The 115343-nt window shown below is 45.3% G+C and carries 92 protein-coding genes, 1 tRNA gene and 1 pseudogene (1 of these 94 running past the window's edge); 37 read left to right on the forward strand and 57 right to left on the reverse strand.

Translation table 11 applies throughout. The features are described from left to right. The 5 genes from ACFGVR_RS08525 to ACFGVR_RS08545 all read right to left on the reverse strand — a co-directional run. Positions 1-1837 carry the 5' portion of a SusC/RagA family TonB-linked outer membrane protein gene (locus ACFGVR_RS08525; RefSeq protein WP_448702384.1) on the reverse strand. It extends 1343 nt beyond the left edge of the window, so the window shows 1837 of its 3180 coding nt (coding positions 1-1837); it begins with the start codon at positions 1835-1837; its stop codon lies off the left edge, out of view. A gap of 557 nt (positions 1838-2394) precedes the next feature. Further along, positions 2395-4902 (reverse strand): glycoside hydrolase family 31 protein, encoded by a 2508-nt coding sequence (locus ACFGVR_RS08530; RefSeq protein WP_448702385.1) that lies wholly within the window; start codon positions 4900-4902, stop codon positions 2395-2397. A gap of 4 nt (positions 4903-4906) precedes the next feature. Next, on the reverse strand, positions 4907-5203 hold the full coding sequence (locus tag ACFGVR_RS08535) for a hypothetical protein (RefSeq protein WP_448702386.1): 297 nt from the start codon (positions 5201-5203) through the stop codon (positions 4907-4909). Between the two features lie 70 nt (positions 5204-5273). Further along, positions 5274-6173, reverse strand: coding sequence for an alpha/beta hydrolase (locus tag ACFGVR_RS08540; protein WP_448702387.1), 900 nt, complete (start codon positions 6171-6173; stop codon positions 5274-5276). Between the two features lie 387 nt (positions 6174-6560). Further along, on the reverse strand, positions 6561-10745 hold the full coding sequence (locus tag ACFGVR_RS08545; RefSeq protein WP_448702388.1) for a hybrid sensor histidine kinase/response regulator transcription factor: 4185 nt from the start codon (positions 10743-10745) through the stop codon (positions 6561-6563). A gap of 652 nt (positions 10746-11397) precedes the next feature. Between ACFGVR_RS08545 and ACFGVR_RS08550 the strand changes: the two genes are divergently transcribed. The 4 genes from ACFGVR_RS08550 (at position 11398) to ACFGVR_RS08565 (ending at position 15783) form a co-directional block, all read left to right on the forward strand. Beyond that, complete coding sequence (locus tag ACFGVR_RS08550) at positions 11398-12981, forward strand: LacI family DNA-binding transcriptional regulator (protein WP_448702389.1); 1584 nt, start codon at positions 11398-11400, stop codon at positions 12979-12981. 555 nt (positions 12982-13536) lie between these two features. Further along, positions 13537-14373, forward strand: a complete 837-nt coding sequence (locus tag ACFGVR_RS08555) for a phytoene/squalene synthase family protein (RefSeq protein WP_448702390.1) — start codon at positions 13537-13539, stop codon at positions 14371-14373. A 9-nt stretch (positions 14374-14382) separates the two neighbouring features. Beyond that, entirely contained in the window at positions 14383-14934 is a 552-nt protein-coding gene (gene idi / locus ACFGVR_RS08560; protein ID WP_448702391.1) for an isopentenyl-diphosphate Delta-isomerase, read from the forward strand. 171 nt (positions 14935-15105) lie between these two features. Beyond that, a complete protein-coding gene (locus ACFGVR_RS08565; protein ID WP_448702392.1) occupies positions 15106-15783 on the forward strand; it encodes a MarR family winged helix-turn-helix transcriptional regulator in 678 nt (225 codons plus the stop codon). Positions 15784-15992: 209 nt separating this feature from the next. Here ACFGVR_RS08565 and ACFGVR_RS08570 read toward each other — a convergent pair. Further along, positions 15993-16066, reverse strand: a tRNA-Asn gene (locus ACFGVR_RS08570). Between the two features lie 87 nt (positions 16067-16153). Here ACFGVR_RS08570 and ACFGVR_RS08575 point away from each other — a divergent pair. From ACFGVR_RS08575 to ACFGVR_RS08600, 6 genes are all read left to right on the forward strand, one after another. Continuing rightward, positions 16154-17074 (forward strand): PfkB family carbohydrate kinase, encoded by a 921-nt coding sequence (locus ACFGVR_RS08575; RefSeq protein WP_448702393.1) that lies wholly within the window; start codon positions 16154-16156, stop codon positions 17072-17074. 112 nt (positions 17075-17186) lie between these two features. Then, on the forward strand, positions 17187-18173 hold the full coding sequence (locus ACFGVR_RS08580) for an aldo/keto reductase (protein ID WP_448702394.1): 987 nt from the start codon (positions 17187-17189) through the stop codon (positions 18171-18173). A gap of 226 nt (positions 18174-18399) precedes the next feature. Beyond that, positions 18400-21168: a TonB-dependent receptor domain-containing protein gene (locus tag ACFGVR_RS08585; protein ID WP_448702395.1), complete on the forward strand. Its 2769-nt coding sequence runs from the start codon at positions 18400-18402 to the stop codon at positions 21166-21168. A 19-nt stretch (positions 21169-21187) separates the two neighbouring features. Continuing rightward, positions 21188-22618 carry a hypothetical protein gene (locus ACFGVR_RS08590; RefSeq protein ID WP_448702396.1) on the forward strand — a complete coding sequence of 477 codons (1431 nt, stop codon included), beginning with the start codon at positions 21188-21190 and terminating at the stop codon, positions 22616-22618. A 137-nt stretch (positions 22619-22755) separates the two neighbouring features. Further along, positions 22756-23310 (forward strand): histidine phosphatase family protein, encoded by a 555-nt coding sequence (locus tag ACFGVR_RS08595; RefSeq protein WP_448702397.1) that lies wholly within the window; start codon positions 22756-22758, stop codon positions 23308-23310. Between the two features lie 547 nt (positions 23311-23857). Further along, entirely contained in the window at positions 23858-27142 is a 3285-nt protein-coding gene (locus ACFGVR_RS08600; protein WP_448702398.1) for a VIT domain-containing protein, read from the forward strand. A gap of 27 nt (positions 27143-27169) precedes the next feature. Here the strand turns inward: ACFGVR_RS08600 and ACFGVR_RS08605 are convergent, their stop codons facing one another. Then, a complete protein-coding gene (locus ACFGVR_RS08605; protein WP_448702399.1) occupies positions 27170-28435 on the reverse strand; it encodes a sulfatase-like hydrolase/transferase in 1266 nt (421 codons plus the stop codon). 172 nt (positions 28436-28607) lie between these two features. On the opposite strand from ACFGVR_RS08605, the gene ACFGVR_RS08610 reads away from it, so the two are divergent. The 4 genes from ACFGVR_RS08610 to ACFGVR_RS08625 all read left to right on the forward strand — a co-directional run bounded on the left by ACFGVR_RS08610 (position 28608) and on the right by ACFGVR_RS08625 (position 33595). Next, positions 28608-29930 (forward strand): DUF885 domain-containing protein, encoded by a 1323-nt coding sequence (locus ACFGVR_RS08610; RefSeq protein WP_448702400.1) that lies wholly within the window; start codon positions 28608-28610, stop codon positions 29928-29930. A 175-nt stretch (positions 29931-30105) separates the two neighbouring features. Next, positions 30106-30510 (forward strand): BlaI/MecI/CopY family transcriptional regulator, encoded by a 405-nt coding sequence (locus ACFGVR_RS08615; protein WP_448702401.1) that lies wholly within the window; start codon positions 30106-30108, stop codon positions 30508-30510. A 4-nt stretch (positions 30511-30514) separates the two neighbouring features. Next, complete coding sequence (locus tag ACFGVR_RS08620; RefSeq protein ID WP_448702402.1) at positions 30515-32806, forward strand: M56 family metallopeptidase; 2292 nt, start codon at positions 30515-30517, stop codon at positions 32804-32806. 30 nt (positions 32807-32836) lie between these two features. Next, positions 32837-33595 carry a DUF72 domain-containing protein gene (locus ACFGVR_RS08625; RefSeq protein WP_448702403.1) on the forward strand — a complete coding sequence of 253 codons (759 nt, stop codon included), beginning with the start codon at positions 32837-32839 and terminating at the stop codon, positions 33593-33595. Here the strand turns inward: ACFGVR_RS08625 and ACFGVR_RS08630 are convergent. Next, a complete protein-coding gene (locus ACFGVR_RS08630; protein WP_448702404.1) occupies positions 33592-33816 on the reverse strand; it encodes a hypothetical protein in 225 nt (74 codons plus the stop codon). The genes ACFGVR_RS08625 and ACFGVR_RS08630 overlap by 4 nt on opposite strands. A gap of 297 nt (positions 33817-34113) precedes the next feature. Here ACFGVR_RS08630 and ACFGVR_RS08635 point away from each other — a divergent pair, with 297 nt between their 5' ends. Continuing rightward, complete coding sequence (locus ACFGVR_RS08635) at positions 34114-36942, forward strand: PAS domain S-box protein (protein ID WP_448702405.1); 2829 nt, start codon at positions 34114-34116, stop codon at positions 36940-36942. A gap of 79 nt (positions 36943-37021) precedes the next feature. Here the strand turns inward: ACFGVR_RS08635 and ACFGVR_RS08640 are convergent, their stop codons facing one another. The 11 genes from ACFGVR_RS08640 to ACFGVR_RS08690 form a co-directional block, all read right to left on the reverse strand. Further along, positions 37022-37198, reverse strand: a complete 177-nt coding sequence (locus ACFGVR_RS08640) for a hypothetical protein (protein WP_448702406.1) — start codon at positions 37196-37198, stop codon at positions 37022-37024. A 354-nt stretch (positions 37199-37552) separates the two neighbouring features. Next, complete coding sequence (locus tag ACFGVR_RS08645; RefSeq protein WP_448702407.1) at positions 37553-37987, reverse strand: phosphatidylglycerophosphatase A family protein; 435 nt, start codon at positions 37985-37987, stop codon at positions 37553-37555. Positions 37988-38147: 160 nt separating this feature from the next. Beyond that, complete coding sequence (locus ACFGVR_RS08650) at positions 38148-38966, reverse strand: DUF475 domain-containing protein (protein ID WP_448702408.1); 819 nt, start codon at positions 38964-38966, stop codon at positions 38148-38150. Positions 38967-38971: 5 nt separating this feature from the next. Next, positions 38972-39934, reverse strand: coding sequence for a hypothetical protein (locus ACFGVR_RS08655; RefSeq protein ID WP_448702409.1), 963 nt, complete (start codon positions 39932-39934; stop codon positions 38972-38974). Between the two features lie 9 nt (positions 39935-39943). Next, positions 39944-41161, reverse strand: a complete 1218-nt coding sequence (locus ACFGVR_RS08660; RefSeq protein WP_448702410.1) for a toxic anion resistance protein — start codon at positions 41159-41161, stop codon at positions 39944-39946. A gap of 82 nt (positions 41162-41243) precedes the next feature. After that, entirely contained in the window at positions 41244-41858 is a 615-nt protein-coding gene (locus ACFGVR_RS08665; protein WP_448702411.1) for a TerD family protein, read from the reverse strand. A gap of 3 nt (positions 41859-41861) precedes the next feature. Next, a complete protein-coding gene (locus ACFGVR_RS08670) occupies positions 41862-42416 on the reverse strand; it encodes a TerD family protein (protein ID WP_448702412.1) in 555 nt (184 codons plus the stop codon). Then, on the reverse strand, positions 42416-43252 hold the full coding sequence (locus ACFGVR_RS08675) for a phosphoribosyltransferase family protein (RefSeq protein ID WP_448702413.1): 837 nt from the start codon (positions 43250-43252) through the stop codon (positions 42416-42418). Before ACFGVR_RS08675 ends, ACFGVR_RS08670 begins: the two co-directional genes overlap by 1 nt. Further along, complete coding sequence (locus ACFGVR_RS08680) at positions 43224-43937, reverse strand: HAD family hydrolase (protein ID WP_448702414.1); 714 nt, start codon at positions 43935-43937, stop codon at positions 43224-43226. Before ACFGVR_RS08680 ends, ACFGVR_RS08675 begins: the two co-directional genes overlap by 29 nt. An 81-nt stretch (positions 43938-44018) precedes the next feature. After that, entirely contained in the window at positions 44019-44687 is a 669-nt protein-coding gene (locus ACFGVR_RS08685) for a TerD family protein (protein WP_448702415.1), read from the reverse strand. Between the two features lie 12 nt (positions 44688-44699). Further along, positions 44700-45275, reverse strand: coding sequence for a TerD family protein (locus ACFGVR_RS08690; RefSeq protein WP_448702416.1), 576 nt, complete (start codon positions 45273-45275; stop codon positions 44700-44702). Positions 45276-45674: 399 nt separating this feature from the next. Here ACFGVR_RS08690 and ACFGVR_RS08695 point away from each other — a divergent pair, with 399 nt between their 5' ends. Beyond that, on the forward strand, positions 45675-45902 hold the full coding sequence (locus tag ACFGVR_RS08695; RefSeq protein WP_448702417.1) for a hypothetical protein: 228 nt from the start codon (positions 45675-45677) through the stop codon (positions 45900-45902). Positions 45903-47194: 1292 nt separating this feature from the next. Further along, positions 47195-48169, forward strand: coding sequence for a terminase small subunit (locus ACFGVR_RS08700; protein WP_448702418.1), 975 nt, complete (start codon positions 47195-47197; stop codon positions 48167-48169). 173 nt (positions 48170-48342) lie between these two features. Here ACFGVR_RS08700 and porV read toward each other — a convergent pair whose 3' ends face one another. Beyond that, a complete protein-coding gene (gene porV / locus ACFGVR_RS08705; RefSeq protein ID WP_448702419.1) occupies positions 48343-49476 on the reverse strand; it encodes a type IX secretion system outer membrane channel protein PorV in 1134 nt (377 codons plus the stop codon). Positions 49477-49601: 125 nt separating this feature from the next. Beyond that, a complete protein-coding gene (locus ACFGVR_RS08710) occupies positions 49602-50363 on the reverse strand; it encodes a hypothetical protein (protein WP_448702420.1) in 762 nt (253 codons plus the stop codon). A 127-nt stretch (positions 50364-50490) separates the two neighbouring features. Between ACFGVR_RS08710 and ACFGVR_RS08715 the strand changes: the two genes are divergently transcribed. Then, a complete protein-coding gene (locus ACFGVR_RS08715; RefSeq protein ID WP_448702421.1) occupies positions 50491-51519 on the forward strand; it encodes a class I fructose-bisphosphate aldolase in 1029 nt (342 codons plus the stop codon). A gap of 6 nt (positions 51520-51525) precedes the next feature. On the opposite strand, the gene ACFGVR_RS08720 is transcribed toward ACFGVR_RS08715, so the two are convergent. Further along, complete coding sequence (locus ACFGVR_RS08720) at positions 51526-52656, reverse strand: hypothetical protein (RefSeq protein ID WP_448702422.1); 1131 nt, start codon at positions 52654-52656, stop codon at positions 51526-51528. Next, positions 52640-53749, reverse strand: coding sequence for a hypothetical protein (locus ACFGVR_RS08725; protein ID WP_448702423.1), 1110 nt, complete (start codon positions 53747-53749; stop codon positions 52640-52642). Before ACFGVR_RS08725 ends, ACFGVR_RS08720 begins: the two co-directional genes overlap by 17 nt. A 311-nt stretch (positions 53750-54060) precedes the next feature. Here ACFGVR_RS08725 and ACFGVR_RS08730 point away from each other — a divergent pair, with 311 nt between their 5' ends. The 5 genes from ACFGVR_RS08730 (at position 54061) to ACFGVR_RS08750 (ending at position 60098) form a co-directional block, all read left to right on the forward strand. Beyond that, positions 54061-54531: an RNA polymerase sigma factor gene (locus ACFGVR_RS08730; RefSeq protein ID WP_448702424.1), complete on the forward strand. Its 471-nt coding sequence runs from the start codon at positions 54061-54063 to the stop codon at positions 54529-54531. Continuing rightward, positions 54521-55018: a hypothetical protein gene (locus ACFGVR_RS08735; RefSeq protein ID WP_448702425.1), complete on the forward strand. Its 498-nt coding sequence runs from the start codon at positions 54521-54523 to the stop codon at positions 55016-55018. Before ACFGVR_RS08730 ends, ACFGVR_RS08735 begins: the two co-directional genes overlap by 11 nt. A gap of 161 nt (positions 55019-55179) precedes the next feature. Further along, positions 55180-56715 carry a sensor histidine kinase gene (locus tag ACFGVR_RS08740; protein WP_448702426.1) on the forward strand — a complete coding sequence of 512 codons (1536 nt, stop codon included), beginning with the start codon at positions 55180-55182 and terminating at the stop codon, positions 56713-56715. Between the two features lie 5 nt (positions 56716-56720). After that, positions 56721-57401 carry a LytR/AlgR family response regulator transcription factor gene (locus ACFGVR_RS08745; RefSeq protein ID WP_448702427.1) on the forward strand — a complete coding sequence of 227 codons (681 nt, stop codon included), beginning with the start codon at positions 56721-56723 and terminating at the stop codon, positions 57399-57401. A gap of 294 nt (positions 57402-57695) precedes the next feature. Beyond that, positions 57696-60098, forward strand: coding sequence for a TonB-dependent receptor domain-containing protein (locus tag ACFGVR_RS08750; protein ID WP_448702428.1), 2403 nt, complete (start codon positions 57696-57698; stop codon positions 60096-60098). A 375-nt stretch (positions 60099-60473) separates the two neighbouring features. Here the strand turns inward: ACFGVR_RS08750 and ACFGVR_RS08755 are convergent, their stop codons facing one another. From ACFGVR_RS08755 to ACFGVR_RS08805, 11 genes are all read right to left on the reverse strand, one after another. Continuing rightward, positions 60474-62015 carry an MFS transporter gene (locus tag ACFGVR_RS08755; protein WP_448702429.1) on the reverse strand — a complete coding sequence of 514 codons (1542 nt, stop codon included), beginning with the start codon at positions 62013-62015 and terminating at the stop codon, positions 60474-60476. A 131-nt stretch (positions 62016-62146) separates the two neighbouring features. Further along, positions 62147-64381: a beta-glucosidase BglX gene (gene bglX / locus ACFGVR_RS08760; RefSeq protein ID WP_448702430.1), complete on the reverse strand. Its 2235-nt coding sequence runs from the start codon at positions 64379-64381 to the stop codon at positions 62147-62149. A gap of 24 nt (positions 64382-64405) precedes the next feature. Continuing rightward, positions 64406-65839 carry a glycoside hydrolase family 30 protein gene (locus ACFGVR_RS08765; protein ID WP_448702431.1) on the reverse strand — a complete coding sequence of 478 codons (1434 nt, stop codon included), beginning with the start codon at positions 65837-65839 and terminating at the stop codon, positions 64406-64408. Then, the gene (locus ACFGVR_RS08770; RefSeq protein ID WP_448702432.1) at positions 65836-67062 is read right to left on the reverse strand and encodes a cytochrome c3 family protein; all 1227 of its coding nucleotides are present in this window, start codon (positions 67060-67062) and stop codon (positions 65836-65838) included. Before ACFGVR_RS08770 ends, ACFGVR_RS08765 begins: the two co-directional genes overlap by 4 nt. Positions 67063-67072: 10 nt before the next feature. Further along, positions 67073-68533, reverse strand: a complete 1461-nt coding sequence (locus ACFGVR_RS08775; RefSeq protein ID WP_448702433.1) for a glycoside hydrolase family 30 protein — start codon at positions 68531-68533, stop codon at positions 67073-67075. Between the two features lie 98 nt (positions 68534-68631). Continuing rightward, complete coding sequence (locus ACFGVR_RS08780; protein ID WP_448702434.1) at positions 68632-69483, reverse strand: glycoside hydrolase family 16 protein; 852 nt, start codon at positions 69481-69483, stop codon at positions 68632-68634. Positions 69484-69548: 65 nt separating this feature from the next. Beyond that, on the reverse strand, positions 69549-70412 hold the full coding sequence (locus tag ACFGVR_RS08785) for a PKD domain-containing protein (protein WP_448702435.1): 864 nt from the start codon (positions 70410-70412) through the stop codon (positions 69549-69551). 27 nt (positions 70413-70439) lie between these two features. Next, entirely contained in the window at positions 70440-71984 is a 1545-nt protein-coding gene (locus tag ACFGVR_RS08790) for a RagB/SusD family nutrient uptake outer membrane protein (RefSeq protein WP_448702436.1), read from the reverse strand. 10 nt (positions 71985-71994) lie between these two features. Then, on the reverse strand, positions 71995-75426 hold the full coding sequence (locus ACFGVR_RS08795; RefSeq protein WP_448702437.1) for a TonB-dependent receptor: 3432 nt from the start codon (positions 75424-75426) through the stop codon (positions 71995-71997). 253 nt (positions 75427-75679) lie between these two features. Continuing rightward, the gene (locus ACFGVR_RS08800) at positions 75680-76714 is read right to left on the reverse strand and encodes a FecR family protein (RefSeq protein ID WP_448702438.1); all 1035 of its coding nucleotides are present in this window, start codon (positions 76712-76714) and stop codon (positions 75680-75682) included. Between the two features lie 175 nt (positions 76715-76889). Further along, positions 76890-77786, reverse strand: coding sequence for a helix-turn-helix domain-containing protein (locus ACFGVR_RS08805; RefSeq protein WP_448702439.1), 897 nt, complete (start codon positions 77784-77786; stop codon positions 76890-76892). Between the two features lie 156 nt (positions 77787-77942). On the opposite strand from ACFGVR_RS08805, the gene ACFGVR_RS08810 reads away from it, so the two are divergent. From ACFGVR_RS08810 to ACFGVR_RS08820, 3 genes are read left to right on the forward strand one after another with little or no spacing between them, the layout of a single operon-like run. Further along, positions 77943-78794: an aldo/keto reductase gene (locus ACFGVR_RS08810; protein ID WP_448702440.1), complete on the forward strand. Its 852-nt coding sequence runs from the start codon at positions 77943-77945 to the stop codon at positions 78792-78794. Positions 78795-78819: 25 nt separating this feature from the next. After that, entirely contained in the window at positions 78820-79302 is a 483-nt protein-coding gene (locus ACFGVR_RS08815) for a nuclear transport factor 2 family protein (RefSeq protein ID WP_448702441.1), read from the forward strand. Between the two features lies 1 nt (position 79303). After that, on the forward strand, positions 79304-80431 hold the full coding sequence (locus ACFGVR_RS08820) for an aldo/keto reductase (protein WP_448702442.1): 1128 nt from the start codon (positions 79304-79306) through the stop codon (positions 80429-80431). Between the two features lie 164 nt (positions 80432-80595). On the opposite strand, the gene ACFGVR_RS08825 is transcribed toward ACFGVR_RS08820, so the two are convergent. The 11 genes from ACFGVR_RS08825 to ACFGVR_RS08875 all read right to left on the reverse strand — a co-directional run bounded on the left by ACFGVR_RS08825 (position 80596) and on the right by ACFGVR_RS08875 (position 91918). Next, a complete protein-coding gene (locus ACFGVR_RS08825) occupies positions 80596-81063 on the reverse strand; it encodes a hypothetical protein (protein ID WP_448702443.1) in 468 nt (155 codons plus the stop codon). A gap of 100 nt (positions 81064-81163) precedes the next feature. Next, positions 81164-81748 carry an RNA polymerase sigma-70 factor gene (locus ACFGVR_RS08830; protein WP_448702444.1) on the reverse strand — a complete coding sequence of 195 codons (585 nt, stop codon included), beginning with the start codon at positions 81746-81748 and terminating at the stop codon, positions 81164-81166. A gap of 221 nt (positions 81749-81969) precedes the next feature. Beyond that, complete coding sequence (locus tag ACFGVR_RS08835) at positions 81970-83418, reverse strand: phytoene desaturase family protein (RefSeq protein WP_448702445.1); 1449 nt, start codon at positions 83416-83418, stop codon at positions 81970-81972. A 72-nt stretch (positions 83419-83490) separates the two neighbouring features. After that, complete coding sequence (locus ACFGVR_RS08840) at positions 83491-84324, reverse strand: hypothetical protein (protein ID WP_448702446.1); 834 nt, start codon at positions 84322-84324, stop codon at positions 83491-83493. A gap of 346 nt (positions 84325-84670) precedes the next feature. Beyond that, the gene (dnaN, locus tag ACFGVR_RS08845) at positions 84671-85795 is read right to left on the reverse strand and encodes a DNA polymerase III subunit beta (protein WP_448702447.1); all 1125 of its coding nucleotides are present in this window, start codon (positions 85793-85795) and stop codon (positions 84671-84673) included. A 37-nt stretch (positions 85796-85832) separates the two neighbouring features. Beyond that, complete coding sequence (gene gldG, locus ACFGVR_RS08850; RefSeq protein WP_448702448.1) at positions 85833-87530, reverse strand: gliding motility-associated ABC transporter substrate-binding protein GldG; 1698 nt, start codon at positions 87528-87530, stop codon at positions 85833-85835. Beyond that, positions 87524-88246, reverse strand: coding sequence for a gliding motility-associated ABC transporter permease subunit GldF (gene gldF / locus ACFGVR_RS08855; RefSeq protein WP_448702449.1), 723 nt, complete (start codon positions 88244-88246; stop codon positions 87524-87526). The genes gldG and gldF overlap by 7 nt, the downstream gene beginning before the upstream one ends. Before the next feature lie 443 nt (positions 88247-88689). After that, positions 88690-89208 carry a hypothetical protein gene (locus ACFGVR_RS08860; protein ID WP_448702450.1) on the reverse strand — a complete coding sequence of 173 codons (519 nt, stop codon included), beginning with the start codon at positions 89206-89208 and terminating at the stop codon, positions 88690-88692. A gap of 191 nt (positions 89209-89399) precedes the next feature. After that, positions 89400-90110 (reverse strand): ATP-binding cassette domain-containing protein, encoded by a 711-nt coding sequence (locus ACFGVR_RS08865; protein WP_448702451.1) that lies wholly within the window; start codon positions 90108-90110, stop codon positions 89400-89402. 503 nt (positions 90111-90613) lie between these two features. Beyond that, entirely contained in the window at positions 90614-91189 is a 576-nt protein-coding gene (locus ACFGVR_RS08870; protein WP_448702452.1) for a hypothetical protein, read from the reverse strand. A 183-nt stretch (positions 91190-91372) separates the two neighbouring features. After that, positions 91373-91918 (reverse strand): hypothetical protein, encoded by a 546-nt coding sequence (locus tag ACFGVR_RS08875; RefSeq protein WP_448702453.1) that lies wholly within the window; start codon positions 91916-91918, stop codon positions 91373-91375. Between the two features lie 296 nt (positions 91919-92214). Here ACFGVR_RS08875 and ACFGVR_RS08880 point away from each other — a divergent pair, with 296 nt between their 5' ends. Then, on the forward strand, positions 92215-93693 hold the full coding sequence (locus ACFGVR_RS08880) for a glycine--tRNA ligase (protein ID WP_448702454.1): 1479 nt from the start codon (positions 92215-92217) through the stop codon (positions 93691-93693). A gap of 114 nt (positions 93694-93807) precedes the next feature. Further along, complete coding sequence (locus ACFGVR_RS08885) at positions 93808-94482, forward strand: YiiX family permuted papain-like enzyme (protein WP_448702455.1); 675 nt, start codon at positions 93808-93810, stop codon at positions 94480-94482. A gap of 47 nt (positions 94483-94529) precedes the next feature. Here ACFGVR_RS08885 and ACFGVR_RS08890 read toward each other — a convergent pair whose 3' ends face one another. Continuing rightward, positions 94530-96335 (reverse strand): patatin-like phospholipase family protein, encoded by a 1806-nt coding sequence (locus tag ACFGVR_RS08890; RefSeq protein ID WP_448702456.1) that lies wholly within the window; start codon positions 96333-96335, stop codon positions 94530-94532. A gap of 224 nt (positions 96336-96559) precedes the next feature. On the opposite strand from ACFGVR_RS08890, the gene ACFGVR_RS08895 reads away from it, so the two are divergent. Beyond that, positions 96560-97555, forward strand: coding sequence for a mevalonate kinase family protein (locus tag ACFGVR_RS08895; protein ID WP_448702457.1), 996 nt, complete (start codon positions 96560-96562; stop codon positions 97553-97555). Between the two features lies 1 nt (position 97556). Further along, positions 97557-98432 (forward strand): UTP--glucose-1-phosphate uridylyltransferase GalU, encoded by an 876-nt coding sequence (gene galU, locus ACFGVR_RS08900; RefSeq protein ID WP_448702458.1) that lies wholly within the window; start codon positions 97557-97559, stop codon positions 98430-98432. Positions 98433-98481: 49 nt separating this feature from the next. Here the strand turns inward: galU and ACFGVR_RS08905 are convergent. From ACFGVR_RS08905 to namA, 4 genes and pseudogenes are all read right to left on the reverse strand, one after another. Continuing rightward, a pseudogene (locus ACFGVR_RS08905) lies at positions 98482-99141 on the reverse strand (transmembrane-type terpene cyclase); the annotation flags it as partial. 35 nt (positions 99142-99176) lie between these two features. Then, positions 99177-100037, reverse strand: coding sequence for a hypothetical protein (locus ACFGVR_RS08910; protein ID WP_448702459.1), 861 nt, complete (start codon positions 100035-100037; stop codon positions 99177-99179). 202 nt (positions 100038-100239) lie between these two features. Further along, entirely contained in the window at positions 100240-100662 is a 423-nt protein-coding gene (locus ACFGVR_RS08915) for an OsmC family protein (RefSeq protein ID WP_448702460.1), read from the reverse strand. A gap of 62 nt (positions 100663-100724) precedes the next feature. Then, a complete protein-coding gene (gene namA, locus ACFGVR_RS08920; RefSeq protein WP_448702461.1) occupies positions 100725-101789 on the reverse strand; it encodes an NADPH dehydrogenase NamA in 1065 nt (354 codons plus the stop codon). Positions 101790-101937: 148 nt separating this feature from the next. Here namA and ACFGVR_RS08925 point away from each other — a divergent pair, with 148 nt between their 5' ends. After that, positions 101938-102933 carry an MBL fold metallo-hydrolase gene (locus ACFGVR_RS08925; RefSeq protein ID WP_448702462.1) on the forward strand — a complete coding sequence of 332 codons (996 nt, stop codon included), beginning with the start codon at positions 101938-101940 and terminating at the stop codon, positions 102931-102933. A gap of 99 nt (positions 102934-103032) precedes the next feature. Here ACFGVR_RS08925 and ACFGVR_RS08930 read toward each other — a convergent pair whose 3' ends face one another. From ACFGVR_RS08930 to ACFGVR_RS08945, 4 genes are all read right to left on the reverse strand, one after another. Next, on the reverse strand, positions 103033-103470 hold the full coding sequence (locus tag ACFGVR_RS08930) for a c-type cytochrome (RefSeq protein ID WP_448702463.1): 438 nt from the start codon (positions 103468-103470) through the stop codon (positions 103033-103035). Between the two features lie 15 nt (positions 103471-103485). Further along, complete coding sequence (locus ACFGVR_RS08935; protein ID WP_448702464.1) at positions 103486-104757, reverse strand: PQQ-dependent sugar dehydrogenase; 1272 nt, start codon at positions 104755-104757, stop codon at positions 103486-103488. A 137-nt stretch (positions 104758-104894) separates the two neighbouring features. After that, positions 104895-108209 carry a DUF5107 domain-containing protein gene (locus ACFGVR_RS08940; protein ID WP_448702465.1) on the reverse strand — a complete coding sequence of 1105 codons (3315 nt, stop codon included), beginning with the start codon at positions 108207-108209 and terminating at the stop codon, positions 104895-104897. A 15-nt stretch (positions 108210-108224) separates the two neighbouring features. Further along, on the reverse strand, positions 108225-109568 hold the full coding sequence (locus ACFGVR_RS08945) for a sugar porter family MFS transporter (RefSeq protein ID WP_448702466.1): 1344 nt from the start codon (positions 109566-109568) through the stop codon (positions 108225-108227). A gap of 158 nt (positions 109569-109726) precedes the next feature. Between ACFGVR_RS08945 and ACFGVR_RS08950 the strand changes: the two genes are divergently transcribed. Continuing rightward, entirely contained in the window at positions 109727-110623 is an 897-nt protein-coding gene (locus ACFGVR_RS08950) for a helix-turn-helix domain-containing protein (RefSeq protein ID WP_448702467.1), read from the forward strand. Here ACFGVR_RS08950 and ACFGVR_RS08955 read toward each other — a convergent pair. Beyond that, positions 110616-111596, reverse strand: a complete 981-nt coding sequence (locus ACFGVR_RS08955; RefSeq protein WP_448702468.1) for a GlxA family transcriptional regulator — start codon at positions 111594-111596, stop codon at positions 110616-110618. The two genes, ACFGVR_RS08950 and ACFGVR_RS08955, sit on opposite strands and share 8 nt — an antisense overlap. Before the next feature lie 113 nt (positions 111597-111709). Between ACFGVR_RS08955 and ACFGVR_RS08960 the strand changes: the two genes are divergently transcribed. The 5 genes from ACFGVR_RS08960 (at position 111710) to ACFGVR_RS08980 (ending at position 113827) form a co-directional block, all read left to right on the forward strand. Then, positions 111710-112111: a transcriptional regulator gene (locus ACFGVR_RS08960; RefSeq protein ID WP_448702469.1), complete on the forward strand. Its 402-nt coding sequence runs from the start codon at positions 111710-111712 to the stop codon at positions 112109-112111. 66 nt (positions 112112-112177) lie between these two features. Next, on the forward strand, positions 112178-112555 hold the full coding sequence (locus ACFGVR_RS08965) for a DoxX family protein (RefSeq protein ID WP_448702470.1): 378 nt from the start codon (positions 112178-112180) through the stop codon (positions 112553-112555). A gap of 53 nt (positions 112556-112608) precedes the next feature. After that, complete coding sequence (locus ACFGVR_RS08970; RefSeq protein ID WP_448702471.1) at positions 112609-113136, forward strand: SRPBCC family protein; 528 nt, start codon at positions 112609-112611, stop codon at positions 113134-113136. A gap of 31 nt (positions 113137-113167) precedes the next feature. Next, positions 113168-113599, forward strand: a complete 432-nt coding sequence (locus ACFGVR_RS08975; protein ID WP_448702472.1) for a VOC family protein — start codon at positions 113168-113170, stop codon at positions 113597-113599. Positions 113600-113617: 18 nt separating this feature from the next. Then, the gene (locus tag ACFGVR_RS08980; protein WP_448702473.1) at positions 113618-113827 is read left to right on the forward strand and encodes a hypothetical protein; all 210 of its coding nucleotides are present in this window, start codon (positions 113618-113620) and stop codon (positions 113825-113827) included. A gap of 3 nt (positions 113828-113830) precedes the next feature. Here ACFGVR_RS08980 and ACFGVR_RS08985 read toward each other — a convergent pair whose 3' ends face one another. Both ACFGVR_RS08985 and ACFGVR_RS08990 read right to left on the reverse strand, forming a co-directional pair. Beyond that, a complete protein-coding gene (locus ACFGVR_RS08985) occupies positions 113831-114622 on the reverse strand; it encodes a bestrophin-like domain (protein ID WP_448702474.1) in 792 nt (263 codons plus the stop codon). A 174-nt stretch (positions 114623-114796) separates the two neighbouring features. Next, positions 114797-115255, reverse strand: a complete 459-nt coding sequence (locus ACFGVR_RS08990) for a thioredoxin family protein (RefSeq protein WP_448702475.1) — start codon at positions 115253-115255, stop codon at positions 114797-114799. Positions 115256-115343: the final 88 nt, after the last annotated feature.

Raw genomic sequence — 115343 nt, forward strand, 5'->3', positions numbered from 1 at the left:
AGCCCAAGCCCAGTGAAGGATAGGTCGTCCATTGATGGCCCTGTGCTAAGGGTGAATTACCATCTTTACGAATGGTGCCTGTTAGATCATATTTATTATTGAACGCGTAATTAACACGGGCGAAATAAGACAGTAGACCGGTCTCACTATAAGATCCCCCATCTGTTTGAAATGTTCCAAGGCTTAAATTGGTATTCAAATTCGCATCAGACGGAATGTTGGTAGCGGTGACATTTGAGTTTTCACTATGTGACTTTTCAGCATTGAAACCAGCTATTAAATTGATGTGATGTTTACCAAATGTGTTATCATAGGTAAGGAGATGTTCTTGGTTTAACCTGTAAGAATAGTTGTTGTCGGTCCTGGCATTTGTGTTGAGTGTGGTAAGGATGCCACCGCCGTTAATGCCGTTGTACTGACCTTGCAAAGATTGTGAGAAATTGTAGTTAAAAGTGTAACGATACTTTAAATGCTCAATTGGAGATAATTCGGCATAAAGGATGCTGTTGCTTACGTATCCTCTGGTATGATTGTAATAGGAGGTGGGGATAAAGCCTGGCGCTAATGGGCTCAAAGTTGTAGCATCATTTGATCCGGCGTAAGGCAGGTAATTAAAAGACCCGTCAGCATTATAGGGCGTAGCTAAGGGTGTCATAAATTGAGCGGTGCCAATTTGATTTGCTCCGCCATTGTCAGATGTCCTCAGCGTTAAACTCTGACTCACCCCAAATTTGATAACCTTGCTCATCCTATGATCAACATTTATATCCAGGGAAAATCTGTCATTTTTAATATTCGGCTCAAGACCAGTTTGTTTTCGGTAACCAGCGCCAACAAGGATCTGGGTATTTTCTGTTCCGCTTGAAACCCTTAAACTTTGGTCCCAGATCATGGCAGGTTTTATCAACAAGTCAACCCAGTCGGTATTTACACCCGCAGCCAAACCCGCCTGTTCTGCTGTAGTCAATGCGTATAAAGGTGCGGCGCCATTATTTTGTAAAATTGATCCTGCAATTGCATCTTGTTTAAGCTGTGCATATTGCACGCCATTCAACACTTTAAGCTTTCCCTCAAGTTTGCTTATACCATAGTAGGAATCATAAGAGGTGATCGTTTGGCCTATCCGTCCCCTAAAGGTAGTGATCAAAATAACACCGCCCGAGCCTCGGGAACCGTATATAGCAGTTGCAGATGCTCCTTTTAATACGTCGATACTTCTGATGTTGTTAGGATCGATATTCTCGATAAAGTTGTAAAAAGGTTCACCATCCAGAACAATAAGCGGTCCGTCGGCAGCCGGGTTGCCAATCGTCCGGTTACCGCGAATGGTTATTGCAGGGCCATTAGTGCCTGATACCACATCTAAACCCGCAACTTTACCTTTCAATTGTTCAAATACGTTTGCAGATGGAACTTCTTTTAATGATTTATTATCTACCGTAGCAACAGTACCGGTTACATCCTGCCTTCTCAGACTACCATACCCTACAACTACCACCTCGTTGAGATTCTTGGAGTTTTTGGTTAAGGCGATACTGCCCAAATTGGTTGATCCTTTGGTCAGCTCTTTCTCATAATTCTGGTATCCGATAAAAGAGATGCTCAACTTGCTCGTTCCGGCGGGAACGTTCAAAGTAAAATTGCCGCTGATATTTGTGGTAGTTGCAGTAGTGGTCCCAGGTATCTTTACAGTAGCACCGATCAGCGCTTCTCCGGTTTCATCGACCACTCTACCGTGCAGGGCAATGGTTTGCGCCAAAAGCGCCAGGGAAAATAAGTTGACCGATACGGTGATCAGCATAATTTTCCAAATTTTAAAAAGTTGAAGTTTTTTCATAAAATAAGTTAAATTAATTGGTTAATAATCATTGGTTTCCCGGAGCAGGTCTAACCCGTCAGGGTACATCGTCTCATCAGATAGTTCAGGTGATCATTTTTTCATATGTCGGGGTTTTATTTAATACAATCGGTTTTCTTACGCTTTTAATAAAAGAAAGCATTTTTATCGCAGCTTTTTTAATCAAATAATTCAATCGGTTGCATAATCGGTTTGCACGAATGCTATGCAGCATTCAGGCGGCACTTTATTTGATCACGGGTTTAGTTTGTTTATTGGCTTATCTCAAGTTAGAATGTGAGATATGTAAATTTCTGTTCCCAAACTTCTGCAATTGGGGTGTCGAGGGCTATTACAATTGTCTAAATTACTCTTGCAAATGTTCAAATTGCATTATTATTTGAGTTATAATAGGTTAAAAAGAGTTTTTCCATTCGTTCCACCTTTTCACGAAGCCGACCGTTCAACCGGTGTCTCATCAGCTAACGGCGTATCGAATTCTCGGATCCATCGGCAATTTGACAGTCCTGATTTTTATGAGGATATTATTTAGTTGGTTAGCTGCATTTTACGACCATTTGCCGGCCGGTATATTCGATTATTTTCCCCGTTGTTTCCTGTAAGCCCGTGCCACGTCCCCCTGTAACCAAAACGATGTTTAACTTTCTTTTTTTAGTTATACCTGTAAAAGTACCGGTCCGCCCGCTGATAAGCAGGTCCTTTTTTTTGTCGTTCCATGAAAAGGTATAGGTAGCTGATGCCCCTTTCTGGTAGTCGTAATTGTTTCCTCCATCTTCGTACACGGTAAACATTCCGTTGCTACCCGGATATATACGTATCTCCCATGGTGCCCCGGGCTTTTCGCCGGCATATTCCATAATGGGCCCCATCGGGACGATAGCACCTGCCCGGACAAAAACAGGAATATGATCGATCGGCGCGTCAGCCATGATGGTCTGACCACCCGCAGCGGGTTTGCCGGTCCAAAAGTCGATCCAGGCCGTACCAGCCGGCAAGTATACGCGCCTGTTTTTTTCAACATGTAACGGCTTGTTGCCCGGCGCAAAATATAAAGGATCAGTAATGGGGCAAACCAGAAAAGCATGTCCGAACATAAATTCATCCCTGAGATCATAAACATGCATATCCTTGCTGAAATCAAAAAGGAGTGAGCGGGTCATGGTATAATCATCGTAGGTAACCCTTGCGGCAACTGAATAAATATAAGGCAACAGGCGGTAACGAAGTTCGATCTGTTTGATAATGGCATCGTAGAAAGGTTCTCCGGGATGGCCGAACTGCCAGGGTTCACGTGCAAAGTCGGTACCGTGGCTTCTTAAAACGGGTAGCCACCCGGCGTATTGCAGGTTGCGGACGTAAAATTCGCGGTAGCCGGTATCAGCAGGTCCTTTGGCAAAATCACCTTTGGAGAACCATTCGGCTTTGCTCCGGACAAAAAAGGCGCCGGCATCGATTGTCCAGTAGGGGGAACCGGTAACCATATAGTTCAACCCTCCGGGGATCCAGCTTTTGAAATCATTCCAGGTTGCTTTGGTATCGCCGTTCCAGACCATGGTGCCGTAACGCTGTTGTCCCGGGTAGGAAGCACGCGTCAAAATAACTACACGTTTTTGCGGGTTGGCTTTACGCTGGTTTTCATAGATGCCCATCGTATGGTGCAGGGAATAAGTATTGACACGCTCTTCTCCCAGCAGATCAGCCATTGTTTTTACATTTTTCTCAAAACGTGCTGCCGGATCGGCGGCGATACTATTCGCTCCCCTGTTCCAATCAGCTTCAACCGGCTCTGATGAATCCGGCCACCAGGCGTCGACGCCATTAACGAATAGATTCTTATCGACATATTCATCCCAATACATTTTACGCGCCGCAGGATTGTACGCATCATATATTTTGCGTCCCAGAATAAATCCCTTGCTGCCCATTTCAGTTTCCTCGTTCGAAGCCATTTGCGGCCAGATAGACAGCATAAAATGGCCGTTCCGCTGATGTATCTGCGATATCATTTTGGCGGGGTCGGGATATTTTTTATCATCGAATTTTTTGTAACCCCATAAACCATCTCTCCAATAGAGCCAGTCCTGAACGATCACATCCAAAGGAATACGGTTTGAGCGAAACCGGTAAAAAACGCTGTCCACCTCATGCTGGTTGGCATATCTTTCTTTGGATTGTATATAACCGAACATATATTTGGGAGGGAGCTCGACCTTGCCTGTCAGGCTGCGGAAATGATGGATGACCTGATCAAAGCCAGGGCCATACATAAAATAATAGTCCAGTTGGTTTACAGCCAGCATGTCGACAAAGCTTCCGACTGTATCATCGTGGAAAACCATCGCCGATCCGGCATCAAACAGCATCCCGTAGCCTTTGGTCGATAACAATACCGGCATACTTTTTTTTAAATTATACTCGTATAAGTATTGCATCGTTCCGCGAAGGTTCATATGATCTTCCTGATGAGATCCAAGGCCGTATAAAGCCTCCCCGTTTTGCCAGCTAAATTGCTGCCGTACTTTCAACGCCGTGCCAGCAGTTTCTTTAGCGGTGATATTTGCGGATACCTGGTCGCCGTTTGCGGTTTTTTCAACCTTACTGCCCGCATCGTTAAAGACACTCTTTCTTAATTCAACTTTTTCAGTTATCCTTGGCAGCGCCGAGTCCTCTGCCAGCAGTAATTTCCCAGAACGGTCAAAATATTGCAGGCTGCCCGTTCTTTTCGATATCGTCAATTTGATAAGCGTGGATCTCAGTATAACAGAATTTTCATTTTCCTGAACCGTATAAGCCACTTTTTCAGATCTTCGGGGGATACAGACATCCGTGCCATTATCTTTGAAGGTTCCTTCCGGAACGAATTGCACACGGACGATCGCAGGATCAATGAATTGCACGCTTAATTTCCGGTTCCCCTGGCGTAACACCACCCTGTTTTTCTGCTTTTTACAGGAATAGGTATCTGTGTTCTGTGCGTAGCAAAAAACTGGCACTATCAGTACCATAAGTATCATATAACCCAGAATATGCCCGATCTTCTTCATAGGCTTATTTAAAGCTTAGCCGGTCAACATCCACGATGCCGTGACCTTTAAGCTCAACGATCAGATCTTTCTTAACCATAGGTACCGGTAAAAGAATTTTTTTGGTCAAGGCCCGATCAGATCCCCTGGTTATGGGCAACTCCGCGATAACTTTAGCCGGCATATCGCTTTTTTTAATGACTAATATTGCCCCGCTCTCAGATGTAAATTGCGTTATGATGAATGGGTTTTGCGCGGTGGCGGCATTAGTCAATAAGAGCGATCCTGCGAACTGCAGGCAAAACTTAAAATACTTTATCATTTCATTTAATTCATACCAATGTTACAATTCCTGTTTTATGATCCCTACTTCCTTTATTTAGCCAGGGTGATCACCGCTTGCTTTTTATCCATTGATAAATAGGATCCAACCATACTTCGGCAGGCAAACCCAACACAAAGCCATGCCCACCTTTGGGATAGAGCATTAATTGAGCGCTCACGTTGTTATGCCTTAACCTTTCATAAAACACGATACTGTTGTCCACGTCCACCAGTTTATCGTCCCCTGCATGGGTAATATAAGTCGGAGGTGTGTTGTGATCAACTTGCAGTTCATTTGAAAACAGGTCGATGACGGACTTGGAAGGGTGCTTTCCTAACAAATTGATCCTTGAATCAATGTGGGTTAGGCTATCCTGCATGCTGATCACCGGATAAACGAGTATCAAAAAATCAGGCCTTAGGTTGGTTTTGTTTTTATTTTCAATAAGCGCATGCTGAAAATGCGTGGCTGCAGAAGCGGCGAGGTGCCCTCCGGCAGAAAAGCCCATCATGCCAACGCGGCAAGTATCAACTCCCCATAACCGGGCATTTTCCCGCACGAGTTTAATCGCCTGCTGGGCATCCTGGAGCGGGCCGATCTTCTTATCTACCATGGTCGAGTCATCGGGCAGCCGGTATTTGAGCACAAATGCCGCAATGCCGTGTTTGCTCAATTCTTTTGCTGTCCGCACACCTTCAGCCTCATAGGTCAGTACTTTATAACTTCCGCCGGGGCAAATAATTACGGCGATCCCGGTTGCCTGATCCTTTGGCGGCAAATATATTTCCAGTTGAGGCGTGATTACCCGGTATACCAGACCAGGATTCAGGTGCACCGGTAATTCGGGTAAACTACCCTGCCTTGAATTGGGAATGGCACCCGAATACAAAGAAGCGGTTTGCTGGGCTTTGATACTAACCGGGTACAAAATCGACAATAATAGTAAACTCGCAATAATAACTCGCATTCGGTCCTCTAATAAAAAATGAAAACAGTATTTTCAACACGGGCATTGTCCCACATTCGGGTAGCAATTTTAGTAAAGGAGGTTAAAGCCTTTGCCAGATCTTTACCGAGTAATTAAGGAGTCAATTGGTTGCCGGATCCCTATCTTAAAGATAGCGATCCATGGGCTAAGTTCTGTAAATGCATTAGGAATGCATGCTACTTTCAATCAAAAAGCTATAACAAATGTTTAAAAATTTGAAACAGCTTGCTACAATTTTGAACATCCGTGCTATTTAAACCAAAGGCAGGCGCTTACTTTCGTATCAAATGAAAAAAATACGTGCCTTAGGAATCGCACATAGCGCTGTTCTTAATAAAATCAGTGCCGTAAAATAATTAACCCTGCCTAGTTTAGGACGGGTGGGTAAAGTGTTTGTTTCGCAGGGCTTCTTTTGGTGTTCAAATATTCGGAAGGAACAACACCATATTTGTTTTTAAACATCCGGGTGAAATAACTTGGGGTGCCGAACCCGGTGATATAGGCGATCTGTGTGACGTTCAACTCACTTGTTTCCAGCAATGTGGCTGCTTTCTCTAATTTAACGGTACGGATATACTCGATCGGCGACAAACCCGTGAGCTCGATCAGCTTATAATAAAGCGAGCCTCTGCTCATCCCTACGTGTTTACTGAGTTCTTCTACTGACAAGTCCGGATCACTGAGTTTGTCCTCGATATACTTCAGGATCGAATTCAGCAACTTCAGGTTTCCGGACTCCGTGACGATCTCGTTCCCATCCAACTGGATCTGTTTAGAGTAAGTATCCTTTACACTTTTATTCAGATCGAGGAGATTAGCGATCCTGGTATTCAATATCTGGAAGTTAAACGGCTTGGAAAGATAGTCGTTCGCGCCGGATCTTAAGCCCTTAAGCTGGTCATCCTCTCCGGCCATGGCGGTTAGCAGGATAATGGGAATGTGGCAGGTCCGTCTATCTTCTTTGATCTTTTTACTTAATTCGATACCGGTCATCACTGGCATGTTGATGTCGCTTACCACCAGGTGAGGGTGGGAACTGAGCGTTTTTTGCCAGCCCTGCTTTCCGTCCGCAGCTTCAACGATCTGGTAATATTTACATAGGTGCCTGGCAAGATAGGTTCTGAATTCATCATTGTCCTCAACCAGCAGAATTGTCGTGTTTCGGTCGGGAACCTGCGTGCCGGCAAAGCGCTCTTCGTGCAAAGGGACAGCCACTTCGCCTGCAGGCTGGCCGTCGGAAGCATGATCGTTATCTTCCGGCATGTGATCGGGCGAATACGCAGCGCCAGTATCTTCCGAAAAAGCCGGCAATGGAAGATCAACGATAAAGGATGTCCCATTCACAGGCTCACTTTCGGCATGGATGCTACCGCCATGCATTTCCACAAACTCTTTAGTGATCGACAACCCTATACCTGTTCCCTGGTTGAGTATCGTATTGGTTTGATGCTGGTAAAAGCGGTCAAATATTTTATTGATCTCCTCTTTCGGAATACCAACACCATCATCGGCTATGGTAATGATCAAGTGCGGCCTGGCATCCGGGATCTCTATCATTTCCACATCAAGCGATACTTTGCCACCTGATTGCGTGAATTTGAATGCATTTGATAACAAATTGAAAATAATACGCTCCAGCTTATTATGGTCGAATGTGGTCTTCCAGGTGGCACACTTGCTATTTAAAGTGAAAACAATTTGCTTTTTAGCGGCAATATCTCTGAATGAATCACCTGTTTCCCTGATAAATGCAATGACATCACCGGGTTCCAGTTTCAGACTGAGCTCCTGCTCTTCCATTTTCCGGAAATCCAGTAATTGGTTGACCATATTCAGTAATCGTCTCGCGTTCCTGTTGATCATCCGTACATCTTCCAGTTCTTCACCACTCGTCCTTCGCTGCAGCAGCTTTTCAACCGGCGCTAGTATGAGTGATATAGGCGTGCGGAACTCATGGCTGAGATCCGTTAAAAATTTGATCTTCAGCAGGTCCAATTCATGCAATTGCTCGGCGTCACGGCGTTCCCTATCCATCAATTGCCGGAATTCCATCTTCTCACGCTGGATCTCGAATTCATTGCGGAGCTTTTGAATACCCCTGCGCCTTAGCAGGAACAGGAATAGGCCTACCAGGAAAATATAACCTATATAAGCATAAGTTGTTCTCCAAAATGGCGGCAATACCGTGATCCTGATCGTTGCCGGTGATGTGCTCCAGTGCTCTCCGTCGTTTGTGGCCTTAACCTGGAACGTGTAGGTTCCGGGGTCAATATTGGTATAATTGGCTACCCTGCTTTGATGAACAAAGTTCCACTCTTTATCAAATCCAACCAGTTTATAGGCGAATTGGTTTTGCAGAGGAGTTGTATAATTTAGCGCCGCATAACCGATGGAAAAGTTAAGACCATATTTTAAACTGATCTGTCTGGCAACTCCAATTTGTTCTTTGATGGGTGCATCCTCACCTGGTATCACCGATTCGTTACTTACTTTCAGGTCCGTCAGCAATACCGTCCCAGAGCCTGGCTTAGCCCGCATGTTTTTCGGGTTAAAAAAATTAAATCCATCCCATCCCCCGAAATAAATATCGCCGTTAGAAAGTTTTAGCCCGGCGCCCGTCGAAAAAGACCCTTGCTGAACACCGTTACTCGCATCAAAATTTTGGAATTTACCAGTTTCCTTATTGAAAGAACTGATACCACGATCAGTGGTGATCCAAATGAGTCCCGTATCATCTTGCAGTATATTTTTAACCATATTACTTGACAGGCCGTCTTTTTCGGTATATGTCCTCACTGTTCCCGTCTTTGTGTTCAAGCTGCCCATTCCGCTTCCGGTAGATAGCCAAAGAATACCATCGTGATCTAAAAACAGATGGTCAACAATGTCATCCGGAAGCAGGTTCCCGGTCTTGGTGTAGTGTCGGATCACATGCTTCACCGGATCAAATGCGGCTATACCCGTGCCTAAAGATGCCATCCACATTTCTCCTCCGGGAGACTTAATAATGCAGCTAATAAAAGCGTTTAATGGAAGCTTCTGATGAAATATCTGTGAGAACGGCTCGAACTTCCTGGTGGCAGGATCATAAATATCAACACCTCCACTCAACATACCTATCCATATCACACCTCGCTTATCTTCAACGACCGAGGTAACATCGTTGCTGGTCAGACCACCCGGAGTACCATCGGTAACAAATTGCTCATAGCGTCCGGTTTTGATATCGATACGAAAAAGTCCGTCATGATACGTACCGGCCCACAATGTCCCGGTATGATCGATACATAAAGGCCAAACCGTTAATCCACCCGCTCCGTTCACCCTTAGTTTGCTTTTGATCTGCAAGTGAGAAAAGAGTCCGGTTTTGGTATGAAAAAGTTGTATGCCGGACCCATCCGTAGCCACAATAACCGTATTTTGATCATATTCAGCGAAGGAGTTGACGAGCGAAGAGCTTAAACCAGAAGGATCGAACGGATCGCTTTGTTTCAAATTGAATAATGGTAGGTTTTTATCGTACTTAGCCAATCCGCCGCCGTAAGTGCCGATCCAGTAAATACCATTGGGGTCGATAAATATACTTCGTACCGATCGACTTTTAAGGCTGAACGTGTTCCGGGGATCAGGGAGCATATCGTGAAATGTGCCGGAACGTGGATCAAAAATATCAACTCCGCCTTCTGTCCCGAGCCATAATTTATCGTCATTATCCATTCGAATTGCAAATAGGGCATCGCGGCTTAATGAATTAGATACTCCGCTTTGATGCCGGAAAATGTTGAAATGCCCATCTGCCAGCAAACGGTTCAGTCCACCCAGGGTTGCCACCCAGATCGATCCATCTTTATCTTCAAGTAAAGATTTCACGATATTGTTAGATAAACTCGTTGGATCTTTCGGGTTATTCACAAACCTGGCTGAAATTTGACCATGAAGATATTCGAACAACCCATTATTGGTACCGATCCACATACGCCCTTTGCTGTCTTCCAAAAATGAAAGGGAAACAAACGATGTTGTGTGGAGTTCCGGAACGTTGGGAAAGGAAATACTGGTTATTTTCCCGGTTCTGGGGTCAATCGTGCGTAGGTCTCCGTATGTACCTATCCACAATCTACCCTCATGATCCTGCGTGATCGCACGGGGATAAATATGCGCTAATTCAGGCCATGAGCCGTCACCAAAATACGGAACGATACGGTCCTTGATCCTATCGTAATAACTCAGCCCTCCTGCCCCTGTTCCTATCCAAATTTTTCCCGTTCTATCTTCAAGGAGACACAATACTTCGTTCGTCGGAAGCGAATTGGGATTCCCTGGTTCATGCCTGTATAAGGAGAAATTAGTACCATCAAATCTGCAAAGTCCGTTATTTGTACCGAACCACATTATGCCGTATTTGTCTTTAATAATTGCGTAGATCGTGTTGGAAGGAAGACCATCCTTCACCGTCAGGGTTGTAAAATTAATGCTTTCATTAGCCACGCTTGTAAACGACCGGCCAAGCAAAAGGATGGTTAGAACGCATGCTACCCAAAAATTCTTCATCAATATCTTTTATTAGGACGTTAGATTGCTAAAAACACGGTGACCTTTGGTCCAATTGGTTATTAATACAAATATAAAAAAGCAAACGGTTACAAGTGTAATTTAGACACTATTTTACAACGGTACTCCAAATATGAGATCTCGGCCTAAATAGTACCTTATTTTCTTGAATTGGACAATTCAACTGGCCGTAACAAATAGCCAAATTGCTAATACAAATGTTCAGTTAAGATTTTTACAGCTAACAGGAAGTTATCCATAGAAAATTCAACAGGTATCGCGGTTAAAAATAAGCGGTCAGATATCCACCAGTTACGATGATCGAACTTAGTAGCCCGTAACCTATTTCAAAAACTTTATCACTGCACAACGTTTCCCTTTCTTTAGCATCTCACACTTGTTCTCTCATGATCTGGCTGTAAAGATCGATCCCATTGTATGTGCGGACGACAACAATTTAACCTTCATCACATCATGAGTGCCAGCGGTCACTGATGGATAAACCGAGGGGGGCAACCGGATCTGCAAAGCCGTTTTGCCGGTGTATCCATTGATGACCGATCACCTAAACATTAATGGCATAAGTTTAGACAAATGAGCGAAGCAACCAGGGATGGCCATCATACTTTTACCAATACTATTGGTAGAACTTATGATGAAAAAGACGGGCAGGCCACGGAAAAAGATCACACTTACACAACTGGCTGCCTACTTAAGGATTTCACCTGCAACGGTGAGCCGTGCGCTGAATGGTGACACTGCTATTAAAGCCGAAACACGGGCTCATGTTAACGCGGCTGCGGCTTACAAAGGCTACGTCAAGAAGAAGTCCTTTCCGCAGAATGAACAGCAAACGCATGTGAACGGACAGGTAACGATGCGGGACATAGCCAGCAAATTGGGAATGTCTCCAGCTACGGTATGCAGAGCGTTTAAACGCGCACCGACCGTTTCCGAAAAAACGATCGACCGGGTACTTGCAGCCGCCGAAGAATTGGGCTACGCTCGAAATTATAATGCGAGCAACCTGGTTGCCAAGAAGAATGCTAAAGAAGGAAGTTTTAAGCCGACCATTTATACCATCGCCAAAACGCTAAAGGTGTCACCGGCAACGGTGAGCCGGGCTTTTTCAGCAACTACCTCGATCGCCCCTGCAACCAAGAAACGAGTTTTAAGGGAAGCAGCGAGGGTTAACTTTACACCCAACCATGACGCCACTGCGTTAAAAACGGAGCACGGAGCAGAGCCGCCCGCCGCAATGATACCAACTGAAATGGCTCAAATATCAGAAGATCAGGTAACAGACCATAAAACCTTTGGAAAGGTTATCGGTTTTCTGGTTCCGCAGATGGCCCATTCCCTGCTCATCGATCTAATGGCTGGCTTAGAGGAGTCCGCAGCTCAATCCGGCTCGCAGTTGGTAATGATCACTCTAACTACCGACAGCCTGACCAGTAAGACCCGAAAGTTAAAGGCTCTGGTAGCCATTACTGACGGGCTGATCTATTTACCATTTTCAATGACTAACATCTTACCTGCTAACTTGCTCGTCCGAAGGCCGTACGCTTTACTTGGCACCTTTCAAACCGATGACAACCATTTATATGCCCGGATAGATCAGTTTGATGCTATCTGCAGGGCAGCTTCGTTATTGCTCCAAGCCGGTTGCAAACAGATTGTACTGTTTGATGCGATTTTAAACGAAGCAGCCCATACCCGGAGAAGAGCCGGCTTTCTAAAAGCCCATTTAGAACATAACATGTTGCCATTCAATGAACAGATCATTCGTTTCCCGGGACGTGCGGATATGCCGCAGAATATAGCGAACCATCTGCACAGCATCAATCCAACAGCCGACGGATTGATCCTGGTCGATCGCCTGCCGGATCATTCGGAGCTGCAGCTATTGAACCATATAGGGATACGTGCTGAAAATATTGTTGCCATAGAAATGGAATCCGGCCCACGCGATTTCCGTTCCCCTGCAGTGTTTAACCGCCTTTGCTATTCGTATTACGAGCTCGGCAGGCAGGCATTCCAATTGGTAATGGAAACTATGCGTGGCAGCAGCAGCATTGTTTCGTCATCTGTAGAGTTGCCGGGCCAACTGCTTTCCGCTGCCAAGCCATTCGACCGGGTAAATAACCGGATCTTAACAAAAGATGACCATTATGGCTTTAGCGATCTTAGATCCGCAAAACCAGACGTGGGCTTTCGCAATATATCTGATGTTTAGTACTGGAAATAGCTACTGAACATCTGATTTCAAGGACCATTTTGTGATCCCGGAGATCACAGGCTCCTGATCTTTTCCGCATAGAGTAGAACAGTATTAACTATGTGGCTGCACAAAAAGCAGTGCTTTCTTCACGATGATACCGTCAGTTTACAGCTCTTTCAGGGTTCGGATAAGCATTTTTCTGCTAACGCCGAGACAGATCTTACGGCATGGATCGGTTGGTTTAGTTGACGGAGCCTCCTGGGCAAACGAGCTGATGATCGCTTATGCCTGTAACCTACCGAACAACCTGCCCGCCTGATAGATCACGAGCAATGCTATTCAGGCCGCGTATGCGCCGGAAGTGAGCAGGAGCGCCGCCCTGATCGCGATCTTATGTTGCACCTAATTAAACAACAATTTATAAACTCTCTAATTTTATACAAAATTACACTAATATTAAATTTATAATACAATATAGTACTATATTTGATAACTGAATTAATAACTCAGATTTCAGATCATCTCAGGTGAAATTTCCGCCCAATTGCTCATTCAATACCTCAAACAACAATGAAAGAACGATTTGATACCTTATCTGCAACTTGCAGCAGGGAAACGACACGGCTTTACAGTACTAGTTTTTCGCTTGGGATATTATTCTTCGAAAAAGAGGTCAGGCAGCCTATTTATGCCATATACGGCTTTGTGAGACTGGCTGATGAGATCGTAGACAGCTTTCATGATTATCCCAGATCTAAACTACTGGCCGAATTAAAAGAGGAAACCTTTATGGCCATCGAGCGCGGGATCAGCATCAACCCGGTGATCAATTCTTTTCAACAGGTGGTTAACCGGTTCGGTATTCAACACCACCTGATAACGCTGTTTTTAAAGAGCATGGAAATGGATCTCGCCGAGCAGGTTTACACCCCCGAAAAATATGAAGAATACGTGATGGGTTCCGCGCAGGTCGTCGGGCTGATGTGCCTGCATGTATTCACCAAAGGCAACGAGGAAGAATTTGAACGGTTAAGGATACCGGCGATGAAATTAGGCTCGGCGTTTCAAAAGGTGAATTTCCTGCGGGATGTTAACGCGGATTACCGGGAGCTGAACCGCACCTATTTCCCCGATGTCAACCTGTCGGCTTTTTCTGATGAAAACAAGCGGGCTATCGAGAACGACATTTTAAAAGAATTGAACGAAGCTTTAAACGGGATCAGACTGTTGCCACGGTCCTGCCGCAAAGGGGTTTACCTGGCCTACGTTTATTATAAACAGCTGTTCCGGAAGATCGCCAAAGTTCCGGCGGAAAAGGTGATGACGGAAAGGATAAGGGTATCGAACGGGCACAAATTCTATTTAATGTTTGACTCCTTAATAAGATACAAACTGAATGTTTTGTAAAAATGAGTATTGATCATAACCGATCATAAAACGAAAAAATTAAAAGAAATGGTAATGATCGTTGATGGCGGTGGTGAAACCACCGGAACCATGGATAAAATGGCCGCGCACCGTACAGGCACGCTGCACCGTGCATTCTCTGTTTTTGTCTTCAACAGTAAAGATCAATTGCTGCTGCAGCAACGCGCGTTGGATAAATATCATTCCGGCGGGCTTTGGACCAATACCTGTTGCAGCCATCCCAAACCGGGAGAGTTCACCCTTGATGCCGCGAATCGCCGTTTGCAGGAAGAAATGGGAATGGGTTGTGAATTGACCGAACTGTTTCAATTCAGTTACCGTCATGAATTTGAGAACGGCCTGATCGAGAATGAATATGACCATGTGTTGTTGGGTACCAGTGATGAACTTCCCATACCCGATCCAGCAGAAGTGGCTGGTTTCAGGTACGTGCATACTGACCAGTTGCTGTTTGAGCTATCAGCACAGCCCGACCGGTTTACACCCTGGTTTAAGATATGTTTGGAAAAGGTATTAAAGATGTATTATCAATCTGTTTGAAATGGCTTTGCTCATCGTAGTTGCCGCCTTTCCGGGAATAGAGGATGTGGCCTGGCTAACACATAAAAATATTGTGCATGGTGTGTTTTGGCCGCTGCACAAAAAACCCGGAACTCAGTAAAAGAAAGTAAATTTGAAAAATTCGGCCGATGTAACTAACCTTGAGCAAATATGAAATCATATCAGCTAATTCATCAATTGATCGATCTTGTAGAAGAACTGGAAAAAGAAAACCAGGGACAGGAAGTATCTATCGGAGATCTTACAGGTTTCTTATTGAATAAGTTTGGCGATCCCGCCCGCAACGAACAACATAATGAAGTAAGGTTCGGCGACAGCGATAGTGCGGCATTGGATATCGCCTATCAACTGGACAATAACATCAGCCGACTGTTCGTCTTCATGAGCCGTTACGCTAAATCGTACATCAAAAAAGCTTTGGAAGGTACACCATTGCAGACAGCGGAGGATTTCACCGCACTGGCGATCTTGTTAACGCATCCTCAATTATCAAAAAGCGAATTGATCAGCCATAATTTACAGGAAAAAACATCCGGAACAGAAGTCATCAGACGCTTAATTGCCTCCGGGCTGGTGAGGCAATGGGACGACGAAAAGGATAAAAGAAGTAAACATATCGCCATAACCGATGAAGGCAAGCAGCTCCTGTTCCAGATATTTGAACATACTAACTATGTCGGTAAGATCATTACCGGCAGGTTGACCATCGCAGAGAAATTCACCCTTCAATACCTTTTACAGAAATTGGAAAACTTCCACCTCGAACATTACTTGAAGAAAACCTTTCAGACCAAGACCGACCTTAAAAATTTCGCCGAAGGGAATTAATTCGGAAAGTGAAGAACTTCAATGTTTTGGATCTTTATATAAGACCTCGGGCTGCCTCTTTCGGGGAGACCGTGGTCGGCGGAATGCCGCGTGAGGACTTGACGGATCAATTACTGGATACAAAAAGGTTTTTAAAAAAACTATGCAAATTTTCTGCAAATAAAAAAGCCCCGCTTGTTTAAGCGGGGCTAAATCATTGATTTTCAGTGCTCCTGAGGCTGGGCTCGAACCAGCGACCCTCTGATTAACAGTCAGATGCTCTAACCGGCTGAGCTACTCAGGAGTGTTTTCCGGTTTGGAGTGTGCAAAAGTATGATTTCCCATCTAAATTCACAATCTTTGTCAAAAAAAAATTAAAAAAATATAATTCATGAGTTTAGTTGTTATTGGTACCGTTGCTTTTGACGCCATTGAGACCCCTTTTGGCAAAACAGATAAAATTGTTGGCGGCGCTGCCACATACGCAGGTTTGGCTGCTTCTTACTTTTACGATAAAGTAAAAATTGTAGCTGTTGTAGGCGATGATTTTCCTGAGGCCGAGATCAAAGATTTTAATACGCACCATATCGATACCGAAGGTTTGCAGATCAAAAAAGGCGAAAAATCGTTTTTTTGGAGCGGCAAGTACCATAACGACATGAACAGCCGTGATACGCTGGTAACAGAACTCAATGTGCTGGCTGATTTCGACCCGATCATCCCGGAGAACTACCAGGACTGCGAATACCTGATGCTGGGTAACCTTACGCCAACGGTTCAGCAAACGGTGATCAACCGCCTGCATAAGCGCCCTAAGCTTATTGTGATGGACACTATGAACTTTTGGATGGACATTGCCATGGACGACCTGCTGCAAACCATTAAGATGGTAGATGTATTGACCATTAATGATGCCGAAGCACGCCAGTTATCGGGCGAGCATTCGCTGGTAAGGGCGGCTGCCAAAATTTTGCTGATGGGCCCAAAATATCTCATCATTAAAAAAGGCGAACATGGTGCATTGCTGTTTGGCGACGATGGCCAGATCTTTTCGGCGCCGGCATTGCCGCTGGCCGATGTGTTTGATCCTACCGGTGCAGGCGACACCTTTGCAGGCGGGTTTATAGGTTACTTAGCTAAAGTAGGTACCATCAACTTTAATAACATGAAGAATGCCATCATTTACGGTTCGGCTTTAGCCTCGTTTTGCGTGGAGAAATTTGGTACCGAGCGCCTCAAAAACCTGAGTGAAGCAGAGGTTGCCGGCCGTGTACAGGAGTTTGTGAGCCTGGCGCAGTTTAGTATCGTGTAAATTAGTCCATAGTCAATGGTCTATAGACCATGGTGAAAACTTTGAGGGGCTGTAACCGTTAGTATTGTATGGGCTATCAGCCATAAACTTCAATGAATCAAAAACAGACTAAATGAAATACAGGCAATTAGGCAATACCGGCGAACAACTTTCGGCCATTGGGCTGGGATGTATGGGCATGACACACGCTTACGGCGAGCGCGATGATGCAGAATCTATCCGTGTGCTTAACCTGGCGCTCGATCTGGGCATCAACTTTTGGGATACTGCCGATATTTACGGTCCGCATACAAACGAAGAGCTGATAGCCAAAGTGTTAAAACCTAATCGCGAAAAGGTATTTATTGCTACCAAGTTTGGCTTTACCGGCGGTGCCGCCGGTGCGCGCAGTTTTGACGGATCGCCGGCTTATGCCCGTAAAGCTGTTGAAGGCAGTTTGAAACGGCTCAATATCGATACTATCGACCTGTATTACGCTCACCGCATTGATCCGCAGGTACCGGTTGAAGAAATGGTGGGCGGCATGGCCGAGCTGGTGAAAGAAGGAAAGGTGCGTTACCTCGGTTTATCCGAAGCATCAGCAGAAACGCTTAAAAAAGCCTGTTCCGTTCATCCTATAGCTGCATTGCAAAGCGAGTACTCGCTGCTTACCCGCGACCCTGAACCTGAAATATTGCCCACTTGCCGCGAGTTAGGCATAGGCTTTATACCCTTTAGCCCCCTTTCGCGCGGATTGTTTACGGCCACATTACCCGAAAATGAGTCGGGTTTTAAATCCAATGATTTCCGCCTTACCATACCCCGTTTTAAAGGCGAATATTACGAAAACAACACCAACTTAGCAGCCGCATTTGGCAAACTGGCCGAAGGCAAGGGCTGCACACCCGCCCAACTGGCGCTGGCCTGGGTGCTGGCCCAGGGCGATGATATTATCCCTATCCCGGGTACCAAAAAACAAAAATACCTCAGGGAAAACGCAGCCTCGGTAGATATCAGTCTTACCACTACAGATCTGACCGATATACAGGCGGTGGTTGATCAATATCCCAATACCGGCCCGCGGTATACCGAAGCCGGCATGAATATGGTAAACAGGTAAGGTTATTTGATAGGGTATCTTTAAGTTTTGTTAAATTAATATTAAGCTAAAAGAGTGGCATTTTGGCCATTTGTTAAATTAACATTATCAATAAGTTACCTCGTGATAAATAGGTGAAAACTTCAGTTTTTCTCCAGTATTGAGATGATTCCTTTGCAGAAAAATCAAATCTGCACCTATGCTAAATCATTACAATCTCAAAAAATTATACTTAATTATCCCTGTTATGCTGCTGCTTGTTTGTACAGCAATGGCACAGGGCATTAAGGGTAAGGTTTACGATGCCAAAACCGGCGAACCCTTAACAGGAGCTACTGTAGAAGCTGAAAAAGATGGTCAAAAGAGCTTTACTTCGGCCAAGCTCGATGGATCGTACGGGTTTAAAAAATTAAGCACCGGAAGCTATGCCGTTATTGTAAAATTTGTGGGCTATCAGCCTTCAAAAACGGTTACGGTGGTTATCAGGAACGCTACCGAAACGGTTACCCAGAATTTTTATTTGCAGGATGCCAGCAGCCAGCTACAGGAAGTTGTGGTAGCCGGGCAAGCCAATAAGGAAACCGACCGTTCTGCCCGGGGGCTGGAAAAAAATGCGGTGATGGTGGAGAATATCCTTTCGGCAAATACCATCCAGCTATTGCCCGATGTTACCGCGGGTAATGCCATACAACGCGTGAGCGGTGTAACGGTACAGCGTACCAGTACAGGCGAAGGCCGATATGCCATCATCAGGGGTATGGATCAGCGTTATAACAATACCCTGGTTAACGGTATAAAAATACCAAGTCCGGATGACCGTTACCGGTTTGTACCAATGGATATATTTCCATCAGAAATGCTGGAGCGCCTGGAAGTGGTTAAAGCCTTAACCCCAGCTATGGAAGGTGACGCTATTGGCGGTACCATGAACCTGGTGATGAAGAGCGCGCCCGACCGCTTTATTTTTAATGCCAATATTTCGGGCGGGTTTTCTACGTTGTTCTCTTCGTCAAGGCCGTTTACAGCTTTTAGCTCATCAAATATTAATAAAAACTCGCCTGCGCAGGTTTACGGTAATGATTATGCCGCTACCTATAAGGACTTTAATAATTCGGCCCTAACAAGCGAAAAACAATTATCGAATCCGTTTAGTTCGACAGCGGGTTTTAGCATAGGTGACAGGTTTTTGGATAAAAAGTTAGGCGTTATTTTTTCGGCAAGCTACCAGAACATTTACCGCGGATCTAATTCAAAAGAATTGACCCCGAATGCGGCACCCACAATTGTTCCAACGCCTAACTCGCCCCAGTTCTCCGACTCATACGACAGGACGTATTCAACTCAAACGCAGCGTGTAGGTTTGCATAACAAGATAGATTATGTTTTTAACAGCAAAAACAAATTATCGCTTTACAACCTGTATTTGCATACCAACGAGTATCAGTCGAGGCAAACATCGGATACTTTGGGCCTGGGCTTAAACTCGACGGCTTTGAGCAAGCAGATCACGATATCGGACAGGAGCACCTTTACCCAGCAAACAGTATACAACGGCACTTTACAAGGCGATCACCAGTTAACAGATAAATTACATGCTGATTGGAACGCGGTATATTCTATTGCCAAACGGAACCAACCGGACCGTACAGATTTTTCATACGATGCTAACAATTCGTTAAATTCTTCGGGTGCGCTGATTGCCAGCCAGGATAACAACATGGCGCTGAAACACCACTGGGAAAATAACAAAGACCAGGACATGGCGGGTTATGCTAATTTAAAATATACGCAAAACATTGCCGGTACACCGGTTGAATTTGGCCTTGGCGGTTTATACAGGCACAAAACCAGGGAAGCTTATTATATCAGCTATAGCCTTACCGCGGGTAAAGCCACCCTGTATAATAACAACATGAGCGCCGTGCCGTTTTACTTTAACCTGCCGGCAGATGGCGTGGGCAGCAACAACAACGATAAATCGGATAACTACACGTTTAAAGAGGATGTGAACGCCGAATACCTGCAGGCTAAATTTAAACTGTTTGATAAATTACAGGTTTTGGCTGGCGTACGTGTTGAAAACACCTTGCAAACATACGATACCGAAGAACCTTTAACCTTTAGCCAAAAATACGGCACCATTAGCTACACCGACGTATTGCCAAGCATCCATTTAAATTACGCGCTTACCGGTGCTCAAAACCTGCGTTTATCATACTACGCGTCGATAAGCCGGCCAGGTTTTGGTGAGATAGTGCCTTACAATATTGATGGTGAATACTACAACCAGATAGGTAACCCAAATTTGAAACACGCAACATCAGATAACTACGACTTGCGGTATGAGTTTTTCCCGGGTGGTGCCGACCAGTTATTGCTGGGTACGTTTTATAAAAAGATCCAAAACCCGATCGAATATTTTGTAGTGACCAATGGCGGGCCAAGCGCCTTATTTGTGCAGCCACAAAATGCACAGGGTGGTGCTACCAATTATGGTTTTGAAGGTTTGGTTACCAAATACTTTGGTGTGTTCGGGGTATCGGCTAATTATACTTATACGCATTCGGCCATTACGGCGCCTAAGCTGTTAAAGATCAACAATTCGCCAGTTGTGGTTGATGAAACCCGCGCTTTGCAAGGGCAGGCAGCCAATGTAGGTAACGTATCGTTATTATTCAAAAGTCAGAAACTTGGCCTGGATATGCAGCTGGCCTTTGTGTATACAGGCGAGCGTATTGCCCAGGTATCAACTTATTACGGTCTTGATTTTTATTATCATCCGTTTAGTCAGCTTGATTTTTCGTTTGAGAAAACCATTGTTAAAAGGCTGTCATTTTATGGCAAGGTTAATAACCTGACCAATACCGCCAACAAGATCTACTTAAAATATCCGCATGCCAACATCGACCCTAAACAACAGGAGTTTTTAGGGAAACAGGATATTGCCGACCAGACACTGGTGCAAAGTGATTATTACAAGGTTTCTTTCTTAGGCGGTTTCAGGTACAAATTTTAATCAGCAAACATCAATCACAATGAAAAAGATATTAATCCCAACTATAGTATTAGCCATAGCAGCATTTGCCGGCTGCAAAAAATGGCAGGGCGAGCACACGGATATTTACACTTATACACTGCCTGCTGCAAACCCCGTTAGCGATAAAGCTCCCCTATCGTGCAGCGGAAGCGGTAGTACGGTTATCCCGGTAAAAGGCACTATGCTTACCGGTAAAACTTACAGCGTTGAGGCAGGCTGCGACCTGGTGATAGGCGCTGCCGATACTTTATTGATGCAGCCCGGAGTAACTTTAAACATGGGTGCAGGCTCAAGTCTGATCGCTTTAGGTACGCTGGTAAGCAACGGTTCAAAAATATTGCCTAATTATATTACTGTTGCAGGTGTAACCAAAAGCGACGCACCAGGCAGCGTACCGGCAACAGCCGTAGGCGACCCTGCTTTTGCAGGCAAATGGAAAGGTATTATTGGCGGACCAACCTGTAATTTAATGGTACTGCGATGGACGCATGTTGAATATGCCGGCGGTACCGAGGGCGACGCGACATCGAAGATCGCGGGATCGGGTACGGGTAACCAGTTTAGCGTATTGTTTGCCAATTACAAAGGCAACTTTATTATGGAAGATTCGTGGTTGTACGGTGGTGTTGACGACCCGATGCGGATATCGGCAGGTAAGATCGCTATTTTTAGAAATACGTTTGAGAAAAACGGGGTAAGCGGCGGCGATTGTGTGAACGTAAAAGGCGGTACAGTGGGTACCATGGCTTATAACCTTTTTGTGGGCACAGCTACCAATGGTCAAAAGGCATCGAACAAGGGGCAGGCAGTTGGCGCACCGCAAACCAATGTGGTAATGTATAACAATACCTTTGTAAGCGGTGGTTACAGGCAGGTACAAAGCGGCCGCGGCGGCTGTATCAATTTTGAAGAAGGCGCAGCCGGTATGTATTACAATAACGTGGCTATCAATTGTAAGTACGGTTTTCGCGTAGTAGGTAGCCCGATAGCTGATGTGGCGCACCTGTCATACGGTAACAATTACCAATGGGCCGATTCGTTATCGGTTGCCAACCAGTTTTATCCAACCGGTTATATTACCCAGCCACAAACCACCGATATCCCGTCTATCACTACATCAGCCAGGTATCTGCCTGCAAGCTATACGCCGGGTGCGATATATGATGGTACCGATGTAGTGCAAAAAAACAACCCGATGTTTGTTAATTTTCCGTTGCCTACAACCGGCCATGCTTTGGCGCAGTTTAACGCGGTATACAACTTTAATTTCAGGTTACAGGCATCATCGCCACTGGTAGGCAAAGGCAAAACTGATATTACACCTTTAATTGTGGTGCCTAAAGACCCGATATTTGGTGTTTCGGAAGTAACCCCTCCGGGTGCCGACCTGGGCTGCTACCAGTTAAGCGGCGTGGGTAACCAGCATTAATAATTTATAGCTTACACGATATTGAGAAGCGGGTGATCAGGATCATCCGCTTTTTATATAAGCAGCCAGGCTAAGCCTCCAGTTTTTCTACAGAACTGTACTCTTTATTTGCAGATCATCTTTAAATATTATAACCTATGAAGTTACATACAATCAAGTTTTTGCTATTTACTGCTGTGTTGATCAGTTTGGTTAACATGGTATCTGCGCAAAGCAATAACCTTAAACTGGTTTTTATCCGCCATGGCGAAAAGCCTTTAGAAGGCAGTAATTTAACCTGCCAGGGCCTTAACCGGGCGTTAAAGTTACCGGCGGTTATTAATGAAAAGTTTGGAGTACCGGCTTTTTTGTTTGTACCGGGATTAGGGTTGGGCGAAACAACCAAACATGCCAGGATGTTTCAAACCATAGCCCCGCTGGCTATGCAATACAATTTGCCAATAAACAGCAGCCATGCCGAAAAGGATTTTGACGCGATAGCTGCCGATCTGAAAAGCCGTAAAGGCACGGTTGTTATTACCTGGGAGCATAAGGCCATAGCCGGTATTGTAAAAGCACTGGGTGTTGATGAAGCTTTAACCTGGCCGGATGATGATTATGACAGCATTTGGATAGTGACCTTTAATAACGGTAAGGCGCAGTTTACAAAAGATAAGGAAAATATAAAGCCAGCTACCGGCTGCCCGATTTAAAGGGCACACGCGTTGGGAAAATAAAAAAGCAGGGCTTGGTGCGATTCCCCTCTTGAGAGGGGCGGAGGGGTGTGTCCTTTTATAACGCAAAATAACACATCCCCGCCACTACACTACCTTACGCACCCCTTCTCAAGAAGGGAGTTTTGATGGCAAACCTAATCTTCCGAACACCTGTGATGTAAGGAGGGATTGTTAATTATATTGAAAGCAGTTGACCGGGAGGTTAGCTGCTTTTTTTGTTTTTATAATCTTAAATACAATGCGGATTTGTGCCCAAAAATGCGTATATTAGGGATTGAGCCATGGAAATTGTGATTGCGAATTTGGCAATTGATGACTCAAAACTGAATTAAAAATACCGATAAATACCGATGTCTTCGGGTTTTTGATTGCAAAAATGATAACGAAAAATGTTTACATTGCTACCGGGAAACAGCCTTCGCCGCAAGGCTGACACTCAACCTGAACCGGATAGCTGCACTTTTTTAATTCCCATTTATGGAATATAATTGATTAGTGCATCTGTTAACAAAATAGACCTGACATGAAGACCCCTGCTCACAATTTTTTAATCGCGGCCCTGCTTATTTTATTGCAAACCGGTATGGCTTTTGCACAAAATCCGCAGCTTACTGTTGATGGTAAAAGCAATAATGGCGTTACCTTAAAAGAGGTAAAAATTGATGTGGCCATTTATGGCAATATCAGCCGCACTACCTGGCAAATGACCTTTTACAATACCACATCGCGTATTTTGGAGGGTAATTTAGAGTTCCCTTTGCGGGATGGTGTAAATGTGAGCCGCTATGCGCTGGATATAAACGGTAAAATGCGCGAGGCCGTGCCGGTTGACAGGGGTAAGGGCACGGTGGTTTTTGAAGCTGTTGAACGCCGAAGGATAGACCCCGGATTGCTGGAAAAAGTGGCGGGCAATACTTTCCGCACCCGCATTTATCCTATCAATCCGAACAGTACACGCACGGTAATTATTGGCTACGAAGAGGAGATGCCCTTAGGCACCAATGGTAATTTGAGGTTTACGCTTCCGCTGAATATGAAAGATACGGTGCAGTCGTTTTTGCTAAAGGCATCGGTTATCCAAAATGCCGACGCACCGGTTGCCGACGACAAAAATGGCGATAACCTGCAGTTTGACCGGCACCAGAACGCATGGTCGGCATCAATACAAAAAAATAACTACGTGCCTAACCGCCCATTGATATTTTCGATACCTAAACCGCAGGATGCTACCGGGGTAATGCTGCAGCAGCAGGGCAATAAATATTACTATCTGATCAATACATCGGTACAATCGCAAACCATCAATAAACCCGCGCCTCATCGTACCGGTTTATTGTGGGATGCATCGTTAAGCGGCGCTAACCGCGATACCAAAAAAGAATATGCTTTGCTGGATGCCTATTTTAAAAAATTGGGTAATGTGGAGGTATCGCTGGTAAAATTCAGCAATATAATTTTAGGCAAAAAAACTTTTGCCATTAGCGGCGGAAACTGGGATGCACTGAAAGCCGACCTGGAGCAAACGATCTATGATGGTTCGACCAATTTAGGTAACATCAACCTGGCCGAATACCCCGCAGATGAGTTTTTATTGATGAGCGACGGACACCAAACCTTTGGCGAAAAAAACATCAGGCTAAACGATAAGCCTGTTTATTGTATCAGTTCATCGGCTGCAGCCGACTACAGCAACCTGAGGCTGATAGCACTGCGAACACATGGCGACCTGATAGACCTGACCAAAGATGACAGCGATAAGGCCATGCGCCTGCTTACCACTTTGCCCATGCGCTTTTTGGGTATCAAAACCGGCAGCACTACCGAAGAGAATTATCCATCGCTACCGGTAACTGTTGACCATACTTTTTCGATAGCGGGGATCACCAAAGATCCCAACCAAACCATTACGCTGCAATACGGCTATGGCAACAAGGTGGCTTACGAAAAAGCCGTAACGCTCGACCTGCAGAAAGATATGGTTGAAGATGTTGACGTGGCTAAACTGTGGGCGCAAAAAAAGATAAACGAGCTTGACATTAGCTACGATGCCAACCGGAAGGAAATAGAATCATTAGGCAAGCGGTTTGGCTTAATTACCCGTAATACATCGCTGATAGTTTTGGAGAGTGTTAACGATTACATTCAATACGATATTGAGCCGCCTGCTGAGCTGCGCGCACAATATGATGACATACTGAAACAACGGAACCATGATATTGCCTTGTTTGCAAAAGATAACGTGGCTACATCGGTAGCCATGCAAAATGCCCTGACCGAATGGTGGAGCTTTGAAAAAAAACCTGTACCGCCACCACTGCCCGTTGCGCCGGTGGTACCTACACCACAGGCACAACCTGCGCCGGCTTACAGGCCCGTACTGCAAAGCGCGGCTACGCCAACACCCGGTGCAAACCAGATGAGGATAACGGGTAAGGTTATTGACAAACAAGGAGTGGCTTTGCCGGGAGTTAGTATACAAATTAAAGGTACCAGCACAGGGATAGTGACAAATGACGGGGGCGACTTTACCATTACCGGCAAAAAAGGTGATGTGCTTGTGTTGAGATACATTGGTTTTGAAGCCAAAGAGATTAAAGCAGGGAGAGCCGCATTAGGTAATATAGCGATGGATGAGAGTTCGCGCACATTAAGCGAAGTGGTGGTAATGGGTTCTGCTACCAAGCAAAAAAGAAGTGCGACCGGTAGTGTAAGTTCTGTCCGCCCTAATGCCACCGTACAGGCTAAAGATTTGGAAGAAATGCAGGCAACCTCAGTTGACCAGGCATTGCAGGGAAGGATTGCAGGAGTTGTGGTTACCCCTGGTACTCCGGGTGCTAATGATAATATACGTATCAGGGGTGCGGCATCAGGAGCGTATAGTCAAAATGGTGCCATTACCCTGGCTTATAAAGCTGTGGATGCCGATTACCTGAAAACTATACAGAAAACAGATAAGGCACTGCAATATCAAAAGTACATTGAACTACGCGCCGGCTTTAGCAGCAACCCGGTTTATTATTTTGATGTGGCCGATTACCTGATCAAAACCGGGAATAAAGAACTTGGCCTGCGTGTTTTGAGCAACCTGGCCGAGCTTGACCTGGAGAGTTACGAACTATACAAAATGCTGGGCTATAAACTGAAACAACTGGGCGATTTTGAGGGCGAAGTTTTTGCCTTTAAAAAAGTGACCGAGCTGCGCCCGATGGATCCGCAAAGTTTCCGTGATTACGGGTTGGCTTTGGAAGATGCCGGTGAGCACCAAAAGGCATTGGATGTGCTGTATGCCGCCATGACCAAAAGCTACACTACCGAATCGGACCGGTTGTATGATGGGATACAGGAAGTGTTTTTACCCGAGATAAACCGCATTATTACTTTGCACAAAGCGAAGCTTAACCTTACGGCGATACCTAAAACTATCATCAAAGCTTTACCGGTAGATATCCGTATAGTAATGGATTGGAACAAGAACAATACCGACATAGACCTATGGGTAACCGACCCTAATGGCGAAAAATGCTTTTACAGCCATAACCGCACCGAAATTGGCGGCCGCATTTCGCACGATATGACACAGGGCTTTGGTCCGGAGCAGTTTATGCTGAAGAAGGCGATAAGCGGAACCTATAAAATAGAAATAAACTATTATGGCGACAGGCAGGTAACCATTGGCGGGCCCACAACCATTATGGCCGAAATGTTTACCCATTACGGTACACCCGAAGAAAGAAAGGAACTGATCGTGCTGCAAATGAAAAAAGGCGCGAACGGCGGGGTTTACATTGGCGACCTGGATTTTAAATAAACAGCACCGGTAGGGCCATGCCTGGCTTTACCGGTGTGCAGCAGTATCGGCCTGGATCTTTTTAAAGAGTTCGCGCATTTCGTTCTTCTTTTTTTCGGCGTTAACTGCTTTGTTTTCGGTGGTGTTGGTTTTGATGTTGAAAAGGCTTTCTTCAATGGTGCTGTCTTTGTATTTGCCGTCAACACCATCGTGGCCAATGGTAACAGCGGCCCTGTATTTGTGGGTGGTGTGGTATTTCCAATCGCCTTTTCTAACAGCTTGCAGCCTGCCGCCGGTATAAAAAGGGATAACGCGCTGGCCGAATTTATCCTTGTTGCGGCTGCGTATCAAGGGCAGCAGGCTTGTACCATCGGTTACGGGTATTGTTTTGATGCCGGATAGTTCGGCAAAGGTGGAGAACACATCAACCAGGTCGGCAGGCTGGTCAATATCAGCCTGGTGGCCAAACCCTTTGATGATGAAAGGTACACGCTGGCCGCCATCAAAACTGGTAAACTTGCCTTCCCTGAAATCGTTGGAGTTGCCGGCCCAGTTACCCCAGGTTAGCCAGGGGCCGTTATCGGATGCTAAAATGATAATGGTGTTATGGTATACGTTGTTAGCTTTTAGCGCTTTCACGATCTCGCCTACCGACCAGTCGAGCTCCATGATCACATCGCTGTAAAGGCCCTTGCCCGATTTGTTTTTAAACTTATCAGACACGGCCAGCGGCACATGCGGCATAGAGTGTGCCATGTATAAAAAAAAGGGTTTGCCTTTAATACCGTTAACAAAATTTACCCCCTGCTCGGTATAATGGGTTGTAAGCTGGGTTTGATCGGGGTTGAGCTCAACTACCTTATCATTTAAGTACACGGGCAGGTCGGGTGTGTTTTTATGATCGGGAAGCATATCGTTTGAATAGGGCAAACCGTAGTAAAAGGAGAAGCCATATTGCAGGGGCAAATAGTCGGGAGTATGGCCCAGGTGCCATTTGCCGATGATGGCACTGGTATAGCCGGCTGTGCTTAAACACTGCGGTATAGTTTGGTGCGTATGCGATAAGCCAACTTTATCTTTTGCAAACAGTACCTTGGTAATGCCCGATCTGTTGGGATATAAGCCTGTGAGCAGCGCCGCCCGTGACGGTGAGCACACATTGCCACCGGCGTAAAAGTTGGTAAATTTTATCCCTTCGCCGGCAAGGGCATCAATGTTGGGTGTTGAGATGGTGCCGCCAAAACAGCCGATATCCTTATAGCCCATATCATCCATCAAAATAACCACATAGTTGGGCGATGGCTTTTTTGCCATAAGCAGGCAGGGGGTTAACAGTAATGTCAATATAATTTTAAAACACTTATCCATTTTGCAGCGATATTTACCGCAAGGTATGCAAAGCCCCACAGTGACATACCCTGCATATCGTTCAAAATGGTGTTGTGTTTGTGTTAAACCAATGCCTTGTAACAAGCAAAGAATGTACATGTCTAACTTATCCAAACCAATTGATGTTATGAAGGCTATGCGTTTAGTTATTGCCCTAACCCTTGCTGCCTTGTCTGCATCGGCACAGCCAAAAAGCTTTGATGCTTTTAGCAAAGATTTTGTAAGCGGCTATCAATTGTTAAATATGCCGCAGCTGGAGTTAAGTTACGTGGCTAACCTGCAGCATATCGGCACAGCCGAACAACTCAAAAAGCAACAGACCTTTTTTGCGCAGGTAAAGGCTGATTTAGCAGCTTATGATCCTGCTAAACTAAATGCATCGCAAAAAACAGATTACACCCTGATTGCCTACGAAACTGACCTGAACCTGCAAAGGCTTGTGCTGGAAGAGCAATGGCTGCTGCACCCGGTGGCTAACATCCCGGATAACGGCCTCATCACTGTTCCGGATGGTAAGCAATGGTATATTTATTTTTTAAACCGTTGGGTTGATGACAGGGTTAGCCCTGATGAGATCTACCGTTTTGGTTTGGCCGAGGTGGAGAGGGTTAAAGGGCATATTGAAACTATCCGGAAAAAAACCGGTTTGAGCGAGGATACCTTTTACAGGCACTTAAATGATCCTTCGTTTTTTGTGTCTGATCAGGCAACTATACAACGCGCGTTTGAGCACAATAAGACTATTATTGATGCCAACCTGCATACGCTTTTTAACATCACCGATATTGCGCCTTTAAAAATTGAGAAGGGTACCAGTGTAGTTTTGGTACAAGCACCGGGATATTATAGCAACAACACTTTTTATTACAACCTGTTTAACAAACCGTACAACACGCGCCAGTACGACTGGCTGTTTATTCACGAAGCGGTGCCGGGGCATCATTACCAAAACTCGATAGTGGCACAAACCAGGGTATCGGCCGTGCAGCAATTGTTTTTTTATATCGGTTTTGCCGAGGGCTGGGGCGCTTATGCCGAAGAGCTGGGCAAGCAATTGGGGGTATACAAAACACCTTATGATGAGTTGGGTAAGTGGGAATGGGATATTGTACGATCGGTACGGGTGCCGCTGGATGTTGGTTTGAACTATTACGGCTGGACCGACGAGCAGGCGCTGGCCTTTTGGAAAAAGAACATTCGCGCGCAGGATGATATTGCTATGCGCGAAATTCAGCGCGTTAAACGCTGGCCGGCGCAGGTGGTTACCTATAAATACGGCGCCTTACAAATACTGCACTGGAAAGAGGAACTGCAAAAAAAGCAGGGTAAAAAATTTAACATCAAAGATTTTCACGACCGGGTGCTTACCTATGGCTCGCTGCCGCTGTTTATGGTAAAGGAGAATGTGTTTAAGGAATGACGGGCAGATCCTGATCAGATAGACTTTGCTTAAGTTATTTAGCCTCACCTGATTACCAAGGGTTTTTTGATTTAAATAAGAAATATTTCTTATTTTATTTAACTGGATATCAGATAGTTAATATCAAATTGAACGAAATTGTTTGGTTTGTAAGAAATGTTTCTTATGTTTGATTATGAAATCATCTAAAAAGGAAAAGACTACCTCATCAGAGCCTACCAAATCAGAACTGGAAATATTGCAGGTGTTGTGGCAATTCGGCCCGTCGACAGCGCGGTTTGTTAACGACCAGATCAACCAGGAGAAACGCCCGGTTATCTACATGTCGACACTGAAGCTGATGCAGATCATGATAGAGAAGGGCCTGCTGAAAAAGGACGATACCCAGATGACCCATATTTACCGTGCCGCGGTTGAGGAAAATAAAACCAAAGGAGCATTATTGGATAAGGTAGTTGATAACCTGTTTAACGGCTCGGCAGGCAGCCTGATGATGCAGTTGCTGGGCAATAAAAAGCTATCGGCCGAAGAAATGGCCGAGTTTGAAGAACTGATTAAAAAGATAGACCAAAAACAATAAGGTTATGAAAGCAACATTTTTAAACCCATATTTTTCAGATCATGCTGTAAAAGCCGTTTGCTGGACATTGCTCCACTCGCTTTGGATAGGCGTGATCGTAGCTGCCCTGGCCGGACTGGTTATTGCGCTCACCAAAAAATCGGCAGCTAACTTACGTTACCGGCTGTTGTGTGGTTTATTAATGGTTTTTGTTGGTTTAACAGCGTTTGTTTTTTATAATGAGCTTAATACCGTGCAAAGTAATGTTACGGTTATTAACTTAACCAACGATGCTACCGGGCAAACTATATTGAGCACAACCAATGCTACGGTTAATATTGACGGGTTTAGTTATACCCGCATTATCGGGGTTTTTAACCAGTATTCGGGATGGATATTTGCGCTGTGGCTGCTGTGTTTTGCATTTAAAAGTGTAAAGCTGGTGCGCGAGTTGCTGTATGTTAAACGGGTGCGCAGCTCGGGCGTTTTTGATGTTGATGAGGACTGGCGAAACAAAGTTTTGGCCTTTAGTCAAAAACTGGGCATTAAACGGGTGGTGAAGATATTGGAATCGGAACGGGTGAATGTGCCGGTAACCGTGGGCTATTTAAAACCGGTTATTTTGCTGCCTTTGGGTATGATGCTGCAGCTTTCGCCGGGGCAGATAGAATCAATTATTTATCACGAACTGGCGCATATTTTACGCCGCGATTATTTGATGAATATTTTGCAAAGCGTGGTTGAAACGGTGTTCTTTTTTAACCCGGCCATCTGGTGGTTATCGGCGCTAATCCGCGATGAACGCGAAACGTGCTGCGATGATATTGTGCTGGCGCATGTATCGCAAAAGCGCAATTACCTGGAGGCGTTGATGGCCTTCCAAAACTATGAGGCCGCGGCTAATGGGTATGCAATGGGTTTAAGCTTGCGTAAAAACCAACTGATGAACCGCCTGCGCAGGATGGTTAGCCACGAAAATAAAAAGCTAAATGCAGCCGAAAAATTGGTGCTGCTGTCGGGGATCATGTTGCTATCGCTATTGGTGTTTATCCCCAAGGCACAATCAGAAGTTAAGCATGGTGCAAGCTTTATCAAAAAGCAAGTAATGGCTGTTGTTAACAAGATGAACGTAGGTACGCATGCCTTACCGCCGCCACCGCTGCCGGTTAAAAAGGGAGCGACCACCAGGTTTAAGATCGATACTTTGAAAAAGAAAAAGATAGCCCAGCAAATAACCGATAGTTTACCGAAACTGGTACGTGTGCAATTTAACAAAACCAATGCGGATAGCCTGAACCGGGAAGTGACCGTAACGGATGACATTAATAATAATTACTATTTGAAAACCGTGAACGGTAAACTAACGGCCTTTACCATTAATGATGTGGTGATACCTGAAGCAGAGTATGCGCATTACCAGCCTATGATCAATCACATTAACCAGCTTATTACTAAGGCCCATGATGATAAAGACCGGCGTGTAAAAGGTAAGATGCAGCTATTGAACGACAAGCATAATAGTGAGATAGCCAAAATAGATGGTAAAAGAGACAGACAAGCGATCCGTGATGCTGTGATGGGCGAAAGAGACATCGAACGTAACATGGAGGAAGAGATACGTCGTGCTAAGGATAAGGAGCGTAACGAAAAAGGTAAGGCACAGGAGGCCCAAATGCGCAAAAGAGACATCCAACGAAACATGGAAGAAGAGATACGCCATGCTAAAGATAAGGAGCGTAACGAAAAAGATAAGGCACGTGGCGATAGAGATAAAGCGAAAAAGGACAGGCAGATCCGTGACGATAATGGTAACGTTATAGAGATGAAGAATGAAAATGATAACAAATTAATGGTATTGCGGGACGGAAAAACCGGTGATACATTAAAGTTAGCAAAATGGAAAATGCGTAAAGGTGATCCATTTACGTATGCTAAATCCCGCTGGGATATGCAAGATGCTCAACCCAGCTGGGATACACAGGATGCTAAACCCACAAAACGTGCTGTTAAACCGCGGGGTGGAGACAGCGTAGGCGTGAAGAAAAAACACCACGTGGATATATCGGGCGAACAAAAACGTGTGCGTGATGTGATTGCTGCCTTGGTTGAAGAAAAGGTAGTTGCCAATGCCACCGACGTGGATTGGTTTGGCCTGAGTAATGATGAGCTGATTGTAAACGGAACCAAACAACCAGAAACATTGCATCAAAAGCTAAAAGCCCGGTATGGTATCAGCACAAATAACGGTTTGTATTACGGTCCGGTTAAAATGTATGGCACCGGTGTGTTTTTAGATAAGCGGGATTTAAGCAGGTAAACAGAATGCGGCCTGACTTGTTGCATCAGCATGCAGCAAATCAGTAAAGGTAAATACTACTCAGGCACCAGTAATATTGTATTGCCTGTGGCCAATAAAACATTGTTCCCGGCCGAATATTGCGATAAAAGCCGCCTGTGTTATTATGGTTCGCTGTTTAACAGCCTGGAAGTTAACAGTTCGTTTTACAAGATACCCCTGGCGCGAACAGTTGAGCGCTGGGCCACCGAAGTACCCGATGATTTTAAGTTTAGCTTTAAGCTATGGCGGGGCATAACTCACAATAAAGGTTTGGCTTTTGCCGATGAGGATGTGATGCGTTTTTTGCAGGTCATCTCGAAAGCAGGAACAAAAGCGGGCTGCTTATTGGTACAGTTCCCGGCCAGTATAACTACCGCTTACCGCAACCAGTTTGAAAGGCTGTTAAACTGTTTGCGAGAGAATGATGCCGGCGGGCAATGGAAAATAGCAATAGAGTTTAGGAGTAAAACCTGGTATAACGATGCGATATACCGTTTACTGGATAGTTACCGGATGGGCATGGTGCTGCATGATATGCCGGCATCGGCTACGCCGATGATAGAGTTAGATGCCAATTTTGTTTACCTGCGTTTTCACGGACCGGAAAGCAATTATCGCGGAAGCTACACCGACCAATACTTAGCCGAATATGCCGGTTATATTAACAACTGGCGAAATGAAGGTAAAACCGTTTATGTATATTTTAACAATACGCTTGGCAGCGCCTTGCAAAACCTGCAAACGCTTAACGGTTATGTAATGGTTTAGGAGTGATAAGCATTTTTAGTAACAAATCCAACTACACCGCCGGCAGGAGCTTTCGTAAAAAATAATTGGTTAAAAGTTCCGCTTGGGGTATGAAGTACCTTCGAACTTACAAATGTTTTTTCGTTGTATTTTGCCTGGCTTTTACTTTCAATTTGTGTGCTGGCAATGATGAATAGTTCGGGTGGAGACCATTGCTTTTTTTCTTTCGGTGTGTGTTTCATTGCACAAATTTAAAAAATCGATAGTAATTTATTGCACACGTGGCGGATAATCGGCCCTGATTCATGGCATAGTATCATATTTAGTAACAGTTGGTTAAAATTGCCTGACTATGTAATATATATACAACCTAAATATAATACTGTTGGGTATTTACAATTATTGAAAACAGGTCCCGATCATTGGTTTTTATTCGAAACAATTGATAATACACAATTGTTCAGGTTGGGGTTATTATTTAATTATGTACTTAAACATAACTAAAATGGTAACTTTATACATTCAACCTCCAACTCACAATGCCGTCAGCTGATAACGTAAATAACTCATTACCAAATTTTTTGCAGGGCGGCGGTGAAATGGGCGGGCTAATCCGCTCTGTAAATTGGACCGATACGGATTTAGGGCCGCCACAATCGTGGCCTACTGCGCTGAAGCACTCGGTGAGCATGATGCTAACCACTAAATTTCCGGTATTGATCTGTTGGGGTAAAAATTATACCCAGTTATATAATGATGCTTTCAGGCCTATCAACGGCGAAACTAAGCACCCGCAGGCAATGGGCGGTAGTGCCCGCGATACTTATGCCGAAATATGGGAAACCATAGGGCCCATGTTTGCCGGGGTAATGGAAGGGCAAAATTTTGGCTTCCCTGATTTTATGGTACCGCTCGATAGGAACGGTTACCTGGAAGACTGCTATTTCGATTTTTCGTACAGCCCCATACGCGAAGAAGATGGCAACATTGGCGGGGTGCTGGTAATTTGTATGGAGACCACCGAAAAAGTTAAGTCCATCCAAAATGTTAAAGAAAGTGAGGCGCGGTTTCGCACCATGGCCGAAAGCAGCGATGTAATGATCGCCATGAGTGATGAATCAAGCAACGCCGTTTATTTCAATAAGGCCTGGACCGATCTTACCGGTAAATCAATGGACGATCTGTTAAAATTTGGCTGGGCTGATCTTATCCATCCCGACGATAAAGACCGATGGCTGGATATTTATTTAACTGCGTTTAAAGACAGGATGCCTTTTACCGGCGAATTCAGGATATTGAGCAAAAATGGCAATTATCGCTGGTTATTGGCCAAAGGGCCGCCGCGGTTTAACCCCGATGGCTCGTTTACCGGTTATATCAGTTCGTGTATCGATATTACCGACCGTAAAACCTATGAGCATCGTATGGAGCAAATGCTCAATATGCTGCCTGCGCACGTGGTTGTTATCAGCGAAAATGATCTTGCCGTAGAGATGATCAACAAGGCGAATATTGCTTACTGGAGCCGCACTAAAGAAACTACCATTGGCATCCCGTTACTCGACATTTTACCCGAATTGGCAGACCAGCCCTTTCCGGGACAGTTGCGACACGTACTGGCTACCGGCGAGGTAATCAATGTAAAAGAAAGCCCGGTGTTATTTGTGGATAACGACGGCAGCAGGAGAACTACTTATGTGGACTATAGCTACCAACCGCTCACCGATGTAAACGGACATATTACATCGGTGCTGGTGATGTCGTTCGAGGTGACTGACAAAGTAGAAGCCCGCCAGCTACTCGAAAAATATGCCGGGGAAATGCAAGCCATTAATGAAGAGCTATCTGCCGCCAATGAAGAAATGGCCACCACTAATCGTCAATTGACAGAAACGCAGGATAAGCTACAGGAAATAATTGATGACCTTGCCAGAAGCGAAGCACGGTTTAAATACCTGATACAGGAAGCTCCCGTTGCCATCTGCGTGTTTCAGGGAAAGGAATTAGTAGTCGAATCGGCTAACGATATGATCCTTAAAATATGGGGCAAATCTAAATCGATCATAGGCTTAAGTTTAGAAAAAGCACTGCCCGAATTAGAAGGCCAGCCATTTTTAAAAATCCTGGATGATGTATATACTTCGGGGAGTACTTTTTATGGCAACGAGATCCGTGCGATGCTGGGCGACGAAGGCGACCTGAAAGAATTTTTCCTGAACTTTGTATACCAGCCTATAAAAAATAACACCGGCCAAACTACCGATATCCTGGTGGTAGCCATAGATGTAACTGAACAGGTAACCGCCCGCAAAAAAGTGGAACGTGCCGAAGAGAGTCTTCGCATGGCTATTGAAGCTGCGGGGTTAGGTTCGTTCTCTATTAATGTTATCGACCGGGTATTTTATCCTTCGCCACGCTTAAAAGAGTTTTTTGGCTTTGCGCCGGATGAAGAAATGCCTTACGAAGCAGCCATTAACCAAATTCACCCGGATTACCGGCAGACCGTAGCCGAACTGGTTGAAAATGCTATTATTACAGGCGTACGTTATGATATAGAATATCCTATTATTGGACATAACGATGGCAAGACACGTTGGGTTAGGGGTATCGGGACAGTACAGAAAGATGATAATGGTGTTAACCGGTATTTTACCGGCGTGCTGCATGAGATCACAGAGCAGAAACAGGATGAGATCAGGAAAAACGATTTTATCGGGATGGTAAGCCATGAGTTGAAAACGCCGTTAACTACGCTTACAGCGTTGGTACAGGTTTTAAATTCGAAGTTCAAAAACAGCGACGATGCTTTTGTGGCCGGAGCTTTGGATAAAGCCAGTGTGCAGGTAAAGAAAATGAGTACCATGATCAATGGGTTCCTTAATATTTCGCGTTTGGAATCGGGTAAGATCATGATCGATAAACATCAGTTTGATCTGGAAAAACTGATAGAGGAGGTGATCAAAGAAACAGAATTAACCGTATCCAGCCATATCATCAAATTTGAACCGTGCAGAGCTGTTATTGTTAATGCCGATCACGATAAAATAGGTTCAGTTATTAGCAATCTCATCAGTAATGCGGTTAAATACTCGCCGAAAGGCAAATTAATCGAGGTGCATTGCGAGGTAACAGGCAATACCGCGCAGGTTAGCGTAAAAGACGAGGGTATGGGTATTAAGCCGCAGGACAAAGAAAAACTGTTTGAGCGTTACTACCGGGTTGAAAGCAACCATACGCAGCATATATCGGGTTTTGGTATAGGGTTGTACCTAAGCGCCGAGATCATTAAGCGGCACGAGGGAAACATATGGGTTGAAAGTGAAAGCGGCATTGGTTCCACTTTTTATTTTAGTTTGCCACTTAAATAAGTTAATCATCGTGCGACAGCACGTACAATTACGTCACCTGATAGCCGTTTCAGATTTGATCTATCAATTGATCCTACCCTTAGTTTGCTGTTTTTTTTGCCCACTCCTTAGCGCAATGCGCCCCCAAAGCAATAGCTGCGTGTTCATCTGCACCATGGTAAAACAATAATGCATTGGCAATTTCAACGGCCTTGTTCCTGATCCTGACAGGCAAATTTTTGTACGATGGCGGATACTCGCCTTTCATCCACGGCATAACTTTATGGTTTTATTAGTTACAAATAACAACCAAATACCTCTTTTTTTAAGTGATACCGGTCAGTAAATAACCTGATCAAGCTCAATTCTGCACACTATGGGCCTTCCGCTTTTATACAATGCTGATACAGGCTCCCTTATTTACGGTTTAGCTCCAGGTTTTAGTAATAATTGGTTTTAGACAGGTATCGTTTGATAACTGTTCACTAAGATAATTATTCTATACTAAATAAGCAAATGGCGGGTCGGGTGTAAATATGGTGAAAATGAGGGCGTTTGGAGAGGCGGAAAAGGAGGGGCGATACAATTGTCGGGCCATGCTAAGCACCGTTACAGACGGGCGCACGTGAAATTATAAATGCATCAGCAGGACTGCCGCCTGCAAAATAATATTGCCGTAAATACCCGCAGCAACATCATCAAGCATTACACCGGTACCGCCGGGCAGATCTTCGAGTTTGCGGATGCCGAGGGGTTTTACGATATCGAAAAAGCGGAATAAAACAAAGCCGGCCAGTAACAACCATACATTATGCGGCAGCCATATCAGGGTAACCAGCATACCCGATACTTCATCGATCACCAGTTTTGAGCTGTCCTTTCCCCAATAAGGTTCAACCTTGTCGCCAAGCCATATCCCCAAAAGGGTAATAAAAATGGTGATGCCGATGAACAACCAATTGCCGGGCCAGGCCCACCAGAGCAGTAAACAGGTAACTGCCGCTGCAATAGTGCCGCCGCCTTTGATATAACCGATACCGAAACAACCGGCGAGGAGTTTGATCATGAGTTATTGATGATGCCTTTTTATTCCTCCCCGGGGGGAGGGGTGCGATAGACAGTGGTTTGGCAGGGAGGGGTTTATTCGCCAAACTTATGTATAAACCCCTCCCTACACCCTCCCGTGGGGAGGGAATCGCACTGCCTTATGCTTGTTTATTTATTCTTTATTGATTATCCAGCACATCCTCTGCTTCTTCGGCAATCTCAGGCTTAATTATATTCCTTTTCGGGAAGTTGAACAGCAGGGAGCTTAACACCGGTAGCACAAAAATAGCTACCGTAAACACCGATACAAAGATATCGGCTTTTTCGCCGCTCATGGCTTTGGTTACCTCGCTATCCGGATAAAAGTGTATGTATAATGAAAAGGTGAGCTTAATGCCCAGCACACCGATCACGATAAAGGCGATGGTTTCTAAAAAGGTAAATTTTTCCATCAGTTTAACAAAGGCCTGCGCTACAAAACGCATAGCCAGTATACCTATGAATACGCCTGTGTAGATCAAAAACACGTGGTCGGTAAAGGCCACGGCTGCAAATACGTTGTCGATAGAGAAGGCAAGGTCCATAATTTCGACCAGTACGATGGTTGCCCAAAGCGTACCGATGGCTCCTACGATTTTTTTGTAAACCCAGTTTTGCTCTTTATCTACAGCGTCATCGCCGCCATCTTCGCCCTCGCTTAGTTTGCCTTTAAAGTAGCCGAAAGCCAGGTACAGCAGGTACAAGCCGCCCAATGGTTTTAACCACCATATTTTAACCAGCCAGGCTGCCAAAAACAAGCAAACGCCGCGTAATACATATGCGCCTAAAATACCGTAGCGCAAGGCTTTGGCGCGCTGGTGTTTAGGCAGATCGAGCACCATGGTTGCCAGCACCGCGGCATTATCAACCGAGAGCAAGCTTTCGATAACAATCAAGTTTAAAATAATAAGCAGTCCGGCTTTGATATCGGCGCCCAATAAGGTGTGTAGTATATCCATTTTGTTTATATAATATCGGTGTTGAGCATGCTTTTAAGCATGTTGGCCTGTACATCAACTTCGCTGATGCTTTGTAAAAAGTTAATATCGTTTAATTTCCGGTAATTTTCAACTAACAGGTTTTTAATTTCGGCCGGGATGGTTGTTTTGATGATGTTGATACTGTTGTTGAGCTGATCGTTCTTATCGGTCAGCTCTTGTATAAACTGCCCTTTTTTGGACAGCTCAGTATTTAGATTAGCGGTATCGATTTGAGTTACATCGCAAAACAAAAAGAGTTGTTTTGTTGGCGAGTAGATAAAATAGCGGTCGGTATTGTTTAAATTGTAAACCTCTAAAACCTGATCGCCGGCTTTTAAGCCGCAGTAAAAACTGCTCCTGAAATCATATTTGCATAGCAGGCCCAACAGTTTTTTATGGATGGTGGCGTAGGCATTGCTGTAAATTTCGGCCGGCGTGTATTTTACCATGCCGGCGATAAGCGAAGGCTCGACGGTATAAAAAAAATCGGCAGCGTAATTGGTACTGAAGGCGTTGATGTTTTTAGAGAAAGGGTAATCGGATGTATTATCCGACAGCGCCTGGTACAGTTTGCGCAGCGAGGTGTTGATCTTTAAGGCCTGGCGCTGCTGATCGTTACGAAACTGCTCGGCAGATAATAAAGAATCTTTGATCTTATCGATCAGGTCCCTGTTGATCTGGATCTCGTCGAGTAAGATGAGAATGCTTTTCTCATTATTCTTTTTTATCTGCCGCAGCAGTTCAATCAAAGTTTGTGTAAACTGGAGGTGAAACAGCTCCAGTTTATTGATATCGAGTTCAATGTTATCTTCAAATAACTGGTGTATAACCTGGCTGCGCAGATAAATTTTATAAATTATATCATCGCCAAAAAAAACAGAGAGTAACTGTAGTTTACTGATTATCCTGTTCGAGTCGTTTAATATCGCCTTCCGGTTATCATCCATTATTCAAAATTAGCCAACCTGCGTCACATTTTTCTTTAGTTCGGCTTCTAAATTTTGTAATTCCGAGTTTAAGTTCTTGCGGTTTTGCGCACCTTCTTCGTGAATGCGTTTCACTTCGTTCAATGTTTCGATCAACGATGCGGTTGTTCTTTTCAATGTTTCTATCGATACCACGGTTTTTTCGCCCTCGCGTGCTACGTCTATACTGTTCTGTTTCAGCATGTCGGCATTTTTTTGCAGGATGGTGTTGGTGGTGTCGGAGATCTTTTTCTGCATCTCCACATTGGCCTTTTGCCTTTGCAGGGCCACGGCTATGGTCAATTGGTTTTTCCAAACCGGGATGGTGGTGGAAATGATAGACTGAGCCTTATCGGCGATGGAGGTGTTGTTGTTTTGTACCACGCGGATCTGCGCCAGCGATTGCATCATGATAAAGCGCACCACTTTGAGGTCGGCCAGGCGTTTATCCAGGCGGGTTACAAATTCGCGCATATCGGCAATTTCGTAATCGTTGTAATCTGCAGGGCGGCCTTCCATTTCGGCAAGTTTAACGCTTAGCTCGTTGTATTTTAACTGTCCGGCAATGATGAGGTCTTCCATCTGGTGGATGTAGTCAACATTGCTGTCGAACATGGTTTGCAGCGAACTGTTATCCTTGATCGAGTTCAGGCGGCCGGCTTTGATCTTGTTGGTGATCTTATCGATGTTATCAACTACGGTATCATATTTGGCGAACAGCTTTTTGGCATCCATTACCAGTCCTTTTAAGAAAGGTACTTTCATCAAAAAGCCTTTCAAACCGCTTTGGTTCAGTTCGTCAACATCGATATAGTTGAGTTCGGTGAGCAGTTCGGTGATCAGGCCGCCAACCTCGCCCGAATTATAGGTACGTACAGAGGTTAAAAACTGGTTACTGTATTTTTCCATCGACCCCTGCACCTCGGTGCCGAAGTTTAAAACCGAGTTTACATCGTGCGGATCGAGGGTTTTGCTGATAGCCCCGTATTTTTGCTGATCGGCTGCGGTAACTACCGCGGTATTGACGTTGCCATCCTTATCAACCTTTAGGGTTGATGGCAGGTTAACGGTTAGTTCGGGTATATCGTTGACAACGGCGGGCGTTTCGGCTGTAGCCGGTACCGCAGGTATGTCATTTACAGGTGCGGGTGCTGGTGCCGGTGTTTCGTTGGCCGGGTTAGTGTTTGTATTTTCGGGTGTTGTTTCCATTGCAGACAAAATTTTTATGATGATTTGACTGATAAAACAACAGTACGTTACAAACCTGCCGTTTTACCGATGATTAACTAAATTATAAATATTTTTGCATTACTGTATTAACCGTATCTTCTAATTTCCTGTCGGCGGTTGGCTCGCCAATGGCGTTGAATTTCCACTCGCCGTTGCGTTTGTAAAACACCCCCATTACCATGGATACGTGCCCGGCAAAGCCCGCGCCGTGGGCAATATCAAATTTAGCAAATACTTCGTTCACGCGTGTTGGCGTGCCCTCGTAAATGCGGATGGAGGCAAAAGGTATCTTACCAAAATCCTGTCCGCGGAAGCTGTTTAGTACAAAGGCCACATAGTTGGTTGTTGGGCTTAGGGCCGACAGGTCGAGCGTGATAATCTCGTTATCCAGGCCATCGTCGCCATCCATATCGCCGGTAAGGTCATCGCCGCTGTGGCGCACCGCGCCGTTTTTTGAGCGCAGGTTACCAAAGTAAATAACATCTTCAACCTGTTTGGCTTCGTTGAACAGGGCGCAGCTGGCATCAAGGTCAACAGCCTCTTTGGTAGCGCCGATGCCGAATATGCCTTTCTTTTCGATAGCGCCCCAGTTGATGCCTACGCAGATATTTTGCAGTTTGCTGCCGTTGCCTTTTTCAAGGTTAATGCGCTGGCCTTTTTCTAAGCTAATTGCCATGGTTTAGTTGTATTTGGTTAAGTAATCTTTTAAACCGCCTTTCATGCCGGCGCCTATGGCTTCAAACTTCCACTCGTCGTTACGTTTGTAAATGCGGCCGAATTCAACGGCGGTTTCGATTGAAAAATCTTCGTCGAGTTCGTACTTCAACAGCTCTTCGTTGGTAGCGCCGTCGAATACGCGGATGAACGAGTTGCGTACCTGGCCAAAGTTTTGGCGGCGGTTTTCGGCATCGTGTATGGTAACCACCACACAGATCTCAAAAACTTTTGCGTCTATTTTAGAGAGGTCTACTTTGATCTGTTCGTCATCGCCATCGCCTTCGCCGGTCAAATTATCGCCGGTATGCTCAACTGCGCCATCGGGCGATTTGAGATTATTGTAAAATACAAAGTGACCGTCCGAAAGGATCTTTTTGTTTTCGCCCAGGATGAACACCGACGCATCAAGATCGAAATCGGTGCCGGTGGTTGAGGCGTTGGTATCCCATCCTAAACCGATGGTGAATTTGGGCGCGTTGATCGCTTCGCGCTGCCCTTTTTGCAGATTGATTGCCATTATACTAATACATTATTATTGGTAAATAAATAGTCTTTGATGTAATTCAGGTTGACCGCGTAGCTTTCCATGGTATGGTAGCTGTTGCCCAGTGCCATATTGTAAAGTTCGGAAATAAAAGCTTTGGTTTGATTATCCAAAAATACGCGAACGCTATCATGTTCGTAATTTAAAATGTATTTAACGATGCGGGTATTGATGCAGAAGTTACCGGAGTTGATGATGGCATCCAGGTCGAAAATAGATTTTACCTCGAAATAATTGAGGTAGTTTTCGATATTGGGATGGATATCCGGGTTAGCCAGCTCGGCAAAGTACAGCATATGGATGTCGTTATGCAGGTTGTACTGCGCTATCATTTTGCTGATCATGCGCTCGTGGCTGCCTGTTATCTTGATGTCGTCTAAAAAAATGAGCGTTTTACCTTTCAGAAATTGGGCATCGATGTGAAACGAATCATTACCGATGAGGTTCATGCGCTGCTCGGCATTGAGCTCGCCGTAATCTTCTTTGTAGGTAATGGTGCGGTGTACTTTGGTTTCCTGTACAACGGGCAAATGCCGTTCGGCCAGCCAGCGGTTAAGCCGATATACAAAGGCGTTTTTCATGGCGAAAGTAGCCGTAGGAATAAACGAATACGGGCTTGATATCACCACGATCTGGTTGTGGACAGGATCTGCTTCCAATACATCATGGATAAAACCTTCGGCCAGTGCGGTGCCAAAAGCGGCCGATACCCTGCCATCGCCAAACTTGAAGCGGCTGTAGTGGCCGGCATCAAAACCAAAGCTGGTGCTGTTGCTTATTTTATGTAGTGAATAAATGTTGTGCAGCATCGGTAATGAGGTTTTTGACAGGTATATTGTTTGAGTTGACCAGCAGGCTATTGATGCCCACCGCTTCGGCTCCCCATATATCGGCTTTAGGGTTATCGCCTATATGGATTACCTGGGTTAAAGGTACATATCTTATTTTTGAAATTTCAGCCAGCATAAGCTCAAAAAATGCTTTGTTGGGTTTTGACAGACCAGCCTCGTCCGAATACAGTTGAAAATCAAAATACCGAGCTATATCCAGCTTTTGCAGCACCTTGCGCAACGTTGCCCCTTTGATGAAGCCCGTATTGCTCAGGATGCTTATGCTGCAGCCGGTTTGTTTGAGTAGGGATAACACCTGCGCGGTATCGTCGCTGTAAAGCAAAGGCAGGTATTCAAACAGCAGGGCTTCCATATCGGTAAACAAAGCCGGCAGATCAATATCCGTCAAAGCTACCTGCCCTTCGTTGAGCAGGCTGATCACCATGAGGTACAGTTCGTCGGCATCGATGTTTTTGCCTGTGGCCTCGTTGATGCTGTTGCCCAGCAGATCAACCTGGCGGAATATGCGCTCCACCTCTTCCAGCGGTTTTTGGAGGCTATTGTAGTTGTGGTAAAAATGCAAAGCCCGCCGCTGTTTGAACAGCGGATTTGACCTGATGAGCGTCAACCACAGATCGAACGAGTAATGCTGGTACATCGCCATAATAGCTTTTTTAGATATCACGCAAAGGCGCGAAGGTGCAAAGTTTTACCGGTACTTAGCGCCTTTGCGTGCCCGATTTTTTTAGGTGTACTGTTTTAGTATCTCTACAAAGTTATCGGTTTGGTGGGCATCGCCAATAGCACGGAACTTCCACGAGCCATCTTTGCGGTACACTTCGGCAAACGTCATGCTGCACATGCCGTTGTAGGTTGCATCGCCCGAAAGGCTAAACTTCGTGATCTCTTTGCCATGCGCATCAACCGCACGGATAAAAGCATTCTCCACCATGCTAAAATGCTGATGGTTTTGCCTGCCCTGGTAAATAGCCACTACAAACAAAATGCGGTCGTACTTAGCGTCAAGGCTATCCAGTTTCACAATGATCTGCTCATCGTCGCCATCACCGGCGCCGGTACGGTTATCGCCGGTGAGCCAAATGTGGCCCGATGGGTGCACCATCGAGTTAAAGTAAACCACATCGCCCTCAAACATATTGATGTGGCGCCCGCCCTTGTCGATAGAGCGGCCCAGGTTAGCCACCTTGCCGTTGCTGTTCAGTAAAAATGCTATCGCGTCCAGATCGTATTCTTCGCTTTCGCCGCCGCCAAATAGCTTGCCCAAAAAGCCGCCGCCGCCTTTTTGACGAACGTCCCAGCCGAGGCCTATAGTTACCGATGACAGGTCGAACTCTTCGCCCCGGTCGTTTTTACGCAGGTCGATGGTTTGACCTTTGATCAAGTTGATTGCCATATTTTTTTTAGGTTATTTGATGATTTGCCCTTTGTAATATTTTGCTAAAAAGAAAGCCAGGTCCTCGCGGTAGCCCACGCCCGATGCTTCAAATTTCCACTGCCCGCTGTGTTTGTATAAACGGCCAAACTCAACCGCTGTTTCTATCGAAAAATCTTCGCCCAATTCGTACTTGGCAATTTCCTGCCCGGTAACATCGTCTACAATACGAATGTACGAATCGCGTACCTGCCCGTAGTTTTGCCTGCGGGCAATAGCCTCGTGTATGGTTACCACAAACAATATCTCGCCAATGCGCGGATCAACCCTGGTAAGGTCGACCGATATGGTCTCATCGTCGCCGCCATCGCTGTTGCCGCCGGTAGGGTCGTCGCCGCTGTGGTGCAGGGCATGGTCGGGCGAATCGGTATTACCATAAAATATAAAAAATTCTTCCTGTGGGATCAACCTGTTCTGGTCGATCATGAAAGCCGAAGCGTCGAGGTCGAAATCAAACCCGGTGCCCTCGTGGGGGTTCCATCCTAAACCCACACTTATTTTAGACAAGCCTATATCAATGCGTTGCCCTTTTTGAAGATTTATAGCCATTTTAGTAGTATGCTTATTATAAAATTTAGAGTAATGATACGGGAAAATATTACATGTTGGATGAAATTTCGAATTTCGAATTTTCAATTTCGAATTTACTTGTTTTTTTGATTTGGGATGGCAAATTTGGTTTAAACACATAGGTATTATTCGGTATTTTCTAAAAATGTCATTGCGAGGAACGAAGCAATCGCACATAGGCAGAACCGCTATGCAATCATAAATGCAAGTCATGCCGAACTCGTTTCGGCACCCCATCATACAGGGCCGCCATACAGGTCATTTTTGAATTTTGAATTTTAACTTTCACTTATCCGCTGCTATCCCTAACGCAAACTGCTGTCTATTAATCCCTTTGATTTGTAATAACTAATTTTATCTTTGTAAAGAACATCCCGAATGCAACTTTCAACTCCCCAACCCCTAAAAAAACACTGGACTGAACCCGAGATCATCTTAATTTCGCAAGTAAGCATCGAAGCTAAAACAAGGAACTTTGGCCGCGAAGCCACTTTTGTTCGCACAAGCGCCGCCGGCGACCCCGCTCATCATTTTATAACCTTTCAGGGTCCCCTGCACTCCACCTATGTACCGGTAGCTGTTACCGTAAACGATTTTATAAGTTAATAAGCCTGCTTGCGCTCGTTTTTCTGCTTGCTTGCGCTCGTTTGCAACGAGCCGCTTAACGCTGTCAAGCGATTGCATCGCGTCTAAACGCAAATCTTTATTAACGTAAGTGTAAGGGCCTGTCATGTGATGCTTCGACAAGCTCGGTATGTCGAGCCATGGTGTGATGCGTTAACTTGTGCTGAAGGAGAGCAGGGGGGCGTATAACCTATCGGTCACTATTCGTCTCGAACTGTATTCTTCTTCCGCTCGCCGCCGCGGAAGGGCTCTTACTTTTTTCTTGATAAAAAAGTAACAAAAAATCAAGACAGAACGATCCTTCCACCCGCTCTGCCGGTTTTTAGCTTTCCCATTCCGCTACGCTCCACTCAGAAAAGCTAAACCGGCATTCACCCCTGCGCCGGCCCGGCGTTCTGTCAGCCCGGCGCGCCATAAAATAACATGTACGTATTGCAACATGAGTGGGCCTTTTTATTGGCGCAAGTTTAAGGGCCTGTCATGGTGAGCCTGTCGAACCACAGTGCGATTGGTTAACTTGTACTGAAAGTAGAACAGGGAGGGCCGTATAACCTATCGGTCACTATTCGTCTCGAACTGTATTCTTCTTCCGCTCGCCGCCGCGGAAGGGCTCTTACTTTTTTCTTGATAAAAAAGTAACAAAAACCGACTGTAGGGAGCTCATGAACACCATAAAAAACAATTAAAACAGTGAATAAATCAAGACAGAACGATCCTTCCACCCGCTCTGCCGGTTTTTAGCTTTCCCGTTCCGCTGCGCTCCACTCAGAAAAGCTAAACCGGCATTCACCCCTGCGCCGGCCCGGCGTTCTGTCTGCCCAACGCGCCATTAAATAACATGTACGCTATCGCAACGTGAGCGAGCCTTTTACTGGCGCAAGTTTAAGGGCTGGTGGTGGGATGGGTTAACTTGTGACTAAAACCGAGCAGCCTCTTGCCTCCATTCAGTCATTCATTCAATCAATCCTTCAATCATTAAAATACTCACCAACTCCTGTACTCCCTGCTATTCCCAATCATCAGCGGCACCTGGCGGGTCCCTTTGTCATTTCGAACGATAGAGAGAAATCTTCTGCTCCAAGCCGGTATGCAGCAGAAGATTTTTTCGCTCGCTATATCCAGGCGCTACCCTGCTCAAGAAATAGTTCTCTTTGGGGTCGAGATGACAAAGTTAGTATTGTTGTAATAATTAAATGTTGAATTTTAACTAAAATTTGCGTATATTTAAGATTTTAAATTACATATGTAATATTTAACCTTAAATAAACCAATAGATGAATACAATAGAATCAATACCGGACAGTTACCGGTTAACGCACCAGCAGCAGCGCTTTTGCGATGAGTATTTGACCCATTTTAATGCTTTTAAAGCTGCCGTGAACAGCGGCTATAGCGAGAACACGAGTAGAAAAGGGGCCTTGCTGCATGTACCTAAAATTCAGTATTATTTAAAGAAGGCGATGAACCGGCGGAGCCAGCGGCTGGAGATCACGCATGATATGATCTTGCGAGAGCTTTCGAAGATCGCTTTTAGCAATATGGGTAATTATTATGATGAATATGCCTGTTTGAAACGGATGAATGAGTTGACTGCTGACGAGAAAGCGGCCATTAGTTTTTATGATATTACCGAAGTGCAGGATGGCGAGGGTTACCGGGTGGGGATGCAGAGCCGGATCAAACTTCATAATAAAATGAGCGCGCTGGATAAGATTGCGAGGCATTTGGATTTTTACGGGACTTTGGGGGTGAAGAAGAATCAAGAGCCAAGAATCAAGAGTCAAGATGAAGAAGGTGTGATGTCCGAAAGTTCGGAAGACGGTTTGTTGGTGAGGACACCAACAAAGGCTACGGGTGGAAAAGAAGAAGTGGCAGCGGCAGTTGCAGTAGCGGTTGTGGATAGGAGTACTAACAATTTGCCGATGGATTACCCGGTGGAGGATTTTGAATTGGAGGGAATAGATTTGAAAACCCAAATGGCTTTGGAGGATATGAATATTAGTCCGGGGCGGCCGCGGGAAAGTCTTGAGTCGGAAGTCGGGAGTCTGGAGCCGGGAATGGGGAGTGATGAAAAGATGGAAAATATTCTTACAATTTCCCCCCTGGGGGAAAGTCAAAAGTCAAAATTAAAAAGTCAAAATGATTTGCCGGGTGGTGATGGGGTACGGGAGTCTGCGTTAGGGATTGGAGCGGATACCGGCCAGGCGGCGGGTTCAGGGCAGGCCGTGGCTAAGGCCCGTGCAGTATGAGTGTAAAGCCCGGGCCGGAGGCAACGCCCTTGTTAAATTCAAAAGTCAAAATGAAAAATTCAAAAAAGACTTGTATGGCCGCTCTGTACGGTGGGGTGCTGAAACAAGTTCAGCATGACTCCTAAAAAAATAAAAAAATCCGAAATCGAACATCCGAAATTCGAAATCAAAAACTACTTCTTCCCCTTCCCATCCAAATTATACCCTAAACTAAACCGTAGTGTATTGGCTAAAGCATTGTATTGCTGCTGTGAGAACAGGTACGAAAAATCGAGCGCGATATTGGCGTAGCGGAAACCTGCGCCCAGGGTGTAAAACTGGCGGTTGCCTTTGTTGGGGTTTTCGTAAAAGTAACCACCGCGCAAAGCAAACTGGTTGTGGAACCATAGTTCGGCGCCGGTTGAGTAGGTAATTTCCTGCAGTTCTTCGCTGGTGCCGCCGGGCGCATCGCTAAACGAGCCGAAGATGCCCGATACTACCGAACGGTTATCGTCCTTGCCGCTGATGATATTACCGGCATTATCGCGCAGGGGCGGGGTTGGTACCAGCAGTTTATTCAGGTCGAGCGCCAAGGTAAGCTTGGTGTCCTGGCTAAACAACCAGGTATTGGCCGCACCGATCTTTAAGTTGGTTGGTAAAAAGTATTTTGGCCCGTTGGCTACGTAGTTTACTTTGGGGCCGATATTGCTGATGTTAACGCCGAAAGCAAATACGGCATCGTTACCAAATTCGTGTACATCGTGGGTCGAAAACATCGAGATATCGGCAGCCAAGGCATTGATAGCCGAATACTGGGTGTTGGTTGCTATCCCCTGCGACAGGTTGCTGTGGATATAACGCATGGCCAAACCTAACGACAGGCCGGGACTAAACTTGCGCGCAAGCGATACATCAAACGCAAATTCGACAGGTTTTGAGGTGCCCAGCGGGTTTTGGTTATCATCGTACAGGCTAAGCGTACCCAGGTTAAAATAACGCAGCGATGCGCCTATGGTGTTACGGTCATCCAGCTTTTGCGAAAAGTTTAAATTGGCAAGGCTAACATCACTCACCAAATTGCGCAGCCAGGGGCTGTACGATAGTGAAAAGTTAGTCTCCTTATCTAAAAAAGCCAGTTTTGAAGCGTTCCAGTATTGCGAGTTAACATCGGGCGAAAGCGCCACACCGGCATCGCCCATAGCTCCCGAACGTGCATCGGGCGAAATGGTTAAAAAAGGTACGGCTGTTTGTATGGGATTTGAACCGGTTTGTGCCAGCGCAAGGGTTGAAAAACTTGAGAATATAATTAACGAATAAAGGTACCTCATGATGCAGATATTAGGATTCCATCAAGTATTATAAATTCCCATTGCCTGTAAATAATTCGAAAGATAAATGTAATTACTAATATGTAGATATCCTAATAAATATTTGTTGGTATAACGCGCACCGGTTATACCCTGGCGGGATTTGCAGCCAGTAAAAAAGCAATGGCGCTAAAACCCAAAGCCTCAAAAACGCTGGTCCATTCGTTCCCGTTTCCGCTGTGCGGGTCGGCAATAGCGCGGGGGATATGCAGCACTATAACCCATAAAAACAGCATGGTGCCTAATAAGTTAGCCGTTAACCGCAACCTAAAGTTAAACATAATGCCTAACCCGGCAGCAATTAATGCCAGTCCGGCAAAGTAGGTCCAAAACAAATGAAAGGGTATCCAGTTGGGCACCAGCGTAGCTACAAAAGCCGGGTATACAAAATGCTCAATGCCAAAAATAAATAAGGTGATCGCAAAAAAGAACCGCCCCAATGGCAGTATTTTTTCAAAAATATTGGTATCGCTGTTGCCGGTTTTTGGTAATGATGAAACCACGATAAAAGCGCCCCCGGCATAAGCCAATACCTTAAGCGGATTGGTCCACCCGCCTAAAAAAGCAGGGTTGTTAAGCAGTTGGTACGATACCTGGAAAACAATAAACATCAGCAGCAGCAAATAACCCAGTTCCAAAGTATACTTACGGCTGCGCGGCCCCCAAAGGGTCCTGATAACCATAGCCGCAAGCAAACCGCTCGAGCCGGCCACAGCACCGCTGCTATGCGTAAATCCCCAGGGCGGCATAATAACGGGCAAAAAGCAACCGCATACCAATTGCTGTACAGCTATCGCGATAAGCGAAGCGGCAAAAATTATGCGGCACAGCGCGGGGTAATTGGTCATCAAGGTTTGGTTTACCTATGCAAGGTACATATTAACTGCAGATTAGCTATGTATTTAATATCCATTTTTTTACGCACATCAAACGAAAGCGCATACCAATTGTTAATACCCGATATAACCTGATACAATGGATAAGCAAACGCTTAAAGATACCGCACACAAACTGATGGCCGGCAACAAGGGCCTGCTCGCTATGGACGAAAGCATCCCCACCGCCAACAAGCGCTTTGCCGAAGCCGGCATACCCCAAACTATGGAGTATCGCCGCAAATACCGCGAGCTGATCGTTACTACGCCAAATTTGGGTGAGTGCATAAGCGGTGCCATTTTGTTTGACGAGACCATTCACCAGGCTACAGCCGATGGTACGCCTTTTTTAGATATCTTGAAAAAGCAGGGCATTATCCCCGGCATCAAGCTCGACGAAGGCGCAAAGGATATGGCCGCCTTCCCCGGCGAAAAGATAACCGAAGGTTTGGATGGCCTGCGCGAACGGTTAACAGATTACGCCAAAGCCGGACTAAAGTTTGCCAAATGGCGCGCTGTAATTACCATTGCCGATGGCTTGCCAACCGATGGTAACATTTACGCCAATGCCCACGCCCTGGCCCGCTACGCCGCCCTTTGCCAGGAAGCGGGTTTGGTTCCCATCATCGAACCCGAAGTACTGATGGATGGCGATAACAGTATTGAGCGCTGCTTTGAGGTAACGCAACGTGTTTTGCATCTGGTGTTTGAGGTGCTGATACAACAGCGTGTTTACCTTGAAGGGATGATACTCAAACCCAATATGGTTTTACCGGGCTTAAAGTCGCCCGTGCAGGCCGATGCCGATAGGGTTGCTTACGAAACCATCAAATGCCTGTTGCGCTGTGTGCCGGCTGCGGTACCGGGCATTGCTTTTTTATCCGGCGGGCAGTCAAACACCGATGCTACCGCCCACTTAAACGCCATGCATGTAAAATACAAAGGCAAGCTGCCCTGGGCGCTCACCTTCTCTTTCGCCCGCGCCATCCAGCAACCGGCTATGGATCACTGGCAGGGTAAAGATGAGAATGTAGCTAAAGCCCAGCAATTGCTCTATCATCGTGCAAAGCTTAATACCATTGCAAGGGCAGGAGAGTATCATGCTGAGATGGAGAAAGGGTCTAAATAACTATTGCTATTTTACTCCCCCTTTAGGGGGCAGGGGGGTAACCTCCCGTTCAAAATACTCCCTGTTGGTTTGCCTGTCTTTGGTGATATCCCTGTCGAACACCCGGTTCAGGTTATTTCCGGCAAGGTCCTCTAACCTGGCTTGTACTCTTAACTTGTAATGCTTTGGTTCCCAGTTGGCCAAAGGCGTAAACTTCCAGGTTTGATCGTGATCGCTTAGCGCGATGGTGCCATACAGCATTTTGCCGTTTTCGTCTAAAACACCAATGCATTCCTGCAAAAGGTAATGATCAAGGCTTTCGCCGGTGTTAATGATGAGCGGCTCTGCAGTTCCGGCTTTGGGTGCCGATACCTGCCAGGCGTTAATGTCGGGCAGTTGCTCGTCGCGGTTACCGGCAACAAACTGTTTGGTATAGGTTTTGGCAAGATTAATGCCCCGGGTATCATTCCATTGCTGCGATATGATCAACCGGTACCCTTCGGATTTCTTTAAGGGGTTGCCCAGTTCGCGGTTCAGTACCAGTCCGCGTTTGATGCGGCCCGGGTCGAGCCAAAGGGTGAGCACCGTTCCGCTGGTATCCCATAGTTCGGGCTGCAGGTTTAAAAATACATTGTGCATGGTATCCCTGTTTTTATCCAGCAGGCAAACGTAATTGAGCGATAGGCCGGTGCGCATAGGTTTTGAAAAGCGGAGGTACAGTTTCAGCGTATTTTCGGGCAGGGTATCCGTTTCAGGGTAAATGGCTGTTAACTGGGGCGGAGCGCTTTGATCTATCGGGATCTGCACATTGCCCAATAGCTTACCATCCTGTAAAATATCATAGCTTAAGCCGGGCGACAGGGGGATGAGCGGCGTAAATACCACGATATCGCCGTCCTGCGTAAAATCGCCTAAAATGGCCTTGTTATTCCCCGTAAGAGTAATTTTAACCGAATGTTTTACCCGCAGTGCCGAAACATCCCTGATCAGGTATCCGGGTATTTGTATGGCTGTTGCCCGGTTGTTTGTCCATACCAGCGCTATCTTTCCGGCAGGATGCTTACAGGCAACAAGCATCATCAGTAAAAAAAATGCCAGGCTACACTTACTGTATAACCCGGCACTCACTATTACAAATTGTTTATAAGTTCTTGCCATCTGATGTCCACAGATCAACCTCGCCGGTGGCGCTTTTTTGGATCACTACAGCGCGGCTATCGTCAAGCTTATCCAGCTGCAATACTTTGTCGTAAGGCAGTTTGGTAAAGCTGGCGCCGCCTGCAGCGGGCATTTGCTGGGTAAGTGATCCCTGGAACTGCCTGATATCATCATAGCTTACCTTAACCGCCGGGCGGCTGCTGTTAGCCATTACCAGGTAGTTTTGGTTGTTCTCTTTCAGCCATATCATATCGCTTGGTGTGTTTTGATTACCCATTTCGGCAATGGTACGGCCCTTTACATGTACACCTGGTTTCAGTTCATCCATCGCGAAAAGCACCAGCGGCGTACAGGTATAGCTGGCCACCAGGTAGTTTTTACCATCAATAGCAGCGGTTGTAAAGGTGCGGATAGGTGAGGTGGTTTCGTACCTGCCGTGCGAGGTATGGTACATCTCAAGGGTCGATTCATCATCCTGTTTCCCGGTAAACGGAAAGCTGATGCTGCGGAATGACGAGCTGAACTCTTTATTGCACAAGCCGCTTACCATTAATTTACCATCGGCAAAACCAATGTCTGATATGGACGAAATACGCAACGGCCTGCCGCGACCGTCTTTGGCATCAGCAGCAGGTACGTCGTTCAGCTCAACAGCCGAATAGTTCACATCCTTAAGTGATACTGCTTTAATTTCGTTAGCCGGATTGAGGGTAAGCAGTACCGGTGTACCATCTGCACTTTTTACCGAAATATATAATTTTTTGGATACGGGGTTAACCGCCATATCGGTAATGGTAATGTTCTCTTTAGTGGTGCCCAATGCTTCGGCAATTTTATGGTCTATGCCTTTTACATCATAACTTATGGTACCGTTAGCCTTTTTAGTGTCTTTGGTTTCAACGGCAAACACTTCGGCATTCTGCGAGTCGCCTATAAACAACACCCCGGTAGGGCCAAAAGTTAAAGCCGTCATCGATTTTATTTCGGGCGTGCCGTTGGTAAAGCCATACGGAGCCCCGGCCTTACGGCTGATGCCTGCAAACAGCAGTACTCCCACCACTGCAGCTGCGGTAAAAAGATAGGTCTTTTTCATTTTTTTAAGTTTATAGATGAGCCTGGTTAAACTATACGTACAAATATAAACTAAGGTTTGTCAAGCATCCTAATTTAATTAACTGGTAACAAGGTAAATAGAATGTTTTGGCTGTATGTTAAAGTAAAAAATATGTTACAATATGTAATTAACTAAACAGCCAATGATCGCACGTTTACCCTGCCAAATTTCTTTTTTACAATTTTTCACTAAACCTTCGCAATTTTTATATTTTAGTAACACTAATTAACCATTAGTAAACCTGCCTATAAAAAACTTTTGATTAACAAATTAAAAGCGAGCGTGATGATATGTTGAACCAGGAGGTAATAAAAAATAAACCCGTAGATGTACGCACCCTGTACGAAAGTTATGGCGCTATGTTATTGGGATACATAGTAGCTATAGTAAAAGATAAAGAAGTGGCCGAAAGCTACCTGGTTAAAATATTCAGTAATATTTCGGCCCGGTTTAACCACCTGGAGTGGGATGAGGGTAGCGCCTGGCAGCAATTACGTAATTTTGCAAAGCACGAGCTCGCTATTTTTACCGATACGGTAAAAGCTTGCGAATATGATACCGCGCCCGATGACATTATAAACGGAACGGATAATCAATATCTTAACCGGATGACGGGCGAACAAAGACAGGTATTTTGCAGCATTTACTACCATCGCTATACTATAGCACAGCTGGCGCACCAATTGGATAAACCCCTTGCATACATCACTAAAACATTAAAAGAGGCATTTTATATCATCAGGCAATCGCATGAAAATTAAAGAATACATAGATAGCGGGATACTCGAATCGTATGTATTGGGTTCAGCTTCAGAAGATGAGACCCGCGAATTGCTGCGCTTAAAAAAACAATACCCCGAAATACAACAGGCCCTGTACGAACTCGAAACTGATATGGAGCGCATTGCGCAGCAGATGGCTGTTGCTCCACCGCCCGGCATGTGGGAAAAGATCGAAGGCAGTATCAACGAACTCACCCATACGCCCGAAGTTGAAACCCTGCAGGTAAAAGATCACAGGCAACACCAACGATACAAACCTCAAAACGACGATCAATATATCGATATCGAATCCCAAAATACGCACATGCGTATCCACAAAAACTGGAAATGGATCTTTGTAGCGGTGTTTGTTTTAGGTAAGATATTTTTAGGCTGCGCCATTTACTTTTACCTCGAAAACCGCCAGGCACAGCAGCAGATACAGGAGTTGAAAACCGAGTTAAAGCAGCAGCATACCGCACCATAATATTTCGCTTTCGCGGGATCATAGTTGCAAACGTATCTGGCAGGCTTCTAAACCCGGGTAAGCTCAATTAAAGTTACAGCTACCTAAATTCATCCCTCGCGATACAGGTTTCGTCACATTAATTTCAGTACCTTCATCCTATCAGGTAATATTGTGTATTAATGAAGGAACTGAAGAAAAATCCGTTAGACCTTAATACCATCGAGTTTTGGGCCTCAACCAGTTTATATGTGTTTTCAGTATTTGTCCTGATAACACAGGCAAACTACGGCGGCAGCTATAAGGCGCAATATGATAACCATTACAGCAACATTAGCGGCATTGCTGCATTTGTGCCGCGCGCTGGCCGGTACACCATTTTGTACATCACCTTTCTGGCGTTCAATTTTCAAATATCACCGGGTATCGTTAAACAAAAAAATGTACCGCTCAATGTAATATACGCTGCGCTGTTGTTCGCTTTAGTGTGTGCTGCCTACGCCGTTACCGATACCTATCTCGAACCAAGGTTCATTAAATTTCACCCATCGCACTTTTATTTCAGCAGGTCCATCTTTGCACATGCACTGGTACAATCGGTTTGGGTGTTCATGATCCTTAGCTTCTATATCCTCATCAAACACGCCTCGGTTTACCTGCTCAGCCACCTGCAAAAAATCGAGCCGCAGTTTTACCAGGTTACCCGCGAGGCCATCATCGGTCTCATCGGCTGCATGGTGCTTATCCTCCTGCTCATCAGCACAAACACCCATGCCGGTGTCATTGTCGTAGTGGGCTTCAGTATCATTTTGGCCATCGGCATTTACTGGTCGTCGGCCTACTGGATCATTCCCGATATTAAACGCCGCGGGCAGGATTTTAAAATGTATATGGTGCGCATTGTGCTGCTGGTAGCCTGCTGCGCCATCCCGGTTTCCATCCTGGCAACCAATATCGAAAGTCACTCCGGCATCATTATATTGTTGTTTAACACGCCCTTTCAGCTGCTTATTGTCGCGCCCGTAAGCTGGCAGGTTTACCGTTACCGGTCGGCCTCAAATGCCGAGCTGTACCGCCTTAAAACCGAGCTTGGCCAAACCAGCGCCGGTTATAATATGTTGCAGGCACAAATAAACCCGCACTTTTTGTTTAACGCTTTAAATACCCTTTACGGGACAGCTTTGCAGGAAAATGCCGAGCGTACCGGCGAAGGCATACAGCAGCTGGGCGATATGATGCGCTTTATGCTGCACGAAAATATGCAGCAAAGTATTTCGCTTACGCGCGAGATAGATTATCTGCACCATTTTATAGCCTTGCAAAAACTGCGCACCCAAACCTCGCCCGATATTGTTATCCAGAGCGAGATACCCGACTATACAGGCAGTTTGCACATTACGCCCATGCTGCTCATCCCCTTTGTTGAAAATGCCTTCAAACACGGCATTAGTCTGCGCGAGCCATCGCACATCAAAATAACACTCCATGTGCAAGGCAATACCCTGTATTTTGATGTGTATAACAGCATCCATGTCAAACCGGATAACGATCCCGAAAAGGGTTACAGCGGCATAGGTTTAAACAACTTAAAGCAGCGGCTTAATTTGCTCTACGCTAAAAAGCACGATCTGATCATCCGCGAAACAACCAACGAATTTTTTGTGCACCTCACCCTGCAGCTAAAGGGCAATACTGTTAACGCCCAGGCCCCAATATAAAACATATGCTCAAAGCCATAGCCATTGATGACGAACCCCTTGCCTTAGCCGTAGTAAGCTCGCATGCCGGCAAGGTAACGTTTGTTGAGCTGGTTGCCGGGTTTACCGATGCCTTTAAGGCGATGGAATACCTGCAGCGCGAGCCTGTTGATCTTATTTTTCTGGATATTAAAATGCCCGATATTTCGGGCCTGGATTTTTACAACAGCCTTAACAAAAAGCCGCTGGTTATTTTTACAACCGCTTACTCCGAGCATGCCGTAACCAGCTTTGAGCTCGATGCCGTTGATTACCTGCTCAAACCCTTTTCGCTGGTCCGGTTTATTAAAGCCTGCAACAAGGCGTACGAGCTGTTTACCCTGCGCAACGCCGCAAAAGGTAAAGATCATCTGTTTGTTAAAACCGGTTACGAGCAGGTTCGCATCGCCTTCGCGGATCTGTATTACCTGGAAGCTACGGGCAACTACGTTACCTTTGTACTGAACGATAAACGGGTGCTCTCGCGCATGACCATCACCGAATGCGACAATGTGCTGCCCGACGGTCAGTTCATCCGTATCCACCGCTCGTTTATAGCCGCCACGGCCCGGATAGAAAAGATAGAGCGCCACCAGGTAACTATGCAAAACGGCGATGTACTGCCCGTGGGCCAATCCTATCTGCCCGCCTTACAGGCATTGCGGTAAAAAATCTTCGTTGTAACTCCCTTCTCGCGAAGGGGTGTGTCGGCCTGTGAAGTGGCGGGATGTGTTTCGCCGCTTTGAGATACACACCCCCTCAACCTCCCGAAGTATCGGGACAGGCTCTCTCAAGAGGGGAGCCTACCCCGCAATCCCTTTTCTTAATTCTTAACTCTTGATTCTTAATTCTTGACTCTTGATTCAACATTCATCCCTCCAAACCACACTTTCATCCCTTTTTATTGATGCCGGTTATGCTTCAGGGTAATATTGTCACAAATAAAGCATAACCCAATAATCATGAAACTCAGATCTACCTTAATCGCAATCATACTGCTCACCTGGTTCATACCCTCGCGCGCACAAACCATAGCGCTAACCCTAAAAGGTTCCGTTACCGATTCTGCATCGCATAAGCCTGTCGAGTTTACAACCCTCACGCTCAAAAACGCCGCCAAACAGCCCGTTAAATCAACGCTCAGCAAGGGCAACGGCTCGTTCAGTTTCGAAAAACTGGCACCCGGCAAGTATACCTTGTTTTTGGTGAGCGTGGGCTACAATACCAAACAGGTGCCGGTTGAATTAACCGACAATCAAACCAAAACTACCGATATAGGCACTATCAGCTTTAGTGCCAACAGCAAGCAGTTAAAAGCCGTAAGCATTAATGCCGATAAGCCCATGGTAACCCAGGAAGCCGACCGCCTGGTGTACGACTTACAGGCCGATCCCGAAAGCAAAGTTTTTAACGTGCTCGAAATGATGCGCAAAGTGCCTATGCTTTCGCTGGATGGCGACGATAACATCCTGCTCAAAGGCAACGGCAATTATAAGATACTCATCAACGGCAAACCATCAAGTATGCTGGCCCGCAGCCCAAAGGATGTTTTACGCGCCATGCCCGCTTCAACCATTGATCGTATCGAAGTGATCACCACCCCGCCTGCCAAGTACGATGCCGAAGGTTTGGTAGGTATCATCAACATCGTTACCCATAAAAAGATCGATAACGGCTATAATGGCTCAGCAAACGTAAACGAGCGTTTCCCGGTTGGCGGGCCGGGGGCTGGGCTTAACTTCACATTTAAACAAGGCAAATTTGGCATGGGCATTCAGGCCGGCGGTAATATTTATAATACGCCTGCATCGGGCAACAGCCTCACCCGCGTTACTACCGGCGTTGAGGCCAGTAACCTGCAGCAAAACGGCAACCGCCAAAATAACAGCCACAGCGGTTATTTAGGTGTCGACCTCAGTTATGAGATCGACACGCTGAACCTCATTTCCGGAAACCTCAATCCCAATGTTTACCGCTCATCGGGTGCCAGCGATATGCTGTCGGTACTTAATGGTGCAAGTGGCGTGTTGCAAGGGTATGAGCTCAATAACGCCAACACCGGCAACGGTAATGGTTTCGATGCCTCAGTTAATTACCAGCTTGGTTTTAAGCGTAGCAAACAGCAATTGCTTACCCTGAGCTACCGGTATGATCACTATACCGATATGCAATACAGCAGCCTTGACGTATTGAACCCGGTAAGCTATGTGCAACCAAACTATCACCAAAACAACAATGCGCTGTCCGAAGAGCAAACACTGCAGGTTGATTATACCCACCCGTTCAGTAAAAAGCTCACCATGGAAATTGGCCTGAAAGCCATCTGGCGCGATAACCGCAGCGACTTTGAGTACCAGGCCCAAAGCGGTACCGGCGAGTTTGTTACCGACCCGCTGCGCTCAAACCTGTTTGATAACAGGCAAACTGTTTCCGGTGCGTACAACAGCTACCAGTACACTGTAAAAAGCTGGGATTTTAAAGCCGGTTTGCGTGTAGAAGAAACTACTTTCAGCGGTTCGGGCGTAAACCGTAACTATTTCAATTTTGTTCCGTCGTTATCGGTAAATCATAAACTAAAAAATAACATGAGTTTAAATGCGGGTTTTGGCCGGCGGATACAACGGCCCGGTATTTACCAGTTGAATCCTTTTGTTGATCGTTCGAACCCCAATTTTTACAGCAGCGGCAATCCCGACCTAAACCCCATGACGGCCGAAACCTATTCTATAGGTTTTAACTCGCCCAAAAAAGCATCAGTTAACATCAACCTAAGTTATGGCGATTTCCATAACCTCATCATGCCTGGTGTGGTTTATGATCCGGTTAGCCATGTTACCACCTCAAAACCGCAAAATACAGGCAGGGGGCAGTTGTTCAGTTTAAACTTTAATATCAATTACAATTTTACACCAAAATGGAACGTTAGCGCCAATACCTTTTTGGCGCATGGGCATGTGGCAGGCAACTTAAACGGTGTAGATCTCGAAAACCAGGGCTTTTTTGAAAATGGCAACCTGTCAACCGGGTATCGCTTTAACCCGGGGATGCGCATTAATGCCAACTTTAACTTTAACGGGCCTAACCTGAGTATTCAGGGTACATCTACATCAAATATCAACTACTCGCTCAGTATCAACAAGGATATTGTTAAAAACAAACTGTCGTTCTCGTTTGCGGCCAACAACCCGTTTGCAAAATTTCGCAGTTATACCAACGAATCATTCGGCCCCAATTTCGATCAGCTCAGCACCCGCCAAAACTTTTACCGCTCGTTTAATACCAGTTTGAACTATCGTTTCGGTAAGCTGAAGGACGATTTAAAGAAAGCCAAAAAAGGTATCCAGAATGATGATGTGTCAAAATAATTTCGGATGTCGGATGTTCGATTTCGGATTTGAAAGGGTGAGAAGATAAATATAATATAACCTAAACCGTTGTCATGGTGAGCTTGTCGAACCACAGCGCGGTGGGAATAACAAAGACACTGATTTTAGTTTAACGGCTAAATTGGTTTATGGTGCTCCGTTCGGGATGGTCCCGGGCGGAGCTTTTTATTTCAATAAGTGTTCGGAAGATCAAAAAAAGCGCGGGACCTGTGCGATTCCCCTCTTGAGAGAGCCTGTCCCGATACTTCGGGAGGTGGAGGGGTGTGTCTCATTAAGCGGTAAAACACACTCCGCCGTTGTTGGTGTTATCACCAACAACATGTTCTGCTCCCAATGCCAGTCCCCTCACCAACATTATCCCTTCTTCACTCCACTATTCCTGATAAACCCAACTGCCATTAGCGCCCCTAAAAACCCCAGTCCGGCACTAATACGCATAATATTGGCATAAGCTGCAATAAAACTTTGGTGATAGCTTTTCTCAATTTCAGCCTTTTCCCTTGCGGGGATGTTACTCGGCACATGCGCATTACCCAGGTTAACCACCTGCGCCATCACCGTTTGCTTTGCATCTGCGTTAAGCGGCATGGCCTTTATTTGATTTTGCAAAGCGCCTGCAAAAAACAACACCGCCAAAGCGCCAAAAATAGCGTTGGCAAAAACACCCGATATCCGCGACATGGCATTATTAACCCCCGAGGCCGTCCCGCTGAAATGCTCGCTTACCGAGCCCATTACCGCTGCAGTTAGTGGTGCCACAGTTATCGACATGCCAAAGCCAAACACCAGTATGCCCGGGAAAAAGGTCGTCCAGTAATCGGCAGCGCCATGGGTTTGCCCGATAAAGGATAAGATAAGTAATCCCACGCCGGTAATAGCCGGCCCGCAAATTAAAAACAAACGCGGCCCGTGCTTATCGGCCAGCGCGCCGGCAAAGCGCGCTATAAAGATCATCATCACCGTAAAAGGTAAAAATGTTGCTCCCGATTGCAGCTGACTGTAGCCCTGTATCTGTACCATGTTCAAACCCATAAACAGCATACCTGCACCCAAACCGGCATATAAAAAAAAGGTAAGCAGGTTTGCCCCGGTAAATGTGAGGTTGCTGAACAGCGTAAGCGGCATCATCGGGTATTTGCTCATCTTTTCTATCACGATAAAAACAACCAGTAGCACCGATCCTAAAACTATTGAACCGTAAGCCTGCCAGTGATGCCAGCCCACAGCAGGTATCCGCAAAAAGCCAAAAGTAAGTAACCCTAAACCCAGGGCAATAGCAACAGCGCCGGGATAATCCAAACGATGCTCGGGCGCGTCGTCTTTACTTTCGTTAACCCATTTACCTAAGATGAACAAGGCCGCTAAACCTATCGGGATATTGATAAAGAAGATATAGCGCCACAAGCCGGCGTCGGCGAAAGCGCCGCCCAAAACCGGCCCGCCCATGGTTACCACCGTTGTAAATGCCGACCAGGTGCCTATCGCCTTGCCGCGTTCTTTTGCATTGATGGACGACGAGATGAGCGATAAACTGCCCGGTATCATCAGTGCGCCGCCAACGCCTTGCAGCATCCGGAACGCAATTAAAAAGGTAACGCCCGGCGCAAAACCGCACAGGGCCGAGCCGCAGATGAAAATAGCGATACCAATCATAAACACCTTTTTCCGGCCAAGCTGGTCGCCCAGCGAACCGCCGATCAGGATCAACGCGGCAAGCATAAGCAGGTAAGCATTGAGGATCCAGAACAGGTCGGTACCGCTGGCATTTAAACTTTTTTGCAGTGCAGGCAGCACCACGTTCAGGGCCGTGCCATCAATAAACGCCATCGACGAGGCGAGTATCGACGATATCATGATCCATTTACCGGCTTTACTGCCCAGCGCAACTGTTTCCATAGCAATAGGTTATAGCGTAAATCTACTGAACTATGGTGAGATTTTAACAAAAATGTCATTGCCGCTATCGCTCGCAATGACATAAAAAAAATGGGGGCATTTGCCCCCATCACCAATCAACAAATAACCGGTCAGTTAACCAGTTCAAACTTGTCCTGCAGTAAAATATGGTCGCTCGCATTACCGATCATCAGCCTGAACCCGCCCGGCTCGGTGCCCCACTGCATTTGCTGGTTATAAAATGATAGTTTCTCTTTATCGATAATAAAGCTGATGGTTTTACTTTCACCCGGTTTAAGGTAAACCTTGCTAAAGTCTTTCAATTCTTTAACGGGCCGGGTTACACTGCCCACTAACTGGCGCAGGTACAATTGCACCACTTCTTCACCGGCGTAATTACCGGTGTTTTTAAGAGTGCAGGTTACCGTTATACGCTCGTTTTTGCTGAATTTATTTTTGCTCAGCTTCAGGTCGCTCATGGCAAAAGTGGTATAGCTTAAACCATAACCAAACGCATACCGCGGACTGTTCGGCAGATCATTATATCCCGAACGGTAATTGATTCCCAAATCGTTTTGTGATGGGCGGCCCGTACTTTTGTAATTGTAATAAACAGGTATCTGCCCCTCGCTGCGCGGGAACGACATCGGCAATTTGCCCGAAGGGTTATAATCGCCAAACAGCACATCGGCAATAGCGTTACCCGCTTCGCTGCCCAGCCACCAGGTTTGCAAAATGGTGCTGGCATGGTCGGCAGTGTAATTAAATATCATCGGTCTGCCGCTCATGGTCAATACCACTACAGGTTTGCCGGTTTCCACAATGGCCTTCACCAGGTCTTCCTGCACACCGGGCATGTGTATATTGGCCCGGCTCTTGGCCTCGCCGCTCATGTCAAAATGCTCGCCAACAGCCATGATCACCACTTCAGCCTGTTTAGCTGCCGCAATAGCTTCGGCAAAGCCGCGCTTTGAGGTATCGGTCACATCGCATCCCTGTGCATAGATCAGGTTGGTGTTTTTGCCCACTTTGTTTTGCAAGCCTTCGTACAGCGATACCAAATGATCGTTCTCCCACATCACCGACCAAAAACCCATCATATCCTTATTAGCCTTAGCCAGTGGTCCTATCACAGCAATGTTTTTCAAATTCTTAGAGAGCGGCAACAACTGGTTATCATTCTTCAACAACACCATACTTTTACGCGCTACATCGCGGGCAATTTCACGGTTAGCATCCGAGTTCAATATTTTGCTTTCGCGATCCTCGTTGCTAAAACGGTACGGGTCGTCAAATAAGCCCAGCTCAAATTTTTTGCGGAGTATCCGCCTAACGGCATCATCAACCCGGCTCATCGGTACTTTCTTTTCCTTAACCAGCTGCGCCAGGTTGTTGATATAGCTATGTCCTTCCATATCCATATCGTTACCGGCGTTAATAGCCAATTCGCCTGCCTGCTTGCTGTCTTTAGCAAAACCATGTGCCACCATTTCGCTTATCGAGCCCCAATCGCTCACAATAAAACCTGTGTAGTGCCATTTACCTTTCAGGATATCAGTTTGCAGGTAATGGTTACCCGATGCCGGTATACCATTCAGCTCGTTAAACGAGTTCATAAACGTGGCTGCATCTGCATCGGCTGCAGCTTTAAACGGAGGCAAATAGGTTTCCCAAAGGGTGCGATCGCTGATATCTACCGTATTATAATCGCGGCCGCCAATGGCAGCGCCATAAGCCGCAAAGTGTTTTACACAGGCCATCACGGCATCTAAATTGCCCAAACCCTTACCCTGAAAACCATGAACGCGTGCCGCAGCGATCGCCGATCCCAGATACGGGTCTTCACCCGCGCCTTCCATCACCCGGCCCCAGCGCGGGTCGCGGGCAATGTCAACCATCGGCGCAAACGTCCAGTGTATGCCTCCTGCAGCCGCCTCGGTAGCTGACACCCGTGCCGACGATTCAATGGCTTGCATATCCCAGCTTGCTGCTTCGGCCAGCGGTACCGGGAAGGTAACGCGGTAACCATGTATCACATCCAACCCAAACAGCAGCGGTATTTTTAACCGCGATTGCATGGCATAACCTTGAACCATGCGGGTATCTTTAGCACCGCGCACGTTAAGCATGGCGCCAACCTTGCCTTCTTTTATCTGTTGAAATTTATTGGTGTTTTCGGTCAGAGGGCCGGTAGTCAATCCATCGGCCGAATATTGGTTCAATTGGCCAATCTTTTCCTCCAAAGTCATTTTGGCTAAAAGGGCATCCACCTTTTTATCAATGGCGGTTTGTGGTTTTTGCTGTGCAAAGGTTGAGCAGCTCAGCATTACGCAAATAGCTAATGCTGATAAAGGTTTAAGTGACATGGGTATAAATATAGGCGATTATTATCAATCAATAATTAAGGTGGCTATAGAATGTGGCAGGGCAGTTACCGCTGCGCCGCGGCCCTTGATCAGTAACGAATACGGAATAGCTGCATCGCCGTTATTCATTACCACTACGGCAATTTTTCCATCGGGGTTAAGGTAAGCGGTTGTGAGCAGCTTATCCCTGCTGGCCGAACTGATGATCCGTTTTGCACCCGGGCGGATGTATTTCGAAAAATGCCCGATGTAATAATATTCGCTGGTATAGATCAGGCTGCCGTTACGTGTATCGGCAATGATCGGCGCAAAGCAGTAATTGCCTACGTGGTTGGGGCCGCCTTTTTCATCGAGCAGCACGTTCCAGTCCGTCCACGCTACAGTGCCAATGTTCAGATCATTGATCATCGAGTACCCGTATTTTTCACCCAGGCTCCATTCGTTCACCCTGTCCATATTAAAACTTTCGGCACAACCCTCGGTAAATACCAAATGTTTACCCGGAAAGGCTTCGGCAACGTGGCGGGTATTGTCAAAGGCCATACCTGCACCTGTCCAGGTTTCATACCAATGGTAGCCTACACCCCAAACGTATTTGGCAGCTTCAGGGTCTTCCAGTATGGTGCTTGCGCGATCATACACCAGGTCGCGGTTATGGTCCCATATCATTAGTTTTTTGTCGGCTAAGCCGGCTTTTTGTAAAGTCGGGCCTAAAAAGTTTTTCACAAAGTCGCGCTCTTCTGTTGCCGTGAAGATGCAGCTTTCCCACTTTTGAGTAGCCATCGGTTCGTTCTGCACGGTTAAGCCAAATATTTTAATACCTTCCTTTTGGTAAGCTTTAATGTATTTGGTATAAAACGTGGCCCAGCTCTGGTCATACTCGGGCAGCAGCTTACCGCCGTGCAACACATCGTTATTGGTTTTCATAAACGCAGGCGGGCTCCAGGGACTGATAAACAGTTTAAGCTTACCACCGGTAGCTGCATCAACAGTTTTTATAAAAGGTATGCGGTATTTTTTATCGTGACTAATGTCAAATGTTTTCAAAGCCTTATCGCCGGGTTGTACGTAACTGTACATATCGCTCGAAAAATCGCAGCTTTGCATATTGGTACGGGCCCAGGTATAGCCAATGCCTTTATCGGCATCGTAATAAGCCTTTAAAAATTCCTGTTGTTTATCAGCAGGCAGCTTGTAAAAAGTTTCGGCAGCGGCATCGGTCAACGCCCCGCCAATGCCTATCATAGTTTGAAAGGTTTTGTTCGGGTCAACAAATACAGCCACTTCGGTTTCAACAGGCTGGCCTTTCGGCGCCAGGTTAAGTGTTTCGGTTTTCGAGAGGCGGTAATCGGTTCCCTTTGCGCTAACGTAAACGGTTATTTTACTGCGGTTTTTTTGCTGCGCCTGCGCCAGGCAAAAGCAACCGAGCGCCAGTGATAGTACCAGGTATTTTTTCATTTGGTATTTTTTATAAAGTCCATAATTTTTTTCGATTCTTCGGGATACACGGCTATGAGATGAGTGCGCACAAGGTACGGTGTAATATTTCTTTCTGTTGCGGTTTGTACGGCTATAGCCGATGCCTTTTCGGGCATATGGCAGTCTATACAGTTTGCTTTCCTGGCCGCGACTTGTTTTACCGTGCAGGTATTGTGGTTTGCCGTGTTATGGCAGTTCATACACTTTTGCGAATACATAGCTACGTTACCGCGATCATTCACATGCGTGTTATGGCAGCTCATGCAATCCATATTGCTCATTAAAAAACATTTGCTTGCGCTCAGCAAACCGTTCTGGTTACCGTGCACATCCAGGCCGGCAAGGTTTTGCTTTTGCGGAAAATAATCGCGCACCTTAAAATTATCCAGCGTATCGCCGGGTTTAAAATTGAATGCCGAAAGCTCGAATTTTTCGCGGTTCCCCGAATGGCAAACAGCACAGGTATTCAGTTTCTGATCACGCGTAAGCGATTTATAGCTCACCATAAAATGTGCTTCCTTTTCGTTGGGATTATTGAGATGAAACGCTACATGTTTAGCCGCCGGGCCATGGCAACGCTCACAGTCAATACCGTATATCAGCGAGTTTTTATCAAACTCTGGCTGTTGCCTGATGGCCGATTGCTGGGGCACCTCGCTGATGTACGAGCTGTGGCATTCCAGGCAGCGGGTTACAATTGGCCTGTCAAAATTGATGATGCCTTTAGCGTACCCCGGGCTGTTTGTCCAACCGTGCAGGTTTTTAAAATACGACATCGGTAGCTCAAACAGCTTGTCGCCTTTCCAGTATAAATAGGTTTCGGCTTTTACACCGCCAATCACCATATCAAAGCGTTCGGTTTCAACCTGCTGCCCGTTTACATAGCCGGTTTGGTACAGGCCGCTGTCGCGTTTTTGCATCACCATTTTCTGGCCGGTGCCAAAATCAAACGTGTTTTCACCCGGTGCAAAACTGCCGTGTACAGTTTGTGTGCCGGCTTGCCGCGATGTTTCAAAGTGCGCCGTATGCAGATACGATGAGTACACATCCTTGTGGCACTGCTTACAACTCACCGATCCTGCGTAAGCGGCACCCCGCACATCAGTTGCCTTGCTTTGATACAGGCATTGGGTAAGGCAGGCGGCAACCGGTAAAAGCGCTATCAATAAAATAAAAAATGCTTTTTTACTTCTCCTCATCATTAACAATTACTTACCAAACATAAGTAGCAACCGCGCCGCCCGGTAACGATGTGCTTACTGTTTTTGAGTTAAAACCAATGTTAAACAATTGCGGCGCACTCGCTGTATTCAGCACGATCAATACCTTCGAACCGTCAGTATTTTTAAAGGCCACATTTAACAGGGTGTTCTGCTGGTCCGACGCGATACGTACCGCTCCCGGCCTGACAAATTTTGAAGCGTGGGCAATGATATAGTATGATACATTACGCGTAACGTTGGCCCCGCCAATGGTTACTGCGCCCAGGCAGGTTGAGCAGCCGCCCGTTGTATGCGGTCCGTTGTTAGGGTCTGATGCCAGGTTCCATTCCAGCACGTTACGGCACCAGTTACGTGTAGCGCCAACAATCAGGTTGCTGATGTGCCACGACAGGTCGCCGCCAAAATTGCCGCCGGCAAAGGTGGCCTGCTCGGTAAAGTAAAGGTTTTTGTTAGGATAGGCCGTATGCACCGGGCCTATAGCATTCACACTACCGCCATACAGGTGAAAGGCTGATCCATCAACATAGGCAGCTGTAGCCGGGTCGCTTAAAATGCTGGTGGCATATTCCGGATGATCGGCGTTATGATCATAGCAGATAATCTTGGTGCTGATATTGGCCGCTTTAAAAGCAGGGCCCAGGTTATTTTTAATAAAGGCGCCTTCATCTGCTGCAACCATCAGCATGGCCGGGTTATTATAAGCATTTAGCGGTTCGTTTTGCGGGGTAACGGCATCAATGGTAATACCGTTGGCTTTCATGCCCTGTATGTACTTTACAAAGTAATCGGCATAGGTACTGTAGTATTGCGATAGTAAGCTGCCGCCATAAAAGCTGTTACTGGTTTTCATCCAGGCGGGGGGGCTCCAGGGGCAGGCCAGTATTTTAATATTCGGATTGATGGCGATGATCTTTTGCAGGATGGGGATCAGGTCGTTCTTTTCTTTATCCAGGCTAAAGTTGGTCAGAGTAACATCGCCGGGAACGTCATCATAACTAAACGTAGCAGCGCTCATGTCTGATGCGCCGATGGTGATCCGCAAATAGCTGATACCGATATGCGCACTGTCGGTTGCAAATAATTCGTTCAGTAAGGCGGTTTTGTGGGTGGCATCAAGGCTGTTCAATAAATAAGCGCTGCCACCTGTTAAGGCAAAGCCAAAGCCATCAATAGTTTGGTAGGTTTGTGTAGTATCAACGTTAATGGTAGTGTTTGAGTTGGTGCCGGTGGTAAACAGCAGCGCAGTGTTTTGCTTTTTTAATAACTGTGTCTGGTCGGCCTGGGTGAGCCACATGCTTACATCAGTTTTAACGGGAGTAACGGGCGGGGTTACCGGATTGGTGTTACCACCGTCATCACCACCAGATGATGATTTTTTGGTGCAGCTTGCCGCGATAACTAATAAACCCAAAAGCACCATTAAGTAGGTATATAGCGTATGTTTTTTCATGAATGTTGTTTCTTTTTTTTCGGAAATAGCAAGCTTAGGGCGGTGATCCACACTGCCGTTTTTATAATTTAAAGCAAGGTTTAGGTTGAATAAGGGTATTAACTGCTCGTGATCATTTTATAAAAGCGCACGTAATCTATCTGCATCGTTTCGGGGAACTGGGTATCATCAACACCCTGTATTCCGCCCCAATCGCCGCCAATAGCTAAGTTTAACATCACGTGAAATGGTTTATCAAACGGCCAGGTTGCAAATTGCCCTTTTTTATCATTCGCGAAAGTGAAAACCAGCTGGTCATCATAGTAACCCTTTACAGCATCGGGCGTCCAGTCAACACGGTATAAATGGAAAGCTGTATTCGAGGTTGGGATGTTAAGCGTACTGGTTTTTGAATTGCCGCCGTTGTTTACCTGGTCGTGAATACTAAAGTGAACGTTGTTCGGGTCATACCCAACCTGTTCCATAATATCGATCTCGCCCGAGTTTGGCCAGCCGCCGTAGGCATAATCGTTAGGCAGCATCCAGATAGCGGGCCAGTTGCCTTTACCTGCAGGTAATTGCGCTTTGATCTCGATACGGCCATAAAGCATATCGCTGCTAAATTTCGAGGCCATGCGCGCCGAAGTGTAGTTCATGCCACCCATGCTTTCTTTACGGGCGATGATGTTTAATATCCCGTTTTTTACAATGGCATTGTTGGTGGTATTGGTGTAATATTCCAGTTCGTGGTTGCCCCATCCGCTGCCGCCGGTATCATACTGCCATTTTGAAGGATCAGGCGCACCATCGGTATTAAACTCGTCACTCCAGGCAATAGCGGTATCAAAAGTATATACTTTAGGTGGCTGGGTTATCGGTACAAAATCGGGCAGGCCGCTGTCGCTTGATTTTTTTGAGCAGGCCATGCTTGCCAGCATCAGCGGTACCATTAAAAAATTCATCTTTTTCATAGGTGCAAATCCTTAAAATACTACCGGGAGTATTGGTGTACCCCCGGTAGTAAACTCATTGTTTATTAAATGCCTCTTAATGTTACGTTAGTGAACGATACGCCGGTAACACCGGTATTACTGCCGCCGTTTTTAATAACCAGGTAATAGGTGCCTGTTGTTGGCGGAATAAAAGGATTGCCGGTACCGGTACAGCTCAATGCGGATAACTTGCCATTAAAGGCAGTACCACCACAACCCGACCAGGTGTTTAACGACAATACATTTTTACCGGTATTGTAATCCTGCCCGTTAACGGGTGCTTTGGTGTCTATCCATATTTCAAACCAGCTATCGGTCATGCCACTGCCCGATACGATCATATCAACAGCATATTTTTTTCCCGCGGTAAGGGTTATGGCCTGTGCAATGGCACCTGCATTGTACCCGGTTTGGTTTGATGTCATTACGCTTTTGCTGGTATTAATTACCATGTTATTGCCGGGCCCCACAATAAAGTGTGTCCATTTGGCATCATCGGCAGCGCTGGTAAACTTACCACCCAAAACCAGGTTACCCGAGTTTGGGTCGGATGTTGCAATGGTAATAGGCTGTGTTGCAGTAGCGGTAGCGCCACCCTTGCCAATTACGGTAAGCACCACATTGTAAGTGCCGGCATCGGGGTAAAACACAGTATCAATGGCCTTGCTGATGCTTGATCCACCACCATCACCCAGATCCCATTTAATACCCAGAACGCCGTTTTCGTTTGCTTTTAAAACATAGTAATTGTTTTTACCTGCAACCGGCGTGGCTGTAAAAGATGCGGTTAAACCGGCTGCAGATAAGCCGTTGCCATCCCCAAAAGTTTCGGGTTTGCAACCCTCATATAGTCCTGTCGCTAATAGCCCTAATATTAAAGAGCAAGTGCTTATAAATTTTAATTTCATGATTTTTTACTTCTAAATAGTTAAAAATTATAATGTGCCGCCCCATTCTTTACTCTGTTTGATGAGGGTGTTGCTTAACTCGCCAAGCGGGATGGGCAATATCTCATGTTTACCGGCTACAAACCCGCGCGAGCCTAAAACAGTCGGCGCATCGCCCCAGCGTACCAGGTCAAACCAGCGGTGGCCTTCGCCTGCCAGTTCTAAGCGGCGCTCCAGTTTCAATGCTGCAAAGGTTGCCGGCAGCGGGTGGGTAGCGTTATCGTTATAGGCCCGGCTGTGCACGGCGGTCATTAAAGCTGCCGCCCGTACCAGGTCACCGCCACCGCGTATCAGCGCCTCGGCTTCCATCAGGTAAGTATCGGCTAACCTGATCTCATAAATATCCTGCGGAAAGTTCAGCTCGTAGTTACCTGCACCGGTTGATTTGTTTGATACCCGGCCAACAAATTTTTCGATAAAGAAACCGGTGTTCATATAACCGGGTGTATAATCGGCTATGTTGTTTGCCTTTAAACTATCCAGGTTGGCAACGGTTGGTTTATTACGCGGGTCAAAATGTATAGCATTATAAAAATCAAGTGTAAATGGCAAAAAGCTATATCCCGAAACATAATCGGGCGCGCCGGCGGTTTTTGCGGTATAACCACGCGGACCGGTTATAATGTTCAACACATTACCCTCGGTACAGGCAATACAGTTCCAGTTACCTGATGATGATGAAGTATGAGCTACTTCTAATATCGACTCGCTGTTAAATTTATTGGTTACCTTCCACAGGTCGGCAAAGTTTGGCTGCAGTTTATAACCGTACGTAGCGTTTAACTGGCCTGGCGTACCGTTAACCATAGCCAGTTCGGCTGCAGCCTGTGTCCATTTTTGCTCGTACAGGTAAACTTTACCCAATAAGGCATGTAAAGCACCTTGTGTTAAGCGGCCGCCATCGGTAGCAACATTTACGGTATTAGGCAAATTGCTTTCGCCGATGGCGTCTTTCAGATCTTGCTCAATTTGCGCGTATACTGCACTTGGAGGTGCCTGGGTAACATTAAAGATCTGGTCGGCAGGAATAGTCGAAACTATTAGCGGCACGTTTTTAAACAACCGAACCAGGTCAAAGTAAAAGTAAGCCCTTAAACCTTTGGTCTCGGCTACAAACCTTTTTCTCAGGTTATCATCCATTGGCACTGCGGGTAATTTACCCAGCAATACATTGGCCCTGAATATGCCCGAAAATCCGGCTTTCCATAACTCTCCCTGCGGACCTGCAGCAGGAGTAAGGGTATAGTTCGAAAACACCTGCAGATCGCTGATGTCAGTCGCGCTGCCACCACCTGCAACATGGTCATCCGAGCCGGCATCCATCGCGTTTTCTTTGGTTACAAAACCACCGCCCTGCCAGCCAACCACATCATAAACAGCTACCAGGCCGTTAAAGGCTTCGGTTGCATTACGGTAATAGTTTGCTTCTAAGTTTGTTCCTTTTGGAGTTATTTCAATAAAACTTTTCTTGCAGGCCGTAAATAGTACGGTGCCCATCGCGCAAGCTGTTATATATTTAATGTACTTTTTCATTGTTTTTTAATTAAAATCCAACACTTAAACCAACCATTAGCGAACGTGCCTGCGGATAGATCACGCGGTCGATGCTAAACGATGATCCACCAATTTCCGGATCGTAACCTGTGTATTTGGTAAAGGTTAACAGGTTTTCGCCGGTTACATAAATACGGGCACGCTGCATGCTTAATTTTGATGTGATCAGTTTAGGTAAGGTATAGCCTAACTGAACCATCTTGATACGGAAGTACGAACCATCTTCTAAATAAAAACTTGAGTTGTAGGTAAAATCGTGATTAGGGTCCCCGTCAACAACACGTGGGTAGGTGTTTGACGTTCCTGGTCCGGTCCACCTGCTTAACACCGCTGTAGTGTAGTTGGCATTGGCAATATCAAGGCGGTGTAAACCCTGAAATATTTTGTTACCTGCCTGGCCCTGGCCAAATACTAATAGGTCGAAACCTTTATAGCTGGCGTTAACGGTTAAACCGTATGCCCAGGTAGGGGTAGGGTTGCCGATGTAAGTACGGTCCTGATCGCTTATTACACCATCGCCGTTAAGGTCGGCCCATTTAAAGTCGCCCGGTTTGGCAGTTGGCTGTATGCGTGTACCATTTTTGGTATAAGCGTCAACCTCGGCCTGACTTTGAAATATGCCCATATTTTGGTAACCGAAGAACGATGCATAAGGCTGGCCAACAGTGGTACGGGTAATACCGCCCTGTATGTTCTGGAAGCCTGCACCATCAAGGTAAGCTTGCCCGTTACCTAAATAAGTAACCGTATTTTTAAGGTGCGATATATTACCGGCTATATTGATGTTAAATTTACCGATCTGTTTGTGGTAAGCAATCTCCAGCTCCTGGCCGGTATTCTCCATGTCGCCAACGTTGGCAGCCGGGTTAGTAATGGCACCTAAGTATAATGGTATTGGCGGAGTTTGTAAAATGCCGGTTGTTTTCTTTTTATACCACTCTAACGTCACATTAAAATCGTGGAAAACAACCGCATCTATACCGATATTGGTTTGCGATGTTTGCTCCCATTTTAAGTTGGGATTTGATGGAGCATCGGGGCTATAACCGCTAATATAGCTACCCGAAGTACCAAATGCATAGTTACGGCCGCCGCCAATAGTTGATAAAAAGGCGTTATCCTTTATCGCATCGCTACCTACAACACCGTAGCCGCCGCGCACTTTTACAAAGTCAACTACATCGTTTTTAGGCCAGAAACTCTCTTTTGATGGTACCCAACCTAACGAGATCGATGGGAAGTTACCATATTTAAAGTTAGCGCCAAACCTTGATGAACCATCGCGGCGAATAACACCTTCAATAATATAACGCTCATCATAGTCGTAATTTAAACGTGCAAATAACGAGCTGATGGTATGCTCCTGCCCCTCGCCGCCTGTTGAAATAATACTTGCACTCGGGATATTGAAGTTAAGAGAAGCATCGTTGAAATTATCAACCGGCAGGTTATAGTAAGTAACATTGGTTGAATACGAAGTGTTGTCAGAGTATGCTCCCTGGCCAAGTAAAGCCGTAATACTGTGCTTTTTAATGGTTTTGGTGTACGATGCCGTATTTTCAATGTTCCAGTTAAATAACCTGGTCGACTGGCGGTTGTAATTGTTTTGCGAATTGGTGGATGATGAGTTTAGATAGTACTGCGGCGAAAAAGCTTCTGTACCGTAAAAGGCTATCTTGGTACCCAGTGTGGATTTTAATCGCAAGCCTTTAATAGGCTGTATCTCAAGCGATGCATTGCCAACCACGTTGTGCGCCCAGGTATAGTTGCCTAATTTGGTTGAGATATAAGCCAGCGGGTTGGTTATTTCTTGCCCAACAATGCTCGATATGCCATAAGGATACCCTTGTGCATTACGCCTTACCGGGTTGTTTGCATATATCGGTGCCGATGCAGCGGTTACATCAGTTACCACAGCAGGAGTAATTGGGTCAAGGTTGATAGCCGAACTTAACGGGCCGCCAAACTCACTGTTGGTATTACCCAAACTTAAGTTTTTGTTATACGTATAGCCCACGTTGGTAGCAACGCTTATCCATTTAGCCGGGGTAACCGTTTCGTTTAACCTGAAATTGATCCGCTTAAAGCGCGAAATATCGGTAGCAACAATACCCTGCTGATCCAGGTATCCAAACGAAGTGTAATACGTGTTTTTTTCAGTACCGCCGCTTAGGCTCAGCTCCTCGTTTTGCCTTTTTGCGCTGCTGTTAAAAATAAGCGATTGCCAGTCGGTACCGGTACCTAATGCAGCCGGGTTGGCATAAATAGGAGCATTACCAGCAGCTACGCTTGCCTCGTTACGGATAGTGGCATATTGGGTAGCATTTAAAAGATCGAGCTTCCTGGCCGGTCCCGAAACACCGTAATAACCAGAGAAGTTAATATGGGTAGTACCGGCTTTGCCTTTTTTAGTGGTTACCAAAATAACACCGGCAGCAGCACGTGTACCGTAAATAGCCTGCGATGCCGCATCTTTCAATACTTCTATCGATTCGATATCCGATTGGTTTAAATAGCCGATACCGCCGTTATCAACTACTACGCCATCAACCACCCATAGCGGGTCGTTACTGTTAAATGAGGTGATACCACGTACCCTCACGGTGGCGCCGTCGCCGGGTTGGCCCGAGTTTGAGGCGATGGTTAAACCCGATGTACGGCCCTGCAATATCTGGGCTATGCCTACCACGGGCTGATCTTCAAATTGTTTTGAGGTTACGCCCGATATGGCACCGGTGGTTACGCTTTTCTTTTGTGTGCCGTAACCTACCACAACAACTTCGCTTAGCGTGGCCACATCTTCTTCAAGCGAAATGTTTTTAAAGCCGTGGCCAACCTGTATCTCCATCTTTTTAAACCCGATAAAAGAGATTACCAGTATGGAATTCGGGCCGTTAACGTTTAAGGTAAATTTGCCGTCAATATCAGTAGTGGTACCATTGGTGGTGCCTTTTTCTAAAACGCTTACGCCGATGATGGGTTCGCCCTTGGCATCAACAATTTTACCCGATACCGGTATACCGGCTACTACTTTAGTGTTTCCGGCTTTCTCTTTTAAAACCACCCTGCCACCGCTAACCGATACGGAATGTGTGTCCTCAGGTGATTTGCCTAAAACGATCCGGTTTTTTAAAACCTCGTAATCAATACCGTTAGGCTTTAGCAATTGATCTAAAACGTTTTTTAGGGGTTCGTTAACAGCCGCTATCGACACCTTTTTTTGCATATTGATGGAGCTTTTGCTGTATATAAACTTAACGCTGTTGTTTTTTTGCAGGTCGTTAAGCGCATCTACCAGGCTAATGTTCTGCACTGTCAAATTCACCTTTTTATCAAGCATATCTTGTGCCTTCAGCGAATTTGAGTAAGCAACACCTGTTAGTAATATTGCTATTAAGATTTGGTTTAATGTAATCTTCATGATTTGAAACCAGGGAATAGGTTTTCGTAAATGAAATTTCATATATTTGATTTGTTTCTAATGAAAAAATGAGACAATTGAGGCCCCTTCACCATTAAAATGGCGTTACAATCGGGCTGACTTAAAACTTAGGAGTGGTCGCAACACTTCTAAGTTTTTTTTATGTTTATTGGGATTTTTCTCTCCGGAGCCGGAGGACTATGTTGGTAATTTGTTCTTCATATGCTAATTGGTTTTATGGTTAATAATTGGTTTATTCAAGTTCAATAACATTGTCTTTAATTTCATAATTCACATTAAGTGATTTTTTAAACGCTTCCAAAACGTCGGCCAGGTTAAAGCCGCTCATATCGGCATTTAATATATAGCGGTTAATTTTATCATTAGCCACTTTGATATGAACATGAAATTTTGAGTTTAATACCGGTACAATTTCGCTCAGTGGTTTATTGTCGAAGGTCATGTTAACACGGTTCCATATCTGCATAGCCGGCGCATCACCATTTTGGGGCTTTAACAAATTTTGGTTTACCAGGTAAACTGCTTTTTGGTGCGGATAAAGCATTACATCACCTTTTTTCAGAACCAGATCCGCTGTTTCAACGGTTTTATTGCCTTTAATGCTTACCGAAACTTTACCTGTTAACACGGATACGTCAGCCGAATTACTTTCAGCATTATCGCGCACCCTGAAACTGGTACCCCAAACCTTGGTTACAATGGCACGGCTGGTAATAATAAAGGGTTGTTTAGGATTTTTGGTTACCTCGAAAAAGCATTCGCCCAGCATATTGATCCCGCGGAAGCGTTTATCAAAGATCTTCGGGAACCTGATCTGCGAATTTGGGCTTAGCCAAACCACACTGTTATCGGGCAATACTGATTTATAGATCTGGTGAGTATTGTTGGTAATTACAACCAGTTCCTGGGTTGGCGTAGTTGCAAACGTATTGTCTTTTAACCTGCCTGTTTGAGCAAGCCACACACCGCCAAAAATTAACAGCGAAGCGGCTATACCCGCAACAGCGTACCATGGTTTGAAACCGGTACGGCGCACGGGTTCTTCAGCAGGTTGCGGTTCATCGGTAACATCAGACGTAATGTTGGTGAGTATGCGGTTATATATCTGCTCTTCTAAAAGTTTCTCTTCAAATACTGTCAGGTCAGAAACATGATCGTTTTCTCCCTCCAAAGAGTAATACCAATCTTTAATAAGGGCTATTTCGTCATCTGTACATTTCCCATTGATGTACTTCTCAAGCAACTCGATTGATGGGATTCTTTTCATAAAAGGAAATAAAAGGTCGGTTTATAATAAGATAACGTTTCACAAACGCGTACCCCCTACTCCTCAATAAAAAAAAGTAAAATAATTGTAAATAATCTCTTTTGATGAGACTGGCTGCCTTCCATAAATAACCTTATCGCGAACTTCGGGGGGGATTACAGAAATGCTAAAGATACTAATTCAGGTTTCGGTATTCCAAAGGCGATTGTCCGACCTGCTTTTTAAAAAGCCGTGCAAAATGCTGGGGATATTTGAAGCCTAATTCGCTGGCGATCTGGTTAATCGTTTTGTCTCCGTCAAAGAGTTGCTCTTTGGCCAGGTCGATCAGTTTAAATTGGATGTATTCCTGCGCCGTTTTACCGGTTTCTTTTTTGATCAGGTCACCGAAATAATTCGCCGACAGATTTAACGCATCAGCACACCAGGCCACCGAAGGCAAACCGATCGATTGTGGTTTTTCAGACGCAAAATATTCGTTTAACAAAGTATCAAACTTTGCGATTATCCCCTGGTGTACATGGTCACGGGTAATGAATTGCCGGTCATAGAACCGCACACAATAGTCTAAAAAAAGCTCAATATTGGAAACGATCAGCCGTTTGCTATGCTTGTCGATAGATCGCTCCAGTTCGTCATTGATCTTAGAAAGACAGTCCATCACGGTGTTTTTCTCCTTATCTGACAAGTGTAGTGCTTCGTTGGATTGGTAGCTGAAAAAATGATAATCGTGAATATGCCTACCTAATGAAGTCCCGTGGATCAGGTCGGCATCAAAGGCAAGGACATAGCCTTTGGGTTGGTAGAATTCGCCATTGCTGTTTACACCGGCAACCTGCCCCGGCGACATAAATACCAGCGTGCCTTCCTGGTAATCGTAGGTATTTCTTCCATAAACCAGGTCGCCGCATTTCACTTCTTTTAGAAACACGACGTAAAAACCAAAATACATTTTTGATCCTTGCCTCGGTGCTGCTTTTGACAGATCGACCACACTGATCAGGGGATGCTTTGTTTCATTATTATTAAAAGCATTGTATTCACTAATGGAATTAAAACGCAGTATTTTCTCCATGACGCGGATTCTTCAGCTCAAAAATACTTAATAAATCTGCTATATCAGATCATGTGTTCATAATCGGTAATAATGGTATAAATATCCGTAATCCGTATCCTATCTATGCTAAGAATAGGTATGACCTTTGTACCAGTCTGTTAAAAGACAAAAACTATGAAAAATGTAACTTTAAATAATGGTATTGAAATGCCCATACTGGGCTTTGGTGTCTTTCAGGTAACCGATCTGGCCCAGTGCGAAAGAAGCGTGATAGATGCCATCGAAACAGGTTATCGCTTAATCGATACGGCAGAATCCTATATGAATGAGGAAGCTGTTGGGAGAGCTATTAAAAATAGTGGTGTACCAAGAGAGGAACTGTTTATCACAACTAAGCTATGGATACAGTCCGATGGTTTTGGCGGTACCGTAAAAGCATTTGAGCGTTCACTCAAAAAGCTACAATTGGATTATTTAGACCTTTATCTGATCCATCAACCCTATGGCGATATCTATGGCGAATGGCGGGCGATGGAAACATTGCATAAGCAAGGCAAAATCAGGGCCATCGGCGTAAGTAATTTTCAACCCGACAGGCTGATTGATCTCATTATCCATAACGAAATTGTTCCTGCTATTAATCAGGTGGAAACGCACCCTTTCCACCAGCAACACGAAGCACATACCTTTATGAAAGAAAATAATGTGCAGATCGAATCATGGGGGCCGTTTGCGGAAGGCAAAAACGATCTTTTCAAAAATGAGCTATTGAAGTCTATTGGCGATAAATACCGCAAGTCTATCGCCCAGGTGGTGCTGCGCTGGTTGACCCAAAGAGGCGTGGTTGCCATTCCTAAATCCGTTCGCAAAGAGCGTATGGCGGAAAACCTGAACAGCCTGGACTTTGAACTGACAACCGAAGAAATGGAAAAGATCAAAACGCTGGATAGCAATACCAGTAGTTTCTTTGATCACCGTGACCCGAAAATGGTTAAATGGTTAGGTGAACGCCAATTGAATAACTAATGTTAAACCTTTAAAACCCTCCATAATGAAAGTAACTTTAATCGGACTATTTCTTTGTATGGCCTGTGTACAATTAAGCATTGCACAGGCGAAATTGCCAAACGCAGTAACCACTAACGCTTCAAAAGAAGAACAGGAGTTACTCGATCTATCCAAAACAAAATGGACGTGGATGGCTGATAAAAATGTAGCCTCATTAGACGGTTTATTTGCTGAAAACTGTGTCTTCGTACATATGGGCGGAAGCTGGGGCAAAAAGCAGGAGCTAAATACCATCAAAGGTGGCGGCATCTGGTACAAAAAGGCAGAAGTCTATGGCGCTTCGGTAAACATCTTTGGTAACACCGCTATTCTCCTGAACGATATCGATCTACTGGCAGTGGTCGGTGGCAACGAAGTTACCCATGCTTTTATGGTCACGGAAGTTTACGTTAAAGAAAACGGCAAATGGAAAATGGGATCGTTAACATTCTCCCAGTTGGTTAGGCCTGTTAAAATGAAAAACTAAGATGAACCGCCGGGAACTCTTAAAATCAGGCGCAATGCTCACGGGCGGTGCATTGCTGGCCTCTAAAGCTATTGCGAAAACAGCAAATCTCGAAGCTAATAACGTGGTTGCCGCACCGGGCAAACGCAAGTTAGGCGGTAAACTGGAAGTATCAAGTATTGGGCTTGGTGTGCAGAACATGAGCCGCACTTACCAGACAACCATCCCCTCAAGGCCGGAAATGATCAATATTATCCGGAAAGCATATGAACGCGGTGTTACCTTATTTGATGTCGCGGAAGCTTATGGCCCCTGGGAATGTGAAAAGATATTAGGTGAGGCCATTGCGCCGTTCCGGAACAAAGTAGTGATCGAAACGAAGTATGGTTGGAACATCGACCAAAAGACAGGACGGATGGCTGGCGGATTAAACAGCAAGCCGGAACACATTAAGGAAGTGGTAGATAATATGCTAAAGCGCCTGCGCACCGATCATATCGATTTGCTTTACCAGCACCGCGTTGACCCGGCTGTCCCTATTGAAGATGTCGCCGGTGCGATCAAAGATCTGATCAGTCAGGGCAAGGTATTGCATTACGGACTTTCTGAACCAGGGCCTCAAACCGTTCGGCGCGCACATGCCGTTCATCCTTTAACTGCTATCCAAAACGAATATTCGCTCTTGTGGCGTGGCCCGGAGGAAACCATACTTCCATTATGCCAGGAACTGGGCATCGGCTTTGTTTGCTGGAGTCCGCTCGGTGTGGGCTTCCTAACCGGTGCGATTGATGCAGGTACCGGGTTTTCGCCTGGTGATATCCGCGCCAACGAATCACGGTTCTCCCGTGAAAATATCATTAAGAACATGCCGCTCGTTAACTTGGTTAAAAAATGGGGCTTGGAAAAAAACGCGACGCCAGGGCAGATCTCGCTTGCTTGGCTTCTGGCACAAACGCCGTGGATCGTACCCATTCCGGGCACTACGCAAATGGCACACATGATCGAAAACACGGGTGCAAGCGATGTGCGCTTTTCCAGTGATGAACTGAAAAAGTTTAATGAAGAACTTTCAGCTATCCATATTGAAGGGGTTCGTTTACCCCAATTCGTATTATCCCTTTCCGGTGTAGAAGCGCCGATGAAAAAATAAATAATCGCTTCCTTCTCAGCTTGAATAAAAGCCCTCTTACCGTTTTGTTAAGAGGACTTTTTTATTTTAGACTTGCGGCAATCTCATCAAAAGTAAAAAAACAGTCTTGTTGAAAGAGATTATTTACCATAATTCTCAGGTTACGCTACAATAGCCATATTTTACTATTTATTACCTGTTATATAAGCCACAGCCCGTTTAATTTCTCTCCGGTTGTTATCTGATATGGCTGGAATATTAAGATCTGTCTGGCCGGTAAAGCTTAAACTTATTGCCCTCACCTGGGTGTTGAGCAAAGGTATTAATTGCTTATCCTGCACAACAGCTACCAGGGATGAATGCAGAAACCCGTGGTCATCGATAAGGGTATATCTCGTCGTATCAACCGGGAAATGGTATATGCTGTCGTTTTTAAGTTTAAGGGTAATGGCCATCGTTTTTAAAATCTTCATCGGCCAGGGCTCCAACACTCTGCCCTCTACAAACTCGATCAGCTTTTCATCTCCGCGCGAAAAAAAGTTTAACTGCTGCGCCATGCCATTACCCAATATTATTACTGCCGATTTAATCTCTTTGCCTGTCTTGGCATCGGTTTCCGTTTTAAGGATTTGCGACTGTGCACCTGTACTCATAACAAGGGCTATCAATAATATATAAAAGCATTTCATGCGATTTGGTTATGGTTTTAAAATCAGCGCATTAAGTAATGTAAATATAGGATATTAAAAGATGTTATCCGCGCAAAACGATCAACAGCGCCAGGGTAAGGTAATGCCCCAGCCCCAATTGCAGGCGCTTAAGTGCTTTGGTCAAATGGTTCTCCACCGTTTTTTCAGATATGCCGAGGTATAGGGCAATCTCTTTGTTCGATTTATGCTCCTTGCGGCTTAGCGTATAAACCGAGCGGCATTTATCTGGCAACAGGTTTATCTCCAGTTCAATGGTATCCGTCAGGTCTTTTAAAAGGATAGCTTCTTCAGTTGAGTTATCCAGATCGTTATGGATAACTTTAAAAGCCTCGCGGTATTTTTCGCGTACAGATTCCTTGCGGAAATGATCGATAACATGATGCATAACCGACGAGTAAAGGTACGCCGAAACCCCATGATTGATGTGTATTGATTGCCGTTTGAACCATAAAGTGGTAAACAATTCCTGAACGATCTCTTCGGAAAGCTCCTTGTTTTTGAGACGCTTGTAGGCCGAGCCGTATAGCTTTTTCCAATACCTTTTATAAATTTCTTTAAAGGCATTAAGCTCGTCTTCCCTCAGCAATTCTACAAGTTCTACTTCCGACAGCTTAGCGTAATCAGTCATTTCAGGACAACAATAAGTTTAGAAGGCCAATTGGTAATACAATGTGAAATTCCTGAAAATTATCATAATTAACAAAAAATTTACATAGAAATATCACAACGTTGCCAATTGATTGGTTTTGATACCCGTATTTTTAATTATTCAAAAGTTACGTTATCATATTGGCAACAAGTGTCAATTTAACATTAGTGTACTTTTTACACCAAGTTAAATAAAATCTTTTACAAAGCCTTTATCCGGATATTAAAAATATCCTTTAATGCCCGTTTTGCCGAGTGGTAACCGCACATGCCATGCACGCCGCCGCCAGGCGGAGTTGACGATGAACAAATGTAGATCCCTTTGGCCGATGTTCGGTACGGCGACCAGCGCAGCGCCGGCCTGGTAAATAGCTGTCGGATATCGTTAACACCGCCGCCGATATCGCCGCCAATGTAATTGGGGTTATGCGCTTCTATTTGCGTGGTGTTCATGGTATGCCGTGCTAAAATCAGATCCTTAAAGCCGGGAGCAAAGCGTTCTACCTGGTTCTCTATCCGGTCGGTCATATCGCGTACCGAGCCATTGGGCACGTGGCAATAGGCCCAGGCGGTATGTTTGCCTTCCGGCGATCGCGAGTTATCAAACAGGCTTTGCTGTGCCAGCAATACAAATGGGCTTTCGGGGTGCTGCCCTTCCCAGGTTTGCTGTTCGGTAATGGCTATCTCTGCTATGCTGCCGCCTAAGTGTACAGTTCCGGCTTCGCGACATTCTTCCGAGCGGAAAGGTATCGGCGCATCCAGCGCCCAGTCAACCTTAAATACCCCCATGCCGTAGCGGTATCGTTCCAACTGCCATTTGTAGATATTTGAAAATTTATGACCGGCTATCTGTAAGAGTTGCTTTGGCGTAACATCAAATAAAACAGCTTTTGACGAAGGTAACTGCTCCATCGACCTGATGTAGGTGTTGGTCTCTATCTTCCCGCCCAGCGAAATAAAATAACCGGCCAATGCATGGGCTATATTTTGTGAACCGCCTTTGGGCATTGGCCAGCCATGCAGATGCCCGGCTGCCATAAGCACCAATGCTATGGCTGATGTGGCCGCATTGCTGATGGGTTGCATACAATGTGCTGCCATACCTGCAAATAAACCTTTGGCTTGTGGTGTTTTAAAACGGTTTGTTAGCCCGGTAGCGGGTTTTAATGCCGCCAGGCCAAACCTGGCCATTTTAATGGGATGTTGTGGGAAATGCAGTGGCCCTAAAACATCCGTTGCCATGACGGGCCAATCGTTCACAATGGGCTGCATTAGCTTAAGGTATGCCCGCGCATCGGCGCCAAGCAAACGGGCCGTATCCGTTACCGATCGCTGTAAAACCCCCACGGTGCCGTTATCAAAAGGGTGCGCTGCCGCTATTGCAGGATAAATATACTCAAGTCCGAAATGTTGCAGCGGCAAAGTTTGAAAGAACGGCGAGCCCGCCGCCAAAGGATGAATGGCCGAACAAACATCGTGCAGGTATCCGGGCAAGGTTAACGCTTCCGAGCGTAAACCGCCGCCAATGGTATCTTTACCCTCTAACAGCAAAACCGATAAACCGTTTTGCTGTAACAAAATAGCTGCCGCCAGCCCGTTCGGTCCCGAGCCTACTATTACTGCATCGTAATCTGTTTTTACAGGGCGCATTATTGATCAAGTATATCAAATAAAATACTGATACTTAAACTTTAGGCCAACAGCAATACACTGACGAATATTTTACTGCCAACCCGATACCAAAAGTGCTTTAGCAAATTCAAGGCCCGACTTTTGATACTTGTTGTAGGCGTTTACCGCCCTTAACCTGATATTTTCTTTAGGCTCGTTATTGATATAGCCCGATACCGCATCATGTAAAGTATAAGCTTCGGGGCACATCAGGCCGGTTGTCCAAACCAGCGGATACCCATTGGCAGCTTTTAAATACGGGCCAAAATATTTTTTGCTGATACAGGCCAATACAATGCAATTTCTTTTTACGCTGTCATTGGTCTTAAAGTTATTTGCCAGTGTGAAATCCATTAACCCATCATGGCCAATATAGGCAAGCAGGTTAGCGTTACCATCTATGCCGATCACTGTAGCGTTAACATGAATGGTATCTTTCAGTTTCCCCGAGCAGCTATACAACAGGTCTTCTGTGCTTTGTTTGATGTAACGGCCATCATAGGCATCGGCAACAAGGTAGTAATTATGTGCAGTGTTTTTAAAGATCAAACGCTCTAATACCATGTTATTTAGCTTTTGCTTTTTTACCAGTTTCCACTCTTTGCTCTTTTTAAAAAAAGTACGTACACCAAAATCGCATCCCCAGTATAAATTGGTTTCCGGGTCCTGCCCGTTTCCTATAGCTGCCGGAACCGGAACTATCCCCTGGTATTTATTATCGCATAACGCAACAAATACATGGATGGATCGGGTAGAATTGCTTTGATAAGCAATATTCCGCAATTGAGGACCTATGGCTGGTTGTGAGATTTTGCTATCAGCATGGTTACAGGCTGCTAACAGCAGGGTAACAAGTAAAACCGGATAACAATTGATTCTCAACATTATACCAAAGATATAGCTTCTTCTTCAAAGGAGTTGTTTTTGCTAAGATGTATTCTATTCCCTAAAAAGTTGCGTTAGGGATTGCAGCGGATACCGGCCCTGTGGCTAAGGCCCGTGCAGTATGAGCGGAAAGCCCGGCCATAGGCAACGCCCTGAAAAGTAAAAATTAAAAGTCGAAAATAAGACCTTACAAACGGCTCTATATTAAGAGATAGCGAAACAATTCGGGATGACCTTTCTTATTAAGTTTTCTTAGTTATCAAACGGATATCTATCGTAGCGATGGGTTTCAAACCCATCGCTACCAGGAACTCATTAACCTAATAACTCAATAACAAATAACCAACTACGCGTAGCTGTTCAGCATTACCGGCATTACCAGCATCAGTACATCTTCGTTCTCATCACCTCCTTGCGGTAACAATAAGCCCGCACGGTTAGGTGTCGACATTTCCAGCGATACTTCTTCGCAGCTCAGGTTTTTCAGCATCTCGATCAGGAAACGGGCGTTAAAGCCGATCTCCATATCCTCGCCTTCGTACTGGCAGCTTAAACGCTCGTGTGCCTCGTTGGCAAAATCGATATCTTCCGATGAGATATTCAGCTCACTACCATTGATCTTTAACCTCACCTGGTGGGTGGTTTTATTGGCGTAAATGGCCACGCGGCTCAGCGAACCTAAAAACGCCTGGCGGTCTATCAGTAATTTATTAGGGTTACTTTGTGGAATAACCGCTTCGTAATCCGGGTAACGCTCGTCTATCAAACGGCAAACCAGGTTGATGTTTTCAAACTTAAAAAATGCACTGGTTGTATTGTATTCAACAGCAACATTCACATCACTGCCCGGCAACGATGATTTCAATAAGTTGAGGGCTTTTTTAGGCAAAATGAATGAGGTTGTACCGGCTGCTTTTGCATCCTTGCGGCGATAGCGAACCAGTTTATGCGCATCTGTAGCCACAAACGTTAACGATTGCGTGGTCAGCTGGCAAAATACGCCGGTCATGGCCGGGCGCAATTCGTCGTTGCTTACTGCGAATATGGTTTTATTGATCGCTTCGGCTAAAACCGATGCAGGTAAATTTACCGATGAAGCGTTTTCAACTACCGGGATTTTCGGAAAATCGTCACCATTCTCACCGCTCAGTTTATATTTACCGTCGCCGGCATTGATCTCAATTGCAAAGGTTTTATCGTCAACCGAAAAAGCAATAGGTTGCTCCGGCAGCGATTTTAAAGTATCCATTAAAATACGCGATGGTATTGCCACACGGCCATTCTCTTTCGCTTCAACAGGCAAAGAGGTGGTCATACTGGTTTGCAGATCCGTAGCCGATATGGTTAAGGTCGCGTCTTTTATCTCGAACAAAAAATTCTCCAGTATAGGTAGTACAGTGCTGCTGCTTAGCGCCCCGCTAACTGCCTGTAATTGCTTAAGCAACGTTGATGTGGAAACAATAAATCTCATATACTCTTTCAGTAATTATCTATCAAAAATATAAAAATTACCGCGCATACTTTCTTTTGCGCGTATAATGTTGAAAAATAGCAAAAATTAACACCAAACCAACCGGAATTACATTATTTATTACTTGCCAATACAGTTTTTCGCCATGGATACGGGCCTTGTTTAACAAGCGCAGCTGTATCTCCTTGTTCCTTAAGGCTATCAGGCCCGAGTCGTCGGTCATGTAATCGGCAATGTTAAGTAACAGGTTTTTATTGCCGTAGCGGCTGTTGGGGTTATATTTATCCACATCCATCGGGTACGGAAAGCCATCACTTGATACCTGGTTCTTAAACACATCGCCATCGCTGATGACGATCATTTTGGTGGGTTTGCTTTGCGCGATGATATCCACATGCTCTTTCAGGCTATCGGGCACCGGGCGGTTTTTAAAATCGGATACAAAGGTACCTTCCAGCAAAACACCAACTGTTTTTGGCGCACTTTGGAATGTTTTCGGATCGGGAACATCCTCAACCATTTGCAGTGATAGCAGGTGCGGTGTGCTGAGCGTGCGGTTATACGGCGTTGATTGCAGCAGCACGGTTTTCTTTGTCCCTTTAACCGCCAGCGTATCAATCGTGCTCACAAACTCGGTGCGGATGCCGTCCAGGTTTTTTACTATCGGGTGTTTTGAGTTGGGGACAAAGATCGGGTAAAACAACCAGGGTACCATCTGCATCTGGCTTTGCCCGCCAACGTTACCGGTGTTTAGCGGTATCTGCGTGCAGCTCATATCGGCTATCAGGTCATAATTGATGCGGATCCCGTAACGAAACAGCTGATCATCCAGGTTAAGCTGTTTGTTAAAGGCCAGTTGCTGTGTACCGTGCCCGCGCAGGCTGTCCAGTTCGGCACTTACCTGGTCAATGGTCCACAATATACGTCCGCCACGCATCAGGTATTGATCTATTTTAAATTTTTCAAGCTCTGTAAAAGGTTTGTCCGGTTTGGGGATCACCAGCATACTGATGGCCGCCATACTCGAAAACGGAATAGTTTTCAAATTTACCCTGCCAACCACAAAACCGTCGGATAACGATTTGATGGCATCGTTCAACTGCCGGTCAGTCAGTTCGTTATGCCCTTCGGTAAACCCTATCGATTGCCTGCCGGTACTTGTTGCCCTTTTTACGGCCGATGCAAAGGCGTATTCCAGGTTCTGTATCGAGTTGTTCAGTTGCTCCTCATCGCTCAAACCAATACGGGTTTGCAGCAATTTTACAGCTATTTCCTTATCGCCGCAGGTAACCAGTGCCGATGGCACGATGGTTTTTTGTGTCAGGCCATTTTCGGTTTTAACGCTCAGGGCGGTAACATCCAGCCCCTTGCTTTGCAGCGCCTTGATGGTGTCGTTTTGCTGCTGCTCGGTTAAACCGCCTAAAGGGTCAACAAACTCAAAATGAATATGCTGGTACGAGTAAGCCTGCATATCGGTCAGCATATCGCGCGTAGCGCTTTGCAATCTTCTAAAAGCAGGCGGCAGATCATTGCCCTGCAGGTACACAGTAACATTTACCGGCTGGGTCAAACTATCCATCAGGTTGCGGCTTACCGCCGATAAGGTATAGCGCTTCTCTTTGGTAAAATCAAACCGGGTAAACACCTTCCCCGAAAGGAAAACATTGACAACAATGATCACAATGACCAGGGCCAGCAATTGTAACAGGTCGGTACGTTTCCTGCTGCTTACCATTTGCGCCCTCCTATAATGGTTTTGGTGAACGCTAAAAACAAAACAATAAAGCTCAAAAAGTACAGCAGGTCGCGGGTATCTAAAACGCCACGGCTAATGCTCTGGTAATGCTCGTTAATGCCCAAATGCTGTATGCCCGAATTTTGCAGGGATAGCAGGGTGCTTGCCGAATCCAGCCCGCTATAAGCCACAAAACACAAAAACACCGCGATGGTAAAAGCAATGATCTGGTTATTGGTTACCGACGAGGCGAATAAGCCGATGGATACAAACGCCCCACCCAGCAAAAACAAACCGATGTACGAGCCGATAACCGCACCGGTATCAATATTTCCCTGCGGCAGCCCCAGGGTATGCACCGAGTAATAATACACCAGCGTAGGCACCAGGGCAAACAGCACAATAAGCAAGCAAGCCAGGTATTTGCCCAGCACAATTTGCCAATCGGTAAGCGGGCGGGTAGCCAATAGTTCAAAGGTGCCCTCTTTCCGTTCCTCCGCCAGCGAACGCATGGTGATGGCCGGTATTAAAAACATAAACAGGTACGGCGCGGTGCTAAACAGGCTATCCAAACCGGCGTAACCATACTCCAGTATGCTCGACTCCGGGAATACCCATAAAAACAAACCCAGTACCAGCAAAAACGCCACAATGGTAACATACGCCACCATGGAGCTTAAATACGAGGTGATTTCTTTTTTGAGGATAGTTAGCAAGGGAATTATTTTTATTTCGAATTTCGAATTTTTAATTTCGGATTTTTAGAACGGATATTCAAACACATAGGTATTCTTCGGTATTTTCAATTTGTTTTTAAGCTCCCATTGTAAGGGGGGAAATTGTAAGAAATTTTCGCACTTGTTTTAACATGATGCTTTTCGCTTTCGGCTTGTGACACATGGGTAAATATGGGTATTTTCAATTCACTTTTCATCTTGATTTCTGACTCTTGCCTCTATTCTAACACATAGGTATTCTTCGGTATTTTCACGATCATTCTATCTTGATTCCTGCTTTTTGATTCTTATTCCGGACATGGGTAAATATGGGTGTTTTACTATTTTTTTGTCTTGATTCTCGATTCTTAATTCTTGCTTCTGTTTTACCTAAATATACTCAATTTTCTTCAAAAAGGCAAGGCAATAACACAATAACCGATCTACATCCCAAACCTGTACGCTACCCTGATGCCCGTTTGCTTGTACTGGTTTTCGCCATAAGCCTCATACCTGAAACCAATATCTACCGAGTTCTTCCGGTCTATCGGTACCAAAAAACCAAGCCCTATCGAGTAATCAAATAAACCACCCGAACCGTTGTTTAGTTTGATGGCTTCACCTAATTCGCCTTCGCTGTAAAAACCCGGGCTAAGCTGGTAGCGTAGCCCCGCCTTTAACGGTACAAACTGCGGGTGAAGATCAACTAACTCTATAAATGTGTTTTTGTAATTATACTGCATATAACCGGCCGTAAGCGTTAGCGCTATTGGCAACTGTGCAAAAGGCACCTCCGCTTTTAACGAACCACCGTAACCCACCGATATCGGACTGTTCGACGGCAGGCCCAACTCGAACCCCGCGCCCAAAAACACCGATTGCTTATCATCCGACCCGCGTCTTTGTGCGTGTGCCGAACCAAAAACAGCTATAATTAGCATCAATATTAAAAACTTTTTCATAGAATAAATATTCAGCAAAACATGTGTTTATTTCGGTCAGGTATTGTGTGTCACTTTAAGAGGGCTGTCATCCTGATGCTTCGACAAACTCAGCAGTCGAAGGACGCGTGTAAAGGCCTGCCGCACTATGGTTCGACAAGCTCACCATGACATCCTCCTGCTTCTTGATTCTTGGCTCTTGATTCTTGACTCTACTCCCCCGTCAGCTCAATAAAAATACGCTCCAAACTTTTCCCCGTATGCTTTTCGCGCAAGCCAGCCAAAGTATCATCGGCAACGATATTACCCTTACTGATGATCACCACATCATCGCAAACCGCCTCTACCTCCTGCATAATATGGGTTGATAAAATAATGGTTTTGGTTTTCCCCAGGTCGCGGATCAATTGACGGATACCCACCAGCTGGTTTGGGTCGAGGCCCGATGTCGGTTCATCCAGTATCAGCACCTGCGGATCGTGGATAATGGCCTGCGCCAAACCCACCCGCTGCCGGTAGCCTTTGGATAGTTCCCCTATCTTTTTATGCTGCTCCGGACCTAAACCCGTTTGCTCAATTACTTCAACTATACGTTTAGGCGCATCAGGTATTTTGTGCACATCCGCAATAAACGCCAGACTTTCTTTCACATACATATCCAGGTATTGCGGATTGGTTTCGGGCAGGTAGCCGATATGGCGCCTAACCTCTAACGGCTGATCAGTAATATCAAACCCCGCCACCGTTGCCACGCCCGCCGTTTGCGGAATAAAGCAGGTGAGCATCTTCATCGTGGTTGATTTTCCCGCCCCGTTCGGCCCTAAAAAACCCAGCACCCGCCCCGGCTTAGCGCCGAACGAGATACCGTTAACCGCCTTTTGTGCTCCGTATATTTTGGTTAATCCGTTTACCGAAATACTCATTGTTTGTCGTCAGATGAATTGAACGCAAAAATAGCAGAAGTTATTACTTTACGTAAACCCGCGTTAGCGATAGAAGTGGAAAGCCCGCAGCCGCTTCTATCAGCGGCGAGGACTTGTAACGGATAGCGCGGGCCGCAGGCAACGCCCCAAATCAGAAACGTTGATTTAAATGATTACCCTAATTACGCAGATGACCGCGACAAACTTTAAATTGCTAATACGGTACAATTTCAGCCTAAGGTCGGTGTTATCACCGCACCTTCACGTTCTAAGTGGTGCGGTGATAACACCGACCACAAGCTAAATAAGGAAGGAGTTTTGATGAAAATCTAATCTTTCGAACATAACTAATTTGCAATCCCACTCAACGAAAGCCTATAACAACCCTAAAACGTTCCAACCTTTAAACCTTCCAACTATCTGCACATTTCAGTCTATCATTAACCCCACAAAAAAGCCCCGGTAAATTAATGCCGGGGCCATACGTTTACAATAGGTAATTATTATAATCCTAAGCTAAATGCTACTTTAAAAAATACCTGATTAAAGCTTGCACCATTTGCCGGGGTGCTCAAGCGGGCGTCGTAGCCTACGCTCAGGTCTAAGCCTGCACGCTGGCTTGAACCAAAACGGAAGCCATAACCTACGCTTGGAGTTAATACAACTGCAGTTTTGGTAACCGGTACACTGGCGGTTGAGCCAAGATTAAAAGAAGCTCCGGCATCGCCTTCAATAAAAAGTTTACTGATATAATAACGGGCACCTAATTGTACCGGTACAAATGTTGCAATATCACCGGTTGTGGTACTGCCATAGGAGTCGGCGGTATAGTTATAACCGTTTGCTGCGGTAAAAAATGAAAAGCCTGTTCCGGCTACAATGGCTAATTGCGAGTCGCTAAGAGGATATTCAAATTTAACGTTCAGTTGAATGCCGACAGGGTAATAGGCGGTGTTACCACCTACGGCTGCACCAAAACCCGCCCCAAGGCTAACACGTGGTTGCAGGGCATCATCCTGCGCACTGGCAGTAAAATAAATACTAAATAATAGGGCTAATACAAGTAAGGTTTTTTTCATTTGTTATAAGGTTTAATTTGCTGCAAAGTAAAAAAAAATATTACTCCTAAAAAATTAGGTATAATTATATGATTGCATTTTGCCAGCTTTTCAGCTGTTGGTCCGGATCTGAAACTACCATTAACCCCACAAAAAAGCCCCGGTAAATTAATACCGGGGCCATACGCTTGCTATAGCTAATTATTATAATCCTAAGCTAAATGCTACTTTAAAAAATACCTGATTAAAACTTGTGCCATATGCCGGGGTGTTCAAGCGGGCGTCGTAGCCTACGCTCAGGTCTAAGCCCGCACGCCGGCTTGAACCAAAACGGAAGCCATAACCTACGCTTGGAGTTAATACAACTGCAGTTTTGGTGGAGGTCGAGCCAAGATTAAAAGAAGCTCCTGCATCGCCTTCAATAAAAAGTTTACTGATATAATAACGGGCACCTAATTGTACCGGTACAAATGTTTCAATTTCAGGGGTAGCGGTACCGGGGTAATCGTAACCTTTTGTCCCGGTAAAAACTGAAAAACCTGTTCCGGCCACAATGGCTAATTGCGAGTCGCTAAGAGGATATTCAAATTTAACGTTTAGCTGAAAGGCGGCAGGATAATTGGTGTAATCACCTACGGCTGCACCAAAACCCGCCCCAAGGCTAACACGTGGTTGCAGGGCATCATCCTGTGCACTGGCAGTAAAATAAATACTAAATACTAGGGCTAATACAAGTAAAGTTTTTTTCATGGTTATAAGGTTTAGTTTGCTACAAAATAGGAAAAATATTATGCCTAAAAAATTAAGTATAATTATATGATTTCATTTTGCCAGGCTTTCTAGCTGTTAGTCCGGACTTGAAACCGACACCAACTTAGATAGGAATTTCAAACCCAATTCAGCCTAAGGTCGGTGTTATCACCGCACCTTCACGTTCTAAGTGGCGCGGTGATAACACCGACCACAAGCTAAAACTTCAAACCTTACAGCAATATCTTCCATCTTACCTCTCACATTTTCCATCAAAAAACTATCTTTGCCCTGTTATGAGTAAAAATACCGACGAACTGTTTAAAAATGTGATCTCCCATGCCAAAGAGTATGGTTTTGTTTTCCCATCGAGCGAGATATATGATGGTTTAAGTGCTGTTTACGATTATGGTCAAAATGGCGCCGAGTTGAAAAACAACATCAAAACTTACTGGTGGAAAGGCATGGTGCAGCTGCACGAAAACATTGTGGGTATTGACAGCGCCATATTTATGCACCCCAAAATATGGAAAGCCAGCGGCCACGTTGATGGCTTTAGCGATCCGATGATCGATAACAAAGATTCGCAAAAACGTTACCGCGCCGATCAGTTGATCGAAGATAAAATTGCCCAGCTGGATGCCGAAGGCAAAACCGACGAGGCCGAAGTTTTGCAGGCCGATATGGATACGGCGCTAAAAAATGAAGATCTGCCGCGCCTTAAAGAGATCATCATCGACAATAAAATTATTTGCCCGATATCAAAAACCAGCAACTGGACAGACGTTCGCCAGTTTAACCTTATGTTCAGTACCCAGGTAGGCGCTGTCGCTGATGAGTCGGACACGATCTACCTGCGCCCCGAAACCGCACAGGGCATTTTTGTAAACTTTTTAAACGTGCAAAAATCAGGCAGGATGAAAATTCCTTTCGGGATAGCACAAATTGGTAAAGCTTTCCGTAATGAAGTTATCGCCCGCCAGTTTATCATCCGCATGCGCGAGTTTGAGCAAATGGAGATGCAATTCTTCGTTCGCCCAGGCACCGAAATGGAATGGTACAAATACTGGAAAGAAGCCCGCCTGAAATGGCATTTGGGCTTGGGTACCAGTCCGGATAAATACCGCTACCACGACCATACCAAACTGGCGCATTATGCCAATGCCGCGGTTGATATTGAGTACGAATTTCCATTCGGCTTTAAAGAGGTTGAAGGTATCCACAGCCGTACCGACTTCGATTTGAGCCAGCACCAAAAGTTCTCAGGTAAAAAAATGCAGTATTTTGATCCTGAGCTTGGCGAAGACGGCAAACCATACGGCAACTATATCCCTTACGTTATCGAAACCTCGATAGGGTTGGACCGCATGTTCCTGCTTACGCTGATGAACGCCTACGAAGAAGAAGACCTGAGCACTGAAGAGAAACAGGACAGCCGCGTGGTATTACGTTTCCCGCCTGCCTTAGCTCCGGTAAAGGCCGCTATCTTCCCGTTAACTAAAAAAGATGGCCTGCCCGAAAAGGCCCGCGTGATCATGGATCGCTTAAAGCTCGATTTCCACGTCCAATACGAAGAAAAGGATGCCATCGGCAAACGTTATCGCCGCCAGGATGCCATTGGTACACCGATCTGTATCACTGTCGATCATCAAACCTTAGAAGACGATACCGTAACCATCCGCCACCGCGATACCATGGCCCAGGAACGTGTCCCTGCCGATCAGTTAGAAAAGATTATTGGTGAGTTGGTGAGTTGGAAAAAAGTATTGGCGTAAATCTAACCACATAATATAGAGCACTTGTTTAACAACAGGTGCTTTTTTTTGTAGAGTAATGATCAATATTTAATTAGCGCGATAGATAATGCATTTAAAGTATATTAGCTTATAATGAAAAAAATAGCGCTCGTATTTATATTGTTAATAGTATGTGTGGCATCGGTTTTAAAATGGCGGTCTCGGTATATCGTTTCACCCATCGAAAAGGCAAGAAAAGAAGTGACTAAGCTTAATGCGGATCAAGATCTGAGAGAAGGTGATCTGATATTCCAAACTTCGCTTTCAAAACAAAGTATGGCCGTTCAGTTAGCTACAAAATCAAGGTATTCTCATTGCGGTATAATTTTAAAAAACGGAAGCGGGTATAATGTTTTTGAAGCGGTACAACCTGTGAAATTTACACCTCTTTATCAGTGGATCGCCCGTGGTCAAAAAGGAAAATTTGTTATTAAGCGATTAAAAAACTCAAGTACTATTTTAACACCAACGGCCTTGGCAAAAATGCACAAGGTAGCAGATCAATTTAAAGGGAAGAGTTACGATCTCTTTTTTGAATGGTCAGGTGATAAGATATATTGTTCAGAACTGATCTGGAAGATCTACCAACGTTCTACCGGAATTGAAATAGGCAAGCTTCAAAAGTTAAGCGATCTGGATCTGAAAAATGCTATAGTTAAGAAAAAAATGGAAGAACGTTATGGTAATAACATTCCGTTCAATGAAACAGTTATTTCTCCGGAAGAGATGTTTGACAGTGAATTGTTAATTACTGTAAAGTCAAATTAAGGTTTGACCTTTGCTATGGGTTATGGACCGCTCCCACCAATGAACCATCAAACCATAAAAAACGGATTCGCTTTAAACAATTTCCAATCCTCCAACAAACGCGCTTTCAACCCCTGCAATTGCACATCATCCTTCCATTTCGCATCCAAAACCTCTAAACGGTATATGCGCTTTAACAGGTTATAACACATGGTAAACTGCCCGCAGGCAATAACCGTATCCCGGTCAGTCTGCACACCACTGTTAAACCACAAGGTAGTGCCCACTGCAGTTGCCGCCGTAGCGGCCGTCTGCATGGCGGGGCTTGGCTCTAAAATATCGGCTACAGCCGGCCACCAGGCTTTATCCCTGGTTTTAAGGTTATCCAGCCGTACCTCGTTATGCTGAACCGAAAACTCGTAAATAAAGCACGACATTGCCCTGTTTTTATAAGCCGGCATGGTATAAAAACTATTGTAGGCCTGCCTTCTTTCCTGTGCTAAAAAAACCTTCAAATTTAACAGCAGCATTGATTGCGCGCGCGAGGCCATCATTTGCTGCAATAAAGTAAACCGTAGTTTAAAAAAATACCCAATGTATTTGATCAGTGATCTTCCAAAACTGGTTTTAGCCATTTTTTGCTTCTGCTCTTTAAAAATACGTTGCAGGTACAGGTAAATTACACCCGGTATAAAGGTCAGTACCAGTATACTCAACCCTACGGTTCTGCTGGTGCATCCAAAAAACAGCAGCACTATAGCGGCAATAAAGGCTACCAGTATCACCGTCATAATGATATTTACCTTGTTAATGGTAAGGTTTTTATACCACCGCTTTGTTTCGGTTGGGTTTACAAACTGATCCATAAAATAGCTGCCCACATCGCATACCATCATTACATCAAATGGTTTTTTAGGCGGGTGGGTTGCCCTAAAGTTATCCTCCATCATCATGCTCCCCAGTCCCTGGTTATCAACAACACCGCCATCCATCATACAAAAAGGCTTGTTGGCTATTTCGGGCAGTTTAAGCGGGTTGTTGTTTTTATAACTGATGGCCGACAGCATTTCATCAGCATTACTGAGGCCGGGGTGAATATAATCGTAAGGGTAAACCATCGGCTCAAAACCCGAAGGGAAACACGACGATGTAGCCGCGAGATCGCTCAACTTTAATTTACGGGCAACATCGGCATTATTAAAATGCAGGTAATAATTACCTACAGTAAATATACTATCCGGGTAACCATTGGTTTGAAAACGGAAAGCAATACCGTTATTAAGCTCGGTCGCATTAAAACAAACCGTTTTTAAATGCGGGTTTGCACTATGGTCAAAAAACACATCCAGCGTTTCACTTTTACCTTCTTTGCTGGTAAACAGCATTTCATCATAAGCTTTCGCGAAGGCATTGATCAGGTTATGCTCTTTTTTTACTGTCTTTACCCACCCGGTTGCTGCATCCGTTTGCTGCCCCACCTCGTTCCATTTTTTAGGATCGGTTAAAATATCAAACACCCGGTTCAGCAGGTCCTCGCCATTCATAAAAACCTTCATGTTGGCGTAAAAGGTATTAAAATCAAATCCCGGCTTGTAAACGCTGGCACTGTAATACGAGTTGGTTAATGAGCCGCCCGACGTGGAAGTTATAAACGTAATATGTTTCAACAGGCAATCATCCTCAGTTGTCATCCAGGCGCGGTTTAGGTAACACATGGCGCCCAGGCTAAAGGCCGCCGCCCTAAAGCCGCCGCCCGATAGGGCCAGTGCAATATCACCAAACGGAGTTTCGGGTGCTACGGTAGCTAATTGCCGTAAGACTTCCTGCGGGGTCTCCACCTGCGCAGGCGGGGTAGACAGATCTAATAGTGACATACGATCGTAAATTTAGGTATGCCAAGTTAAATAATATTAATTAATAATACACTTGCAAGTGGCTGTATATTAATATTAATAATTATAATTTGCCATAAAGTTAATGGCAGTCATAAACTCTGTAACCGTTCCTATTGTATAAAAAAGCGCAAAGTTTATCATGCAATATTTCGGGATAACTATTTTTATCCTCATTTTTAGCCCAAATCAAGTTTAATTCTATTATGATCATTGATTCCCGCGCATTTGCAAGGGCCGGTTTGCTGGGCAACCCCAGCGACGGATACTTCGGTAAGACCATTAGTTTAAGTATCAAAAATTTTGGTGCCCACATTCTGCTCTATCAATCGCCCGAACTGGCTATTGAACAGCAGGAAGCCGATGCCAATTCTTTCCGCAATATCTATCACCTCAAAGAAACCGTTAGCCTGATTGGCTACAATGGCGGCATCCCAATTATTAAAGCGGCCATCAAAAAGTTTTGTGATTATTGCGATGATAACGGTATCCGCCTGTCAAACAAAAACTTTACCATCCGCTACCATTCTACTATTCCGAGGCAGGTAGGTTTGGCCGGCTCAAGCGCTATCATCATCGCTACCTTAAAGGCATTAATGCAATTTTATAAGGTGGATATCCCGATGCATATACTACCCAACATCGCTTTAGCCGCCGAAACCCAGGAGATGGGGATCAATGCCGGCCTGCAGGACAGGGTGATACAATGCTATGAAGGCTGCGTACACATGGATTTTAACAAACCGCAGATAGAAAAACACGGCTACGGGGTATACACGCCTATCGATCCAACGCTTTTGCCTAAACTATACATTGCTTATAAAACCGACTTAGGCAAGGTATCAGGCAAGGTACTGAACGAGATACGCGCCAAATACGATAAAGGCGATAAGCATACGATCGATACGCTGACTACCATTGCCAACCTTGCCGACCAGGGTGCCCAGGCTATTGCTGATAAAGATTACGGCTTGCTTGGCGAGTTGATCAACGCCAATTTTGATAACCGCTGCAAGATCATGACCATCAGCGAAAGCAATATGCAGCTCATCAATACGGCCCGGGGTTGTGGCGCAACGGCCTCATTTACCGGTTCGGGCGGTGCCATTATAGGTACTTACCACGATGACGAAATGCTCAAAAAATTAATTTACAGTCTTAAAAAAATAAACGCCCGCGTTATAAAACCCTATATGATTTAATATGGTAAAGAAAGCAGTAATTCCCGCAGCCGGTTTAGGAACCAGGTTTTTACCCGCCACCAAAGCCTCACCAAAAGAAATGCTCCCTATTATCGACACGCCTACCATCCAATACGTGGTTCAGGAAGCTGTTGATTCGGGCATCGAAGATATCCTGATCATTTCGGGTAAAGGTAAACGTTCAATAGAAGATCACTTCGACCGTCACCCCGAACTGGAAGAGCGCCTGCTGGAAAAGGAAGACAAGATGTACGACGAGATCATGCACCTGTCAGACATGGCCAACATCCACTTCATCCGCCAAAAAGAGATCAACGGCCTGGGCGATGCCATTTACTATGCGCGCCATCATACCGGTAACCAGCCTTTTGCTGTGCTGTTAGGCGATACCATTATCAATTCGGCCATCCCGGTAACGCAGCAGCTCATTGATATTTACGAACAATATCAAAGCACCGTAATAGCGGTCGAAACTGTACCTCGCGATAAAGTTTCGCGCTATGGCATCGTTGGCGGCGAAATGCTGTCGGACACGCTGATGAGCCTCAATACGCTTATTGAAAAACCGGCTACTGATAAGGCGCCATCAAACCTGGCCATTGCCGGCCGCTATGTGTTAACTCCCGAAATTTATAGCGCGCTCGAAAAAACGCCGCCGGGTAAAAACAACGAGGTACAGCTAACCGATGCGATGGTAAACCTGCTTAAAAGCGAAAGCATGTATGCCCACACTATTGAAGGTAAGCGTTACGATATCGGCAATAAGCTTGATTTTTTAAAAACCAATGTTGAGTTTGCTTTACGCAGAAAAGAATTTGCCAAGCCGTTCTATGCCTTTTTAAAAGAGATGATAGAGGAGTATAAAGGGCAGTTGTAAATTTGAAATTAGCTTTGACAACTTTTTAAAAGTTGTCAAAGTTTGCTTGTTAAAACCTCCCAAAAACCTTCACACGCTGTTGCTTAAGCTGATTGGCCAGCATAAAAATATAGATCACATCGTAAACCAAAATAGCTACAAATAAAAACTGCAGCAAAGGCGATTGACCATAAGTTTTAACCTGGGTATAAAAAGCTATGGATGCGATCAGCGTACCTGCCATTTTAAATATCGCGATATAAATGCTTTGGCCCGCAACGCTTTTGCGCTGCCGCAGCATCGTGATAAACAATACCGACATCATTAAATTTTGCCCGAAAGCAGCGTAGGCCCCGTGGGTGTCTTTTAACTCATTACCCAGTAATAAGATCAGTACAAAAGCTACGGTAAGCCCTAACAAAAATTGCAGGTAAAAAGTACCGGCCAACCTTATTTTAGGTACGGGCGGGCCAAAGCGCAGGTATTGCAACAAAATCAGCACATCAAAGGCAAACCATATCCGGTCTACAGCCAGTTGGGGCATGGTATGCGGATAAACAAACGAGTAAATAGCCTCCCACGATAAATTAGCCAGTAAAGCTGCAGCGGGCATACCGTAGGTCAGGTCGATCACTCCACGCCGGATGATCAATAAATAGGTTATTGTCCAGCACACTCCGGAGCTGATCATTAACTGGTGATAAACAGACATAACCCAAATATAGATTAAAACCGGGTAGTTTTTAAAATAGTGATAGGTCTAAATCACTTTTTAGCCAGGGTGTACTCGCCCCAAAAGTCGGTTGGTGCAGCGCCACCACCACCATCCATCATCACCGTCATACCAGGCCCCCCTTCACTGCTACTCATAGGCATAGGCATACCACCACCTATGATGCTAATTGCCTGCACGGGCCGGTCGCTGCCAAACATACTCACGCCGTTCAGTAAAATATGATAACTGAATTTTATAGGCTTATCTACCGAAAATCCGATCCGCTTTAAGCTGATCGCTATTTCGCAGGTAAAAACTCCTTTATTATCGTATCGGCCCGCGGCTTTTAAACCATCTTCATTATATACCGATATCAGCGAATCCAGGTCTTTAAACCCCAAAGCACCTATCCATTTTGCCCGTTGACTAAATTGTTTATTACGCGCCGCCATCACCGAGTCGGCCTCTTTTTCGCTGGGTTGCTCATTGTTCGGGGTGGCAGATCGCCTTACGCTGCTTACCATGATCACTCTGCCTGCCATTTTGCCTTGTGTTGTTGCTATGATCACCGGGTAAACAACACGCATACCGTCCTTATCGTTTTTTTTGCCCGATGGCTGTATGGTCAAACACACCCCGCCCGAATTAATTTTACGGATGATGGCGCCATCTGTAGCCTGCACTGTTAAGTACAGGTTCTCATCATCATTACTCAGGGTGTAAAAAATATCGGTTGCGTGGTTATAAGCCTTAAATTGATTGTCCCATTCTGTAACCTTGCCATCAATTTTTATATCCGCAGGCGCGCGTACACTACCCTGTTGTATATTGGGCAGTTTTTGTGCCTTTGCCGCGATCACAAACAATAAACAAACCGATATGATGGACAAAAATGTTTTGAGTTTCTGCATAGCTGTATTGAACTAATTATTTAGTTAAAGCTAAAGCATTTTATCCGGAATCAGATGTTAAATAACGTTAAAATAAAAAAAGCACCATTAATATATATAATGATGCTTTTTATGATCTCCCCTTCAGTGGAGGTTATTAGCAAGTTATCTGTTTTTTTAAAGATGCTAATGAGGGCTTCGCCGTATACAGAGTCTTGGTTTCTTACCCCTCGTAAGTAGCGGTTAAGGTAATAGGCACGTTTAAGGCTTTTGATATGATGCAGTTGGCTTTAGCGCCTTCGGCAACCTGCTGAAAAGTAGCATTATCAACACCTTCAATTTTTGATGCCTTTAACTCCAGGTGTATCCCGGTGATCGATAATGCCTGCATATCCAGGTCTAATGTAGCTTCGGTATCAAGGTCGTTAGGGGTAAAGCCTGCCTGGGTTAAAGCAGCGCCAACAGCCATGGTAAAGCAACCGGCGTGCGCAGCGGCTATCAGTTCTTCAGGGTTAGTACCGATGCCATCAGCAAAACGGGTTTTAAATGAAAATTGCGTGTCGTTCAACACAGTGCTTTGTGTTGATATTTTGCCTTCGCCAGCTTGCAGCGTGCCATTCCAATGGGCTTTTGCGGTACGTTTCATAAAGTATTGATTTTGGTTTCTGTTAATGTTATAAAGCTACGCATTTGTTTGTGAACTGCATATTACCATTTTGCACGCTCGTATTGCAGCGGCCATTTTACCTCGTGTCCTAAAACGTGTGCTGCCCTTAACGGGAAGTGCGGGTCGCGCAGCATTTCCCGGGCCAGCAAAACTACATCAGCCTTACCGCTTTGAATGATCTCGTCGGCCTGTTTCGGCTCGGTTATCATACCCACGGCCCCGGTTAAAATACCGGTTTGCTTACGTACGTTTTCGGCAAACTGTACCTGGTATCCCGGCCCAACCGGTATTTTAGCAGTGGCCACATTACCGCCCGAAGAACAGTCGATCAGGTCAACACCTTTTTCTTTTAATATCTCTGCCAGCTTAACCGATTCATCAGTGGTCCAGCCGCCTTCGGTCCAGTCGGTAGCCGATATTCGTACGAATAACGGATTCTCCTGCGGCCAGGCTGTACGTATAGTATCAGTGATCTCCAATAATAATCTAATCCTGTTCTCAAAGCTTCCGCCGTATTCATCGGTACGGTGGTTACTTACCGGCGATAAAAATTCGTGCAGCAGATAGCCATGCGCGGCATGTATTTCTATCACCTTAAAGCCTGCTTTTAATGCCCTGAATGTAGCCTGTTTAAAATCTTCTGTCACTTTAGCAATGCCATCTTTATCCAGTTCCAGCGGCTTTTCTTCAGCATCGGTAAAGGCTATAGCACTTGGGGCAACCGTCTGCCAGCCGCCATTTAACAATGGCACCTGTTTGCCGCCCGCCCATGGTACATCGTGGCTGGCTTTGCGCCCCGCGTGTGCCAGTTGTATACCGGCCACTGCGCCATGCTGGTGGATAAAAGTGGTTATTCTTTCCAGTTCGGTAATGTGCTCATCTTTCCAGATACCTAAGTCGCCGGCGCTTATTCTGCCTTCCGGCGATACTGCTGTAGCTTCGGTAATTACTAAGCCGGCGCCACCCACGGCACGGCCGCCCAAATGCACCAGGTGCCAGTTGTTGGCAAAGCCATCTTCGCTGCTATACTCGCACATAGGCGATACAACTATTCTGTTTTTAAATTCAACGCCCCGTATGGTCAACGGGCTAAAAAGGTGTGGCATACTTTGATTTTTTGTTCAATTTTAACACTAATTTACCAACTTGGGTTTTCCCTCCGTTAATAAGTACTTTGGTATGACGAATGCCCTCATTTATGTCATTTAAATAACTTATTTTCGATTTTTATGATACGTTTTTCTCTGGATAATTATGCAATCATCTCCTAATTTCGACGGTAAAGTTTTCGTTAATCCCATCCCAACCAAAGTTGGCGGCGACGGCAATATGGGTAAAATACTAACCGAATATTTTCTAAAATCGCATCCAAACCGCACTCCGGCAAAAACACCGGGGCCTTTTCCGGTCGACCATGATCAACTGAACTATTTACCTGCCGATACCCTGCGCATCACCTGGCTCGGCCATTCGGGCTTAATTATCGAAATTGATGGCAAGCGTATTTTAACCGACCCGGTTTATCGCCGCGCGTCGCCCTTTCAGTTTATGGGGCCAAAGCGGTTTTTTCCGGTACCTATCGCGCTTAATGAGCTGCCGCACCTGGATGCCATTATCATCTCGCACGATCATTACGACCATCTTGACCAGCAGATCATTGTTGCATTGGCTACCAAAGGCACACCTATATATACTTCGCTTGGCGTGGGCGATATTTTAAACAAGTGGGGCATACCCAAAACGCACATTACCGAAATGGATTGGTGGCAAAGTGTTGATATTGGTGGAGGAATTACGATTACAGCTGCCCCGGCAAGGCATTTTTCGGGCCGCAGCCTGTTTAACCGCATGCAAACGCTTTGGTCGTCGTTCGCTATTAAAGGACCGGTACACAATGTTTATTACGGTGCCGATAGCGGCATCCATCCATTGTTTAAAGATATTGGCGAACGCCTTGGCCCGTTTGATATTGCGATGCTGGAAGTTGGCGCATCAAACCCGCTTTGGGCCGATATACACATGGGGCCGGTATTCGCTACCGATGCAATGCTGGCTTTAGGTGCCAAAGTAATGATGCCAATCCATTGGGGAACGTTTAACCTTGCCATGCACACCTGGACACAACCCGTTGAAGAGGTAATGAAACAAGCCGAAGAAAAGCACATCAAACTATTACTCCCCGCACCAGGCGAGACATATACTTATGATGGTAAACCCTACATCAACAAATGGTGGGAACCGTTTATGTAACCACAAAAGTCATCCCGAACTTGTTTCGGGATCCCTCGTGATTAGTCTGCGCATACTTGTCCCGTGGGGTGCTGAAACAAGTTCAGCATGACTTCATTTTTATTTCTTATTCGCCGCCCTTGCCGCTTTAACTTCGGCAGGCTTCACAGCACTGGCCTTATTGCCAAAGCTGCTGCGTACGTAAGTGAGTACATCGGCTATTTCCTGGTCGCTTAAAAAGTTATGTGGCGCCATATTGTTCGAGTAGGTTTCGCCGTCTATCTCCACATTTTGCGCAAAGCCGTTTAATACCACCTTGATCAGTTTGGTTTTATCGCCAAGCACATAGCTTGTTTTAACCAATGGTGGATTCATATTGGGTACACCGCCGCCATCAGCAAAATGACAGCTTAAACAGTTTTTGGTATACACCACCTTGCCGCGCTCAATTGACGCAGGAGTTCCCGGTTTAACAGCGGCGGTTTTAGGTTTGGTTTGGGCAAATACACAAAAGCTTAATGGCATTAGCAACAAAGCAGCGGCTAAATATTTCTTCATAAAATGTTAAAGGTGTTATTTTTTATAAATGATACGGTAAATAGTTCCTTTGCTGTCGTCGCTAACATAAAGCGAACCATCCGGGCCTTGTGCCAGGCCACATGGGCGATGATCGGCACGGCCGGAAGCCGTTTTTTCTGCTGAGCCCGAAAAGTTATCGGCAAATACTTCCCAGTTGCCATAAGGCTTACCGTCTTTAAAAGGTTGGAAAACCACAAAGTAACCGGCCTGTGGTTCAGGCGCGCGGTTCCACGATCCGTGGAAAGCAATAAATGCACCATTTTTATATTTCTCAGGGAACATATTACCGGTGTAAAATAGCAAGCCGTTAGGTGCCATGTGGCCGGGGTATGCTGCCGCCGGGTCGATAAAGTTGCCAACGGCTTCTTTTTTACCATCGCCGCCATACTCCGGAGCCATTATTTTTTTATGCTGTATCTGGTCGTAATACATGTACGGCCAGCCTGCATTATCGCCTTTCTTTAAAGCGTATAAACACTCGGCCGGTAACTCTGCCGATTGCTTCACAGTAAACATATCCGGGAAGATATCATGCAGTTGATCACGGCCATGCTGCATTACAAAAAGCTGGTTATCCTGCTGGTTCCAGTCCAAACCAACCACATTGCGCAGGCCGGTAGCATAGCGTACACCATCGCCATAGGTTTGGTTTAATTTGTTGGCCTTAAACTGCCATATCCCACCAGCCGAATCTAATATCGGGCAACCCTTAATGCCCATCGAACCCAACTTGCGGTCCTCCTGCTGGCACGAATTTGAGTACGCGCCAACGTTTACATAAATATTGCCCGCGTTATCCAGCACTATCGATTTGGTTTCGTGCTCGCGGCCCATTTTTAAACCAGTAACTATTTTCTCGGGCTCGTTAGGGTTTATTACTTTATTATTTGCATCAAGTTTATACCTGAATACTTCTGTATTTGATGAAGCGTACAGGTAACCATCCTTAATATAGATACCGGTACCACCATAGTTTGCAAAACCGCCTGTTAACACCGCTTTGCCATCGGCATTTTGGTGCAGCACCAAAATGGCCTTGCCATCTTTATTGTTTCGGGCCAGTTTAACATAAATATCACCCTGGGGGGTAACGGTTAAATGCCGTGCGCGGGCGCCTGTTTCGGCAACCTTTAAAGCGCCAAAACCTGCAGGTAGTTTTAATCCTGCATTATCGCCATCGGCAGTTACACCCGTTTCTGCTTTTAACGCAAATAGCGCAATGGTCACTACAGCAACGGGTATAAGGTATTTTAATTTGGTTTTCATGGTGATAGATTATTGGTGCCGAAGCTACCAATTTTTCTGCGAACAAGTAAAGTTTAGCAGTTTAATAATACTGGCAACACACTATCGCAACAATGGTGTTACAAATACTCCATACGTGTAACTTATATAACAATCAATTATGTTAATTGCCTTACCATCCTGATATGGGTATTGGCTCCAAAATGCATCGCATCAGCATTTAAAATTAATGTAAAAGCTTGGTTAGCCTGTGTGTATTCCTTAAGTCCCAAATAGCCAAGCCCGGCAATATACTGGCAATGTAAGGTATTTCGCACGTTCAGATCATCATCAAATATCAGCAGGTTAGGCAGCGATACCGCGAAGTAGTCCAACGTTATCTCATCGTTTTGATGCTTATTGCCATAGGCCACCAGTTTATTAAATATTGTGGTGGCTTTTTTAGGTTCGCCTAACTTTAGCCATGCCAAGCCCTGGTAAAATATTTTATCAGGCTGCTGGTCGTTATAAAAAATTGCCGCCCCGGGTTCAGCTAAACCCTTGGTAGCTTTTTGCCAGTAATTTTTTGCTTCCGCGATGTTATTCAAACCTTCATAAGCACATCCCAACCAGTAAAATATATCGTTTTCCTGTGCGCCGGGCAGCTTGCCTTCGCCTAAATTGTCGGGATAGGTTTGCGCTTTGGTCAGGTATTCCGTCGCACGGTTAAAATCCCCGTTCTCGATACAAAGCTTGGCCATCTCGGTCAAACTGAAAATATACTGACCAGATGCCTTCCCTTCGCCGCCTTCCCAGGGGTGAAATTTACGGCTCATCAACAGCTCAAAAGCCCGCTCATAATTCCCCGTAAAATTATAAATAGCCGCACGTTCCAGGTACAGGTCGTCACGGTCGAGAGTTACAGCCAGGTTATCCTCCAACAATTTTAGCCGCTGTTCCGGACTGTGGTTTGACCTTTTGTACAACTGATCCAACTCCATCAGTACACGGGCATCGGCTTGATCAAGCTGGTACGCTTTTTCAAATACATAAAGCGCCTGCTGCGCATCATTCAACTTATTAAAATAAGCGATGCCCAGGTTACGCAATACTGTTGGGAACGCCGGGGCTTTCTTTGCTGATAGCTGCCAGTTACTTATTGCCTCTGGGTACTGGCGTTTATCGTACCATAAACTACCTAAATAATAGGGTGCCATGGCATCATCAGGGTTTGCTTTAATGGCGTACTCTAAAACAACGATATCTTCTAATCTATTGGGGAAACAATACGCCGGGTCGGCACTGGCTGCAGTATTCAGATAGCCTGCAACGTTATTACTATCCTTACTCAGGCTACTGTAATAAGCCAGGTAATAATTTACTAATGGCTGTTGCCGATGATCTTTTACCTGCAGAAGTAAAGTAATGGCCTCCGGATATAATCCCGCCGAAGCATAATCTATTGCGTATGCGACCAGGTTATTGGCGGTGGCACGGCTTAACGTTAGCAATTGATTCATCGCTTTCTTGGCGCGATGCTCCATCCTTAATTCCTGGTAACACAAATAAACCCCGAACAACACGCCTATGTTAAAACTGTCCCGTTTAATGGCTTCTTCGGCTACAGCCAGCGCCTCTTTAATACGATCGAGCTTGAGCAACGCCATTACTTTAACAGTATAGGCCTTACCATTACGCGCGTTACGGTCTATAGATTGGTCGATATGCTCCAGAGCCAGCTCATAATGCCCGCGCATCATATCAATTTCTGCCACGGCAAAAAAGCCGTTATCCTGCCAGGCACTGTTCCAGGTAGCTTTAAAAAAGGCATCGTAAGCCTCATTAATTTTACCCTGATATTTAAGACACAAACCCAGGTTATAACAAGCCTCCCCATCGTATGGATTTGGGTTACGCTGGGTAATGGTAGCAATAGCTTTGCGAAAATACGGTTCGCTTTTGGCAAACATCCCGCGCCTGAAATACCACAAGCCCAAAGCGTTATTATTGCGCGCATCCATCGGATCGCGTTTCAAGGCTTCCTCATAATAAGGCACCGGGCTATAAGTAGCATGGCGGTATTGCTCCAGGTGCTGGCCTGTTAAAAATAATTGTTCGCAAGTGGCTACTTCATGCGGCTGCAATGCCGGCTTTGCCGGTTCGGGAATCTCGTTTTGCTTATTTCGCGATGCCGAGTAAGCAATAAGTTCTTTTCCGGATGCGCTTAATACCACAAGCTTTAATTCTTGCTCGTCAACTTTCCCGTTAAGGGCAACTGTATTTTGGTATTCCTTTGCCGGAGAAATATCGGCGCTTTCGCTAAATACCAGTTTATCCTGATGATATAGTTCGACTTCTACTTCGCTTAGCGCTGATGTAGCAAACAATTTAATATCGACGGCATTACCCCCCAACTCCATATTCAACAAAATATCTTTACTGGCATTTTTAACCACGCCCAGTTCGCGGTAAGGTAAAAAATACTGGGTGAACGATTTCTCTTCATTTGGCATCAGCCAGCTAAAGTCGGGCTGATTATCAGTAAAAACACCCGTCATTAATTCAATATACGGCCCGTCCTCATCGGTCAGGTTCCTGTCCCAGGCTACGCCAAAATCGCCATTACCCCAGGTCCATTGTTTTTTTCCCGGCGAAACATGATGATCGGCCACATGCAGCACACCCGCCCGGGTATCGTGCTCATAGCCACCAACAAAGTCGTACTCGCTGTTTACCGCCATATACGATGTTGGCACCGGGATATTTTTATACCGCGAGATATCTGTACCGGGTGAGTAATCAACTTTATAATAAGTGCCGGTAGCGATCGGAAAAGTGGAAACGTCACGCTTACCATGATCAAATACCGCATTTACGTCGGGCGGGAAAACCGACTGGTAATCATCATTTACCTTTACCGCCGGGTTGGCCCACCATAAAAAGGTTTGCGGCAAATTGCTGCGGTTATACAGCTTTGCTTTTATCTCCAGGTAGGCCTTATCGGGATACAAGGTAAACCCAGCCATGCCTTTGGTATGAAACATCTTTTCAACCTCATTAACCCAAATGGTTTTGCTGCCATCGGTATGAGCTTCCATGCAAAAATCAACCGGCTCAAACGTGCTTGGCCTGTGGTGCTGCGGCCAGTTAAATTCTATCCCGCCCGATATCCACGGGCCGCAAAGCCCAACCAATGCCGGTTTAATTACCTGGTTATAATAGATAAAATGGCGCTGCTTTATTTTATCGTATGCCATTTGTACCCGGCCGCCCAACTCGGGCAGTATCATTACCTTTAGATACTCATTCTCTAAAAAAACTCCGGTATATTCTTTGTCTGTTTTTTCATCGTATATCTTCTCGATCACCGGGTTAGGGTAAACCACACCACTGCTGCCCTGGTAAACACGTTTTTCAAAAAACATCGGGTTTTTATCAGGCGTGCCTGTCTCGTAAGTTGGGATAACTACTTTCTCTATCCAGCTTTTAACCATTGCTTGCAGGAGTTTTTAATGCGTAAAATTGTGTTCTAATTCTTCCAGTGTTTGCCCTTTGGTTTCTTTTACCTTAGTCCTGATAAACAAAAAGCCTAAAAAGCAAATGGCGGCGTATAGATAAAATGGCCCGTAGGTTCCAAGCTTTGCCGCTAACGGCGGGAAGGTAAATACCAGGATAAAGTAAGCTGCCCAAAGGCTGACGATAGCTACCGACGATGCCACGCCACGAATGTTATTCGGAAATATTTCGGATATCAACACCCAGGTAACCGGCGCCAGCGAAGTGGCATACATCCCTATAGCGAGTAACACGCAAACCGAAACAATGGCCGGCGAAGCCTGATTTTTTAGCGACAAGGCCAGTACAATGTAAATAACCGACAGGCCAAGCGAACCAATCAACATTAACGGCCTGCGGCCCAGTTTATCCACCTGCCACATGGCCAGCAGGGTAAACAGCATATTGACGATACCGATGGCTACCGTCTCAAATAACTGGCTATCCAAATTGGCCCCCACCGATTTAAAAATGGTCGAGGTATAATTAAACACCACATTGATGCCGCAAAACTGCTGAAAAACAGCCAGGGTAATACCCACCACCACCGCCGGGCGAACAGCTTTGGCAAACACCGCGCTGTACGATTGTTTTTTGCTCCCGGTTAACGATAGCGCAATATCCGACATCGTATTACCCGCAAAACCACTATCACCTATCTTATTTAAGATCTGCAACGCCTTTTCGTCCTTGCCCGCTTTTACCAGCCAGCGCGGGCTTTCCGGTAAAAAAATCACACCAAACAAAAACAGCAGCGATGGCACACATCCCAAACCAAACATCCAGCGCCAGGCATCCGGGCCCTTATCCGCCAGGGTATAATTGACCAGGTTGGTCACCAATATCCCGATAACAATGGTGAGTTGATTGATAGCCACGTTGCGCCCGCGGATAGCTGCAGGCGATACTTCGGCAATATACATCGGGCTCAGCATCGATGCCATGCCCACGCCTATGCCCGCGGCAAACCGCATCATTACAAACTCGGTGAGCCCCTGCGAAAAAGCCATCCCCAACGATGAGATGGCAAATATGGCGGCGGCCAGCATTAAGCCCGGCCGACGGCCGTACCTGTCGGCCAGGTTACCTGCCAACAGGCATCCTACAATACAGCCCAAAGCAAGCGAGCCGGTTAAAAAGCCCTCCCACCAGCTTGATAGTTGAAACGTTGTGCGTAAAAATGGTAACGCGCCCGCTATCACCGCAAAATCAAACCCGAACAGATAGCCTCCTAAGGCCGATATAAAGGATATGCCCAATATATAGGCATGGTTAAACCTGTTTGCTTTAGTATTCATTAAGTTGATAATTGGTAAACTAAAGTAGCGTAACCCGGGTACAGTCACAATGGATATTTTTTTATAAAAGATGGACTTTATTACCTTTATATTTATTGCACTTCAAAGGTTATCGGGAAAACCATCAAAAAACGACGAAAAACGATAAAATAGACATTATGACTATTAATGGCGAACATTCAAAAAAAATAAAAGAGGGCTTTGTTGGCCAGCGAATGATCGTTCTGCCACCGGATATTATTAAAAAAGTGGTGAAAAATTCTCTTACCCAACGACTGTATTTAACAGCCATCGGTTATTACCCACATGCCTGCTTTCACGATAGGGAACGCAAACACGGCAGCAGCCAATACATATTTCTATACTGTACCGAAGGCAAAGGCAATATCGAAATCTCCGGTAAAAACATTGAGCTGGTACCCAATACTTACTTCATCATTCCAAAGAATACAGCGCATCATTATAAAAGCTCAGCAAGTGCGCCATGGAGTATTTACTGGGTGCATTTTATTGGTGAACATGCCGACGCGCTTTATCGCCGTTATCTCGAAAAACGGCAGCAGAATAATTTTCTCCCTTATGATGAGCGCAAGATCAATGCCTTTAACGAAGTATTTGATTTATTAGAAAGCAGCTTTGATATTCATACGCTCGAGATACTGAACATCCGTTTACTTGATTTTATCTCATCGTTTATTTATCAAAAAGATATCGACCCGGGTTTAAACGACAACGACATCATAGGCAACTCCATCAGGTTTATGAAAAACCATATCAACGGCTCTTTTACTATCGATGATTTTGCCCGGCAACAAAAGCTTTCCGTATCGCATTATTCCCGGCTGTTTTATCAAAAGGCCGGTAGTTCACCAGTGAGGTATTTTAACCAGTTAAAAATACAACGCTCATGTCAAATGTTGTACTTTACCAACCGCAGCATTAAAGAGATCTGCGTTGAACTTGGCTTTACCGACCCATACTATTTTTCGCGCCTGTTTAAAAAGTTAATGGGTATTTCGCCGGCCAAATATAAAACCCAGCATAAAGCTAACTAACCACCGGCTCACGCTGGTATTTATTGCGGTACTCCACCGGCGATAAACCGGTTATTTTTTTAAAGGTACTACGAAATGCCTTGGTATCGGTATAGCCCACGTTGTACATTACCTCGTTCACGTTTTCACGTGACGATTCCAGGTTCATTTTAGCAGCTTCAATTTTTACGCGTTGTATATATTCAACTACCGTGTTCGATGTCGCTTTTTTAAACCGGCGCTCCAAATTCCGGCGGCCAAGCGCCAGCATATCGGCCAGCTGATCAACGGTTATCCTTTCTTTAAAGTTACCTTCAATATATTCCTGCGCTTGTTTAATGTGTTCGTCCTCATGATCTTTTTGCCCCATAAACATCACAAATTGCGACTGGCTTTTACGCGCATATTCTATCTGGAAAGCTTTTGAACAAAATATGGCTATCTCGCGCCCGGCATACTTTTCGATGAGATATAAGATCAAATTAAGGTATGAGAACGCACCGCCGCTCGAATAGATCCCATTTTCATCGGTAATGATCTTATCCTCAACCAGCGTCACCGCCGGAAACATTCGCCTGAAATCGTTAGCGACTATCCAGTGCGTAGCGGCTTTACGCCCGTTTAACAAACCGGTTGAAGCCAGCAGGAAAGCACCGATACATAAACTGGCAACTTCGGCGCCACCTTTATATTGGCTTACTATCCAGGGCACAAACTCTTCATTCTCCTTCAATAGTTTTACCATATCGCCGTCGATAGCCGGGATGATAACCAGGTCGGTTTTCTTAACATCAGCCACCAGTTCATCAGCGTAAACCGTGTACCGGCCACCCGCAACGAGCGTTTCTTTACTCAGGCCAACCAGCTTCACCTGGAATAAGGCCGGTTTGCCCATGCTGTTCACAAATTTGTTAACTTCGGTAAAAACCTGGCGCGGGCCCTCAATACTGCCCAGTATAGCTCCCTTTGGAACCAGTATGGATATATGTTTCATAGTGGTAAAATTAGGTAAACGGTTTGTCGCAATCAACCCCTCTATTTGCTGTATTTACACCCCTTGCAATTCAAATATCGACGCTACATTTGTTATATCAAAATCAATAAGCAATGGAAACCAATAATTTAGATCATAACATTAAAGTTTTTTGCGTTACCGCCGATTCATTTCCAAATGGTATTGAGGCTGCTTATAATAAGCTCTATGCCGTGGCTGGCCAGGAAGGCAGAACTATTTACGGCTTGTCAAAACCCGAGAAAGGCGTGATAGTTTACAAAGCCGCTGTAGCGGAAAACTTTGACGGCGAGGCCGAGCAATCAGGCCTGGAAACTTTGATCATCCCGAAAGGTGAATATGCTGCGGAAACTATACACGACTGGCGTAACAACATGCAAAAATTCAGCCCCGTATTTATGACTTTGCTGGATAACCCTCGCCTTGATCGCAACAGCTGGTGCATTGAATGGTACAAAAACGACGACGAAGTTGTATGCATGGTAAAACTGCAATAACACTCCATATTTTTTTAACTTTAAATATCAGGAAACCAAAACATAAACTATAAAAACCTTACAATCATGAGCACAGAAAAAAAAGTTACAAAAACAACCAGGATCATTTACTGGGTTACAACGGTCCTCATAGCCTTACCGCAACTGGGCGGCGCATTCATGATCAACAGCGACATGTCCAAACAAATGTCTGCGCATTTGGGGTTACCATATTGGTTAATGGTAGAAGCTTCTATAGGCAACACCATAGGCGCGTTGATATTGATCATTCCGATGTGGAAATGGTTGAAGGACTGGGCATACGTGGCGTTCGGTATAACATTTATTTCGGCGTTGATCGCGCACATCGTAGTTGATGGCTTTGGCAGCGAAGCTATACAAGCAATAATTTTCTTTGCCGTGCTGTTTACCTCATATATTTATTACCACAAGATCAATGATTAATTTAATCATCGATAAAAACTATAAATTTTAAACTTTATATAAATTTTAATTATATGATCATTGTAGTCATTATATTAGCCATTATTGCTATCCCTTTTATAATAGCAATATTTAAACCTGAGGAATACACTATCGAACGTGAAATAGTGATCGATAAGCCTAAAAGCGAAGTTTTCAATTACGTTAAACTCCTGAAAAATCAGGATTATTACAGCAAATGGGTAATGACCGATCCCGGTATGAAAAAAACCTTTACCGGCACCGATGGTACGGTTGGTTTTATTTATGCATGGGATAGCGAAAATAAACAGGCGGGCAAAGGCGAACAGGAGATCATTAAACTATCCGGCGAAGACCGCGCCGATATGGAGGTACGTTTTGAAAGACCCTTTAAGGGCCTGGCACATCCAAGCGTGGTAACCGAAGCTTTATCGACAACACAAACTAAAGTACATTGGATATTTAAAGGTACCTGTACCTACATGATGCGGGTGATGCACATTGTACTTAATTTAAAAAAAGTGCTGGGTAAAGATATGCAAACAAGTCTCACTACTTTAAAAGGCATCCTCGAAAAATAAAACCAATAAGTATTTATTAAACTATACAACAATGGCAATAATTAATCCCTATTTAAACTTTTCGGGCAATACCGAAGAAGCTTTTAATTTTTACAGGTCGGTATTTGGCGGCGAGTTCCAGGTGATGATGCGCTTTAAAAATATGCCCGACGGGCAGAATCTATCGGCCGAAGACGGCGAAAAACTCATGCACATATCATTGCCTATCAGCAAAACCAATGTACTGATGGGTACCGATGTGTTGGGCTCAATGGGGCAAAGCCTTACCGTAGGCAACAACTTTGCTTTAAGCGTACATACAGCAAGCGAGGCCGAAACCGAAAAGATCTTTAACGGCCTTAGTGAGGGCGGGCAGGTAACCATGCCCCTGCAAAAAACCTTTTGGAGCGCCTTGTTCGGTATGCTCACCGATAAATTTGGCACACAATGGATGATAAGCTTTGATAATAACGAGCAGGAATAATTTTAATTTTGAACGGGAATGGTTGAAGTTTTTAAAACAGATGTTAAGTGGCGAAAGCAGGCAAAAATGCTTCATGCTGTTTTGTCTCAGCAATTCCCGTTCATCCAGATCAATTTCGATCTGGATGATTGCGACCGTATACTGCGCATCGAGGGTAACGACTTTTGCCCTTTTAAAGTGATCGAACTGTTAAACCTCAACGGGCACCAGTGCCTGGTTTTGATCTGATATTTAGTGGTCTGTATCCTCGCTCAGGGTGATCACATCTTTATAACCGGAAGGTTCAATGCGTATCTTTCCGGTAAACGGATGATCCACCAAAATAATAATATACATCACCATCCCGATAAAAATGCCAAGCATGGCGGTCACTGTCATGTGCAGGCGCATGCTTTCCACATCGATCATCAATGCCGATAGCAGCAGGATAAAAGCCCCTATCAGTAAGGGGATCCATATTTCCAGGCTTATTGCCGAGTCGGCATCCAATCGCCGCAAACTGCGGTAGGTAGCCAAATCATTTAACTGGCTAAACATTTCGGATACACGCATATTGTTGGCATGTAGTTTTTGCATGTTGGCGTATACAGCACTAAAATACCACCTCCCGGTGTCGCCCGTGGGTTCAAGTCGCTCCATGGCGGGGTATTCTTTTTTAATGACGTGATTTACATAGGTTATATAACTCTTTATTAAATTAGTTCTGGCCTTAACATCGCTGCTGTCGCCGTAATACCTCATATCGCAATACAACCCTTTTGCCAGGCTGCCTTCCCGGTCGGCGTTATTGTGCGCCTCTTTCATCGAATCCCAAACAAAAAACACCACAAAACCTAATAACAAGCCGTAAAAACCGCCCAGTATGGCAAAGGTGTACCCAACCGCTTCGTTATGCGCCCGCTTGTACTTTACTTTAATATACTTTCTGAATAAATAAACGCCGGCAACGCCGGTACCGCCAAATACGATGGTAATGATCACCAATAACAAAAATGGCGGCAGATGAAGCAAATAATACATCATTGTGATAAGGTTTAGTGTTGGTTTTGGTCAGTTAAATATATAAAAAACACTTATCAAAATAGTATATGTCCGTTGTTTTTAGTGAGTTAAATAAAATTTTATTGATATACCTCGTGCCGTGCTAACAGGTTATGTTATATTGAAGCGAATACCTTATTGGATGATCAACGGGTGCTATTTTTTTGCCAGGCCTTGTTTGCCGAATTTAAGCAACTCGTCGGCTTTGATATAGCCAACCGTGCCTAACACCGCTTTACCCTGCGGATTAAAGATAATAAGGGTAGGATAGGCTTCCAAACGCCATTGCTGGGCCAGCTGCGGGCCAACGCCTTTTTCCATATCGATAGAAATATTAATAAAATTTTGATTGAAGAACGCGGCCACTTTGGCATCCTTAAATGTGGTGGTTTTTAACATTTTGCAAGGGCCGCACCAGGTAGCATAAGCATCAACAAAAATGTATTTATGCTGTGCTGCGGCTTGTTTTAACGCTTCGCTCCAGGCATCCTCAATAAAATGGATCTCGGTAGTGGCCTTTTTTGCAGCAGGTTTATCCTTGCTCATCCCTGTTAAAGGAACAACCAGGCAGAAGATAATATATAGTGCGGTACGGAGGCTTTTAATGTTTTTCATAAAACTAATATAGGGAATGTTCTGATATAACCACAGCAAAGTCATTGTGTACAATAACTTTGCGGATCGTTGCGTATCCTCCCGGAAT

The organism is Mucilaginibacter aureus (genome assembly GCF_053514885.1).

Excerpts from the sequence above, each read along its gene's own strand:
- ACFGVR_RS08820 (WP_448702442.1), top strand. The coding sequence starts at position 79,304 with ATGAACCGCCGGGAACTCTTAAAATCAGGCGCAATGCTCACGGGCGGT.
- ACFGVR_RS08625 (WP_448702403.1), top strand. The coding sequence starts at position 32,837 with ATGCAGCAAATCAGTAAAGGTAAATACTACTCAGGCACCAGTAATATT.
- ACFGVR_RS08745 (WP_448702427.1), top strand. The coding sequence starts at position 56,721 with ATGCTCAAAGCCATAGCCATTGATGACGAACCCCTTGCCTTAGCCGTA.
- ACFGVR_RS08885 (WP_448702455.1), top strand. The coding sequence starts at position 93,808 with ATGAAAAAAATAGCGCTCGTATTTATATTGTTAATAGTATGTGTGGCA.
- ACFGVR_RS08535 (WP_448702386.1), bottom strand. The coding sequence starts at position 5,203 with ATGATAAAGTATTTTAAGTTTTGCCTGCAGTTCGCAGGATCGCTCTTA.
- ACFGVR_RS08805 (WP_448702439.1), bottom strand. The coding sequence starts at position 77,786 with ATGGAGAAAATACTGCGTTTTAATTCCATTAGTGAATACAATGCTTTT.
- ACFGVR_RS08675 (WP_448702413.1), bottom strand. The coding sequence starts at position 43,252 with ATGCTGCACAACATTTATTCACTACATAAAATAAGCAACAGCACCAGC.
- ACFGVR_RS08670 (WP_448702412.1), bottom strand. The coding sequence starts at position 42,416 with ATGGCAATCAATCTGCAAAAAGGGCAGCGCGAAGCGATCAACGCGCCC.
- gldG (WP_448702448.1), bottom strand. The coding sequence starts at position 87,530 with ATGGTAAGCAGCAGGAAACGTACCGACCTGTTACAATTGCTGGCCCTG.
- ACFGVR_RS08730 (WP_448702424.1), top strand. The coding sequence starts at position 54,061 with ATGTTGAACCAGGAGGTAATAAAAAATAAACCCGTAGATGTACGCACC.
- ACFGVR_RS08580 (WP_448702394.1), top strand. The coding sequence starts at position 17,187 with ATGAAATACAGGCAATTAGGCAATACCGGCGAACAACTTTCGGCCATT.
- ACFGVR_RS08990 (WP_448702475.1), bottom strand. The coding sequence starts at position 115,255 with ATGAAAAACATTAAAAGCCTCCGTACCGCACTATATATTATCTTCTGC.
- ACFGVR_RS08940 (WP_448702465.1), bottom strand. The coding sequence starts at position 108,209 with ATGGTTAAAAGCTGGATAGAGAAAGTAGTTATCCCAACTTACGAGACA.
- porV (WP_448702419.1), bottom strand. The coding sequence starts at position 49,476 with ATGAGGTACCTTTATTCGTTAATTATATTCTCAAGTTTTTCAACCCTT.
- ACFGVR_RS08660 (WP_448702410.1), bottom strand. The coding sequence starts at position 41,161 with ATGGAAACAACACCCGAAAATACAAACACTAACCCGGCCAACGAAACA.
- ACFGVR_RS08930 (WP_448702463.1), bottom strand. The coding sequence starts at position 103,470 with ATGAAGAAATATTTAGCCGCTGCTTTGTTGCTAATGCCATTAAGCTTT.
- ACFGVR_RS08720 (WP_448702422.1), bottom strand. The coding sequence starts at position 52,656 with ATGGCAAGAACTTATAAACAATTTGTAATAGTGAGTGCCGGGTTATAC.
- ACFGVR_RS08800 (WP_448702438.1), bottom strand. The coding sequence starts at position 76,714 with ATGAAAAGAATCCCATCAATCGAGTTGCTTGAGAAGTACATCAATGGG.
- ACFGVR_RS08945 (WP_448702466.1), bottom strand. The coding sequence starts at position 109,568 with ATGAATACTAAAGCAAACAGGTTTAACCATGCCTATATATTGGGCATA.
- ACFGVR_RS08970 (WP_448702471.1), top strand. The coding sequence starts at position 112,609 with ATGATCATTGTAGTCATTATATTAGCCATTATTGCTATCCCTTTTATA.
- ACFGVR_RS08835 (WP_448702445.1), bottom strand. The coding sequence starts at position 83,418 with ATGCGCCCTGTAAAAACAGATTACGATGCAGTAATAGTAGGCTCGGGA.
- ACFGVR_RS08565 (WP_448702392.1), top strand. The coding sequence starts at position 15,106 with ATGAAATCATATCAGCTAATTCATCAATTGATCGATCTTGTAGAAGAA.
- ACFGVR_RS08585 (WP_448702395.1), top strand. The coding sequence starts at position 18,400 with ATGCTGCTGCTTGTTTGTACAGCAATGGCACAGGGCATTAAGGGTAAG.
- ACFGVR_RS08960 (WP_448702469.1), top strand. The coding sequence starts at position 111,710 with ATGGAAACCAATAATTTAGATCATAACATTAAAGTTTTTTGCGTTACC.
- ACFGVR_RS08895 (WP_448702457.1), top strand. The coding sequence starts at position 96,560 with ATGATCATTGATTCCCGCGCATTTGCAAGGGCCGGTTTGCTGGGCAAC.
- ACFGVR_RS08740 (WP_448702426.1), top strand. The coding sequence starts at position 55,180 with ATGAAGGAACTGAAGAAAAATCCGTTAGACCTTAATACCATCGAGTTT.
- ACFGVR_RS08610 (WP_448702400.1), top strand. The coding sequence starts at position 28,608 with ATGTCTAACTTATCCAAACCAATTGATGTTATGAAGGCTATGCGTTTA.
- galU (WP_448702458.1), top strand. The coding sequence starts at position 97,557 with ATGGTAAAGAAAGCAGTAATTCCCGCAGCCGGTTTAGGAACCAGGTTT.
- ACFGVR_RS08875 (WP_448702453.1), bottom strand. The coding sequence starts at position 91,918 with ATGAAAAAAACTTTACTTGTATTAGCCCTAGTATTTAGTATTTATTTT.
- bglX (WP_448702430.1), bottom strand. The coding sequence starts at position 64,381 with ATGTCACTTAAACCTTTATCAGCATTAGCTATTTGCGTAATGCTGAGC.
- ACFGVR_RS08605 (WP_448702399.1), bottom strand. The coding sequence starts at position 28,435 with ATGGCAAAAAAGCCATCGCCCAACTATGTGGTTATTTTGATGGATGAT.
- ACFGVR_RS08665 (WP_448702411.1), bottom strand. The coding sequence starts at position 41,858 with ATGGCAATTAGCTTAGAAAAAGGCCAGCGCATTAACCTTGAAAAAGGC.
- ACFGVR_RS08615 (WP_448702401.1), top strand. The coding sequence starts at position 30,106 with ATGAAATCATCTAAAAAGGAAAAGACTACCTCATCAGAGCCTACCAAA.
- ACFGVR_RS08630 (WP_448702404.1), bottom strand. The coding sequence starts at position 33,816 with ATGAAACACACACCGAAAGAAAAAAAGCAATGGTCTCCACCCGAACTA.
- ACFGVR_RS08870 (WP_448702452.1), bottom strand. The coding sequence starts at position 91,189 with ATGAAAAAAACCTTACTTGTATTAGCCCTATTATTTAGTATTTATTTT.
- ACFGVR_RS08680 (WP_448702414.1), bottom strand. The coding sequence starts at position 43,937 with ATGGCGATGTACCAGCATTACTCGTTCGATCTGTGGTTGACGCTCATC.
- ACFGVR_RS08755 (WP_448702429.1), bottom strand. The coding sequence starts at position 62,015 with ATGGAAACAGTTGCGCTGGGCAGTAAAGCCGGTAAATGGATCATGATA.
- ACFGVR_RS08935 (WP_448702464.1), bottom strand. The coding sequence starts at position 104,757 with ATGAAAACCAAATTAAAATACCTTATACCCGTTGCTGTAGTGACCATT.
- ACFGVR_RS08595 (WP_448702397.1), top strand. The coding sequence starts at position 22,756 with ATGAAGTTACATACAATCAAGTTTTTGCTATTTACTGCTGTGTTGATC.
- ACFGVR_RS08735 (WP_448702425.1), top strand. The coding sequence starts at position 54,521 with ATGAAAATTAAAGAATACATAGATAGCGGGATACTCGAATCGTATGTA.
- ACFGVR_RS08600 (WP_448702398.1), top strand. The coding sequence starts at position 23,858 with ATGAAGACCCCTGCTCACAATTTTTTAATCGCGGCCCTGCTTATTTTA.
- ACFGVR_RS08790 (WP_448702436.1), bottom strand. The coding sequence starts at position 71,984 with ATGAAAAAGTACATTAAATATATAACAGCTTGCGCGATGGGCACCGTA.
- ACFGVR_RS08635 (WP_448702405.1), top strand. The coding sequence starts at position 34,114 with ATGCCGTCAGCTGATAACGTAAATAACTCATTACCAAATTTTTTGCAG.
- ACFGVR_RS08765 (WP_448702431.1), bottom strand. The coding sequence starts at position 65,839 with ATGAAAAAATACCTGGTACTATCACTGGCGCTCGGTTGCTTTTGCCTG.
- ACFGVR_RS08690 (WP_448702416.1), bottom strand. The coding sequence starts at position 45,275 with ATGGCTATAAATCTTCAAAAAGGGCAACGCATTGATATAGGCTTGTCT.
- ACFGVR_RS08975 (WP_448702472.1), top strand. The coding sequence starts at position 113,168 with ATGGCAATAATTAATCCCTATTTAAACTTTTCGGGCAATACCGAAGAA.
- ACFGVR_RS08785 (WP_448702435.1), bottom strand. The coding sequence starts at position 70,412 with ATGAAATTAAAATTTATAAGCACTTGCTCTTTAATATTAGGGCTATTA.
- ACFGVR_RS08695 (WP_448702417.1), top strand. The coding sequence starts at position 45,675 with ATGCAACTTTCAACTCCCCAACCCCTAAAAAAACACTGGACTGAACCC.
- ACFGVR_RS08965 (WP_448702470.1), top strand. The coding sequence starts at position 112,178 with ATGAGCACAGAAAAAAAAGTTACAAAAACAACCAGGATCATTTACTGG.
- ACFGVR_RS08810 (WP_448702440.1), top strand. The coding sequence starts at position 77,943 with ATGAAAAATGTAACTTTAAATAATGGTATTGAAATGCCCATACTGGGC.
- ACFGVR_RS08865 (WP_448702451.1), bottom strand. The coding sequence starts at position 90,110 with ATGAGTATTTCGGTAAACGGATTAACCAAAATATACGGAGCACAAAAG.
- ACFGVR_RS08780 (WP_448702434.1), bottom strand. The coding sequence starts at position 69,483 with ATGAAAAAGATGAATTTTTTAATGGTACCGCTGATGCTGGCAAGCATG.
- ACFGVR_RS08985 (WP_448702474.1), bottom strand. The coding sequence starts at position 114,622 with ATGATGTATTATTTGCTTCATCTGCCGCCATTTTTGTTATTGGTGATC.
- ACFGVR_RS08925 (WP_448702462.1), top strand. The coding sequence starts at position 101,938 with ATGCAATCATCTCCTAATTTCGACGGTAAAGTTTTCGTTAATCCCATC.
- ACFGVR_RS08880 (WP_448702454.1), top strand. The coding sequence starts at position 92,215 with ATGAGTAAAAATACCGACGAACTGTTTAAAAATGTGATCTCCCATGCC.
- ACFGVR_RS08915 (WP_448702460.1), bottom strand. The coding sequence starts at position 100,662 with ATGAAACGTACCGCAAAAGCCCATTGGAATGGCACGCTGCAAGCTGGC.
- ACFGVR_RS08795 (WP_448702437.1), bottom strand. The coding sequence starts at position 75,426 with ATGAAGATTACATTAAACCAAATCTTAATAGCAATATTACTAACAGGT.
- ACFGVR_RS08830 (WP_448702444.1), bottom strand. The coding sequence starts at position 81,748 with ATGACTGATTACGCTAAGCTGTCGGAAGTAGAACTTGTAGAATTGCTG.
- ACFGVR_RS08645 (WP_448702407.1), bottom strand. The coding sequence starts at position 37,987 with ATGATCAAACTCCTCGCCGGTTGTTTCGGTATCGGTTATATCAAAGGC.
- ACFGVR_RS08955 (WP_448702468.1), bottom strand. The coding sequence starts at position 111,596 with ATGAAACATATATCCATACTGGTTCCAAAGGGAGCTATACTGGGCAGT.
- ACFGVR_RS08980 (WP_448702473.1), top strand. The coding sequence starts at position 113,618 with ATGGTTGAAGTTTTTAAAACAGATGTTAAGTGGCGAAAGCAGGCAAAA.
- dnaN (WP_448702447.1), bottom strand. The coding sequence starts at position 85,795 with ATGAGATTTATTGTTTCCACATCAACGTTGCTTAAGCAATTACAGGCA.
- ACFGVR_RS08620 (WP_448702402.1), top strand. The coding sequence starts at position 30,515 with ATGAAAGCAACATTTTTAAACCCATATTTTTCAGATCATGCTGTAAAA.
- ACFGVR_RS08770 (WP_448702432.1), bottom strand. The coding sequence starts at position 67,062 with ATGATGAGGAGAAGTAAAAAAGCATTTTTTATTTTATTGATAGCGCTT.
- ACFGVR_RS08750 (WP_448702428.1), top strand. The coding sequence starts at position 57,696 with ATGAAACTCAGATCTACCTTAATCGCAATCATACTGCTCACCTGGTTC.
- ACFGVR_RS08910 (WP_448702459.1), bottom strand. The coding sequence starts at position 100,037 with ATGCAGAAACTCAAAACATTTTTGTCCATCATATCGGTTTGTTTATTG.
- ACFGVR_RS08825 (WP_448702443.1), bottom strand. The coding sequence starts at position 81,063 with ATGAGTACAGGTGCACAGTCGCAAATCCTTAAAACGGAAACCGATGCC.
- ACFGVR_RS08890 (WP_448702456.1), bottom strand. The coding sequence starts at position 96,335 with ATGTCACTATTAGATCTGTCTACCCCGCCTGCGCAGGTGGAGACCCCG.
- ACFGVR_RS08590 (WP_448702396.1), top strand. The coding sequence starts at position 21,188 with ATGAAAAAGATATTAATCCCAACTATAGTATTAGCCATAGCAGCATTT.
- ACFGVR_RS08710 (WP_448702420.1), bottom strand. The coding sequence starts at position 50,363 with ATGACCAATTACCCCGCGCTGTGCCGCATAATTTTTGCCGCTTCGCTT.
- ACFGVR_RS08655 (WP_448702409.1), bottom strand. The coding sequence starts at position 39,934 with ATGGATGATAACCGGAAGGCGATATTAAACGACTCGAACAGGATAATC.
- ACFGVR_RS08530 (WP_448702385.1), bottom strand. The coding sequence starts at position 4,902 with ATGAAGAAGATCGGGCATATTCTGGGTTATATGATACTTATGGTACTG.
- ACFGVR_RS08640 (WP_448702406.1), bottom strand. The coding sequence starts at position 37,198 with ATGCCGTGGATGAAAGGCGAGTATCCGCCATCGTACAAAAATTTGCCT.
- ACFGVR_RS08575 (WP_448702393.1), top strand. The coding sequence starts at position 16,154 with ATGAGTTTAGTTGTTATTGGTACCGTTGCTTTTGACGCCATTGAGACC.
- ACFGVR_RS08555 (WP_448702390.1), top strand. The coding sequence starts at position 13,537 with ATGAAAGAACGATTTGATACCTTATCTGCAACTTGCAGCAGGGAAACG.
- ACFGVR_RS08550 (WP_448702389.1), top strand. The coding sequence starts at position 11,398 with ATGATGAAAAAGACGGGCAGGCCACGGAAAAAGATCACACTTACACAA.
- ACFGVR_RS08950 (WP_448702467.1), top strand. The coding sequence starts at position 109,727 with ATGACTATTAATGGCGAACATTCAAAAAAAATAAAAGAGGGCTTTGTT.
- ACFGVR_RS08775 (WP_448702433.1), bottom strand. The coding sequence starts at position 68,533 with ATGAAAAAACATACGCTATATACCTACTTAATGGTGCTTTTGGGTTTA.
- ACFGVR_RS08650 (WP_448702408.1), bottom strand. The coding sequence starts at position 38,966 with ATGGATATACTACACACCTTATTGGGCGCCGATATCAAAGCCGGACTG.
- ACFGVR_RS08815 (WP_448702441.1), top strand. The coding sequence starts at position 78,820 with ATGAAAGTAACTTTAATCGGACTATTTCTTTGTATGGCCTGTGTACAA.
- ACFGVR_RS08700 (WP_448702418.1), top strand. The coding sequence starts at position 47,195 with ATGAATACAATAGAATCAATACCGGACAGTTACCGGTTAACGCACCAG.
- ACFGVR_RS08715 (WP_448702421.1), top strand. The coding sequence starts at position 50,491 with ATGGATAAGCAAACGCTTAAAGATACCGCACACAAACTGATGGCCGGC.
- ACFGVR_RS08540 (WP_448702387.1), bottom strand. The coding sequence starts at position 6,173 with ATGCGAGTTATTATTGCGAGTTTACTATTATTGTCGATTTTGTACCCG.
- ACFGVR_RS08725 (WP_448702423.1), bottom strand. The coding sequence starts at position 53,749 with ATGAAAAAGACCTATCTTTTTACCGCAGCTGCAGTGGTGGGAGTACTG.
- ACFGVR_RS08685 (WP_448702415.1), bottom strand. The coding sequence starts at position 44,687 with ATGGCAATCAACTTGATCAAAGGTCAAACCATCGACCTGCGTAAAAAC.
- namA (WP_448702461.1), bottom strand. The coding sequence starts at position 101,789 with ATGCCACACCTTTTTAGCCCGTTGACCATACGGGGCGTTGAATTTAAA.
- ACFGVR_RS08545 (WP_448702388.1), bottom strand. The coding sequence starts at position 10,745 with ATGAAGAATTTTTGGGTAGCATGCGTTCTAACCATCCTTTTGCTTGGC.
- ACFGVR_RS08840 (WP_448702446.1), bottom strand. The coding sequence starts at position 84,324 with ATGTTGAGAATCAATTGTTATCCGGTTTTACTTGTTACCCTGCTGTTA.
- ACFGVR_RS08860 (WP_448702450.1), bottom strand. The coding sequence starts at position 89,208 with ATGAAAAAGTTTTTAATATTGATGCTAATTATAGCTGTTTTTGGTTCG.